The sequence below is a fragment of the Cardinium endosymbiont of Philonthus spinipes genome, from assembly GCF_964030745.1.
Lineage (GTDB): Bacteria > Bacteroidota > Bacteroidia > Cytophagales > Amoebophilaceae > Cardinium.
In genome coordinates this window covers 576,713-692,055 of the sequence record NZ_OZ034918.1, presented here as the reverse complement: position 1 = coordinate 692,055, position 115,343 = coordinate 576,713, and the positions used below count along the sequence as shown (strand labels likewise).

At 39.1% G+C, this 115,343-nt stretch carries 91 protein-coding genes, 7 tRNA genes and 1 pseudogene (2 of these 99 running past the window's edge); 39 read left to right on the top strand and 60 right to left on the bottom strand.

All coding sequences use genetic code 11. The features are described from left to right. The 5 genes from tsf to AAHM81_RS02970 form a co-directional block, all read right to left on the bottom strand. A protein-coding gene (gene tsf, locus AAHM81_RS02990; protein WP_342265030.1) for a translation elongation factor Ts crosses the window boundary here: on the bottom strand, positions 1 to 474 show its 5' portion. Its footprint begins 360 nt before the window's first position; only the first 474 of its 834 coding nucleotides appear in the window; it begins with the start codon at positions 472 to 474; its stop codon lies off the left edge, out of view. A 28-nt stretch (positions 475 to 502) separates the two neighbouring features. Then, on the bottom strand, positions 503 to 1,402 hold the full coding sequence (gene rpsB, locus AAHM81_RS02985; RefSeq protein ID WP_425286259.1) for a 30S ribosomal protein S2: 900 nt from the start codon (positions 1,400 to 1,402) through the stop codon (positions 503 to 505). A 41-nt stretch (positions 1,403 to 1,443) separates the two neighbouring features. Then, complete coding sequence (gene rpsI / locus AAHM81_RS02980) at positions 1,444 to 1,833, bottom strand: 30S ribosomal protein S9 (RefSeq protein WP_342265029.1); 390 nt, start codon at positions 1,831 to 1,833, stop codon at positions 1,444 to 1,446. Positions 1,834 to 1,843: 10 nt separating this feature from the next. Further along, positions 1,844 to 2,293, bottom strand: coding sequence for a 50S ribosomal protein L13 (rplM, locus tag AAHM81_RS02975; RefSeq protein ID WP_342265028.1), 450 nt, complete (start codon positions 2,291 to 2,293; stop codon positions 1,844 to 1,846). A gap of 157 nt (positions 2,294 to 2,450) precedes the next feature. Continuing rightward, positions 2,451 to 3,713: a pitrilysin family protein gene (locus AAHM81_RS02970; protein WP_342265027.1), complete on the bottom strand. Its 1,263-nt coding sequence runs from the start codon at positions 3,711 to 3,713 to the stop codon at positions 2,451 to 2,453. Positions 3,714 to 3,832: 119 nt separating this feature from the next. Between AAHM81_RS02970 and AAHM81_RS02965 the strand changes: the two genes are divergently transcribed. Next, positions 3,833 to 4,525 carry a ComF family protein gene (locus tag AAHM81_RS02965; RefSeq protein WP_342265026.1) on the top strand — a complete coding sequence of 231 codons (693 nt, stop codon included), beginning with the start codon at positions 3,833 to 3,835 and terminating at the stop codon, positions 4,523 to 4,525. A gap of 23 nt (positions 4,526 to 4,548) precedes the next feature. Here the strand turns inward: AAHM81_RS02965 and AAHM81_RS02960 are convergent, their stop codons facing one another. The 3 genes from AAHM81_RS02960 to smpB form a co-directional block, all read right to left on the bottom strand. Continuing rightward, a complete protein-coding gene (locus tag AAHM81_RS02960; RefSeq protein ID WP_342265025.1) occupies positions 4,549 to 5,784 on the bottom strand; it encodes an SUMF1/EgtB/PvdO family nonheme iron enzyme in 1,236 nt (411 codons plus the stop codon). Between the two features lie 155 nt (positions 5,785 to 5,939). After that, positions 5,940 to 6,518 carry a hypothetical protein gene (locus AAHM81_RS02955; RefSeq protein WP_342265024.1) on the bottom strand — a complete coding sequence of 193 codons (579 nt, stop codon included), beginning with the start codon at positions 6,516 to 6,518 and terminating at the stop codon, positions 5,940 to 5,942. A gap of 71 nt (positions 6,519 to 6,589) precedes the next feature. Next, positions 6,590 to 7,039 carry an SsrA-binding protein SmpB gene (gene smpB / locus AAHM81_RS02950; protein ID WP_342265023.1) on the bottom strand — a complete coding sequence of 150 codons (450 nt, stop codon included), beginning with the start codon at positions 7,037 to 7,039 and terminating at the stop codon, positions 6,590 to 6,592. A gap of 156 nt (positions 7,040 to 7,195) precedes the next feature. Here smpB and AAHM81_RS02945 point away from each other — a divergent pair, with 156 nt between their 5' ends. Continuing rightward, positions 7,196 to 8,836 carry an AMP-binding protein gene (locus AAHM81_RS02945; protein ID WP_342265022.1) on the top strand — a complete coding sequence of 547 codons (1,641 nt, stop codon included), beginning with the start codon at positions 7,196 to 7,198 and terminating at the stop codon, positions 8,834 to 8,836. A 14-nt stretch (positions 8,837 to 8,850) separates the two neighbouring features. Beyond that, the gene (gene mraY / locus AAHM81_RS02940) at positions 8,851 to 10,077 is read left to right on the top strand and encodes a phospho-N-acetylmuramoyl-pentapeptide-transferase (protein WP_342265021.1); all 1,227 of its coding nucleotides are present in this window, start codon (positions 8,851 to 8,853) and stop codon (positions 10,075 to 10,077) included. A gap of 52 nt (positions 10,078 to 10,129) precedes the next feature. Here mraY and AAHM81_RS02935 read toward each other — a convergent pair whose 3' ends face one another. After that, positions 10,130 to 10,846, bottom strand: a complete 717-nt coding sequence (locus AAHM81_RS02935) for an RING finger domain-containing protein (RefSeq protein ID WP_342265020.1) — start codon at positions 10,844 to 10,846, stop codon at positions 10,130 to 10,132. Between the two features lie 368 nt (positions 10,847 to 11,214). Here AAHM81_RS02935 and hisS point away from each other — a divergent pair, with 368 nt between their 5' ends. From hisS to AAHM81_RS02905, 6 genes are all read left to right on the top strand, one after another. Beyond that, positions 11,215 to 12,588 (top strand): histidine--tRNA ligase, encoded by a 1,374-nt coding sequence (gene hisS, locus AAHM81_RS02930; protein WP_342265019.1) that lies wholly within the window; start codon positions 11,215 to 11,217, stop codon positions 12,586 to 12,588. Then, positions 12,582 to 13,427 carry a metal ABC transporter permease gene (locus tag AAHM81_RS02925; protein WP_342265018.1) on the top strand — a complete coding sequence of 282 codons (846 nt, stop codon included), beginning with the start codon at positions 12,582 to 12,584 and terminating at the stop codon, positions 13,425 to 13,427. Before hisS ends, AAHM81_RS02925 begins: the two co-directional genes overlap by 7 nt. Before the next feature lie 93 nt (positions 13,428 to 13,520). Next, positions 13,521 to 13,853 carry a DUF3127 domain-containing protein gene (locus AAHM81_RS02920; RefSeq protein WP_342265017.1) on the top strand — a complete coding sequence of 111 codons (333 nt, stop codon included), beginning with the start codon at positions 13,521 to 13,523 and terminating at the stop codon, positions 13,851 to 13,853. Between the two features lie 240 nt (positions 13,854 to 14,093). Further along, on the top strand, positions 14,094 to 14,732 hold the full coding sequence (locus AAHM81_RS02915) for a peroxiredoxin (RefSeq protein WP_342265016.1): 639 nt from the start codon (positions 14,094 to 14,096) through the stop codon (positions 14,730 to 14,732). 97 nt (positions 14,733 to 14,829) lie between these two features. Next, positions 14,830 to 16,329: an Npt1/Npt2 family nucleotide transporter gene (locus AAHM81_RS02910; protein WP_342265015.1), complete on the top strand. Its 1,500-nt coding sequence runs from the start codon at positions 14,830 to 14,832 to the stop codon at positions 16,327 to 16,329. A gap of 512 nt (positions 16,330 to 16,841) precedes the next feature. Beyond that, on the top strand, positions 16,842 to 16,985 hold the full coding sequence (locus AAHM81_RS02905; RefSeq protein ID WP_342265014.1) for a hypothetical protein: 144 nt from the start codon (positions 16,842 to 16,844) through the stop codon (positions 16,983 to 16,985). 177 nt (positions 16,986 to 17,162) lie between these two features. Here AAHM81_RS02905 and AAHM81_RS02900 read toward each other — a convergent pair whose 3' ends face one another. From AAHM81_RS02900 to mutS, 4 genes are all read right to left on the bottom strand, one after another. Then, a complete protein-coding gene (locus AAHM81_RS02900; RefSeq protein WP_342265013.1) occupies positions 17,163 to 17,498 on the bottom strand; it encodes a SemiSWEET family sugar transporter in 336 nt (111 codons plus the stop codon). Further along, positions 17,472 to 17,554: transfer RNA gene (locus tag AAHM81_RS02895), tRNA-Leu, on the bottom strand. Before AAHM81_RS02895 ends, AAHM81_RS02900 begins: the two co-directional genes overlap by 27 nt. 32 nt (positions 17,555 to 17,586) lie before the next feature. After that, positions 17,587 to 17,659 (bottom strand) — tRNA-Gly (locus tag AAHM81_RS02890). Between the two features lie 71 nt (positions 17,660 to 17,730). Beyond that, positions 17,731 to 20,334, bottom strand: coding sequence for a DNA mismatch repair protein MutS (mutS, locus tag AAHM81_RS02885; RefSeq protein ID WP_342265012.1), 2,604 nt, complete (start codon positions 20,332 to 20,334; stop codon positions 17,731 to 17,733). Between the two features lie 236 nt (positions 20,335 to 20,570). Between mutS and AAHM81_RS02880 the strand changes: the two genes are divergently transcribed. The 4 genes from AAHM81_RS02880 to AAHM81_RS02865 all read left to right on the top strand — a co-directional run bounded on the left by AAHM81_RS02880 (position 20,571) and on the right by AAHM81_RS02865 (position 24,976). Then, positions 20,571 to 22,127 carry an ankyrin repeat domain-containing protein gene (locus tag AAHM81_RS02880; protein WP_342265011.1) on the top strand — a complete coding sequence of 519 codons (1,557 nt, stop codon included), beginning with the start codon at positions 20,571 to 20,573 and terminating at the stop codon, positions 22,125 to 22,127. Positions 22,128 to 22,436: 309 nt separating this feature from the next. After that, a complete protein-coding gene (locus tag AAHM81_RS02875) occupies positions 22,437 to 23,336 on the top strand; it encodes an Rpn family recombination-promoting nuclease/putative transposase (RefSeq protein ID WP_342265010.1) in 900 nt (299 codons plus the stop codon). 99 nt (positions 23,337 to 23,435) lie between these two features. Beyond that, positions 23,436 to 23,846, top strand: a complete 411-nt coding sequence (locus AAHM81_RS02870; protein ID WP_342265009.1) for a hypothetical protein — start codon at positions 23,436 to 23,438, stop codon at positions 23,844 to 23,846. A 218-nt stretch (positions 23,847 to 24,064) separates the two neighbouring features. Further along, complete coding sequence (locus tag AAHM81_RS02865; protein ID WP_342265008.1) at positions 24,065 to 24,976, top strand: ankyrin repeat domain-containing protein; 912 nt, start codon at positions 24,065 to 24,067, stop codon at positions 24,974 to 24,976. A 102-nt stretch (positions 24,977 to 25,078) separates the two neighbouring features. Here AAHM81_RS02865 and AAHM81_RS02860 read toward each other — a convergent pair whose 3' ends face one another. Beyond that, complete coding sequence (locus AAHM81_RS02860) at positions 25,079 to 25,261, bottom strand: hypothetical protein (protein WP_342265007.1); 183 nt, start codon at positions 25,259 to 25,261, stop codon at positions 25,079 to 25,081. A 305-nt stretch (positions 25,262 to 25,566) separates the two neighbouring features. Between AAHM81_RS02860 and AAHM81_RS02855 the strand changes: the two genes are divergently transcribed. Next, positions 25,567 to 26,595, top strand: a complete 1,029-nt coding sequence (locus tag AAHM81_RS02855; RefSeq protein ID WP_342264943.1) for an IS5 family transposase — start codon at positions 25,567 to 25,569, stop codon at positions 26,593 to 26,595. A gap of 766 nt (positions 26,596 to 27,361) precedes the next feature. Here AAHM81_RS02855 and AAHM81_RS02850 read toward each other — a convergent pair. After that, a tRNA-Thr gene (locus tag AAHM81_RS02850) sits at positions 27,362 to 27,434 on the bottom strand. 40 nt (positions 27,435 to 27,474) lie between these two features. Then, a complete protein-coding gene (rplS, locus tag AAHM81_RS02845; RefSeq protein ID WP_342265006.1) occupies positions 27,475 to 27,831 on the bottom strand; it encodes a 50S ribosomal protein L19 in 357 nt (118 codons plus the stop codon). Positions 27,832 to 28,036: 205 nt separating this feature from the next. Here rplS and lepA point away from each other — a divergent pair, with 205 nt between their 5' ends. Together lepA and AAHM81_RS02835 are read left to right on the top strand one after the other, a co-directional pair. After that, positions 28,037 to 29,836 (top strand): translation elongation factor 4, encoded by a 1,800-nt coding sequence (lepA, locus tag AAHM81_RS02840; RefSeq protein WP_342265005.1) that lies wholly within the window; start codon positions 28,037 to 28,039, stop codon positions 29,834 to 29,836. Positions 29,837 to 29,969: 133 nt separating this feature from the next. Next, positions 29,970 to 30,188: a hypothetical protein gene (locus AAHM81_RS02835; protein ID WP_342265004.1), complete on the top strand. Its 219-nt coding sequence runs from the start codon at positions 29,970 to 29,972 to the stop codon at positions 30,186 to 30,188. Positions 30,189 to 30,289: 101 nt separating this feature from the next. Here AAHM81_RS02835 and nth read toward each other — a convergent pair whose 3' ends face one another. Next, a complete protein-coding gene (gene nth / locus AAHM81_RS02830) occupies positions 30,290 to 30,928 on the bottom strand; it encodes an endonuclease III (protein ID WP_342265003.1) in 639 nt (212 codons plus the stop codon). Positions 30,929 to 30,982: 54 nt separating this feature from the next. On the opposite strand from nth, the gene AAHM81_RS02825 reads away from it, so the two are divergent. Continuing rightward, positions 30,983 to 31,624, top strand: a complete 642-nt coding sequence (locus tag AAHM81_RS02825) for a hydrolase (RefSeq protein ID WP_342265002.1) — start codon at positions 30,983 to 30,985, stop codon at positions 31,622 to 31,624. 531 nt (positions 31,625 to 32,155) lie between these two features. Here AAHM81_RS02825 and AAHM81_RS02820 read toward each other — a convergent pair. From AAHM81_RS02820 to secDF, 3 genes are all read right to left on the bottom strand, one after another. Further along, positions 32,156 to 33,094, bottom strand: coding sequence for a hypothetical protein (locus AAHM81_RS02820; protein ID WP_342265001.1), 939 nt, complete (start codon positions 33,092 to 33,094; stop codon positions 32,156 to 32,158). 252 nt (positions 33,095 to 33,346) lie between these two features. Continuing rightward, positions 33,347 to 34,567, bottom strand: a complete 1,221-nt coding sequence (locus AAHM81_RS02815) for a hypothetical protein (RefSeq protein WP_342265000.1) — start codon at positions 34,565 to 34,567, stop codon at positions 33,347 to 33,349. 216 nt (positions 34,568 to 34,783) lie between these two features. After that, complete coding sequence (gene secDF, locus AAHM81_RS02810) at positions 34,784 to 37,669, bottom strand: protein translocase subunit SecDF (RefSeq protein ID WP_342264999.1); 2,886 nt, start codon at positions 37,667 to 37,669, stop codon at positions 34,784 to 34,786. A 361-nt stretch (positions 37,670 to 38,030) separates the two neighbouring features. On the opposite strand from secDF, the gene mgtE reads away from it, so the two are divergent. From mgtE to AAHM81_RS02795, 3 genes are all read left to right on the top strand, one after another. Further along, the gene (mgtE, locus tag AAHM81_RS02805) at positions 38,031 to 39,506 is read left to right on the top strand and encodes a magnesium transporter (RefSeq protein ID WP_342264998.1); all 1,476 of its coding nucleotides are present in this window, start codon (positions 38,031 to 38,033) and stop codon (positions 39,504 to 39,506) included. A 128-nt stretch (positions 39,507 to 39,634) separates the two neighbouring features. Next, entirely contained in the window at positions 39,635 to 40,093 is a 459-nt protein-coding gene (locus tag AAHM81_RS02800) for a hypothetical protein (protein WP_342264997.1), read from the top strand. Between the two features lie 66 nt (positions 40,094 to 40,159). Then, entirely contained in the window at positions 40,160 to 41,449 is a 1,290-nt protein-coding gene (locus AAHM81_RS02795) for a dihydrolipoamide acetyltransferase family protein (protein WP_342264996.1), read from the top strand. Between the two features lie 233 nt (positions 41,450 to 41,682). Here AAHM81_RS02795 and cysS read toward each other — a convergent pair whose 3' ends face one another. Beyond that, positions 41,683 to 43,188, bottom strand: coding sequence for a cysteine--tRNA ligase (gene cysS / locus AAHM81_RS02790; RefSeq protein WP_342264995.1), 1,506 nt, complete (start codon positions 43,186 to 43,188; stop codon positions 41,683 to 41,685). Between the two features lie 138 nt (positions 43,189 to 43,326). Between cysS and AAHM81_RS02785 the strand changes: the two genes are divergently transcribed. The 3 genes from AAHM81_RS02785 to murG all read left to right on the top strand — a co-directional run bounded on the left by AAHM81_RS02785 (position 43,327) and on the right by murG (position 46,630). Beyond that, on the top strand, positions 43,327 to 44,886 hold the full coding sequence (locus tag AAHM81_RS02785; protein ID WP_342264994.1) for a Do family serine endopeptidase: 1,560 nt from the start codon (positions 43,327 to 43,329) through the stop codon (positions 44,884 to 44,886). Positions 44,887 to 44,971: 85 nt separating this feature from the next. Then, the gene (gene lptC / locus AAHM81_RS02780) at positions 44,972 to 45,529 is read left to right on the top strand and encodes an LPS export ABC transporter periplasmic protein LptC (RefSeq protein ID WP_342264993.1); all 558 of its coding nucleotides are present in this window, start codon (positions 44,972 to 44,974) and stop codon (positions 45,527 to 45,529) included. Between the two features lie 6 nt (positions 45,530 to 45,535). After that, positions 45,536 to 46,630 carry an undecaprenyldiphospho-muramoylpentapeptide beta-N-acetylglucosaminyltransferase gene (gene murG, locus AAHM81_RS02775; RefSeq protein WP_342264992.1) on the top strand — a complete coding sequence of 365 codons (1,095 nt, stop codon included), beginning with the start codon at positions 45,536 to 45,538 and terminating at the stop codon, positions 46,628 to 46,630. Between the two features lie 186 nt (positions 46,631 to 46,816). On the opposite strand, the gene AAHM81_RS02770 is transcribed toward murG, so the two are convergent. The 6 genes from AAHM81_RS02770 to AAHM81_RS02745 form a co-directional block, all read right to left on the bottom strand. After that, entirely contained in the window at positions 46,817 to 46,975 is a 159-nt protein-coding gene (locus tag AAHM81_RS02770; RefSeq protein WP_342264991.1) for a hypothetical protein, read from the bottom strand. A gap of 169 nt (positions 46,976 to 47,144) precedes the next feature. Beyond that, positions 47,145 to 47,417 carry a hypothetical protein gene (locus AAHM81_RS02765; protein ID WP_342264990.1) on the bottom strand — a complete coding sequence of 91 codons (273 nt, stop codon included), beginning with the start codon at positions 47,415 to 47,417 and terminating at the stop codon, positions 47,145 to 47,147. A gap of 360 nt (positions 47,418 to 47,777) precedes the next feature. Then, the gene (locus AAHM81_RS02760) at positions 47,778 to 50,405 is read right to left on the bottom strand and encodes a BamA/OMP85 family outer membrane protein (protein WP_342264989.1); all 2,628 of its coding nucleotides are present in this window, start codon (positions 50,403 to 50,405) and stop codon (positions 47,778 to 47,780) included. Between the two features lie 68 nt (positions 50,406 to 50,473). Next, on the bottom strand, positions 50,474 to 51,520 hold the full coding sequence (gene queA, locus AAHM81_RS02755; RefSeq protein ID WP_342264988.1) for a tRNA preQ1(34) S-adenosylmethionine ribosyltransferase-isomerase QueA: 1,047 nt from the start codon (positions 51,518 to 51,520) through the stop codon (positions 50,474 to 50,476). Between the two features lie 135 nt (positions 51,521 to 51,655). Beyond that, on the bottom strand, positions 51,656 to 52,285 hold the full coding sequence (locus tag AAHM81_RS02750; protein ID WP_342264987.1) for a hypothetical protein: 630 nt from the start codon (positions 52,283 to 52,285) through the stop codon (positions 51,656 to 51,658). 485 nt (positions 52,286 to 52,770) lie between these two features. After that, entirely contained in the window at positions 52,771 to 53,694 is a 924-nt protein-coding gene (locus tag AAHM81_RS02745; protein WP_342264986.1) for a hypothetical protein, read from the bottom strand. Positions 53,695 to 53,938: 244 nt separating this feature from the next. Here AAHM81_RS02745 and AAHM81_RS02740 point away from each other — a divergent pair, with 244 nt between their 5' ends. Next, entirely contained in the window at positions 53,939 to 54,304 is a 366-nt protein-coding gene (locus AAHM81_RS02740) for a YraN family protein (protein WP_342264985.1), read from the top strand. A gap of 16 nt (positions 54,305 to 54,320) precedes the next feature. Further along, entirely contained in the window at positions 54,321 to 54,986 is a 666-nt protein-coding gene (locus AAHM81_RS02735) for an L-threonylcarbamoyladenylate synthase (protein ID WP_342264984.1), read from the top strand. A gap of 14 nt (positions 54,987 to 55,000) precedes the next feature. On the opposite strand, the gene AAHM81_RS02730 is transcribed toward AAHM81_RS02735, so the two are convergent. From AAHM81_RS02730 to uvrA, 5 genes are all read right to left on the bottom strand, one after another. Further along, entirely contained in the window at positions 55,001 to 55,585 is a 585-nt protein-coding gene (locus AAHM81_RS02730) for a lipoprotein signal peptidase (RefSeq protein WP_342264983.1), read from the bottom strand. 13 nt (positions 55,586 to 55,598) lie between these two features. Beyond that, positions 55,599 to 56,165, bottom strand: coding sequence for a signal peptidase II (locus AAHM81_RS02725; RefSeq protein ID WP_342264982.1), 567 nt, complete (start codon positions 56,163 to 56,165; stop codon positions 55,599 to 55,601). A gap of 89 nt (positions 56,166 to 56,254) precedes the next feature. Beyond that, a complete protein-coding gene (locus AAHM81_RS02720) occupies positions 56,255 to 57,013 on the bottom strand; it encodes a DUF6048 family protein (RefSeq protein ID WP_342264981.1) in 759 nt (252 codons plus the stop codon). Next, a complete protein-coding gene (locus AAHM81_RS02715) occupies positions 56,994 to 57,518 on the bottom strand; it encodes a hypothetical protein (protein WP_342264980.1) in 525 nt (174 codons plus the stop codon). Before AAHM81_RS02715 ends, AAHM81_RS02720 begins: the two co-directional genes overlap by 20 nt. A 244-nt stretch (positions 57,519 to 57,762) precedes the next feature. Further along, positions 57,763 to 60,624 carry an excinuclease ABC subunit UvrA gene (gene uvrA / locus AAHM81_RS02710; RefSeq protein WP_342264979.1) on the bottom strand — a complete coding sequence of 954 codons (2,862 nt, stop codon included), beginning with the start codon at positions 60,622 to 60,624 and terminating at the stop codon, positions 57,763 to 57,765. 180 nt (positions 60,625 to 60,804) lie between these two features. On the opposite strand from uvrA, the gene AAHM81_RS02705 reads away from it, so the two are divergent. After that, on the top strand, positions 60,805 to 62,349 hold the full coding sequence (locus tag AAHM81_RS02705; protein WP_342264978.1) for a mechanosensitive ion channel family protein: 1,545 nt from the start codon (positions 60,805 to 60,807) through the stop codon (positions 62,347 to 62,349). Between the two features lie 337 nt (positions 62,350 to 62,686). On the opposite strand, the gene AAHM81_RS02700 is transcribed toward AAHM81_RS02705, so the two are convergent. The 4 genes and pseudogenes from AAHM81_RS02700 to AAHM81_RS02685 form a co-directional block, all read right to left on the bottom strand. After that, complete coding sequence (locus tag AAHM81_RS02700; protein WP_342264977.1) at positions 62,687 to 63,871, bottom strand: PLP-dependent aspartate aminotransferase family protein; 1,185 nt, start codon at positions 63,869 to 63,871, stop codon at positions 62,687 to 62,689. A gap of 273 nt (positions 63,872 to 64,144) precedes the next feature. Next, a complete protein-coding gene (locus AAHM81_RS02695; protein WP_342264976.1) occupies positions 64,145 to 64,873 on the bottom strand; it encodes a glycoside hydrolase family 25 protein in 729 nt (242 codons plus the stop codon). A gap of 59 nt (positions 64,874 to 64,932) precedes the next feature. Then, positions 64,933 to 65,064: pseudogene (locus AAHM81_RS02690) on the bottom strand (IS5-like element ISCca3 family transposase); the annotation flags it as partial. A gap of 104 nt (positions 65,065 to 65,168) precedes the next feature. Further along, positions 65,169 to 67,100: an ankyrin repeat domain-containing protein gene (locus tag AAHM81_RS02685; protein ID WP_342264975.1), complete on the bottom strand. Its 1,932-nt coding sequence runs from the start codon at positions 67,098 to 67,100 to the stop codon at positions 65,169 to 65,171. Between the two features lie 935 nt (positions 67,101 to 68,035). On the opposite strand from AAHM81_RS02685, the gene yihA reads away from it, so the two are divergent. Further along, complete coding sequence (yihA, locus tag AAHM81_RS02680; RefSeq protein WP_342264974.1) at positions 68,036 to 68,659, top strand: ribosome biogenesis GTP-binding protein YihA/YsxC; 624 nt, start codon at positions 68,036 to 68,038, stop codon at positions 68,657 to 68,659. A gap of 3 nt (positions 68,660 to 68,662) precedes the next feature. On the opposite strand, the gene AAHM81_RS02675 is transcribed toward yihA, so the two are convergent. The 3 genes from AAHM81_RS02675 to AAHM81_RS02665 all read right to left on the bottom strand — a co-directional run bounded on the left by AAHM81_RS02675 (position 68,663) and on the right by AAHM81_RS02665 (position 74,611). Beyond that, the gene (locus AAHM81_RS02675; protein WP_342264973.1) at positions 68,663 to 72,913 is read right to left on the bottom strand and encodes a translocation/assembly module TamB domain-containing protein; all 4,251 of its coding nucleotides are present in this window, start codon (positions 72,911 to 72,913) and stop codon (positions 68,663 to 68,665) included. A 494-nt stretch (positions 72,914 to 73,407) separates the two neighbouring features. Beyond that, positions 73,408 to 73,980 carry an aminoacyl-tRNA hydrolase gene (gene pth / locus AAHM81_RS02670; RefSeq protein WP_342264972.1) on the bottom strand — a complete coding sequence of 191 codons (573 nt, stop codon included), beginning with the start codon at positions 73,978 to 73,980 and terminating at the stop codon, positions 73,408 to 73,410. 43 nt (positions 73,981 to 74,023) lie between these two features. Then, positions 74,024 to 74,611 (bottom strand): 50S ribosomal protein L25/general stress protein Ctc, encoded by a 588-nt coding sequence (locus tag AAHM81_RS02665; protein WP_342264971.1) that lies wholly within the window; start codon positions 74,609 to 74,611, stop codon positions 74,024 to 74,026. A gap of 311 nt (positions 74,612 to 74,922) precedes the next feature. Between AAHM81_RS02665 and AAHM81_RS02660 the strand changes: the two genes are divergently transcribed. Both AAHM81_RS02660 and AAHM81_RS02655 read left to right on the top strand, forming a co-directional pair. After that, complete coding sequence (locus AAHM81_RS02660) at positions 74,923 to 76,695, top strand: AAA family ATPase (protein WP_342264970.1); 1,773 nt, start codon at positions 74,923 to 74,925, stop codon at positions 76,693 to 76,695. 503 nt (positions 76,696 to 77,198) lie between these two features. Next, positions 77,199 to 78,884 carry an AAA family ATPase gene (locus AAHM81_RS02655; protein ID WP_342264969.1) on the top strand — a complete coding sequence of 562 codons (1,686 nt, stop codon included), beginning with the start codon at positions 77,199 to 77,201 and terminating at the stop codon, positions 78,882 to 78,884. Positions 78,885 to 78,886: 2 nt separating this feature from the next. Here the strand turns inward: AAHM81_RS02655 and AAHM81_RS02650 are convergent, their stop codons facing one another. The 3 genes from AAHM81_RS02650 to AAHM81_RS02640 all read right to left on the bottom strand — a co-directional run bounded on the left by AAHM81_RS02650 (position 78,887) and on the right by AAHM81_RS02640 (position 83,983). Continuing rightward, the gene (locus AAHM81_RS02650; RefSeq protein ID WP_342264968.1) at positions 78,887 to 82,018 is read right to left on the bottom strand and encodes a tetratricopeptide repeat protein; all 3,132 of its coding nucleotides are present in this window, start codon (positions 82,016 to 82,018) and stop codon (positions 78,887 to 78,889) included. A gap of 153 nt (positions 82,019 to 82,171) precedes the next feature. Further along, entirely contained in the window at positions 82,172 to 83,194 is a 1,023-nt protein-coding gene (gene holA, locus AAHM81_RS02645; protein ID WP_342264967.1) for a DNA polymerase III subunit delta, read from the bottom strand. 123 nt (positions 83,195 to 83,317) lie between these two features. Beyond that, positions 83,318 to 83,983, bottom strand: a complete 666-nt coding sequence (locus tag AAHM81_RS02640) for an ABC transporter ATP-binding protein (protein WP_342264966.1) — start codon at positions 83,981 to 83,983, stop codon at positions 83,318 to 83,320. A 48-nt stretch (positions 83,984 to 84,031) separates the two neighbouring features. On the opposite strand from AAHM81_RS02640, the gene AAHM81_RS02635 reads away from it, so the two are divergent. Further along, positions 84,032 to 84,105, top strand: a tRNA-Arg gene (locus AAHM81_RS02635). A gap of 177 nt (positions 84,106 to 84,282) precedes the next feature. On the opposite strand, the gene AAHM81_RS02630 is transcribed toward AAHM81_RS02635, so the two are convergent. After that, positions 84,283 to 84,741: a DUF4293 family protein gene (locus AAHM81_RS02630; RefSeq protein ID WP_342264965.1), complete on the bottom strand. Its 459-nt coding sequence runs from the start codon at positions 84,739 to 84,741 to the stop codon at positions 84,283 to 84,285. Between the two features lie 39 nt (positions 84,742 to 84,780). Continuing rightward, a tRNA-Asp gene (locus tag AAHM81_RS02625) sits at positions 84,781 to 84,854 on the bottom strand. Between the two features lie 265 nt (positions 84,855 to 85,119). Here AAHM81_RS02625 and AAHM81_RS02620 point away from each other — a divergent pair. Together AAHM81_RS02620 and AAHM81_RS02615 are read left to right on the top strand one after the other, a co-directional pair. Beyond that, positions 85,120 to 85,407 carry an HU family DNA-binding protein gene (locus AAHM81_RS02620; RefSeq protein ID WP_342264964.1) on the top strand — a complete coding sequence of 96 codons (288 nt, stop codon included), beginning with the start codon at positions 85,120 to 85,122 and terminating at the stop codon, positions 85,405 to 85,407. A 515-nt stretch (positions 85,408 to 85,922) separates the two neighbouring features. Further along, positions 85,923 to 86,147, top strand: a complete 225-nt coding sequence (locus tag AAHM81_RS02615) for a hypothetical protein (protein ID WP_342264963.1) — start codon at positions 85,923 to 85,925, stop codon at positions 86,145 to 86,147. A gap of 640 nt (positions 86,148 to 86,787) precedes the next feature. Here the strand turns inward: AAHM81_RS02615 and AAHM81_RS02610 are convergent. After that, positions 86,788 to 87,090, bottom strand: a complete 303-nt coding sequence (locus tag AAHM81_RS02610) for a hypothetical protein (RefSeq protein ID WP_342264962.1) — start codon at positions 87,088 to 87,090, stop codon at positions 86,788 to 86,790. 25 nt (positions 87,091 to 87,115) lie between these two features. On the opposite strand from AAHM81_RS02610, the gene AAHM81_RS02605 reads away from it, so the two are divergent. Then, positions 87,116 to 87,319, top strand: a complete 204-nt coding sequence (locus AAHM81_RS02605; RefSeq protein WP_342264961.1) for a hypothetical protein — start codon at positions 87,116 to 87,118, stop codon at positions 87,317 to 87,319. On the opposite strand, the gene AAHM81_RS02600 is transcribed toward AAHM81_RS02605, so the two are convergent. The 3 genes from AAHM81_RS02600 to recA all read right to left on the bottom strand — a co-directional run bounded on the left by AAHM81_RS02600 (position 87,314) and on the right by recA (position 89,397). Continuing rightward, a complete protein-coding gene (locus AAHM81_RS02600; protein WP_342264960.1) occupies positions 87,314 to 87,634 on the bottom strand; it encodes a hypothetical protein in 321 nt (106 codons plus the stop codon). The two genes, AAHM81_RS02605 and AAHM81_RS02600, sit on opposite strands and share 6 nt — an antisense overlap. An 18-nt stretch (positions 87,635 to 87,652) precedes the next feature. After that, entirely contained in the window at positions 87,653 to 88,321 is a 669-nt protein-coding gene (locus AAHM81_RS02595; protein WP_342264959.1) for a hypothetical protein, read from the bottom strand. A gap of 65 nt (positions 88,322 to 88,386) precedes the next feature. Continuing rightward, entirely contained in the window at positions 88,387 to 89,397 is a 1,011-nt protein-coding gene (gene recA / locus AAHM81_RS02590; RefSeq protein ID WP_342264958.1) for a recombinase RecA, read from the bottom strand. Positions 89,398 to 89,631: 234 nt separating this feature from the next. On the opposite strand from recA, the gene AAHM81_RS02585 reads away from it, so the two are divergent. Beyond that, the gene (locus tag AAHM81_RS02585) at positions 89,632 to 91,884 is read left to right on the top strand and encodes a BamA/TamA family outer membrane protein (RefSeq protein WP_342264957.1); all 2,253 of its coding nucleotides are present in this window, start codon (positions 89,632 to 89,634) and stop codon (positions 91,882 to 91,884) included. An 11-nt stretch (positions 91,885 to 91,895) separates the two neighbouring features. Here the strand turns inward: AAHM81_RS02585 and fabV are convergent, their stop codons facing one another. The 5 genes from fabV to AAHM81_RS02560 all read right to left on the bottom strand — a co-directional run bounded on the left by fabV (position 91,896) and on the right by AAHM81_RS02560 (position 94,712). After that, a complete protein-coding gene (fabV, locus tag AAHM81_RS02580; protein ID WP_342264956.1) occupies positions 91,896 to 93,107 on the bottom strand; it encodes an enoyl-ACP reductase FabV in 1,212 nt (403 codons plus the stop codon). Position 93,108: 1 nt separating this feature from the next. Then, positions 93,109 to 93,591 (bottom strand): polymer-forming cytoskeletal protein, encoded by a 483-nt coding sequence (locus tag AAHM81_RS02575; protein ID WP_342264955.1) that lies wholly within the window; start codon positions 93,589 to 93,591, stop codon positions 93,109 to 93,111. 19 nt (positions 93,592 to 93,610) lie between these two features. Further along, positions 93,611 to 94,408, bottom strand: a complete 798-nt coding sequence (locus tag AAHM81_RS02570) for a M23 family metallopeptidase (protein ID WP_342264954.1) — start codon at positions 94,406 to 94,408, stop codon at positions 93,611 to 93,613. A gap of 98 nt (positions 94,409 to 94,506) precedes the next feature. Further along, positions 94,507 to 94,581 (bottom strand) — tRNA-Val (locus AAHM81_RS02565). Positions 94,582 to 94,630: 49 nt separating this feature from the next. After that, positions 94,631 to 94,712: transfer RNA gene (locus AAHM81_RS02560), tRNA-Leu, on the bottom strand. Positions 94,713 to 95,127: 415 nt separating this feature from the next. Here AAHM81_RS02560 and pssA point away from each other — a divergent pair. Then, positions 95,128 to 95,814 carry a CDP-diacylglycerol--serine O-phosphatidyltransferase gene (gene pssA, locus AAHM81_RS02555; RefSeq protein ID WP_342264953.1) on the top strand — a complete coding sequence of 229 codons (687 nt, stop codon included), beginning with the start codon at positions 95,128 to 95,130 and terminating at the stop codon, positions 95,812 to 95,814. A gap of 28 nt (positions 95,815 to 95,842) precedes the next feature. Next, positions 95,843 to 96,835 (top strand): tryptophan--tRNA ligase, encoded by a 993-nt coding sequence (trpS, locus tag AAHM81_RS02550; RefSeq protein WP_342264952.1) that lies wholly within the window; start codon positions 95,843 to 95,845, stop codon positions 96,833 to 96,835. Between the two features lie 839 nt (positions 96,836 to 97,674). On the opposite strand, the gene AAHM81_RS02545 is transcribed toward trpS, so the two are convergent. From AAHM81_RS02545 to AAHM81_RS02525, 5 genes are all read right to left on the bottom strand, one after another. Then, a complete protein-coding gene (locus tag AAHM81_RS02545) occupies positions 97,675 to 98,862 on the bottom strand; it encodes a hypothetical protein (RefSeq protein ID WP_342264951.1) in 1,188 nt (395 codons plus the stop codon). Positions 98,863 to 99,136: 274 nt separating this feature from the next. Further along, entirely contained in the window at positions 99,137 to 102,748 is a 3,612-nt protein-coding gene (locus tag AAHM81_RS02540; protein ID WP_342264950.1) for a sodium:solute symporter family transporter, read from the bottom strand. Between the two features lie 11 nt (positions 102,749 to 102,759). Continuing rightward, positions 102,760 to 104,214 carry a sodium:solute symporter family protein gene (locus tag AAHM81_RS02535; protein ID WP_342264949.1) on the bottom strand — a complete coding sequence of 485 codons (1,455 nt, stop codon included), beginning with the start codon at positions 104,212 to 104,214 and terminating at the stop codon, positions 102,760 to 102,762. Between the two features lie 24 nt (positions 104,215 to 104,238). Beyond that, positions 104,239 to 106,569 carry a ribonucleoside-diphosphate reductase subunit alpha gene (locus AAHM81_RS02530; RefSeq protein ID WP_342264948.1) on the bottom strand — a complete coding sequence of 777 codons (2,331 nt, stop codon included), beginning with the start codon at positions 106,567 to 106,569 and terminating at the stop codon, positions 104,239 to 104,241. A 211-nt stretch (positions 106,570 to 106,780) separates the two neighbouring features. Further along, the gene (locus tag AAHM81_RS02525) at positions 106,781 to 107,776 is read right to left on the bottom strand and encodes a ribonucleoside-diphosphate reductase small subunit (protein ID WP_342264947.1); all 996 of its coding nucleotides are present in this window, start codon (positions 107,774 to 107,776) and stop codon (positions 106,781 to 106,783) included. 527 nt (positions 107,777 to 108,303) lie between these two features. On the opposite strand from AAHM81_RS02525, the gene AAHM81_RS02520 reads away from it, so the two are divergent. Then, positions 108,304 to 110,133 (top strand): AAA family ATPase, encoded by a 1,830-nt coding sequence (locus AAHM81_RS02520; RefSeq protein WP_342264946.1) that lies wholly within the window; start codon positions 108,304 to 108,306, stop codon positions 110,131 to 110,133. Positions 110,134 to 110,293: 160 nt separating this feature from the next. Here the strand turns inward: AAHM81_RS02520 and AAHM81_RS02515 are convergent, their stop codons facing one another. After that, on the bottom strand, positions 110,294 to 112,051 hold the full coding sequence (locus AAHM81_RS02515) for an AAA family ATPase (protein WP_342264945.1): 1,758 nt from the start codon (positions 112,049 to 112,051) through the stop codon (positions 110,294 to 110,296). A 288-nt stretch (positions 112,052 to 112,339) separates the two neighbouring features. Here AAHM81_RS02515 and AAHM81_RS02510 point away from each other — a divergent pair, with 288 nt between their 5' ends. Next, positions 112,340 to 112,723 carry an IS110 family transposase gene (locus tag AAHM81_RS02510; protein WP_342265760.1) on the top strand — a complete coding sequence of 128 codons (384 nt, stop codon included), beginning with the start codon at positions 112,340 to 112,342 and terminating at the stop codon, positions 112,721 to 112,723. Between the two features lie 164 nt (positions 112,724 to 112,887). Next, the gene (gene floA / locus AAHM81_RS02505; RefSeq protein WP_342264944.1) at positions 112,888 to 113,859 is read left to right on the top strand and encodes a flotillin-like protein FloA; all 972 of its coding nucleotides are present in this window, start codon (positions 112,888 to 112,890) and stop codon (positions 113,857 to 113,859) included. A gap of 632 nt (positions 113,860 to 114,491) precedes the next feature. Here the strand turns inward: floA and AAHM81_RS02500 are convergent. Then, positions 114,492 to 115,343, bottom strand: partial view of an IS5 family transposase gene (locus AAHM81_RS02500; RefSeq protein WP_342264943.1) — the 3' portion only. The gene runs 177 nt beyond the window's last position; only the last 852 of its 1,029 coding nucleotides appear in the window; the start codon falls outside the window, past its right edge — the gene reads right to left on this strand; it ends in the stop codon at positions 114,492 to 114,494.

The following is a 115,343-nucleotide window of genomic DNA, read 5'->3' as shown; positions in this document are numbered from 1 at the left end:
ATTACCAGTATGGATATAAGGAACCGTTACCTCAGCTGCTAATGTTTCATAGGTAGAAATTGTAATTTTTTCACCAGTAGTTCCAGTAGATGCCACAATAGCCTCCTGAACAGTTCCATGACCCAATGGTAAGGCTTCTAGTGCAGCCAGAGAATCTGGCCTATGCACCACTGCAACTTCCAAAATTGCTTGACCCAACTGCAAAAACAATTCATTTTTAGCTACAAAGTCGGTCTCACAGTTCAACACCAATAAGAAAGATTCTTGATGATTCGAACTTGAACAAGCAAAAACAGCACCTTCACTTGCATCATGTGCTGCACGATCTGCAAATACCTTTTGCCCTTTCTTTCTGAGCAAGTCAATAGCTTGCTCAAAATCACCCTCTGCTGCAATCAATGCTTTTTTACAATCCATCATCCCTGCACCTGTTCTCTTCCTAAGTGCAGCTACCTCTTGCGCTGTAATGACCATATATTAATGTTAGAGAAATGTCCCAATATTATTTTTCCTTTTCTGTCTGCTCCTTAAGCGGCGCAGCAGCTGCAGCCACTTTACCCTTATCTACAGGCGTAGCCACTTTAGCTTTAGCAGGAGCGGATTTCTTCACTACCACGCCCTGTACCACTTTTATGCCTCTTTTAGCTACTACTTTAGTAGCTGAAGGAGCAGCAGCCTCTTCTTCTTTTTTAGGAGCTGTTTCTGCCTTCTCTTTTCTATAGGCCGCTACCCCTTCCTTAATGGCAGTAGCAAGATAACGGACTACAATATCAACAGAACGGAAGGCATCATCATTACCAGGAATAGGAAAATCAACCAAATCTGGATTTGTATTGGTATCTACCAAGGCAAAAACAGGAATACCCAATTTGCGCGCTTCCTCAACAGCAATATGCTCTTCCTTGATATCAATGACAAACAGTGCAGATGGAAGCCTTGTAACATTGGCCAGTCCCTGCAGTATTCTACTGAGCTTTTCCTGCTCCCGCGCAATGACCAACCTTTCTTTTTTTGCTAAATTTTTATAAGCAGCCATATGCATGTTTTTTTCTATGGAAAGCATGCGTTTTAATAGCTTGCGCGTATTTACAAAATTAGTCAGTGTACCACCGAGCCATCGTTCTGTAACATAGGGCATACCCAAATCCTGCGCTGCCTGCTCTACAGAAGCTTTAACTTGCTTCTTAGTAGCGACAAACAAAATCTTTTTCCCAGCTTGTGCCATTGCATTAAGCTGCAAAGCAGCTTCTTGCATACAGGTAATCGTTTTGTTTAGGTCAATGATATGTATACCATTCTGCTTCATAAAAATAAAAGGAGCCATCTTAGGATTCCATTTCCTAGTCAGATGGCCAAAATGGACACCCGCATCAAGTAGTGCTTTGAATTCTAACTTTATCATTATGGGTAATAACAAATAATAACTATTATATGAGAATAGGCCTAACGCTTTGTAAACTGGAATTTCTTTCTCGACTTTTTACGACCATACTTCTTACGTTCCACTATTCTAGCATCCCTGGTTAAAAACCCTTCTTTCTTGAGTATCGGCCTATTGTTTTCTAAATCCAGTTTACAAAGCGCCCTGGCAATACCCAAACGAATGGCTTCCGCCTGCCCACGTAACCCTCCACCAACAACATTAATCTTTAAATTATACTGGCCTGCCTTATCCAATTTTTCCAAAGGTTGCTTGACAATTAAGCTAATTTCTTCTACTGGAAAATAATCTAAAAGCGGCTTATGATTAATGAGAATATCTCCTGTCCCTTGTACAAGATAGACCCTAGCCACGGCGGTCTTTCTTCGCCCTACTGCATTGACTGTTTCCATGGGTTAATAATTAGTATTTTAGGGTTATTGGGGTTGGCTTTTGAGCTGCATATGGATGAATATCCCCCTGACAAACATGTAGATTGTGAAACAACCTTCTTCCCAATCTATTTTTAGGCAACATACCTTTTACAGCACGCTCTATTACACGCCTAGGACTAATAGCTTGAACTTCCTGAAGCGTAGCACGCTTTAACCCCCCAGGATAACCGGAATAAGTGGTATAGGTTTTTTTAACCGATTTATTACCCGATAAAGCTATTTTATCCGCATTCAAGACAATAACATGGTCTCCCCCATCCACATGAGGCGTAAAATCAGGCTTATGCTTTCCACGAATGAGGTAAGCAAGCTGGCTAGCAAACCTACCCAATGGCTGAAATGAAGCATCAACAACAACCCATTGCTTGTTAACGCTCTGCTTGTTAGCATATTTTGTTTTATAACTAATAGAATCCACGCTTTTTTAAAGAAAAAGTTGAACCAACAAAAAAATTTTGAGGACCGTATACAAAAAAACTAAAGGCTTCAAATATACCCTCTTATTGCATCAAATGCAAATTAAAGAGGAAAGGAAGCGCTATAGGGCAACGCCTCATCTTATACAGTCAGGTGCATCAACGCACAACTACTTCTGTAAAGGAATCTAAAGATAAGTATTTTTGTGCTAAGTTTCTAACTTCTAGAGGAGTTATGTCACGAACCTGATGGTAAAATGCAGTATAATAACTTTGATCCAAACCATGCAAGTAGGCTGCCTGAAACTTTTGCATGATGGAAAAGGGATCATTGATTGTGGTTAAAAAATGGCCTAGGAGGTAATTTTTAACATTCTGTAAAGCGTCCTCTGCAACAAGTTCATGTTGCAATATTGCTATTTCCTTATAGATTTCTTGGATGGTTGCCTGTGTCACTTCTTGGGCTACTTCTGTAGTAATAGACAGATAACCAGCTTGTAATAAAGCAACCATATTGGAATGGATGCCATAGGTGTAGCCTTTATCTTCTCGAATATTCCGCATCAACCGAGAACCGAAATATCCCCCTAAAAGCGTATTGACTACCACCATAGGTAAAAAATCTGCTTCCTTTTTAAGCAATAACTTTTTACCAATTACAATAGCAGATTGCAAGTGTTGCCCATCGGCTATATCTATTTTTTCAGGAAGATTGCCAGATGGGATTTGATCTGGTTGTACAACTTTTGTTACAGTTAACTGTTCTAGGGCTTGTTGAATGGATTGTAAGGCAGCTGGAGTCACTTGTCCACTTACAAAAGCAGCACAGCCAGTAAACAACAATTGTTCATAATGGTGTTGTAAATCGCTTCGTTGAATGGCTGCAATCTCTTGCACGGTTAAATGCCTTCCATACGGATGTGCTGCTGTAAAAAGTGCTGTACAAAACCGCTTATAGGCTACCTGATGGTTTTTTTTATCGGCCATCTGAATGGCTTGCGTTTTTACATTTTTTAGCAATTGGAGTGATTTTTCAGGAAAACTAGCGGTTAATAGTAGCTCGACCAATAAATCTAGCAAGGGATTAAGGTGCTTAACAAGTGTAGAAAGAGAGATGATGCAAAAGTCTTTTTGTACACGTGTACCAATGGTTGCACCATAATAGTCGATCATATGGGCAATATCTTGAGAGGTTTTGGTTGCAGTACCTTCAAGTAGCATAGCAGCGGTAAAATAAGCTGCACCTGGATGCAACTCATGGCAACTACCCGATTTAAAAATCAACTCTAACTCTATAATGGGTTGACTACCCATATCAAGGACATACAGCGGAATGTCATTGCCCAACATATGCCGCTTTGGCCATGGAAAACGGATGGGTTCAATCTCCTGAAACTGTGGTGGAATGGTTCTATCGAGCATAAAAAAAATATAGCGTTTTTTCTTAAATTAACACCATTGGTTAAATGAATAAGACTACCGAAATTACAAAAATACAAAAACGATGTTATCAAGCCATGTAAAGTGATCCTGCATATACCATGAAACGATTTATAACCGGACTATTGGATTTGCTTTTCCCTCCCATATGCGTAGGGTGCAACCACAAGCTTGTACAAGGAGAAACATTGATTTGCACCATTTGTTTTAGTTCATTTCCAGAAACAAATGCGCATACATTGGTAGATAATGCCATCACCAACCATTTTCTAGGTAAAACAACCATAACCTATGGATTTGCCCTGTACAAGTTAAGAAAGCAGAGCCACCTCGAACGGGTGCTTTTTGCGATGAAGTATAAAAACCAACCCAAAATTGGAGAGATGCTAGGATGGCACTATGGCAATATCCTCCATCAGGCACCAATTATGGAAACCATTGATGGAATTGTAGCCATTCCTTTACACCCGAAGAGATTCAAAGAACGGGGTTACAATCAAAGTGATTTTTTTGCAAAGGGACTTTCTGCTGCATTGAACCTCCCCTTGCATACAAAATGTGTAGAACGGATCCGCTATACGCCATCGCAAACCACTAAAAATAAAATAGAACGCATGGCCAATCTAGCAGGCGCTTTTAAAGTAATACAACCCGCTTTACTAGCAGACAAACATCTTCTGCTTGTAGATGATATTCTGACTACAGGAGCTACATTAACAGCCTGCACCGATGCACTTTTAACAGCAGGTATAGCAAAAGTAAGCGTTGCAACCATAGCTGTAGTAGAGGCATAACAACGAGTTGCACAAGCAGTTTATTATCGCCCCAAGCTAGACACTACACATCGAAATCCAATTCTAGCTGAAGCAGCATCTTTATTCAAATAGCGTCGGGTACCTATTTGTAAAAAATAGGCAGAATCAGCCCAAGAGCACCCCTTATATACTCTAGCATCATCATTGATAAGGGAGACTTTATCGGTAGCATTGTAGCTGCTAGCAGGGTCCAACCGTCCATCCCGCCTAATAGGATTTAAATCACTGGTATCTTGCAAGGAAAGTGGTCTATAAGTATCACTTACCCAACAACAAACATTGCCCACCATATCATAAAGGCCCAGATCATTTGGAGGATAAGCATATACATAAGAAGTAGGTGCCGCATGGTCAGAGGCGCCAGTTACACCTTTATAATTACCTCTGCCTCTTTTAAAATTAGCTAAAAATTGACCATTTTTTCCCCTTGGCGAAGAGCCATCCCAAGGATAAGTGCGCTGATGGCGTTGCAAATAGTCTATACTCACTGTCCCCACTATGCCACGCGCAGCATATTCCCATTCTGCTTCGGTAGCCAAACGCACTACAGGAAGCCCCTGTACGATTGGCTCACTATTGTCTTGATCTACAGGCTTTTTCTGATCTTCATCACTGACATAACCGGTATCAGTCTGGCCAGCTGAACCTGCTTTGCCTTTGCCTTTGCCTTTCTGCTTAATGAGCTCCTGTATCTTTTTAGTGCGCCACTTGCAATATGCTGTAGCTTGCTCCCAACTTACACCCACAACAGGGTAATACATAAAGTCAGGCATATTGAAGTAACTATCTTGATCTGTTAAAGGGTCATTATAGCTAAAATCCTCTACAAAAACCTTCTGATTGGGCATAGCAGCATTATATGCTTCCATCAAACCACTCTTTCGCAAATCATCCAAATACTCTCTATAATCCAAATTGGTAATAGGCGTTTGGTCCATATAAAAAGAAGTTACCGTAACCGGCTTGGCGCAACACCCTCCAGTACCAAGCTTATCTTCGCTTAAATTGCCCATGATCATATAGCCCCCTTCTACATAGATCATACCTGGAATAGGCGACTCACCCTTAACGGGGACCACGGCAAGGGTATCTGGTTGATTAAAAAGACGCCCTGTGGTCAAACTTTTTTTACTTGGGCGGGCGCTAGTAGGATGACGTTTACCATAAGCTGTAATCCATACCAAAGCAAATAATGCAAAAAAATAGCTCAACCGAGCAATACCAAAACGCATAGCCATAATTTAATCGCTTTGTGCACATACGCACAAAGTTTCAATTTATTCAAAAACACAAAGGCAGCCCAAACCACTAGAAAATGATGGCTGCACAGTAGACAAAATTAATCAAAAATATTGAATAGCGCACAAGATTTCAAGCATCACCCTGCTTACCATTAAGACAGGCCACCAGTCATAGGCTCAGACAACACCGGTCCATGAGACTGCAGGGTAGCTGCTACATAATCCTTCCTAGTACGCATACAAGGACGAATCATAGCACCAGGTATCTGTTTTATTAAAGTCAAGTAGACAAAATAGGCTTCTAGTCGATCTGCAAAAAAACCAAGTTGTACCGTATAATGGGGTTGCCTATAGTAGAGTTTAGAAGGATAGGTAAAACTACTGGCCAAATCTTGTGCTTTTAATGCTGCGGTTCTGCTGCTGCCCATATAGAGCTGTATGGTATGACCCTTTATCTGGTTCATATGTTCATAAGCTGCCTTACGCGCTGCTAAACGTTTTGCCAAGTGGGTAACTTGGTCCAGTGGACATATCAATGGAACAGATGGCGCTTTTTGTGGCGCTTTAGGCCGTTTGCAAAACCCAACCCTATATGCAGCAAGGTTTTCTTCATAAGTTCCCTTTTTTATTTTTTTCAAACTAAATGAAACAGCAGCATTTGCCTCCACTCGTACAATGAAGTTGAGTAAAAAGAAGGCTACTAAATGGGTACTTACATGGTGATACATCATTTCAATTTCAAGATTAATATATTAGACCTTCTGCAAAACTTCCTTACAGCCATGGCATATAATCTTGTGGATCATATCTGCCCAGATCGCTCCAAATCCCTCTCTTTAATAGTCTGACGCTTATCGTATAGTTTTTTACCACGCGCCAAAGCAATGACTAGTTTAGCAAACCCACGTGGACTAATAAACAATTCTATAGGAATAATGGTCAACCCTTTTGACTGGCTTTTAAGTAATTTCTGTAATTCTTTTCCTTTCAACAACAACTGACGTTCACGTTTTTCCTCATGATTGTAGATAGTACCATGAATATAGGCAGCAATATGCATCCCCTTTATCCAAAGCGCTCCTTGATTAAAATAACAATAAGCCTCCTGAAGCGATGCTTTGCCCATTCGAATGGACTTTATTTCTGTTCCTTGCAAAATAATTCCAGCCGTATACCTATCTAACAAGGTATAGGAAAAATGGGCTTGTCTATTCTTAATGCAAAGCTGGGGTGTGGTTCTCTTACCTGACATGGACTTAAAAAAGATGGTCTCTACAAATCTTTCAAATCTAAAAAATAAAATTGTAATAAAAATGAGCAGCCCATCGAGACCAGACCTCATAAAAATTATAAAATTATACTATATTGCAGTGGAGTTTGAAAAAACATTAAAGTAGTTTTACATACTATGAGCCGAAGACCTTGGATTCAGCATTATCCCGCTTCCATCCCACATACCATTGATGCGTCTAAATACAACTCATTGGTCCATTTTATGGAGGAAGTCTTTGAGCAATATCAAGACTTACCGATGTATGAAAACATGGGTAAAGTACTGAGTTTCAGTACAGTAGATAAGTTGTCTAAATCTTTTGCAGCTTATATTCAGCAATATACCAATTTATCAGTAGGATCACATGTAGCTATTCAGCTGCCGAACCTATTGCAATATCCGATTGCGGTATTGGGTATGCTACGTGCTGGACTAGTCGTAGTGAATATGAATCCACAGTATACCCCTTCTGAAATGGCCTACCAGCTCAAAGATGCAGGGGTGCACGCAATCGTTATATTAGAAAATTTTGCCCATAAACTGGCTGAAATTTTGCCAGATACATCCATTCAAACCGTTATTGTTACCAAAGTAGGTGACCTGCTTGGCTCCATAAAAGGGAAGTTACTCAACTTTGCCATTAAGCACATTAAAAAACTGGTTCCTCCCTACAACCTACCACAGGCCATCTCGTTTAAAGAAGTCTTAGCAAAAGGGAAAAGGGCTATTTTGCATCCTGTTGCTTTACAATCTTCTGATATTGCTTTTTTACAATATACAGGTGGCACAACAGGTGTATCCAAAGGGGCGATGCTATCACATGGAAACCTTACCGCTAATTTTCAGCAATTAGAGCCTGTGATGCGTCTCTTATTAAAGGAAAAAGAAGAACGGACCATCATTCCACTACCACTTTATCATATTTTCGGATTAGGCAGCCTATTTGCCATGGCCAAGTTAGGCGCAAAATGTTCATTGATTACAAATCCTAGAGATATTCCACGGTTTATAAAAGCATTACAGAAAACCAAGCCTACCTGTCTCATAGGCATCAATACCTTATTTGAAAAGCTATTGACCCATAAAAAATTCCAAAAACTCAAACTTACTGCTTTAAAACTCACCATAGCAGGGGGCATGAAAACACTAGAAAAAGTTAAAAACCAGTGGGAAAAACTAACCGGAAGCAAGCTTATAGAAGCATATGGGTTAACCGAATGTTCGCCTGGTATCTCCACCGATATGATCAATGGCATCCACCATATGCCACTGCCTAGTACTTTTGTAATCGTAGCGGATGAAACCGGTAAAGAGCTTCCCTATGGAACAGCTGGTGAACTATTGATCAAAGGGCCCCAGCTCACCCAAGCCTATTGGCAAAAACCAATAGAAACAGCTGGTGCCTTTGTGAACGGATGGTTTAAAACAGGCGATATTGCCACCATGGATGCAAATGGATTTGTATCTATTGTAGACCGAAAAAAGGATATGATCAATATTTCTGGTTTTAACGTCTATCCAAATGAAATCGAACAAACCCTAATCGGTCACCCCAAAGTGTTAGAAGTAGGCGCTATTGGCATAACTGATGTCAGTCTAAAAGAAGCCATTAAGGTCTTTATTGTAAAGAAGGATGCCACACTTACTGCTGAAGAAATTATAGCCTATTGTAAAGCAAAAATGGCCCGCTATAAAGTACCTAAATATGTGGAGTTTTGTAACAGTTTACCCAAATCACCTATAGGTAAGGTACTCAGGAGGTTGTTAAAAAGGTAGATACAGCCGATTATATGCTATACTATTTATTCAAATACCTACATACTGCCTTTCAGTGGCCTGGCACCGGCCTGTTTAAGTACATTTCCTTTCGAGCAGCCATGGCCACACTCAGCTCTTTTACCATCATTTTTCTACTAGGCCAACCCTTTATAGACTACTTAAGAAAAAAGCAAATCACTGAGCCCAATCGACCTTTAGGATTTCACGAAGCCAAAAAGAAAGCCAACATCCCCACCATGGGGGGTATGCTCATGATACTGGCAACGGTGGTGCCTACCTTACTCTTTTCAAAATTGCACAATATATACATCATTCTATTATTAACCACTACCATTTGGATGGGCTTAGTTGGCTTTTTGGACGACTACATCAAGGTATTTAAAAAACAAAAAAATGGACTGAATGGATGGATCAAACTATTAGGCCAAATTGTTTTAGGTTGTATGGTAAGTACAACATTGTATCTACATAAGGACGTAGTCATACGTGAGGTAGCCATACCAACCCAAGCAATACCCACTACACCAATGGATCAAGCCCCCTTTGGATATATCGATACCAAATCTACCAAAACAACCATTCCATTTTTCAAAGGAAATGAAATGGATTATGCACAAATAACAGCTAGCTTACTAGGTAATGCCCATTATACATGGATGTTGTATATGGCTATAGTAGCTTTTATTATTGCAGCTGTTTCCAATGGTTCTAATCTAACAGACGGCCTAGATGGGTTAACAGCTAGTACCTCTGTAATCGTAGGTACTACATTGGCCATCCTTGCTTATCTATCCGGACACATGATATTTGCCAACTATTTAAATATCATGTATATCCCAAATTTGGGGGAACTGACTATATTTTGTTGTGCATTTGTAGGGTCATGTATGGGTTTTCTTTGGTATAATGCCTATCCTGCACAAATCTTTATGGGTGATACAGGTAGTTTAACCATTGGCGCCATTATTGCCGTAGTAGCCATCTGCATTCGTAAGGAGCTACTCATTCCCATGCTGTGTGGCATATTTTTGATAGAAAATCTATCGGTAATCTTACAAACCAGCTATTTTAAATTTACTAAAAAACGCTACGGAGTAGGTAGAAGAATTTTTAAAATGGCACCATTGCACCACCACTATCAAAAATTAGGATGGCATGAGTCAAAGATTGTAACGCGATTTTTAATCTTTAGCATTTTATTAGCCATTGCCACCCTGGTCACTTTAAAAATTCGATAGAAAAAGTTTTACATTGAAATGTTTTTATCTTTTTGTAATCTGATTCTGTGAATCAATCTAACTTATTTGGATTAAAAGGTTGTCGGCAAATAGGACAGGTAGGCTTATGGAATAAGTAGAAAATCTTTAGGCACCATTGGCATAGGCGAGGAGGAGGAGGCACTTCACTCCTAACCCACTGTTTAATACAGTCTTTATGAAAGACATGAGTATGATGGCATGGAAGGACTGTCAAACTACCTTTCAGATCACACAAGCACAGTACACACTCCCCTAGCCCATTTTGGTCACCCTCTACCAAGTTGAACTGTTTCCCCTTTTTTGCATGTATGCCTAATTGCTCTGATATATCCTCCACGATTTCTACAAGGGTAACTCCAGCATTTTTCAATGGGCTTATAGCATCACAAGAAAGTTTAATAATAACCTCTTCTATATCTGCTTTTTCCTCTTCCGTAAGCGCTTGCATATGCTTGTCTAGAACAAACAGTAACGCATCCTTATTAGTATTATTCTCTAACAGACATCTATCAGATGTATGGCCGCAACACTGCTTTAGATTGCTTTTCTTTTGCATAGCCTTTGTTAGAGCTTGGAGAATACGTTTACCGTTGCTTATACAAACTTCAAGCTTACAACTTGATGCACAACTGACTGGCCGAGCTGCTTCCATAGTTTTCAAACAACCTCCACTAAAAACGATCAGACCAAACAGCATAAAAATAGCAACGAGTTGCTTTAAATAATTTGAATAAATGGTAGATTGCATATAGTGGTATTAATTTTGGTTGTTATAGCATTTTTTATATTAAAAATATATTTCAACATTAACAAATAGATTGTAGAAAAAAGAAATGTATATTCTATTTTTTGCTGGCTCAAAAAAAGAGTAATGACCAATCAACTATTGTGAATCACCTCATGATCCTGTAAATTAGCAGCTGTCGTAGGTTCAAATAAAAACCTATAGACCTGCTGCAAAAGCTATTTGTGATCAGCAATTTTTAGGAGAAGCGCAGCCGAGCACCGCAGCATACTAGATGTATTTGAGGAGCATAGACAAGCTTCAACACCAAAATTTCCATTAGAAATAGCTTTTGCAGAAGGTCTTAATCTTTCACCCATTCGCAAAAGTAGATGGCCCTATTACCCAGTCTTGTAAAAGGCATGCGCGACTACAGCACCCTACAGGTCTACCGGCGCAACTATATGCTTTCCATCATTCAATCTATCTATGCATCCTATGGCTTTGAGCCACTGGAGACCCCTGCACTGGAAAACCGCACTACCCTTACAGGAAAATATGGCCAGGAAGGAGAGCAACTGATGTTTAACGTCCTGAAGTCTGGTAACTTCTTAGAAGCAGCCACCTCACCAACAAACGCTACAGACTACAAAAAGCTCAAGCCACTGATCAGCGATAAAGGGCTGCGTTATGATTTAACCGTCCCCTTAATGCGCCATATTGCAATGGGCCAGCATCAAATATGTTTCCCTTTTAGACGCTACCAAATACAACCCGTATGGCGGGCAGACAGGCCTCAAAGAGGGCGTTATAGAGAATTTTTACAGTGCGATGCAGATATCGTGGGCAGCAACGCTTTATTATGTGAAGCAGAAATGTTAAAATTAATCTACGACATATGTACCAAGCTACAATTACGAGACTTTCGCATCAAAATCAACCATAGAGGCATACTATCCGCTATTGCTGAACCTGAAAAAGAAAAAACCTTTTGCACCATTGTAGATAAGCTAGAGAAAATTGGCTTTGAAAAAGTTATAACTGCACTACAAGCAGCAGACTTTAACAGCCAAACCATTGCATCGCTTGCGCTATTGCAAAAATTTAAAGGGAACAATAGCGAACTGTTGACCCAATTGCAAGCAACTATTGGCCACACCGATTCAGGATCAAAGGCAATAGAAGCATTGACAACCATACTCACACAAGCAGATGGACTTGGCCTACCAAACGGCACATGCTGTATTGAACCAACTCTAGCAAGAGGCTTGGCCTATTATACCGGACTCGTAATGGAACTAACCGTGGAAAATACATCAATAGGCAGCCTAGGCGGAGGAGGAAGATATGAAAACCTTGGCGATCTATTTGGCGCAACCGGATTGGCTGGCGTAGGGTTTTCCTTTGGAATAGATAGACTCTACGACCTTATGGAAGAGCAAAACCTTTTCAACCCCGTTACCACCTACACAACAGACGTACTGCTAACCAACATAGAAGCAAAAGCAGAAAGGCAACTACTCCACCTATTGAGTCAATTGCGCCTACATGGGTTTAAGACAGAAATATATCCCGAGCGGGCAAAAATAAAAAAACAATTAAGCTATGCTCATAAAAAAAATATCCCTTTTGTGATTATACTAGGAGAAACAGAATATGCTATGAATCATTACACCCTAAAGAATATGCAAACAGGCGTGCAAAGCAGTTATAGTTGGTCCGAGCTCTTTGACCTATTAAGCACAGCCTTAGGCGTAAGATGTTAGCCATGGATGCACTCTGGACCATTATCATTGCTGCACTTGCCAGTATCAATTGTGCCTTAGTAGGCACCTATTTGGTATTGCGGAAAATAGCCATGATGGGAGATGCCATTGCCCATTCCACCCTGCCAGGCATTGTATTGGCCCTCCTGATCACTGGATCCAAAAACTCCCCTATACTGCTTGCTGGAGCAGCCATAACAGGCCTATTGGTCACCTTTCTCATCGCATTTTTAGAAAAAAAAATAAGCATTCAAGCAGATGCGGCCATAGGCATTAACTTCACCTTTCTATTTGCTTTAGGGGTTATCCTTATCTCCTTTTTCAGTAGAAAAATAGACTTAGATCCAGAATGCAGCCTATATGGTGAATTGGCAACCGTTCCATTAGACGTATGGCGCACCAATAGCGGCATCAACCTAGGCCCCAAAGCATTTTATATTTTATCAACCGTTTTAGCCATTAACTTAACCTTTCTGATCATAGGCTATAAGCAGCTATTTGTAACCACTTTTGATCCACAATTTGCCCAAAGCATTGGGGTGCACACCACCCGTTGGCACTATTGCTTAATGGGCATCACCTCACTGACAACCGTTGCTGCATTTGAAGTAGCAGGAGCCATTTTAGTAGTTGCCCTGTTGATTGTTCCAGCTGCAACCATCTATTTGGTTACAAAATGTCTGAAACGTTTGTTATTTTACAATATACTCTTTGCTATATTCACATCTATTAGTGGATATTATGTCAGTTTCTGGTTGAATAGCGCTATAGCAGCTACAATGGTTACCATAGCAGGGCTATTATTCTTAATTGCTTTTGTATTTTCCAAAAATAATTAAGATAATCACCAGTGGAGCTGCATAAAGCAGCAATCTGGATCATCCAGGCTTGAGGAGAGTAGGATTTTTATTTCATCAAACCAATAGATAACTATGCATATAACTGGAAGATTATTTGAAATTAGTCCACCACAACAAGTGTCTGAATCATTTAAAAAAAGAAATTTTGTGGTAGAATATGTAGAAAATCCACAATATCCAGAATACATCTCCTTTGAGTTGATTCAGGACAAATGTGATCTACTAGACGGATTCATGGAGAAAGAAGAAATAACCGTCCATTTCAATTTACGGGGCAGAAAATGGACCAATCCAGAAGGAGTTGTGAAATATTTCAATTCCTTGCAGGCATGGCGCTTAGAGAAAGCCAATAAATCAACTGAACCCTCTCCATCAAATGATGTAGAAGATGATTTGCCGTTTTAACCATTTGTAAAAAGATATGATGCGCCGGTGGGCCCTTAACCGCCCACTTACAGCAGCTTTTTAGATGGAAGTTTGATTTTTTAGAAACTTTCTTATCAAGAAAAAAGTAGTATATAATGTGATTTATTAAAAAAAGTATAAATTTGCAGTGTAAGGGTTAGCCCCATTCGGGCTTCTAAGCGGAATAACGTTAGGAGCAGCAGGCGACTCGTTATATTTTAATTATTCATATACAACATCGTGCATTTATTAGGAACCAAGGCCCCTACTTTTAGGGCGCCTGCTGTCATAAGTGGTGAAAACATCGTAACAGACTTTTCACTGGAGCAGTTTTTAGGGAAACAAGAAGTACTTTTTTTCTTTTATCCAAAGGATTTTACTTTTGTCTGCCCCACTGAATTATTATCCTTTCAACAACATTTACCTCAATTCATAGAGCGTGGTGTAGCCCTGGTTGGTTGCTCCACTGACACAGAAGAAACCCACGCTGCTTGGTTGCATACACCCAAAACAAAAGGAGGTATTATGGGCGTCACCTATCCATTGGTTGCCGATACCAGTAAAACCATTGCTTCCAACTATGGTGTTTTGGCAGGAGACTGGAGCTATAATGAGCACAATCAATTGATTTTCACAGGTATTCCAGTAGCTTATCGTGGAACCTTTTTAATTGATAAAGAGGGAATCATCCGTTATATGTCCATTAATGACTTACCACTAGGTAGAAATATCAATGAAATATTGCGTGTTATTGATATGTGGCAACATGTAACCCAATTTGGAGAAGTTTGCCCAGCCAACTGGGCAAAAGGCGATATGGCCATGCAAGCTACTCCTGAGAGCGTATCCAGCTATCTAACCCTAAATACAGAACTATGAAAAGAGCATAATATTTTATAAAAACATTTTACACATCATAAAGTATCTGATTCAGTTTCAATTTTATACTTTATATCCTAACTAAATAAAAAATACAATGAGCACAAAAAAAGAATTTGGGAACATGCGTGGGAGGTTATTTCCCATTCACAAAAGTGAGCTACGTAAATTTTTACCAATGGCTTTTATATTTATTCTCATATCTTTCTGCTATGCGCTTACACGCTCCCTTAAAGATATGAATATCCTTAAGGAAGTAAACGCTACAGCTATTTACTGGTTAAAAGCAGTGGCGATTACACCCAGTATGATTTTCTTTACCATTCTTTATAGCAAAGTGAGTCTTTCTACAGGAAGGGATGGCAGGTTCAATGCAGTGATGATTTACTTTCTTGCTTTTTTTGCCCTTTCACTGTTTTTTTTACTGCCACAAAAAGAACTATTGCAGCTCAATACACTCTCACAAATGCTTGAAGCAAAGTTTCCAAGCCTTGTAGGACTGTGGGGGGCAATTTGCCATTGGCCTATCTCCCTCTTCTATATTCATGCTGAGGCTTGGGGTACTTTTGCATTAAGTGTGCTATTTTGGACCTTTGTAAATGAGATTACTTCTGTAAATCAGGCTAAAAGATTTTATAGCTTCTTAAGTATGTTTGCTGCCGTTGGAAGCATCTTAGCTGGATTCATTTTAAAGCTAGAAAGTGTGGGTAAAAACTTTGATCAAGGATTAAAGTTTGTGGTGGTAGCTATTGTTTTGATTCTGGTGGTATATAATTATTTTACTTCAGATATAAAAGCCAATCCGGCCTACTATCAAATTCAGCAAAAGCCTAAAAAAGTAAAGGTAAAAATGTCTTTCATGGATTCCATGAAGTTCCTAGCTGGCTCTAGGTATCTAATGTTGCTTTCTATACTGGTAATCGGTTACGGGTTAGTGATTGCGCTTTTTGAAGCAGTGCAAAAAGCACAAATTCAACAGTATGTGAAATTCACTGGAGACAATGCCATGTATGCAAAAATCTATGCAGAACAGCAAATTGCCGTAGGTATCATCTCTATTTTGGTAACACTGTTTCTTGCCACGCCGATGCAAAAAAGAGGATGGCGTTTTGCTGCATCTACCACACCGGTAACAGCATTGGTGATGACGGTTTTATTTTTCACTTTCCTTCGATTTGGTGATGCTTTAGATAACTTTTTAAAGGGTTTTAACCTTACTGCCTTGTACCTTGCTGTTCAAGTAGGACTTTACAATGTAGTTTTGATTAAATCAGTTAAATATGTCCTTTTTGATCCAACCAAGGAAGCAGTTTATATTCCACTAGATGAAGAAACCAAAGTACGTGGAAAAGCAGCTGTAGACGGCGTAGGCTCTCGTTTAGGTAAGAGTTTAGCATCTGTGTTGCTTACCAGCATGTCTACCTTACTAGGTGGTGGTGATATCGCCAATATTCGCACGCCCATTCTGCTAATCATTATAGCTGTGATTATACTTTGGTTGCTAGCTGTTCGCACTTTAGGAAAATTAAAAGCAGCCGCTGAAGAAAAACATGAGGCAGAGCTTGCAAATGCTGATAAAGTGTCAGTAACAAACTAAACAGATAGCCATAATTTGATACTCCCTCAAAATTAAGGTGTTAGTGGTATTTTACCATTTTACACTTTAGTAAAATTTTAGCCTTGAACCGATCTGTTTTTCAACAGATCGGTTCATTTTTTGTATCTATTCACGTCACTGGTTAATAATGAATTTTATTCCACTTTTTTCTTGATAAAAAAGTGGGCAAAAAATCAAGCCCTCGGCAAAAAGTTCCGGAACCCATCCCTTACAGATGGAAAAACAGAAGTCGCCCGCTACGCGGGCTTCAAAGGAATCTGTTTTTCCTAATCATCTGCAAGGGATGGGTTCTATTTCGAAACTTTTTACAGGGGCATTTTACTACTATGGCCATAGCGTTGAACGCATACCATTTTTTTTACTGCACACCAATTTTTTGTATCTATTCACGTCACTGGTTAATAATGAATTGTATTCCACTTTTTTCTTGATAAAAAAGTGGGCAAAAAATCAAGCCCTCGGCAAAAAGTTCCGGAACCCATCCCTTACAGATGGAAAAACAGAAGTCGCCCGCTGCGCGGGCTTCAAAGGAATCTGTTTTTCCCAATCATCTGCAAGGGGTGGCTTCTATTTCGAAACTTTTTACAGGGGCATTTTATCACTATGGCCATAGTGTTGAACAGATACTTTTCTAATCCGCTAAAAAACATATCGCTCAGCTGTTCGTGTTTTACTAGAGCGCCATTTTTTATCGAAGGAGATAAGGAGCTGATAATTGGTCAGCCATTTCTTTTTTCAGAAAAACGTAGCCATAGTGATGAATGAATACGGCAGAAAAGTAAATTTTCCTTTGAAGCCCGCGCATCGGGCGACTAATGCTCAATTGAGTTATATTTCCATTTAAGCCCCACCATAATCAAAGATCCCAAGGTGAGCAACAGGTTGGTAAGCAGCAATGGCCGATCAGCAGTCATTGCGCCATAAAGGGTCCAGCTAATCGAGGAAACCGTTAGGTTCAAGAGCATCAACATGGAAACATCATGAACAGATTTGGTTCTATAGGACTGTATAATCTGTGGAAGCAGGGAAAGTACTGCTGTAGATGAGCCTATGCATGCCACAACATCTAAAAAGGAAATAGCGCAAACGCCCATCGGTACAACCAGAAAAAATTTGATGAGTACCAGGAGCGGGGATCGAACCCGCATGGCCTAAGGCCACAAGATTTTAAGTCTTGCGTGTATACCAATTCCACCATCCTGGCAAGGCATTTAGGCTACCCGAACAGACCAAACGAGCGAGAAACGGGACTCGAACCCGCGACCCCGACCTTGGCAAGGTCGTGCTCTACCAACTGAGCTATTCTCGCTTATAAGCTACACAATAAGCCCAATTTACTTAAAGATTCTTTTTTTTCAAAATTACCATTCACTTTTATAGCTAATCTTTAAAACTTTTAACCATATTTTTAAGGTCATTTAACTTTACTAAAGCTTCTACTGGAGCAAGGGTATCGATATCAATAGCCTCTAAGAGCGCTATAAGGTTACTTCCCGCTTCACTTGGAGCAAAAAGTTTAAGCTGGTATTCCGCTGTAGGTAATGGTTCTACCTTTGCATGCATTTTGCCCCCCACTTGCGATAGATGGGCCAATACGGCTCTAGCCCTTTCCACAATTATAGCGGGCATACCAGCCATTTGGGCCACATGAATGCCAAAGCTATGCTCACTCCCTCCAGCCACCAATTTATGTAGAAATAGAATCTTTCGGTCTATTTCTTGCACCGCTACATTAAAGTTTTTAACCCTAGGGAGCTCTTTTGCTAGTTCATTTAGCTCATGGTAGTGGGTAGCAAAAAGTGTTTTAGCTCTATATTGGGGATGATTGTGTAAATATTCTACCAATGCCCAGGCAATAGAAATGCCATCATAGGTACTGGTACCTCGTCCGATCTCATCCATCAATACGAGGCTACGGTCACTAAGGTTGTGCATAATACTGGCTGTTTCAGTCATCTCCATCATAAAAGTAGATTCCCCTTGGGCCAAGTTATCCGATGCACCTACTCGTGTAAATATTTTATCTACCACACCAATATGGGCCGAGGCAGCGGGCACAAAAGAACCCATTTGTGCCATTAATACTGTAAGCGCAACCTGACGCAATAGGGCTGATTTACCAGCCATATTAGGCCCTGTAATCACAATGATTTGTTGTGCGGACGGATCTAAACAAATATCATTAGGCATATAGGTTTTGTCTATGGGCAATCGCTGCTCAATAACAGGATGGCGGCTTCCTTTGAGATTCAGCAGCGTACCGTCATCTATCATAGGCTTGCTATACTGATGTTCAGCGGCCTGTTTGGCAAAGGAAAGGTAACAATCTAGTTGTGCAACATACTTTGCATTTTCCTGAATCTGTGGAATAAATTCTACCGCTTCGGCTACCAACGCTTGATAGAGTTGTTGCTCCAGCAACTGTGCCGCTTCACCTGCATGGAGGATCTGCTCTTCATATTGTTTTAATGCTTGCGTGATGTACCGTTCTGCACCAGCTAGGGTTTGTTTGCGCATCCAATCTGCAGGTACTTTGTTTTTATGGGCATTGGGTACCTCGAGGTAATAGCCAAACACACGGTTGTAAGAGACCTTTAAGGATGGAATATTGGTCCGCTTGCTCTCCTGTTGTTGGAGCTGGACCAAATAATCTTTGCCTTCGTAAATGATCTTATGGAATCCATCCAACTGCTCATCTACATGCGGACGAATGAGTCCTCCCTGGTGGAAGGATATCGGGGGATCATCCTGAAGGGTATGACGAATACGCTCCACCAAAGCGGCACATCCATGGAGTTGTGCATGCAATTTTTGCAACAAAGGACACTTAACCGCTTGCAACGCTGTTTGGACAGCTTGCACCTGTTCCAATGCCCTTTTTAAGGCGACCATCTCCCGTGGATTTACCCTGCTGGAAGCCACCTTAGCAATCAGTCGTTCTAAGTCACCTATTTGTTGCAAATAGCCGACCAATAATGTAGCCAATGGGGTATCCTGCACAAGGTATTCCACTATATTGAGTCGTTCTTGAATCGGTTTAACTTTTTTAAGTGGAAACAGTAACCATTTTTTAAGTAGCCGTGCTCCCATGGGGGTAACCGTTCTATCCAATATCTCAATCAGCGGGGTGCCTCCTACCTGCTGGGGAACCAGCAGTTCCAAGGCTTTAACGGTAAATTGGTCCAGCCAGATATAGTGATGCTCCTCTAGGCGGGCAATGGAACGAATGTGTTGAATGGCTTTATGTTCTGTTTCAGATAAGTAGTGTAAAACCACACCTGCTGCTACAATAGCCGCAGTGTAGTCTGCGATGCCAAACCCCTTTAGCGAATGGGTTCCAAAATGGCTATTCAGCAAGCCATAGGCATAGTCAAACTGAAACACCCACTCATCTAGGGCATAAGTATGCGCCACACCCTGCGCAAAGTCATTCCATGCAGTTTGCTGTTTTTTGCTAAAAACCACTTCAACCGGCCCCAAATGGTGCAACACCTTCTGCATATAATCAGCGGCCCCTTGGGCTACAAAGAACTCCCCCGTAGAAAGATCCAAAAAAGCCATACCCAGCAATGTTTTATCAAAAAAAATAGATGCCAAGTAATTATTAGCCCTTTTATCCAAAACCGCTTCATGAAAAGAGAGGCCAGGAGTGACCAATTCCGTAACCCCCCTTTGTACAATACCCTTAGCCTGCTTAGGATCTTCCAATTGATCACAAATCGCCACACGGTAGCCCGCTTTCACCAATTTAGGCAGATACAAATCCAAAGAATGGTGGGGGAAACCAGCCAGTTCCACACTAGCAGCCGATCCATTCGCCCGCTTGGTAAGCGCAATATCCAGCACCTTACTGGTGGTAACCGCATCTTCCAAAAAAGTTTCGTAAAAATCACCCACACGAAACAGCAGCAATGCTCCAGGATATTTTTCCTTAATAGCCAAATACTGCCGCATCAATGGCGTAGGTTCAACTGGTTTTGACATAGCCATATAAATATTGTACTTTAGGGACTTAAAAGTAAGGAATTTGGTCCAGATGCAAAGACACTAAAACCAAATTGGCAACAGACCTCTTACGAAATCTACCATAAGATGTAAAAACATTCAACACAATTTAGCTTTTTTAGCATGGATTGCTTATAATGTAATGAAGGCCTCCCTCCGTTTAAAAAAAACGAGGAAACCAATGATCTATTAAAAAATCAATCAAAGAAATTTATATGAAATACTTTAATGTAAATGGTAAACGATCGAGTCTATTGGCAAAAGGGATTGCGGTGTTGTCGTTATCGGTTGTTTTGCAAGGCGCGGAGGGCTGCCGCGGGTGGAACCAACGCGGAGCAGCGTATTATGTGGCAATGACGCCAATTGAAACTTTCCCTGACAAGCTAAAAGAAAAGTTCGAAAAGGGGAGTACCGCTATTTTTAAGGATAAAACTGGGCGGAGCCTACTCTACGTTCTGGTAGAGAACAAGGAGGATACGAAATTGTTAATGTTTTTAAAGTTCTATAACGATAATAAACAAGATACAAATTTTAAGGGAAATTTTAAAAAAGCACTCAACGCAATTGACCCAAAAAGTCAAAAAACACCCATTGGAATATCTATAGAGAAAGGTTATGAATTCGGATTTGACCTTTTAATTACCCAAGAAGGCATTCATATTAATAAAGCAGGGACGCCACAAGGAAAAAACCCTACCTCGATTTTATCAGCGCTTGCACATAAGCAACTCAAAATGGTTACCAAATTGTTAAGTACAATAGCTGTTGATGAGATTAATATCACGGTTATAGATCCAATTTCAGGTAATACAGTCTTACATTTGGCCATTGAAAATAAGTGGGAGAATATAGCACTTGAATTTATTAATCGGTTATTTAATAAGCAGGAGTATGGGCTATTATCTACAAAAAATAAAACCAATGAGGACACAGCTCTGCATTTAGCGGTAAGACACAAACAAAAAGCTGTACAAGAAAAATTAATTCAATGCATTGAAAAAGTTTTGGATTCTCAAAGTCCTACTCATGAGAGTTTTAAGGACAAATCGCTAGAATTTTTATTTGCACAAAATAAAGATGGGAAAACAGCATTGCATTCAGCTATGAAGTATAAACAAGGATACATACAAGGTAAATTAATTGAGCTAGCTTTGCAGCATAACCAAAAAGAGAAGCTATGGATAAAGGATAATAAAGGCAGATCTGCCATAGATATAGGCATCCTATATGACCAGTCAAATGTACCCAAATTGATCAAGGAATTACCTCTAGAAAAAATAGACCAAAAGTTAGTACATACAATTGTTTCTCACAATAAGGAAGAGGCATTTAAAGCAATATTGGACCGTCTAAGCGTACTAGCTAAGGAAGATAAAGATAACGTACAGGGCAAGCTAAAGGAACTTTTTGGGTCACCAACTGCAGGTAAGAAATCTATGTGGGAGTATATCTACTTATCCAAACTTAGTACAGAACCCGCTATTACTGGCACTAATATTAAAATGTTTAAGGACGCTATAGAAGTTATAAAGAGTATCCTACCACAAAAGGAGTGGCAGGATATCGAGAAAGTTATTTTAAACAAAATTAAGGAACGAGAAGTTACACCTAGGATAAAAGGCGGAATTAGTACGCAATACGCTACTAAATTGCGCAACATAATAAAGTCAACATCATCAGTACCATCAGTACCGTCAAGACCCCTTCCTGATCAAAAGGAAGCTGAGTCAACTGAGCACTCTACCCAGTTACAAAAAGCCCAAGCTGGTTAAGTAGCAGAAAAAAGTCCTTAATAATTAAGCTGAAAGTACAGGTAGCAAGTTTACCTCTGTGTAATCCCGTTATCTGCGCTTTCAGCTTTCTCCTTGCCTATTTTAGGCTTCTAGTAGGTTATAGTGCTGCTCTTTAACATTGACCGTAGATTCCATAAGGTCAACTTTATATATGCTACTTCTTGCTTTATCAAAAGGTATGGCTAAATAAAATAGCGCATCCAATCAAATGCTGAAAAAAAATATCTATCTTGCATTGCGGGCCACGCCCATGCATTTGGCATTACGTCGAAAAGAATGGAATAAGCTATGGAAAAAATTACCCCTAAAATAGATTTAGCGTTCAAAAAAATCTTTGGTGTAGAAGAAAATAAGGATCTACTGATTTCCTTAATAAATGCTACTGTTTTACCAGAAGATCAAGTGGTAGATCTTACTCTATTGAACCCCTATAACCCAAAAAATTTTAGAAGTGATAAGCTATCTATATTAGATATAAAAGCAGTAGGTGAAACAGGAAAAAGGTTTAATATAGAGATCCAAATCTCTGATGAAGCAGATTACGACAAACGCGCATTATATTACTGGGCCAAGTTATATACAGAGCAACTAAAAGCTTCTCAGACCTATTCCAGTTTACACAAAGCAATAGGCATTCATATTCTTAATTTTACTTCTATACCGCATAGTAACAAATATCACAATATATTTCATATCACAGAACAAGAGAGCGGCCTACCCTACTTTACAGACCTAGAATTGCATACCATAGAGCTGATTAAATTCAGTAACGATCCTAATGAAGATCTAAAAACATTATTGACAAAGATAAAAAACGCACTAGACATTTGGACTGCTTTTCTTACCCGAAACGACCTCCTCAACAAAGATAACTTACCTGAACCCTTGAATAACGACAGCCTAAAAAAGGCATTGCATGTTTTAGAGACCATGAACTTTACCGATGAGGAAAGAATGGCTTATGAAGACCACTTGAAATGGTGGAGAATAGAAGCAAATACACTAGAGAAAGCCAGAAATGAAGGTAAGCTAGAGGGCAAACTAGAGGGCAAACTAGAAGGAAAGCTAGAGGGAGAAAGGGATAAAGCCCTTGCTATAGCTAAGGCTATGCTGCTAAAGGGTTACCCTATAGATGACATAGCTGCACTTACTGGTTTGTCTCGATCTCAAATCGAATATTTTGCATAGAGCGTTTTGGGATTAGGTTGCGAAAGAGATCCATTGAAAAAAATTATTTAGATATACTAAATTAGCTAAAGATCAAATTAATAAATTAAAACAATCAGTATGTTTGATTTTATAGAAACAGGTAGGGGCATACAAATACTTTATCAGTATGCTGAACAAGAAATAGTAGAATCAGATTTCTTTGATTTACCAGCAGAAGGTTATCAACAATTATCTGAAATAGAACAAGAGCAAAAATGGTACATGATAAATCCTGAAAAGCTGAACAAAAATTATATAGAAGAAAGAGCTTATTTAATTGTAAATGAAAGAGAAAAATATATTTTATTAAGAGCAGTAAAGTTTATTAATAGCGTTTCTGAAAAAGTTGATTCCTCTTTTTTAGAGAAATTACTTTATGCGAAACATTGTATTCCTGATTGCTTTTCCTCTACATCTAGAAAAACTAAAAACAGCGATTCTCGTATGATACAATTGTATCCTCCGCACCCATCTGGTGATAAAAATTAATTCATCAAGCAGCTTACAAGCGGACGAGAAAATCAGCTTGATGGATTTAAGGAGCATATAAAACACCTGCTTTGATTTTAAGCTCAAAATTTGTTTTTTTGAATATTATTTAATAGTATTACAAATAGTTGTTCTAAGCATAACAGACAAAAAATCATAGTTAGTTTATAGTAAAAAATCACAATCTACACAGACCATTCTACACAGAGCATATCACGATGTTTAAGGAAATAAGAAAATTAAAGAGGCATACCAAGCGGCATTCCTTTTTGGTACAAGGAACGACTATTTTATCTTTATTAGCTGTTTTGCACGCATATACTTGTAGAGGAGGGGCTGCTAGGCTATTGGATATGCAGACGTCAGATTTCATGGCAATGCAACCAAGTCCACAGAATTTCCAGGTAATAGTAGATAATACGACAGATATTAGCCTATTAGTTCCAAGCAAAGACAAGCATAAACCGCGTTCCTTGCTATACGCTACAGTACTTTCCGGAATTTTAGAAAAGGTGAAAATTGTTTTACAACGTTTGGTTAATGATACAGAGAGAAATATAAAACATAAAAATGAGAATTTTCAAAATTTACCTGACGAATCAAGCGGTAAAACACCTCTTACCAAATCTATAGAAATGGGAGATATTCTAATAGTTAGCGCCTTAGTATCAAGTACACACATTGACGTTACTAGTGTAGATAACGAAAAAAGAAGCCCGCTACATATGGCTGCTATTTGCAATAGAGAACAAGCATTTAGCCTAATATGGAATAAACTATTGACTCAAGATCCAACCAAGACTCAAGATCAAAACAAGGATGCGGCTCGTCAAAGCCTCTTTCAAAAAGATAAAAAAGACCATTCTGTATTTGCATCTGCCTATCTACCAGAGCCAGGACTTTTCGGGTCTAATGCTAACCTTAAAATGTTTAAATATATCCTAGGTATTGTAAAAGAGAGCTTACAAGAAACTGATTTCAAGGAAATTGATAAGGAAATAGGAACGCTACAGCATAAAAAGGAGATAGGCAACAAATATGCTGGTAAATTGCGAAATGAAATAAGCTTAATACAACATCCACCTACACCAACTCAGAATAAAAAACCGGAAACAGAGGCAAAAAAGTAAATAGCTAACCAAATACCAGCCCCCGCGTCTCCTTCGATAAAAAATGGCCCTCTAGTAAAACACTAACAGCTGAACGATATGGGTATGCGTTCAACGCTATAGTCATAGTAGTAAAATGCCCCAACTTTTTGCCCAGGGCTTGAGTTTTCGTATCTGTTCAACACTATGGCCATAGTGATAAAATGCCCCTGTAAAAAGTTTCGAAATAGAAGCCACCCCTTGCAGATGATTGGGAAAAACAGATTCCTTTGAAGCCCGCGCAGCGGGCGACTTCTGTTTTTCCATCTGTAAGGGGTGGCTTCCGGAACTTTTTGCCGAGGGCTTGATTTTTTGTCCACTTTTTTATCAAGAAAAAAGTGGAATACAATTCATTATTAACCAGTGACGTGAATAGATACGAGTTTTCGTCCACTTTTTTCTTGATAAAGAAGTGGACGAAAATTCGATATTAACATATCGAGGCCGTTGCAATAGACCTTTACGATTTGCCATAAAAAGTATCTTTTTATTTTTTAGAAGAAGGTAAAAAAAGGTTAAATTCTATTGATTTTTTTAGGTATTGATGCTTAAAACTTTTAATAATATTGTGTATGTCGCTCAAGCAAACTAAGCAATTAAGTTTTTCAGATATTTCCGCCAATAAGCGTAAGTGCAAACACACTTTCTTTGATCAAATCAACAAGCTAGTTAATTGGTCAGTAGTAGAAAAAGCACTCCGATTACATTATCCTAAAGGTTTACGTTTATCAGGCAAACCGGCCTATAGTCCTCTGCTTCTATTCAAAATGCTATTGCTACAGACGTGGTATGGCTTGAGCGACTATGCAGTCGAAGAAGAAGTGAATGATCGTATCACTTTTAGCAGATTTTGTGGTATTTCGATGGATAGTTCTGTTCCAGATCATAGTGTACTAAGTAGATTTAGAACTACCCTTACAGAGAAGAATGCTTTAGAAAAGTTATTGCATATCATTAATAATCAGCTATCTGATCATGGTGTATTGGTTCAAAACGGTTCAGCAGCTGTAGATGCTTCTATTACCCCTACCCCTAGACGCCCTAAAGGTAAAAAAAGCTACGATCTGCATGAAGATGGAACCATAACCACAGCTGAAAGTTATCAAAAAGGAGTAGATCCAGAAGCAAGTTGGATAAAAAAAGGCCATCATCTCTACTATGGCTATAAGCGGCATGTTCTTGTGGAAAGCAAAGAGGGGTTGGTGCTAGCCGTAGGTACCACAAAAGCATCTAGTCATGATAGTGGGCATTTACAGGTATTATTGGATAAAGTAAGGCTAAAATCAGGCAGCAGACTCTATGCAGATAAAGGCTATAGCGGGTCGCCCAACGAAAATTTACTAAAGAAAAAGAAGTTAAAATCAGCTATTCAGAAAAAAGGGGCTAGAAACAATCCTTTATCACCCACTGCTAAACGGTTTAATAAATTAGTATCTAAAACGCGCTATAAAGTAGAACGGGTATTTGGAAGTATTAAAAGTTGGTTCCGTAGCTCAGGAGCCAGATATATAGGCCTTGCTAAAACCCATACGCAACATGTTATGGAGGCAATAGCCTATAACTTATATAGGTCCCCAAACATCATATTAAGAGGTATCTAGGGGAATGGTGTGTCCAAAATAGATTGAAAATGACTAAAAAATCAGTAAATAAATAGTTTTATACCACTATAACATCAAATATGGCAAGGAAATAACCCTGGAAGATTAATCAAAATTATACCTTCAACCTATCACAACGGCCTCATATCGATTCAGCTATTTACTATCGGACCAGACTTTTTATCGAAGGAGATAAACATAACTCATCATTTTACATACCCATGACCTTAATCGTCCTATTAATGATACTAGTCTCCATAGTACTCCAGACAAGGATACAAAAGAGTGGTTAGACAGTTTGCCCAATACAATTTTTTTTAAATGGTTAAAACGGGAAATAAATAATGCGCCAAATAGCCAATTATGTGTGAAGTTTCAACAGAAACGCTACAAAAAGTGATTTATAAAAATATAAAATTATAGTAGATTATGTGGGATGATGGACAATAAAACTCGTAAGATTAACGGGCATAAGATAATGTGCTGGGATAGTACACGAGCCTATTTTTCCATAGCCTAACCTGCCTAAAATGGAAAAGAAAAATGTCTCACTTCTGTTAAAGTATCACACGTTGGATTAGATGCATTGAACAAATATACGTATCTATTCACACCTGTGGCTCGGCCCATTATCTCCTTCGATAAACAGTCTGGCCCGATAAGTAAATAGCTGAAAAATGAATTTTTGTCCACTTATTTGTTAATAAACAAAGTGGACAAAAATTCAAGCCCTCGGTAAAAAATGGAAAATTTTAAGCAGCACAAGTGCCCCCTGCCGGAATCGAACCAGCAACCTACTGATTACAAATCAGTTGCTCTGCCAGTTGAGCTAAGGAGGCAACTCAAGAAATGTAAGAAAAAAAATGGAATATAAATGGCTTATCTAAGCTCCTTAATACGTGCAGCCTTACCTTGCTTACCCCTTAGATAAAAAATTCTGGCCCTTCGCACAGCACCCTTTCGGTTTACTTCTATTTTTTCAATATTAGGACAAAGTAAAGGAAAAATACGCTCTACACCAACCCCTTTGGATACTTTGCGTACCGTAAAGGTTTCTCCATTGGTATTGGGGTGCCTACGTTGAATAACTGCTCCTTGAAATTGTTGAATACGCACTTTGTTCCCTTCTTGTATTTTAACATGCACATTGATGGTGTCTCCAGCCTTGAAAGAGGGAAATGAGCGGGCTGGTTGAGGGTTGCACACCGCCTCAACATATTTTATTAAATTATTCATAACTGGATTAGAAAATTACACAAAAGTTAATGCAAAGATAATACTATTTTTTAAATTCCGTACCTTGTACCATTGGTAAATAACAGACGGCTTTCCAAGCCTATTTATTATAGTACGCAATTTTTAGGAGCAACGTAATCGGGCACCACAACATACTAGATGTATGCGAATTATAATTTAATATATAGATACTTAATTAAGTTTAATGAAAAATATTCGAAATTTTTGCATCATTGCACACATTGATCATGGCAAAAGCACCTTAGCAGATCGTTTATTAGAAACAACAAAAACGGTGGGCATACGTGATCAAAAAAATCAAGTGCTTGATAACATGGATTTGGAACGTGAACGTGGGATCACAATCAAAAGCCATGCGATCCAAATGGGCTATACCTACGATGGCGCTCCCTATCTACTCAACTTAATTGATACCCCTGGCCACGTAGACTTTACCTATGAGGTTTCTCGCTCTATTGCTGCATGTGAGGGAGCCCTGTTGGTTGTTGACGCCGCACAGGGGGTAGAAGCACAAACCATCTCCAATCTATATTTGGCCTTAGAGCAAAACCTTACCATTATCCCTGTATTGAACAAGATTGATTTGCCAGGGGCAAGACCAGAAGAAGTAAAGGATCAAATCGTGGAGCTGATAGGCTGTGATCGAGATGGGATTATTGCTGCGAGCGCCAAACAGGGTATTGGGATTGATCTCCTGCTCGAGGCTATAGTGACCCGTATACCTGCCCCTACAGGGGATAGTCAGGCGCCACTGCAAGCGATGATTTTTGATTCGTTGTATAATACTTTTCGTGGTGTGGAGGTCTATTTTCGCATTTTTAATGGAACGATTAAGCCTGGAGATCAGATTCAATGCATTAGCACAGGGCTAGATTATAGGGTAGAAGAGATTGGTATTTTAAAATTGCAACAAATCCCCAAACCTTTTTTAGAAGCGGGTCATGTGGGCTATATGATTGCTGGGATTAAAAATGCAAGTGAAATAAAAGTAGGGGATACGATTACCCATATAGATAGGGCTGGAAAACCGACAGGGGCAATGATAAAGGGCTTTGAAGAGGTGAAGCCTATGGTTTTTGCCGGCATCTATCCGGTAGATACTACTGAGTATGAGTCGCTACGAGATGCTATGGAAAAGTTAAAATTAAATGATGCTTCATTAATTTGGGAACCAGAAACCTCTGCTGCTTTGGGTTTTGGCTTTCGATGTGGTTTCTTAGGCATGCTCCATATGGAGATTATACAGGAGCGCCTGGAAAAAGAGTTTAATATCACCATTATCACTACTGTTCCGTCGGTACAATTTCATGTAATAGACCCAAAAGGTCAACGGATAGATGTGCAAGCACCTGCGGATATGCCTGCTCCTAATGCCATTGAGCGCATTGAGGAGCCTTTGATCAAAGCACAAATTATTACAAAATCAGAATTTGTGGGTGGTATTATGAAGCTTTGTATGGATAGAAGGGGGGTCTTTAAAAACCAGGTCTACTTAACAGCTGACCGTGTAGAACTTACTTTTGAGTTGCCTTTAGCAGAAGTGGTTTTTGACTTTTTTGATAAACTCAAAACCATTTCGCGTGGTTACGCCTCCTTAGATTATGAACTATCTAGGTTTGCCAATGCCGATCTGGTAAAACTAGATATTCTATTACACAACGAAAAAGTAGACGCTCTTTCGGCTATTGTACATAGATCAAATGCCTATGAACGGGGAAAGGTCTTATGTAAAAAGCTTAAAGAAATCATTCCTAGGCATATGTTTGAGGTAAGCATTCAAGCAGCTATTGGCACAAAGGTCATTGCCAGAGAAACGGTAAAGTCATTGCGAAAAAATGTGATTGCCAAATGTTATGGTGGTGATATTTCACGCAAGAGAAAACTTTTAGAAAAACAAAAAAAGGGTAAAAAGCGGATGCGGCAAGTAGGTTCAGTAGAAGTGCCACAGGAGGCTTTTATGGCGGTGTTAAAGTTGGATGATTGATGAGCTACGGAAATTGTTTCATACACTTTATTCATATACTTTTACACTTACTATTGCTGGTATACTAAAGTTAGTATTGGCTATTGAGTTAATCGACCCAAAATACTAAAGTATTTTATAAAATGATCTGATTATGAAATACATAACTTTATCTATTAAGGACAATAAATATCAACCTTTTATAGAATTCATAAAAACGCTTGACTTTGTCAAAGTAGAGGATCATGAAGGTGCTAAAAGGGCTACTTTAACAAAGTTTAAAAATGCATTAGAAGAGGTTAAATTGTTTCGACAAGGCAAATTGAACATGATCTCTGAACAAGATTTTGTAAAAGAACTCAATGGGCTATAGTATTATATTTTCTTTCAGCTTTAACAATGAGGTTAAACCTTTAATAAAAAAATATCCTTCATTGAAGCAGGAGATTATAAATATGATGCTTCATCTGGCACCTACTCTTTGAAATTTTCTTGATAGTAGGCGCAATGTGTTTGAATGGGACAAATGCTGCAGTTAGGTTTTCTTGCTTTGCAAATATATCTACCATGTAGGATAAGCCAATGATGGGCGTGCCTGCGCCACTTTTGATCTATAATCTCTAATAGTTCACTCTCTACTTTTTGGGGCGTTGTGCCTTTTGCTAGGCCAATTCTTTTGGCTACTCTAAATACATGGGTGTCTACCGCAATGGTTGGCTCGTTAAATAAGGTGTTGAGGATTACATTGGCTGTTTTTCTACCTACGCCTGGTAGTTGTAAAAGTGATTCAAAGTTGTTGGGTATATGGCCGTCATAATGGGTGATCAATCGCTTACATAAGGAGATGATATTTTTAGCTTTGTGGTTAAACAATCCAATGGATTTTATATATTTTTTCAACCCTTCTTCTCCAAGGCATACCATTTTTTCGGGTGTATCACACTGCTCAAACAAAGGTTTGGTTGCTATATTTACCGATATATCAGTGGCTTGTGCAGATAATATTACCGCTACTAATAAGGTAAATGCATTGGTATAGACCAGTTCTGTGGTAGGGTTTTGATTTTTATTGCTTAAAATCTCAAAAATTTTATCAACTATTGGTTTTTCCATGATATATTGATGAGCACGAGTTGTGGACAAGTTTACAATAATAGCAGATCAATAATGAGCAATTTAATACATCCTGAGGTACATAGTAAAATGCTACCCGCAAAAAAGTTAGTAGTATTATTACATGGTGTCGGCTCTAATGGGCATGATTTAATCAAATTGGTTCCATATATCCAAGATGATTTACCGGACTGCCATTTTATGGCGCCACATGGGGTAGAGCCATATGATATGGCTGCTCATGGGCGGCAATGGTTTAGCCTGCAAGATCGAACGCCCTATGTGATGAAAAGGTTATTGGGCAGTAATGTAGCATCGGTTACAGAGATCATTAAACAAAAACAAATGGGGCTCAATCTTACCAATAAAGATACTATTCTGATTGGCTTCTCACAGGGGGCTATGCTGGCTATCTATTTAACACTTATACAGACGGAGCCTTTCTTATCTACTATAGGATTTTCTGGGCTATTGATAGCCCCTCCGCAACCCATCAATACGACTACACCTATTTGTTTGATTCATGGCATGTTAGATACTGTAGTTGCGGTAGGTGCTGTAGACCATGCGATAGCTTATTTAGCTGAGCAAAAGGTACCATGTAGTGGGCATAAACTCAAGAACCTTGCTCATTCGATAGACAACCAGGGTTTAGCCATTGCTGTTGACTTTATCCAAAAAAGTGGTGTGATATAGATACCATAGTATCTATTCACCACTGTGGCAGAAAATACGTTTTTTCTAGCTTTTCACGAGTATCCATTCATCACTGTGATTACGTTTTTCTGAAAAAGCAAATAGCTGACCAAGTACCCGCCCCGCGTCTCCTTCGATAAAAAGTATGGCCCGATAGTAAATAGTTGAATCGATATGTTTTTCAGCGGGAAAATCGTGAACTCAGCCCGCAAGCGGGCTTCAAACAGACGATTTTCTAATCCACTGAAAAACATATCGCTCAGCTGTTAGTCCTTTACTAGAGCGCCATTTTTTTATCGAAGGAGAGGCAGGGCTGATAGTGGGTTAGCCATTTACAAGGAGTGGGGCCACAACTTTTTTCCGAGGGCATACCCGTTCACGGCTATGGCAGGAAACTCGTTTTTCCAACTTTGTACGAAAACTTTAAAACAAAATTGTGCATTTATGCAAAACAACTTCCCTAAAGCTATACCTAAAACAGATCGGAAAGAACATCTCTTCCACAGTCATGAACGGATCCCCCGAAGGGATCTACCTACTATTGGAATTACGGTTTTCACACTCCTGCAATTTTTCCTCTAATATTTCATTCGTGCTTTTTAATTCTTCATTCTCTTTTGCTAATGCTTTATTCTTGTTTACCTGGTTACATCGGTCTAGTCCTAGATATAGCTTTTCGCACAAACTCTTGAAACGACTATTTCCCTCTGCATGCAGAATCCAGTTTTTCAACTGACTCAGTACAGTCATGCCCCATATATTAGGTATAGAGGGATCCGCACTTGTATTGTCTGCACATGCAATGCCCCCTATCTTTACAACATTCTCGGCTGTTTTTGGGTCGGGGCACTCTTGGTATGCTTGACTTCCTTTTATCATTAGATAACTGCACACTTCTTGTAGTTGATGTGCTATTGTATGCACCAATGTGTTACCCACCATATCCTGGTAATTCCAGTTTATTTCTCCCTTGCTCTGCATCTCTTCGACGCTATCCACATCTGCCTTGTATATCGCGCTCCGCACCCTATTTGCCCTATCCCATTGTTGTTCTCCCATTTGTAGGTCATTAAGAGCAGGAACTTCCCGTTTTGCAATATCTTTCTCGCCCTCATTACTCCCCCATTGTTGTTCTCCCACTTGTAGGTCATTAAGAGCAGGAACTTCCCGTTTTGCAATATCTTTCTCGCCCTCATTACTCCCCCATTGTTGTTCTCCCACTTGTAGGTCATTAAGAATGGATTGTGTTTTTATCGAATCCATGTTTGAGCTAAAGCCGTTTGTTATCCCAGAACTGTCTTGATTAAGTTGCAACGTACCAAGACTATTGGCAGGCACTACATTATTATTACTCACAGCTAGCCCGCTGTTCATACCTAATGTTTGTCTTGTGTGTACACAGGAAGATAAAGTGTTTAAACTGAGCACTCCAATGAGCAAAGCTCCTTTATAGCATGTATGTTTTTTCATAATATTTATCTTTTTTTAAGTTTAGTTATCTAATCACTATTAAGCAGCATTGCCATAATACATATGGCGCTATCTGGTTTAGTTAATCCAGAATGCTTAATTGTGTTGCAATGGGGTTGAGACAATGGTTGTCCATTTATCCACTTCCCCTTTATTCATAAACTACAAAAAAACAAACTCATAGTCAACTAAAAGTGGTTGAAAAGCCTAATGCGTATCAGGAGATCTATTTGGGGGAAGGTGCGGAATGCTTTATTGGGCATTATTCTTTTTACATAAAGAATCCAAATATATTTTGGTAATGGGTTTGATCATACCCAATGAAAGTAAAGAACACAAAACACATCCCACAAATGGAGGCGCTATACCCCATACAGCGGGAAGGAGGATCCAAGATGGTATCAACGTACCAATGCCATAAGCAAAAGATTTGACCACTGCATCCCCCACTAAAATCACGTGGGCCAGTTTATCTTTTTGCGTTAACGCTTGCCCTATAATTGCAATAGCTGTTCTAAGTAAGTAAAGGCCCATGCCATATAATAAGGCAGTTGCCTGAAGGTAGCCTGGTTGCCTGACATAAAAAGCCACAATCGAAGCTAATACGATACAAATAGGGCTAATATTAAAAAAGCCAACGATCCACCTAGGCCTTCTTTTTAAGATCCATGAACCACATATGCCACTTACAATGAAACCTAAGTGCATCATACTGATGCTGTAGCTATGTAATGCTGCATTGACTTGACTATTTCCATTTGCCATTCTTGCTACCAAAATGGGCAAACTGACCGTATAGGCTATAATGGCTATATAGCTTACCAAACGAAAGCTGGTCATACGTACTAGCCCAGGGTTTTGAATGATTTCCTTAAAGCCTGTTAACATACCAGATGGTTGTCGTAACATTTCTTTTGCGCCAAGATCTCGGAATAGCTTCCAGGGTATGATACGCAAGATGTAGATAAGGCTGCAAAGCAACAAAAGCATTTTCAATCCGATAGTGGCCAGTAGGTTTTTTGCTGCTATGGGCGCTAATACATTAAAACACTGTAAAAAAATTTGAAAAGTCGAAAAAAAGAAAGGTTTGTCATGCGCCCCTATTTGCCTATTGATAAAAGCAAGACCATTGGAATGTTCAATACTCATAATGCAAGCAAGCGCCCATAATGTAATGGTGCAGGCACGTAGATTTACATCATTATAGGCCGATAAGATCAACAAAGTTGATGTTGCGCATAAAAGTGCACCTATACCTATCGTATAGGAGGAAAAACGTTTGAAAAAAAAACCTCCGATTAACCCAGCAAAACCAATTCCTAATAAACTGGCTGGCTCCAAATAAGCTGCAGAAATGCCGCTGGTATCTTTTTCAAATAAAGTGATGGAAAAGCCAATCATTAGAATAGTGGGTACCATACTACCCAGCCCATTTAAGACCATGTAAATAGGAATAATACGTTTCGTCTTCATAGATATACCAAATTTTATTTGCGTTATGATCGCTACAATAGGCCGCTTTTTAAAATTGAATTGCTCATGACAATTTTGGGGCGCGCTTATGCTCCTAGCATACAGCTAAGGATGCTGGCCACTACGCTGCTCCTGAAAATTACGCACCACAAATAGGTTTCGAAAGCGGTCTATTGTAGGCTATTGCGTTTATCGATTTTGGTGTTTGATGCCTGTCTACTGCTTGTCAGTAGCAAGTTTACGACCAAAATCTGCTAAAAGAGGGGCTGCAATGCAGATAGAAGAATAAGTGCCAAACAATACACCTAATAATAATGCAAAAGAGAAGTTCCGTAATGCTTCCCCTCCAAAAAAGAAGAGCACAGCAACAGTTAGTAATGTTGTAAAGGAGGTGATAACCGTTCTGCTTAATGTTTCTCCAATCGCATCATTAATCATGCCCCTGGATATATCCGCAGCCTTACCAGCTACTCTTTCCCTTATACGGTCAAAGATAACCACTGTATCATTTATGGAATAACCAATCACTGTGAGCATAGCAGCTAAGAATACTTCATTCACTTCATAGCTTATGCCTAAAGCACGTGCTATACTAAACCCAGCTATGACAGCTAAAGCATCATGTATAAGCGCTATTACAGCTGCTAAACCAAATCCCCATCTTCTAAAGCGCAATGCAATGTAAACAAATATACCCAATATGGCAAGTGCCATTGATTTTTTTGCACTTTTTTGGACATCATGTGCCACGGTAGCACTCACTTTGGTACTGCTTGTAATATGAAAATCATTATTAGCTGCAACCTGATTATTTCCTTTCAATTGTGTGCACGCTTTCAAGGCAGTAACCAGCTTATTGCGAATCTTTTCATCGGATGTAGCCTTATCCTCATTATGCAAATAGCTGGTAGTGATTTGCATCACATTATTGGCACCATAGGTACGCACCGCTACTCCTTGTTGAAGTTGTGCAGATAGGCCATCTTTAAGTAGCGAAGCATCTATAGGTTGAGCAAAGTGGACAGTATAGGAACGACCACCCGCAAAATCCACTCCCAAAGCAAGTCCTTTACAGTGGTAAAAATAGCAAGCACCCACTGCTATAAATGCTAAAGAGCATGCGTAAAAACGGTAACGATGCTTAATAAAATCAATCTGTACCTTTTTAAAAAGCATAGGTATAAATGGATAAGAAAAGGTTAAGTTTGGGGTGCGGCACCGCTCCATTAAGCAGCAAAAAATCAACCTTGTAATAAATATCGAAGCAAATATAGAGCTGATGATACCGATCATTAAGATCAGGGCAAAGCTACGAACTGGCCCTTGCCCTAGGTAATAGAGTATGGCTCCAGTAAGAAAGGTAGTAATATTGGCATCAAAAATAGAGCTATATGACTTGGCATACCCACGCTGAATGGCTTCTTTGATATGGACTTTTTGTGCCAGTTCTTCTCGTATCCGTTCAAATATCAAAACATTGGCATCGATCGACATACCAATTGTCAAGACTAGGCCAGCAATACCGGGCAGGGTTAAGGTAGCATCTAGTTCTGCTAAAATGCCTACAATAAAGAGTAAATTAAATAAGAGCGCTACATTGGCTATAATGCCCCCTTTGGCATAATAGATGCACATAAAAAGCAATACCAGGCCTAAACCTACTGCTGTGGCCATGAGCCCTTGGTTTTGGGCCATCTTACCTAAACTTGGCCCCATAATGGCTTCTTCAACAATTCTAAGCGGCGCTGGCAAAGAGCCTGTTGCCAGTACGCTGGCTAGGTCTTTTGCTTCTTCTACAGTAAAATGGCCAGATATCTGCGAGTCGCCATTTGGAATTTCTTGATGGACGGCTGGTGCGGAATAAACCCGATCATCTAGCGCTATTGCTATACGTTTGCCAATATGATCTGCCGTAATGCGCCTCCAGGCTTGTGCCCCTTTTTGATTCATTTTTAACGTTACAGCTGGTTTGCCATTTTCGGAAAAGGTTTGGGCCGCGTAGGTAATAATGTCTCCTTCTAAAAGGGGTTGATGCGGCTTGGGCTGGTTGATTGCATAAAGGGCAACTGCCTGGCTGCCATCGCTTAGCATTTGTGCTTTTTTTTCCCACATCCAAGTAATCCCTTTAGGCAATAACGCTTTAACTTTCTTGCTAGATAAGATGGCCTCTATTTGGTTCATTTCTTCAGACGCATAGGCTAATGCATAAGGGAAAGGGGCTTTGCAAAGCCTTTTGAGTATGGATTCCGTAGGCATGCGTTCCATTTTTTCTGCATCTGTAAGCCCTTTTGGCAATTTAGCTGCTATGGTTTCCCTTTCTTTTTTTAGCAAAAGGTTGTTTGCAGCCTCTAGCGCTGAACCATAAGTACTGGCTTCTGCTACTGACCAAAAACGCAATTGCGCCACACCCTGCAGCAATTTTCTAACCCGTTCCGGATGGGTAACACCTGGTAGCGCTATTTGAATCCTTTCACTTCCAGGTAGTTTTTGAATACTGGTTTGTGTAGCGCCAAAGCGATCTAACCGGGCTCCTATGATGGTAAGTGAACAATCCAATGCATGTGCAATTTCTTGGTCAATTGCCTTTATAACATCACCCTCACTGGCAAAATGGTAAGTCCCTACTCCAGCAGTAGCAAAAAGCTCTACCAAATTTCCCTTTGGCGCAAGCTTTGTATAGGTAGCTACAAAAAGCTTTCCAAAAGAGGTTGTGTTACCTTTTTCCCGTTCTTGTTGCGCCGATTGAAGGGCTGCTAAAAAATCAGCATCTGTAGAATAGGCAGCCAATCTTTTTACAAGTTCCACAGGAACAAGCTCCATGGTTACATGCATACCACCTTGCAGATCTAGCCCTAGTTTAAGCGAACGTTCTTTTACCTCTTCGTAGGTATAGACCCCGCCAAGCAGATTATAAACAGGCTTTTTCCACATATTCCTTAAATAAGCCTGGCTTTTATCAAAGTCTATTCTGCCCTGTTGATCCATTGACTGTTGTGCCGCTTGGCGCTGCACTCGATAGTCTACAAAGGTAAAAGAAAGATAGTAGAGCGAGAGTAAAGTAGTAACAATGGTTAGAAAAAGGACTATTTTTTTAGATTTCATTGGCTTTAAAGGGCTTTATATGGATTAGGGCAAATATATTTTCTTTCGTTTATTAAACCAAATTACAATGGCAGCCTTCTGGTGCACAAAAGGGGGCTCCATACAAAAACTTTTTGCAGAGACTTGCTTTTTACCTGCTTATTTGATCCAATCAATGGAAAGATAAAAATTTCTTTCTATTCCATAATAATTGGGTATAGATTTAGGGCTACTTATTGGTAATTTACTTCAGATTCTCTTAAATTTACTTTTCGTTAAGCCTTCTTCTTGACTCTACTTGTGGCTAGAATATGTGGGGGCTATGTTTTAGTCTGAAAACTATATCTTTTTTGTTCATGGTAGCAAACCCTTGGCTGCGTTCATGCTTTTAGGGTTTTTCAAATCTATTTTCTCATCTAGGCTTGCTGAGCATGGTTATACCATATGGAACCAAAAAACTACGATTATGAAACTAAAAGGGGAAAATAAGTTTTTTAAGTGGATGCGCTTGCTCAAGCAGCAGCAGGAGAAGCGGTTGGCCTATTATTTGGAGCGTGCATCGCCCATAGAGGTGGCCAGTTTCTTAGAAGCGCAGTCTTGTGAGTTGGTTATCAAAATATTTAGAGCCTTGTCTATTGCCAAACAAGGAGAAATATTTGCCTTACTGAATGATAATGCTTTGCAGATGCAAATCTACCATAGTATCCCTAAAAGTAGCTTTGCAAAGATTTTTTCCTGTATGCCTTCTGATTTGCGGGTGGATTTTTACCAGCGATTGAGTAGTAAGGAGCATGCTCATTTATTACCCTATTTAAGCAGAAAGGTTCGAGAAGATGTGATTATGCTCAATGCCTATTTACCAGATACGGCAGGAGGTATTATGAATACAGACTTTGCGACGGTTTTAAATTCAATGACTGTACAAGAAGCGATCGCTAAAATCCGTGAGGATGCCCCTTCAAAAAAGATGCTGTACTATATCTATGTAGTAGATGAAAAGATGAAGTTGGTTGGCTTTATTTCTTTAAAGGATTTGGTCATGCGCTCTCCTGAAGAGAAAATAGAGACTATTCTCAATGTAAACTTTGTCTATGCTACGGTAGATGAAGACCAGGAAGTTGTGGCCAAAAAAATTGAACAATATGATTTGGTAGCCATTCCTATTCTCAATCAAGAAGAACAAATTGTAGGTATTGTCAGTTATGACGATGCCATAGATATTATCAGAGCTGAACAAGTTGAGGATATGGATAAATTTATGGGTATTACTTCAGAAGAAGATGCACCAGACTATCTCAAGGTATCCAGCCTACAACATCTTAAGAAAAGAATCAAATGGATCGTAGTCGTATTTATGGCCAGTATTGTGGGCCACGCCTTTACCCATTCCAAAAGCGCTTTTTTCACCCCCTTTAATCTGATTTTCTACTTGAGTATGATTACGGACACAGGAGGCAATGTAGGCAGTCAAGTGGCTTCAGTAGTATTGCAAGCATTGAACCGCGGCCAAGTAACGTTGGCTGATTGGGCCAGGATTATTTTAAAGGAATTGAGGATTGCCATTATGTTGGCTTCTGTTTTGTTTTTTCTTGCATATATTAAAGTGTTTTTTACCTCCAGTCTGGATCCAGAGACCAACAGGCACTATCAGGTGATGTTTGTAGTGGCACTGAGTATTGTTTTACAAGTTATTTTTTCTGCTTTTATAGGAGCGGCTTTTCCGTTGGCTGCTAAGTATTTTAATGGAGATCCTGCAGTAGCGGCCAATCCTGCGATTAATACAACTGTAGAACTATTGGGCGTGATTATTTATTATGTTGTAATCTGTTGGATCATTAATCCAGTTGGTAGCTGTTAGCCTGCTGCAAAAGGTAAGCTATGGAAGGAGGTTTAAAATTTTTAGGAACATTATACAATACAATAAATAATATACAATGGTAGTTATAGTATGCTACTACTTTTTGCGTAGTTTTCGCACTATATGAAATGATTATCAGACTAATTGGTTTAATTAAATACTGGACTTTTCTAATTGCATTGGGCTTTTCTTTTACCTCATGTATAGGGGGCAATTCGGAAGATATACGCTTGGTACGGGATGATTTGCTTGCTCCGCTCATGGATATATCTGCTTATATTACGGGAGAACAAAAAGAGGTAGATGATAATGGCAATATACTTGGTGTAACACCTTGTGAAAAAAATTATGCAAAGGCACATGAACTATTCTTAGAGGTACTCAAGAAGTTAAAAGAATACCCATCTATTATAAGGTATCCGATTGCAAGCAGCCTATTAAAGGAACTTCAGGCAATATTAAATGAGCTCAAACAGGATATAGCAAATCTTCCTGATGGCCAGGAAAAAAATCAGTTTGAACGAGAATATACGCAGTTATATGACTGTATATCTTCTTTAATAATGGCCCAAAAAAATGAGTCATAAAGATCCACTGCCGGTCATAGGCCAGCAGGCTAGTGGTAGAGGGTAGTTTTTTAAAGCGTGGTGAATATGTCCTTAATAACACTCTACTTACCTAAGATGGGTGAAAGTGTGATGGAAGCAATAGTATTGCATTGGTGTGTAAGCGAGGGAGCAACTATTGTGGAAGGTGCGCCTCTATTGGAGGTTGCCACAGATAAGGTTGATGCAGAAATTCCCGCTGCTTATACTGGTAAGGTTAAAAAATTATTAGTAAGCAAAGGAGCGGTAGTGGCCATTGGAGCGCCTATTGCTTTATTAGAAGTCGAAAATATTGTGCTACCTACTGTGGCCCATGAACAATCTTCTATAGGGGTACAATCCACTGTAGCCGCTGTAGCAGCCACCCTCCCACCACCTAATGTGGGAGATAGATCCTTTGCTTTGCAAGCTTTTAGCAAAGCAAAACTCACCCCCGTAGCCAGGCATATTGCGAAGCAGCATGGTATTTCAGCAGATGAGCTATCCAGATTGGCTGGTTGTGCTACCGATCATTGGGTGACCAAAGCAGCCCTTTTGGCTTATTTAAGCAAGCGAATGCCCAACCATACTCCCCCTTCCGATCGCCATTTGTTTCATGAAGCCGTTACCCCTTTAGAGGGGGATGAGGTAGTCCAAATGGACCGTGTGCGCAAACTCATTGCCGATCGTATGGTTGCATCTAAGCAAATTGCACCGCATGTTACCTCTTTTATACGTGCGGATGTAACCTCCATTGTTGCTTGGAGGAATCAATATAAGGCTTCTTTTGAGGAAAAGTATGGGATTAAGTTGACCTATAATCCTATTTTTATGACAGTGATTGCACGTGCCTTACAACAATTTCCACTGCTCAATGCAGTAGTAGCAGCAGATCGAATTATTAAGCGCAAGCATGTTAATATAGGTTTTGCAGTGGCATTACCAGATGGTAATGTATTGGTTCCTGTGGTCCATAGAGTAGAACAGCTTGGTTTGGTATCATTGGCCAGGCAGATTGATGTGTTGATCCATAAAGCACGCAGCGGCACCATTATGCCTGATGCACTAACCGGCGCCAGCTATACCATTTCTAATATTGGTTGTTTTGATAACCTAATGGGCACACCTATTATTGTACAACCACAAGTAGCTATTCTTGCATTGGGGCTTATTGAAAAACGGCCTGCTGTGGTCTATGTTCAGGGAAAAGAAACCATTGCTATTCGCGATGAGCTGTTTCTATCCCATACCTACGACCACCGAATTATAGATGGAGCCTTGGGAGGAGGGTTTTTAAAACATTTAGCCAAGGAATTGACATCTTTTGTAGAGAATATAGATCAGTATCCATTTACATAACTACTGGTATGTGTCTGTTCACGTCACTGGTTAATAATGAATTGTATTCCACTTTTTTCTTGATAAAAAAGTGGACAAAAAATCAAGCCCTCGGTAAAAAGTTGAGGACCTCACTCCTTACAGATAGAAAAACAGAAATCGCCCGCTAAGCGGGCTTTAAAGGAATCTGTTTTTCCTAATCATCTGTAAGGAGTGAGGCCTATTTCCCAACTTTTTACAGGGGCATTTTACTACTATGGACATAGTGTTGAATGCTTACACTGGTATTCCCATCGCACACCACTGGAATGGTCTTTGATCGCAATACCCATTTTATGGAGTGCAGTACGTATGTAATCAATTTGATCGTACCGCTTCTCTGCTTTGGCCTCTTGGTAAATTTTTAGAAATGTTGCTACCATTTGATCAGTAGTGAGTTGATGCTCCTCTTTTAGACCTAATAGCGCTACCGTAAAGGTAGTATAAGTAGTGCGCAATTGATCCAATGCAGCTTTTGAAATGGAGTCATGCTCCAGTGTGCCATTGTGCCATCCATTTATTTTTTTGAGCAAATTAAATAAATGGGCTAAAACTTTTGCCGTATTGAAATCGTCATTTATAGCACTGTAACAAGCTGTGCAATCTGCATAAATGGCTTCATCTAACCTTCCGCTTGTTGTGGCTACCGTTTCTTGATGAAGCTTAGCCAAGAGATGGAGACCATTCATTAGCTTACGATAGCCCTGATGGGCTGCTTTTAACCCCTCTATGGTAATAGAAAGGGTGCTTCTATAATGGGCCTGTAGCATAAAAAACCGCAATGTCATAGGACTATAGGGCTGATCTAGGGCAGGATGGTCTCCTGAAAACAGTGCGTCTAGTGTAATAAAATTACCCAATGATTTACCCATTTTTACCCCATCAATCGTAACCAAATTATTATGCATCCAATAAGTAGCTAAATTTGTTTGTACTGCAGCTTGTGCCTGTGCAATTTCACATTCATGGTGGGGAAAAAGCAAATCCATTCCCCCCCCGTGTATGTCAAACTGATTGCCTAGATATTTTGTAGCCATTGCAGAGCACTCAATATGCCAACCAGGAAAACCTTCTCCCCAGGGAGAAGGCCAACGCATGATATGCATAGGGGTTGCCTTTTTCCATAAGGCAAAATCTTCCGGTTGTTTTTTATCGGTTTGTTTGGTCAATGAACGTGTGCCCGAACGAGTGGTTTCTATGCTCCTGCCAGACAGCTTGCCATAATGATGCATTTGATTGTATTTGGCTACGTCAAAATAGACAGACCCATCTATTATATACGCCAAACCATATTCAAGAATCTTTTCAATCATGGCAATTTGCTCTAGAATATGTCCGCTTGCACAGGGCTCAATGCTAGGAGGTAATACATTCAGTACTTCCATATTTTTCCGATAGCTATTGGTGTAACGTTGTGCTACCTCCATAGGGCTTATTTCCTCCAGCTTGGCCTGTTGCGCTATTTTGTCCTTACCATCATCCAAGTCTCGTTCCAAATGGCCTACATCTGTAATGTTGCGCACATAACGCACGGTATAGTTCAGATGTTGTAAATAACGAAAGAGGATATCAAAGGTAATAGCTGCACGTGCATGGCCTAGATGAGCCTTTCCATAAACCGTAGGGCCACATAAATAGATGCCCACAAAAGGCGGCCTAAGTGGCTCAAATACCTCTTTTTGTCTGGTTAAGCTGTTGTAGATCCGTAATATTTGATGCATCTTTGTATAGGTGAAAAATATTTTAGATTTTTGCTAACGTGCTTGTACGTATGGCCCTAATAGGCCAATAGTACCTACACCAATCGCCTTTATGGCTCAATGGAAAGATGACTGTAAAAATACAAAAATAAAATCGCTATGTACGAACAATTTAGTAAACAGGGTATATGTAAAAAGCTGTTTAATACGGTTATTGTAGCTGCATTTGGCTTATGTTTATGGTTTGTGGGTCCTTATTCACGGGGTAACAACAGCAACCTAACAGCTGTTGGCGCTCTACAGCAGGTTGCTACTGTGGAGCAGCATAAACCGCTGGAACAAACCATCGTAGCACCAGAGGATAAGCCTTTGCCCACAGCCTTGCCCGACTTTACCTATGCAGCTAAAGTGGCTACACGAGCAGTAGTGCATGTAAAGATATATAAAAATCCTAAGTTGCTCAAACAGGGGTCGAACCACCCTCTAGAGCAGTTTTTTAAAGAATTTTTTGGAGAAAGATTGTTGGTGCCTAAAACATCTGAACGGCCTCCTGAAGATTCTTATGGTTCTGGGGTTATTTACACCAGCAATGGCTATATTATTACCAATAACCATGTGGTGGAGGGTGCTGATCAGATAGAGGTCATCTTAAATGATAATCGATCTTATAAGGCAAAACTAGTTGGGTCAGATGCCTGCACTGATTTGGCAATTTTAAAAATTGAAGCATCTGACCTACCTGTTTTGGCGTTAGGCAGTTCAGATAAACTAGAAGTAGGTGAGTGGGTTTTAGCAGTTGGAAACCCCTTTAACCTCCACTCTACTGTTACCAAAGGAATTGTAAGTGCTAAATCTAGATGGCTAGATCATGTTGGTAACGGGCAATTAGGGATTCAATCTTTTATTCAAACTGATGCAGCCATTAATCCAGGTAATAGTGGTGGCGCGTTGGTCAATTTATATGGAGAATTGGTAGGCATTAATACAGCTATTTGTCCTGGAAGATCCTCTTCATTGACATTTATAGGATATGGCTTTGCCATTCCTTCATCTATAGTAAAAAAGGTAGCCAATGATTTCATTCAACATGGTGCTATACAGCGGGTATTATTGGGTATAACCATTCGAGATGTTGATGCTGCATTGGCTCAGAAATTGGGCTTACAAGCAATTAGCGGTGTCTATGTCGATGGCGTGCAAGACAATAGTCCTTGTGGGAAGGAATTCCAAAAAGAAGATGTGATTACCCAAATCAATGGCCGAAAAGTTAATAAATGTCCAGATTTACAAGAAATAATCTGTTGTGCTAAGCCAGGTGACAAGGTAGCCATTACATTATACCGCAAAGGTAAAGTAAAAACAATAGAAATAGTATTGAAAAAGCAGCCTGATGTGATACAGATTGTACAACAAGATGATATCCTGAAGGTGGAAGGTGCTGTATTTCAAAATATTGATAAGAAAACAAAAGCAAAGCTAAAGCTTACTAACGGAGTGCTGGTTCAGGAAGTTTCCAAAGGAAAGTTTCAGGATGCTGGCCTTAAAAAAGGTTATATTTTACTTGCTTTTGATAAGCAACCTGTTGCTAGCATAGCTGATTTAGCTGAAATGATTCGACGTACTAGAGAACCTGTTTTGATGCAGGTTATGGAACCTAGTAAAGGGACTATTGGTTATTTGGCAGTTCAATTGGGTAGCACCCCTCATGCTAAGCAATAAGTCCTTTTTAACTCTTCTGTTGGCTGATCTATACTATTCTTGAATAGAATAGTATAGATTAGCAAGAACCTCGTTTTTGAAGTGTATGTATAGATGTAATGGGCTTATAGGGTTATTTTGCTTTATGGTAATAGGTTGGTATACCCCACTATATGCAGATGATCAAGACGAGGTTCCCTTATTAGAGACGACTCAATTTGAGTTATTGGGTACAGAAAGGGGTAGGTTAGATATAACCATTCAGGCAGGTGAGATGCGCCAATACAAGAATGGCAATGTAACATTGGCAGGCAGCGTCACCATTGTTTTATTGGGCAATACATTTGACAAAGAGGCGGGACCTATAAAGATCCAAGCTGATAAGCTTTCTTACAACAAAGCACAGAATCTTTGCATGCTAGCAGGCAATGTCCTGATTTGTAAGCCAGAACACTCCTTAACTATTCAAACAGAGCAATTATGGTACGATACAAAGCAAGAAATAATATTTACAGAATTGCCCATTGTAATAACAGATAAAGAGCATGTGTTAAAAGGAAGTGGGTTTCGTGCTACAAGGGATTTAACCAAGTATACCGTTGCTGCGCCTAATGGAACAGTAGAGATCAAGCAAGAGCCAGCTTTAGGGGCTAATCCATTATAATACTTTATGCGTGTTTTAATAGGTTGTGGCGGTACTGGGGGACATATTTATCCTGCTATAGCTATTGCTGATGGCATTAAGCGAAGGGCTCCCGATGCAGTGTTCTTGTTTGTAGGAGCCAAAGGGGGAAAGGAGGTAGGATTAGTAGTTGCTGCTGGTTATCCGATTCAGCGGATTAGTATAAAGGGATTTCAAAGACGTAAAATCTTTAAAAATCTATTGTTGCCCTTTCTGCTTCTAAAAAGCTTCTATCAAGCAAGATCTATTATTAAATCATTTAAACCCGATGTGGTTATTGGAACAGGGGGGTATGCCTCTTTTCCCACCCTCTTTGTAGCTGCTATGCAGCGGATCCCCACCTTGATTCAAGAACAAAATAGCGTTGCTGGGTTGGCTAATAAGCTACTGGCTAGGTTTGTGGATAAGGTTTGTACAGGCTATCAAGATGTTTTTTTGCCTTGTGCAAAAGAAAAAATAATCTTTACAGGCAATCCCATACGATCATCGCTTTGTACCTTCCAAGAAGACCGAATGGATGCGCTTGAATATTTTAGTTTTTCTGCCTTTCAGAACAAAAAGTGTCTACTAGTGGTAGGTGGAAGTGGGGGCGCAAGCATGTTGAACACAACCTTTTTAGAATGGAGTGCGCAGTTGTCTTCCCTAGATATACAAGTGATATGGGTAACCGGCGAGCGCTATTTTGCGCCTATTAAAAAGGCGATGAAAGACTATCGCCATATAAAATGTTATCCATTTTTAAGCAATATGGAAATGGCTTATGCGGCAGCAGATATTGTGATTTCTAGAGCTGGTGCTTTATCTATTGCAGAGCTTTGTGTAAGAGGCAAGCCAACCATTTTAGTACCATCATCCAATGTAGTAGGAGACCATCAAACTAAGAATAGCTTACCATTGGCTGCTCAGGGAGCGGTGGTGCATATTACAGACCAGGAGTGTCCATTTTTACTGATCCCCAAGGTAATAGAATTACTTAATGATGAAACGCAACAACTAGAACTTGTCAAACGCATGGCACCTTTTACTACATTACATGCTAATGCCCAGGATAAAATAGCTAAAATAATTGTTGATTTGGTTTAAACTTGAAGGCTATATAGTGTGGATTCCTTGTTTCTGGTGTTTACAGGTATAATGGACTGCATTTTTTGGAGATTTTTTGCTTACTTTTCTTCCCTGAAAATAGATTGTTTAAAGACTTCCGCTTTACTGAAGCGCCGCATTCCTTTATCGGCGGCCACAATAGCTTTTCTGATCATTATCAGCCCCTTATCTCCTTCGATAAAAAAATGGTATCTGTTCAACACTATGGCCATAGTGATAAAATGCCCCTGTAAAAAGTTTCGAAATAGAACCCACCCCTTGCAGATGATTAGGAAAAACAGATTCCTTTGAAGCCCGCGCAGCGGGCGACTTCTGTTTTTTCATCTGCAAGGGGTGGGTTCCGGAACTTTTTACCGAGGGCTTGATTTTGTATCCATTCACGCCTCTGGCTGGCCGCCTTATCTCCTTCGATAAAAAGTCTGGCCCGATAGTAAATAGCTGAATCGATACATTTTTCAGCGGGAAAATCGTGAACTCAGCCCGCAAGCGGGCTTCAAACAGACGATTTTCTAATCCGCTGAAAAAGATATCGCTCAGGTGTTAGTGTTTTACTAGAGCGCCATTTTTTTATCGAAGGAGACGCGGGGGCTGGTAATGGACTAGCCACTTGCTTTTTCAGCCAAACGTAGCGTATGCGTTTAACGCTATGTCCATAGTAGAAAAATGCCCCTGTAAAAAGTGGGGAAATAGGCCTCATCCCTTGCAGATGATTAGGAAAAACAGATTCCTTTGAAGCCCGCGCAGCGGGCGACTTCTGTTTTTCCATCTGTAAGGGATGAGGTCCCCAACTTTTTACCGAGGGCTTGATTTTTTGTCCACTTTTTTATCAAGAAAAAAGTGGAATACAATTCATTATTAACCAGTGACGTGAATAGATACAAAAAATGGCGCTCTAGTAAAACACGAACACCTGAGCGATATCTTTTTCAGCGGATTAGAAAATCGTCTGTGTGAAGCACGCGAAGCGGGCTGAGTTCACGATTTTCCCGCTGAAAAAGATATCGATGCAGCTATTTACTATCGGGCCAGACTTTTTATCGAAGGAGATAAGGGGACCAGCCACAGGCGGCCAGCCATTTGATTGCATATAATATAGGTATCGAATAGTTATAATCTCCCCCCTCTCCTAGCGCATACTAGGCCCAAGGGTGAAATGACATTCAAAAGAACTTTTAGCACTACGGATCTCTTTTACAGGATCCAATCTATAGGCAAAGTCAAGCCCAAGCATAGGTATAATAGGAATAGGCAAAATAATACGCACACCACCACCTATAGATTTTTTTAAATTAGATAGGTTGAAATGGTCATAGTGCAGCCAACTATCTCCTACCTCTACAAATCCCAATAGATAGCAACAAATAGGTGCAAGCATAAGTGGATAACGCAACTCTGAAACAAACTTATTAAATAAAACGCCCCCTTTTATCTTTTTAGCGTAATCTTCTGGCGTAAGGCTGTCATCTGGATAACCACGCAACGAAACAAAATTAACACCTAATAGTTTAGTGGGAATATTTGATGTTCCACCTAGATAAAATCGCTCAAAAGGGCCTATTTCATGTTTAGACAGACTATGTAAAAATCCAGCATGGCCACGAAAATGTAAAACACAATTACCTACCAAACGTTTAAAATAATATACATCTGTTATAAACTTTCCAAACTCCTTAAAACGTGGTATGGCTGTTGCTACCGAAGGTAGATAACCACACAAAGTATAGGGAGGTGTCAAGGTTAAAAAATTAGACCAAGAAGCTCCACTAGTAGGGTAATTTGGATTATTGATACTAGAATAATTCAATGCAACGTCTAAAGTAAGATCATGCAAGCCCCCAGACCTTTTACTATGATCTGCTAATAGCTCATAGTATTGGTAAGTATGGTGGTGGTAATCTATGCCCAAATGAACCTCCCAATATCTAGCAATATGCTTCCCCAAACTTACTCGACCACCTATTGAGCAAATTTTACCTTTTCTATTTTGTTTCCAGATTGGGAATATGTTTAAGAAGACCCAGTCATCTAATACACTCTTTCTCGTATAAGATGCTTGTTGATAGGCACTATTGAAGCTTACGGAAAATATATAATGATTTTCCTGCAACCAGAACCAAGGTTCTTGAAAAGAGAAACTAAAATTTTTATAATGCTTACCACTCAGTTCAGCTGATAAGTGCAATTCCTGAGCAGCTCCTATAGGCATTTTACCTGAAAATAAGTTTTTTAAAGAAACATTATTAGAGCCAAGCTCAATCCCAGCTACAATCCCATTGCTATAATGGGCATTAAGCTTAAGATCGAACCGAGGTTGCTCCTCTACCGAATAAATAATATCTACTTGCCCTTTAGATTCATCTGGGTGTATATCTGGGATTAATTTTTCCGGCTTAAATAAGTTTAACATGGCTAAGTTTCGTAAAGACTCTCGTACAAGACCTTGGTTATATTGCTCCCCAGGTAATGTGAGTAGTGCACGACGAATAACATAATCATGGGTCAAAGTATTGCCTACAATATCTATTTGACGAATAGTAGCCTGCTTCCCCTCTTGGATTCTAATTTCTAGATCTATCTGATTATCTTCTATACTAGACTCAACAACTTCAGCTCGGAAAAAAAGATACCCATTATTGGTATACAAATCACTAATCGTTACATCTGTAATCCCAGGACTCAATCGACTTTTAATATAGCAAGGGTCATATATTTTTCCTTCCTGCAAGTTTAACAACCTATTGAGTGTTTCGTCACTATAGAGATAATTGCCAACCCATTTAACATGGCGAATCATGTATGGTTTCCCCTCATTAATCTTTAAATAAATATCCAGCTTTCCATCGGTAGATGGTTGCAAACGCTCTGCTGCAATATATGCATCTCGAAACCCTTGTGATCGATAAAAAAGCATTAAGTTCTCTTTGGCTTTTAAGTATTTTTCTTCTGTAAAAACAGATGAGAAAAAAGAAACATGGCTACAAAGATACTGTTTGATATCATCCATCTTTTTAGGCAACTGCAACAGAATACCACCTTTTCGGATGGGTGCAAGCGTAATGATTTTCTTAAAAATATCCTGGAAAAGTGTACAATGAGGCGCTTCTTGCAATTCTTTCATATGATATATCAAGCAATCAGCATCTAAATGGTCATTCCCCTCAAAAATAATTTTCTGCACCCTGCTTTTTTGCCCTTTATTGACCTTAATCTTTAAAGCAGCTTGATGATCCATTTTCTGACTTGGCATCAACTCTGTAGCAACCTCTACCTCTCTAAACCCTTTCTCTAGAAATATGTTTTTAATCTTATCAGTAGTTTTTTGAAGAAAAATCGGAGATAGCGCCACACAATCACCTATGGTGACTTTTTCAAGCAGCATTTTTTGCTCTTTTTTAGTTAAACCTTCTAAAAGATAGCTGGTTAGTCGGGGATATTCCTCTACATGAATAACAAAAGTGGCTAAACCATTTGCTTGGTCAACCTCAGACAGATAAATGGAAGCAGATTTAACACCCTCCTGTTTGGCTATTTTTAAAATAGCATTACGAATTTGTCCAGTTGATGGATCAACCATTGCGCCTTCTTGCAAACCAGAAAGCGCAATCAACCGGTCAGAAGCTACCCACGCATTACCCACTACCTGAATGTTGCGTACAGTATAACCCGTTGCACCAAAGATAGGCTGTGCCCATCCTATACATAAACAGAAGAGGCATAACCAACGCTTAACTTTTTTGATATTTGTATCTACCATTATCATCATAAATAGAATAAACTTATAACTTGATCGGCTGCTTGAGATCCCTTCCAACATATTGCCATTTATATAATCAACATAGAGTCGCCATACAAGAAAAACCGATACCCTTCTTTTATAGCTTCGGCATAAGCAGTTAAGATCAACTCCTCTCCTCCAAAAGCAGCTACGCTGACTAAAGAAATAGAAGAAGGAAGATGAAATGTGGTCAATAATGCATTGCAAACTTTAAAAGTATAAGAAGGTAAAATAAATTTATTAGTCCAGTCACTGGCTTCTTTGAGTTGGCAAGAAACGGAAACAGAAGATTCCATAGCCCTTAACACTGAAGTGCCTACAGCACAAACTTTTTTATGATGATGCAAGCTCTGATTGACTACTTGTGTAGCTTCCTTGGTAATCACAAAACGTTCAGAGGAAGCCCTTACCTTGGTTAAGTCTTCCATATCAATGATACTGAGTTCACCCAAACCAATATGGAGCGTAATCGGTACAACCGAAATGTTCTGCAAGGCTAAATACTTCAACAAATAAGGGGTAAAGTGGAGCCCAGCAGCTGGTAACACAATACTACCTATGTTTTGCGCAAATATGGTCTGATAGTATTCCCGGTCTTCCGCTTTGGATGGGCGCCCTATCTGATGGGGTAAAGGCATATGACCAATTTCATTAATCAGTGCATAAAATTCCTCTTCTGTCCTGTCAAACAACAATTTAAGGGTGCGACCCCTGGAAGTCGTATTGTCTATAATTTCAGCTACCAACTCGCCATCTCCAAAGTAAATTTTATTCCCTATACGGATTTTACGTGCTGGCTCGACAATAGTATCCCATAAGCCATGCTCATCGTTCAATTTCCGCAATAAAAGCACTTCTACTTGTGCATTTGTTTTTTCTTTACAGCCATAAAGCTTACAAGGCAATACCTTAGAATCGTTGACCACTAAAGTATCCCCTTCACTAAAATAAGCAGGAAGGTCTTTAAAGGTTTTATGCTCTATTTTGCCACTATCTTTATGTACAACCATTAAACGCGCATCTTCCTTTTCCTCTATCGGATATTGTGCAATGCTGCTCGCTGGTAGCTCAAACTTAAAATTGGATAACTTCATAATATATAATTTAAAAAAGATTTAGCCATTTTTTCAGGCTGCTTTGGCATATGCTACAGGCTTGCTATCTACTATAGTGAGCCTTGAGCCATAGAGATCTGTTGATGTTTAGCATCATGCTACATACATATGCTATTAAAATAAGCAACAGATATCCAGGCAAATAAAGTTATTGTGACAATAACACGCTATCAGTTCATTATTTGGATCTTTTTTATACATGACACCAGGCAAATCCCAACAATAACTGAGCCCCAAAGCAAGGCTATTGGTTAGACTAAAATCATATTTTACCCCCCCACCCAAAAGAATAAAACAGCCCAACGGCCGCTTAGTTAAAAAAGCGGATCGAATGGAAGAGGATGGTGCAGTAGCTCTAACAGGAAGATTGATAGAGGGTATGATGCCTAGCTTAAAATAGATACTGGTATCAATCATCAACTCGCTGGTATACAGTCTACATAAAACAGGTACCCATACATAGGGTAAAAAATAGGCCTCATATGTAGAGGGGCCTGCCCCATCAACGTCACGCCCTAATGCAATATGACCTAAGGCATAAGAAAGGCCTACACTAAGACTACAATGCTCCTGTAGTGCGAAATGATAGGCACCGCCAAAGTGTATCCTTAGTGCGCCTCCTTTATCATAGGGGGGGGGATGCATTTGGCTATAGACCCTATTGGTAGCGTAAGCAGGAGAACATTCAGCACTAAAACGGCCAGGCAATGCCATAGCACTACCCTGCCCAATTAAAAAATACAAAGCTAAAATGATCATCCTCCTCATAGGGGACTAAATTACAGCTATTTTATGGTAAAAATAAATTTATATTTATCTAATTTATTAAACTGTTGTTATAAACTTTTGTAGTGCTTAAGTTGGGAATGTATCTATTCACGCCTGTGGCTGGTCCACTTATCTCCTTCGATAAAAAGTCTGGCCCGATAGTAAATAGCTGAATCGATATGTTTTTCAGCGGGAAAATCGTGAACTCAGCCCGCAAGCGGGCTTCAAACAAACGATTTTCTAATCCGCTGAAAAAACATATCGCTCAGGTGTTAGCGTTTTACTAGAGCGCCATTTTTTATCGAAGGAGACGCGGGGCTGTTAATTGGTCAGCCATTTACTTTTTCAGAAAAACGTAGCCATAGTGATGAATGGATACCCGGGAATAGCCACTAATAGAAAAGTAACAGATATTTTACACTATTGGAGCGGAATGTATGGATCTATAATGCTATCCTTTATTAACCTCTAGGCTTGAAAAAGATTTCTTCTTGCTTATCTGGGTTTAAATATTTTTCTGCGTATGCATCATCCATTAGGAAGTAATGAAAAACCAAATAGTTGCCGCAAGATCCTGGACATGTATATACAAACTCATGGCCCTTCCTCCAGACAAAAATCATTGCTTCCACAAGGCAATCAGCATGGACATAGTCACCACATGGCAGTAAACCCACAGATTCTGTTTTATGACATATAGCACATTGGGCGTCCTGGTTGTGCGTACTTATGAATAATTTCTTTACGCGATCTCTAATCTGCTGCCTTTTAGATTCTATAGCATAGCCACTGTATTTCTCCATAATATCACCTATCCTCCTAGCTTTTTCCTCTGACCATCCAGCATATTTTTCATTCAAGTCATTACGCTCCACACACATGGCTACTACTCCATTAAATTCCGCTATTAATTGCTGTTTTTTATTAGGATCTGCTACTTTTTCCAAAAGTGCATTCAATGCTTCAATACGCTGATTTCTTTCTTTTCGACATGATGCTATCACTTTATCTCTTGTATTGATATCCGTTATTTGGCTTAGTTTTTGACTAAACGCTTCACGATATTGCTTTTCTTCTTGCACCATCGTATTGAGACTATCAATTAGAGATGTTTGCGTTTCTTTTTTCTCTGAATCTAAGGCATTCGTAGCAGGCTGCTTTAATGAAGACAAAGCAGGCTGAGCAATATTTGAACCATCATTTTCAATTTGATTGGATGAAGACGCATTCGAGAACGGGCTTTCAATCTGATTACGTTTAGGCAAATGCAAGGAGGAGGCAGATTTTTTTTCCTTACATGCCCCAGCAAAATGGAGCAAAACCACTAAACAAAAACCCCAATAGGGTAAATAGCCCCATTTGCGCAAACTGATTACAACCGTCATTATGTATTAACCTTTAATGTTTAGAGCCTATTGCCACATGCAACTTGCATATGTAAGCACAGGCAATTATACAAATAAATTTAAAAAACAACAACTATGAAGATTTCAATTTTCATTATATGCTTATATAAAGAGATATCTCTATCGATATTTTCACATATAGCGGACATAAAGTTAGGCTTTAAGCACACTATTTTTTAAGTTCATATAATAGTATAGTATACTAGCTATTCCATTTTAGGCTATGCCAACAAAAAACATCGCACAAACTTTTGGTCAATACGCAGAAATGGTGGCAGCAGACTTTTTAGTACAAAAAGGCTTTAACGTAGTGGCGCAAAACTTTCGTTACAAACGTTTTGAAATAGATCTTATTGTTAAAAAAGACAACCTCATTGTCTTTGTTGAGGTAAAGGCACGTAAAAATAATCTATTTGGCAACCCAGAAGCTTTTGTTAACCAAAAGAAAATTCGCGCATTACGCTTGGCTGCTGCCCATTACTTACGGATTAAAAATAGCGAGCAGGCCATACGCTTCGATATCATAGCTGTGCTAGGCAGCAGCGAAAAAGTTACTGAAATTGTACACTTGGAGGATGGATTCTATTAAAAATCATAACGATATTTTGACAACCAAATTAGTTTCTTTAAACAACCGGTCAAATCCAAACCGGTTATCAGTTGCTTCCTACCTATCTGCTGCTCAATGCGCCGCATCCTTACTGAATAGAGGAGGTGTGATCGCTGTACCTACTGACACGGTTTATGGGCTGGCCTGTTTGGCTCAAAATAAAAACGCGGTAAAAAGATTATTTCAGATTAAACAACGTAACAACGATAGGCCAATTTCCATTTGTGTTGGATCCATTCAAGACATTCCTAAATATTGTAAGATAGGGGTAAAGGTTATGCCTTTGCTCAACGATTTGCTCCCTGGGCCTGTCACGCTTCTTTTGAAAGCATTACCATATATTAATAAAAGTTTGATTCCCAAAACAAATTTGGTTGGTTTGCGCATACCAGATCATCCATTTATGATACATGTTGCACAGCTTTGTAATGCAGCCATTGCGTTAACCAGTGCCAATAAAAGTAATGAAACTAGTTGTTTAAATATTAAAGAGTTTAAGCAACTTTGGCCTGATTTAGATGCCATTTTTGATGGAAGTACTTTAGGTACTATTGATCCGATGAGACTAGGTTCTACTATTGTTGACCTCTCTGTTGAGGGCGATTTTAGGATTATAAGAAATGGATGTGCATTGGATTATGTAAAAAAGATATTGTGCTGACTGTAAGCTAAAAATTAATTGCTGGCATGAGGGGCTAGATGAAACCGCCATAAAATAACGATTAATCCAGTAGATACAGCTACATCAGCTATGTTAAAAACAGGCAGACAATATACATAGTAATCGCCCCAAATGGGTAGCCAACTAGGCATAACGCCTGACCAAAGATCAATATGAAGCATATCAATTACCTGACCATAGAGCCATTTCATAGGCGCATCAGTAGGCGCGTTATTCAAATAGACACCATAAAAGATGCTATCGATGCTATTGCCAATAGCACCTCCTAACACCAAGGCCCATCCAAGGATCCAAAAAGCAGGTGCATTTTTTCTTATGGATTGAATGATATACCAAAAAATATATAGGGAGGCAAAAAAACGGAACAGGGTAATGAATAGTTTTCCATACTTAAAACCAAGATGAATGCTAAAAGCCATTCCAGGATTTAAAGTATAGGTAAGCTTTAAAACATTGCCCAAAAGATTAATTTGCCCATCTGTTCCCATTTCCATATGGGCATAGACCCAAAGTTTAGATGCTTGGTCTGCTAGGACAATCAATACTACAATAGAAAAATATTTTAGAAACTGTTTCATATAGGGGGAATATTTATATCACAATATCGGCCACTTGATTCTTTTTTTTAAATGGAGCCAACCCACTGCAGGAGTAAAAAACCATTCCTAGTCCAAGAAAAATAGAGACATCTGCTATATTGAAAATAGGCAACACACACATCTCTTGTCCACCCCAAATTGGGAACCAATTAGGAAGCATACCAGACCAAAAATCAACATGGAGCATATCAATTACCTGACCATGAAACCATTTCATTGGGGCTATATCAGGTGCATTATCTAAATAAACACCATAAAAAATACTATCAATGGTATTGCCAATAGCGCCTCCTAAAAGCAATATCCACCCCCAAACCCAAAAGGGAATGGCCGGCTGAGCCAGCGAACGAACAATATGAAATGCAATATAGAGTGAGGCACAAAGGCGTACAAAAGTGATCAATAACTTGCCATACTTAAAACCAAATTGCAGCCCAAAAGCCATGCCATAGTTGAGTACATAGGTCAACTTTAATAAGTTGCCAAAGATTTTAATGTGATGGTGTGGTCCCAATTGCATATGGCTATAGACCCAAAGCTTGGATCCTTGATCTGCCAAAATGACGCTTAACAAAACTAAAATGTATTTTCCATATCGCCTCATGATAGCATAACGTGTAATATAATTTTTTATAAGATTCAGTGGCTTTAAGTTACACTTTTTTTAGAAAAATTCCCGGAACAAACTTTACTGCTTTTCTGAAGTGGAATACGCAATGCGATATACACACTATAGCCAAAAGCATGATCAAATTCGGCTAATCCAAAACCTGGAATATCAAATGGAAGCGCATGTAAATTATTTTCTATGCTTTTACTGCACTTGTAGCGTGCGGTACAACCAACAGACAACATACTAATCAGATAGATCTTCCCCCCTGCTACCACTTCCCACCAATGGGCTATTGCATCACCTTTACTATGCCGCAATGCAATAGGTGCATAGCTACATATCTCAGGGGTGCAAGCTTTATCAGCGGGGTGGTTGCACTGCAACCTATTACCCTCTAGTTGAAAATTAAAAAAGCTTCTAGCATAACGGAAGCCTACAAAAAATTGATTGTGATGGAGCGTAGGTGTTAGAAAATTATACCCTAACCCTAACCTAAAATAGCGCCCCTGCGCAGATGAAAATGAGCCTTTATTGGGCCTACCATCACGCTGGATTTGTCCCCATCCATAGTCCACATCCAATAAGATGTGGTTAAAATCAATAGACCCATTGACTTCATAGGCAGCGCCTGTTTTTTGGTACCAACCTACGCAGGTTTTTGCCAAATCTATACCAATATACCAGGTAGTTGGCCAAATGGTATTAGGGGGTAGTGGCGCATTGGCCACTGCATACCCAGGGATCGCAGCAGACAATATCAGACAAAGTATTGGCTTAATAATATAACGTAACATGCGTTTGGTTTTTCTCTGCCTTCAAGGGAACTGGATTGTCAATGGTATATTTCTTAAAAATAGGCCTTTTAGTATTTTTAGTACTCAATTGTATACGTTTAATAACGTATTGTATCTGAAGTCCTCCAGCTTCAGGAGAAATCAGGGAAACAATACGATCATAATAAATGGTAATCTTGTGATAGTAGATACCGCCTATATTTTCTACCTCAAAGCTGACTGTATCAGCATTTGGGTTGAGGGGTATAGTGAGTTCGCTAGTGCTACTGAATAAAAAACAGCTATCATTACGTGTAACAACGGGTCTTTTTGTCCAAGAAAATTTTTCAAGAACGATGCTGTGTAAATCTTTTACTACTGCTGGGGCATCTCCATCTTTTTCTTGCACCAATGCAATTTGTACATTAGGTGTATAGCTACTCTCCCAACTTTTAAAGTCTTTGCAGGAGCATACCCCGAATAGCCAAAGAAATACAAAAGATTTTCGGAAATATTTGAGCAACACAAAGGGAACCGAAAAAGAAACAAACATGCAAGAAAAAAGTTACAAATAATGGCTTAAAGGTTGTACAAAACCGCAACCATCCTACAGCAGGCTACACGCAGATGTATTTAATGTTAAATTTACATTTTAAAACCATAGCAAGCAAACAAGCCATACTGCTATATGCGCCCCCTATTCCTAAAGTTTTGCGCTTTGGTTAGCCATTTTTATCAGGCAGTTTTACCGTTTAACCAACGGATCTCGTTTAGGATGATGTGGCAAGTTCTTTTTGTAGGAAATAACCTGTATAACTCTCTGGGACCCTTGCAACAGCTTCTGGTGTACCCTGCGCCACTAAATAGCCTCCTGCTCGCCCACCATCGGGCCCAATATCAATCACATAGTCTGCTATCTTGATAATATCCATATTATGCTCTATAATCAACACCGTATTGCCTTGTTCTACTAACTTTTCTAACACAGAGAGCAATGCTAAAATATCCTGAAAATGTAGGCCAGTACTGGGTTCATCTAAGATATAAAGGGTATCTCCCGTACTTTTTTTTGCTAATTCTGTAGCCAACTTGACCCGTTGTGCTTCTCCTCCTGATAAAGTAGTGGCATGCTGCCCCAAGGTAATATATCCCAAACCTACCTCTTCTAAGGTACGAAGCTTAAGCAGTATAGATGGATGGCTTGCAAAAAAAGGAATGGCATTAGACACCGTCATATCTAAGACATCCGCAATAGATTTGCCTTTATATTGTATCTCTAATGTTTCACGGTTGTATCGTTTGCCTTTACAGTTATCACAGGTTACATATACCTCGGGCAGAAAGCCCATTTCTATACGTTGAATGCCAGCTCCTTCACAAGTGTTGCATCGACCTTCTTTTAGATTAAAAGAAAACCTTCCTGGCTTGTATCCTCTAATCTTTGCCTCTGGCAAAATCGCAAAAAAGTTACGTATATCGGTAAACATACCGGTATAGGTGCTAGGATTAGATCGGGGCGTTCTGCCTATAGGAGACTGATTTACCTCTATAACCTTATTAATATAGGCTAAGCCACTAGCCTCTGTATAGGGCAATGGTACAACACGGCTGTTATAAAGCTGTTTTTTAAGAATAGGCAAAAGGGTTTTACGAATCAGCGAAGACTTACCACTTCCTGATACCCCTGTTACACAAATCATTAGCCCCAATGGAATGGTTAAGGCTATATCTTTTAAATTATTGCCACTACATCCCTTAATGGTCAAGGTTTTACCATTGCCTTGTTTGCGATTGCGTGGCAGGGAAAAGCCCTTTTTGCCGGTTAAAAATTCGCCTGTAACACTGGGTTGTGCTAGAAACTCGACCAATGGCCCCGCTGCAACTACTTCTCCTCCAAAAGCGCCCGCCTGAGGACCTATTTCAATGAGATAGTCTGCGGCAAGCATCATTTCCTTATCGTGCTCCACTACCAATACCGTGTTGCCTATATCTCTAAGCGCTTGTAAAGCACCAATAAGCCGATCGTTATCTCGTTGATGCAAACCAATACTTGGTTCATCAAGAATGTAGAGCACACCCAATAATTGGGTGCCTATTTGTGTAGCCAGCCTAATCCGTTGCGCTTCTCCCCCTGATAAGCTACTAAAACTTCTGTTAAGCTGTAAATAGTGTAAGCCCACATCGATTAAAAACTGTAGACGTTTGGAAATCTCTTTTATAACTTCCTGGCCAATGAGCTGCTGTCTGCCTGTTAATACAGTTAACAATGTATCAAACCATTTTTTGAGTTGATCTAAGTCCATTGAAACCAAATCAGTAATACTTTTATCTTGAATCTTAAAAGATCGGGCTACTGGGTTTAATCTAGTTCCGTCACAATCTGGACATACAACTGTGTAGACAAACCCTTCTTCTAGACTGCCATGCCGTGTAGCCGTTTCTCGTTCTTGCTGTTTGATCAACACAGCAATGATTCCTTCAAAAGGCTCTACACAATTTGCAATAAGCGCAGAACGATAGGGTGTAATGTTGCCAAATAGCAATAAATTCAATACAGCCGGAGGAAGTGCTGCTACTGGATCGGTAATTTTGCATTGGAAAAACTTCAATAAGGCTTCTATTTTTTTGAATAACAATGATGTTTTATAAGGGCCTAATGGTAGAATGGCTCCATTTTTAATACTTATGCCCTTGTCTGGAATAATTGTGTCCATATCTATCTGGGTAATTTCACCCAATCCATCACAACTGGGACATGCGCCATAAGGTGTATTAAAGGAAAAAAGATTGGGCTCTGGTGCATCATAGGCAAGCCCGGTCTCTTCATCCATTAGGTATGTAGAGAAATAGTGATCTTTTTGCTCAGCATCTACTACTAATAATGTTCCCTTCCCATATTGAATAGCCAATTGTAGTCCATTTTTGATGCGATCCAATACTTTTAAGTCTATTAAAACATGATCTATAACCAAGGCAATATCATGCTTTTTATGACGGGCCAGATTTAAGTTTTCGGTCAGTTCAACAATAGCCCCATTCACCCTAACTTTATTGAAACCCAGCTTAAGCAAACGCTTTAGCAATGTCTCATGATGGCCTTTTCTGCCTCTAACCAGAGGAGCCATTAAGGTAACCCGTTGGCCAGAAAAGGTCCGTAATAGATGGGTAAGGAGCTGTTCCTCATCCTGCGTTACCATTTTATTACCTGTAGTATAGGCGTAAGCATCAGCTATCCGTGCAAAAAGCAGTCGCATAAAATCATAGATCTCTGTAGTGGTACCTACCGTAGAGCGTACATTGCGATTGGTTGTTTTCTGCTCAATGGCAATAACAGGGCTTAGTCCATTGATTTTATCTACCTCTGGCCTGGTTAAGCTACCTAAAAAGCCGCGCGCATAGGCACTAAAGCTTTCCCTATACCGCCTTTGCCCCTCTGCATTTATCGTATCAAAGGCCAAAGAGGATTTTCCACTGCCACTGACACCTGTAATGATCACCAGTTGATTGCGTGGAAACGCAACGTCAATATTTTTTAAATTATGGGTCCTTGCACCCAAAACTTCTACATAATCAAACCCATAACGATCTGAGGAGGCGTGATTGGCCTGTTCTGTATCCATTGTATCTACCATATAGCTCAAGAAATTTAATCAAAGGCAACAAGTGCAGCATCTTGCATGGTCAAAAAACTGATTTTCATAAATTTGACTGATACAGCATTTTAAACAGCTATTTTTTGTACAAAACACAAGATATAGTTTAATTTAGCGAGCAAATAAGCCACATCCAATTAGCATTAAAATAGTATAAGCATGAATAGTACACACCGACTTTGTATTGGAACGATCGCATCCTACTTCATACGGATCCAACAAATACCATGCATTACTTTCTTGGTATGGGCAGTGCTACCGATTATGGCACAAGCACACAGTAGACGCATGGATGATCTCAAAATAAATTTGAGTTCCCCATATGACACCGTATATACCCATTTTATGCTGCTAAACCCTGGGAATAAAGCTTCTGAGCATGTGGGCATTGTATTTATACATGGCGCAGCCCCCAAAAGCAAAGAAATGGCTGTTAAACTCAAAAGATTGCTCACACTTAAGGGCATCAATATTGAAACCATACCTAAGGATCCTAATTATATGGATCCAACGATAAATGAAAATAGATTTATTTTATCTAAAAAGCTACCAAAAGTTTACTTAATCAAAGAAGGCGAACAATGGCGTTACAGCCAAGAGACCTTAAATTTTATCAGGGAATATGAAGTTTCAGATAGATTACACACGCTCTTATACCATTTTTTGCCTGAGGCATTTTGCCAGAAACAGATATTAAATCTTGCGATTTGGCAATATATCATGTTGATGGGACTAGCCATCATTATTTGGCTGACCTATAAAATTATGCCCTATTTTTTGAAGCTTATGGTCTACAAGTTTATAGGCAGTAAAAAGTCATTTGCCATAGAGCGGTTGCTTATGCTGGTGATTAGCATATACTTCTTAAAGAGTGGCCTGACCATGTTCCAGTCTGAATCTTTAACCTCTTTTATCAATCGGGTCATAGAAGCTACTACTTCTTTCTTATGGATGTGTTTGGCCTATGAGTGCGTCAATTTGATGCAATATAGAATAAAAATTGCTAAGAAGCATAACAAGTTTATGATCCATATTTTGCCTCTTTTTAGCATAACAGCTAAAATTATTGTAGGGATTGTTGGATTGGTGCAGACAATCGATAACCTTGGGTTTGCAACAGGTTCCTTAGTAAAGGCACTTTCTTTCAGTACCCTAGGCCTTGGTTTGGCGTGCCAAGATACCATTAAAAATCTATTTGGCTCATTGATGATTACAATGGATCGACCTTTTAGTGTAGGCGATGAAATTGTTTCCGGAGGCATTCGTGGCAAAGTAGAAGAGGTGGGTTTACGCTCTACCTTACTACGTACCAAGGAAGGCTCTTTGGTTTATATACCCAATGCAAAACTAGCCGATGCCTATATTGATAACTTTGGTAAAAGAACGTCACGAATGGTCTCCTTAGAGGTACCATTAAACTATGCCATATCTTTAGAATTACTACCAAAATTTATGCAAGGATTAAATGAAATCGCTGCATCCCAGCCATTGATAAAGCCAGAAAAAACCAACATATATCTTGATAAGATGAACGAACATGGATTTGCAATCATTTTCAATTTTCATTTGGACACCACTGAAAGTGGTATAGAATATGCATGTAAGAATAGAATGATACCACTTATACTAAAGCTTGCTTGTAAGCTTGATATACGTTTGGGAAATGTACAATACCGGTCACATATCGGAACATTACACCCCTAAGGTGTATCCGTTCACCCAATGGCGCCAACTTAAGGAATTTGTCTTATTTTTTACCTGATTATAAGTATCTATTCACGCCTGTGGTTGGGGCCCCTTATCTCCTTCGATAAAAAGTCTGGCCCGATAGTAAATAGCTGAATCGATATCTTTTTCAGCGGGAAAATCGTAAACTCAGCCCGCAAGCGGGCTTCAAACAGACGATTTTCTAATCCGCTGAAAAAGATATCGCTCAGGTGTTAGTGTTTTACTAGAGCGCCATTTTTTATCGAAGGAGACGTGGGGCTGATAATGATTCGAAAGAGAGGCGGGGCCCAGTCACAGGCGTAAATAGATACTTTTAGCATACACTAAAAGTTGCTTCCAGTGCATCAATAAGATCTTGTACAGCTTCAATGCCACAAGATACTCGTACAAAACCCTGGCTTATGCCAATGGATTGAAGTTGTGTGGCATCCATTGTGCCATTAGACATTGCAGCAGGGTAAGAAATTAAACTTTCTACTCCACCTAAATTGGCACCAAAGCTCCATGGACGACGCAACGCCTGCATAAATTTACTGGTTGTATCGGCGCCTCCTTTCAATATAAAGTACAGCATGCCACCATGGAGTCCATTAGTATGTTGTCTATCTGCCAAGGACTTTTGTGGAAAGTCTGCCAACCCTGGGTATCCCACCTTTTCTACCTTGGGATGTCCTGCTAAAAATGTAGCCACCTGTGCTGCATTTGCAGACTGTTCTCGTATCCGTAAGTGCATGGTTTTGGCCGACTGTAAGGTAAAAAAGGCAACCATAGGGCTCATAATACTCCCATGCATATTCCTATAAGAGAAAATAGTAGGGCCATCTTCTACAGATGCGCAAGCTACTGCGCCTCCAATAGTCATATTATGTCCATCATAATATTTAGTGGTAGATTGAATTACTATATCGGCACCAAATGTTAATGGACAAATCACCATAGGTGAGGCCAACGTACTGTCACAAACATGTTTGGCACCTATCTGGTGGGCCAATGCGCTAACCGCAGCTAAATCGGTTAAAGTAAGGGTAGGATTGGTTGGATATTCTGAAAAGAGTACTTTGGTATTGGGTTGTATGGCTGCTGCTATTTCATCTAGATTGGTAAAATCTACAAAAGAAAAAGTTACACCAAGTTGGCCAAAAAGGTTACGTGCTACTTCTTGTGTAGTGGCGTAACAACCATTGGAGAGTATGCAATGGTCCCCATTGCGCAAAAAAGTTGCCAAGGTTGTGATAATGGCAGCCATGCCCGAACCAAAACAATAAGCAGCTTCCGCTTTTTCCAAAACAGCAATCTTGGCTTCAAGGACTGCAACAGTAGGATTTCTTGATCCAGAATAGGAATGGCCCTTTGCCAAATAGGTTTCAATAGATTCCTGCACAAATACAGAGGATTGAAAAATAGGTGTAAGGATAGCACCCGTATGCGGTTCTGGCTCCACACCAGCATGCACCACCTCAGTAGCTACTTGTAAATGATTACTGCCCCATGTGTGCATACTAGAAGTGGAGGGCGGTAATGGATTAGGCATGGCAAAAAAAAATAAAGTGAACCAAAGACCTTCTGCAAAAGCTATTTGTGGTGAGCAATTTTTAGGAGAAGCGCAGTCGAGCACCGCAGAATACTAGATGTATTTGAGGAGCATAGACAAACTTCGACACCAAAATTGCCATTAGAAATAGCTTTTGCAGAAGGTCTCAAGAAAAATATAGGCTAACAACTTTCTTTTAAAATATGCCCGCAAGTTAGAAAAATAGGTTGGAAAAAAAAATTATCTAATCATCCTATTCAGGTCTACGTCACCTATAATGCCTGGCACTTGCCCTTTGCTAGCGTACTGCCAAATAGTCCAGAGATCCCAACCACGTGGCAGTTCTTCTGGTGATGGCGGGACATCACGCCATCTAGCAATCCATAATGGACACTCCTTAACGATATCAGGGGTCACTGCTACATGGGCATTCCAGAACGATGTCCTTGTATAAATGTAAGGCGTTATATGCATAGCTTTGAGGTAACGAACGCATATTTCTACCACGCTTCCAACTATAGTATAATCAGCCATCGTATGTTCTTCTACATCTAATGCTATGATCGCTTCCTTATCCTCCAATAGGCCCACGTCGCTTATTTGGCGCACAAAATTGTCCATTTGCGCAGTAGGAGCACTTGAACCAAACCGTACAAAATGATAGCCGCCGATCCGGGAAAAACCTGCAGCACGCGCACCGGAAACGTTTTGACCAAACATAGGATCTTGATAGGTTGCGCCTTCTGTAGCTTTGGCAATAACAAAGTCTTTACCACTCCTACCAGGAGTGCACTGTTCCCAATTTATTGCCTTTTGATGGTTGGATATATCTATTCCTTCCATATAATGAGGTTGGCCTGCCATATACAATTTATTACGCAATTTACTAGGTGATACACATGATACAGCAAGAATGGTTGCCACTAACTTGGCTATGTTGCTGGTCCATGTACTATGCAACCATACCATAATTTACATTAAGCTTAATAAAAATTTACAAAAATCACAAGCTGAGGCCGTTGTTAGCGGAGCTCTTTTTCTACTGCCGACCAATTAACTAACTTATTTATTTGGTCGAAAAAGGTGTGCTTGCACTTACGTCGGCTCGCTGAAATATCTGAGAAACTTAGTTGGTTAGTTTGCTTGAGAGATATAAGCATACTGCTAAAATTTGAAGCATAAATACCTGAAAATCAATAAACTTTGACCTTTTTTAACGATTTGAGAAAAATAAAAGATAAGTTTTAATGATAAAATTAAATGACTATAGAAACGGTCTCGTATTGACTAAAATCCCCTCAGCTTGCAGTAACTGGGCACAAACATTTGCATAGCCATATCTCGCTGCCAAATGAAGCGGAGTATTACCATGCTTATCTCGCTCATTGATTAAAATCCCCTCAGCTTGCAGTAACTGGGCACAAACATTTACATGGCCATGGCTCGCTGCCAAATGAAGCGGAGTATTACCATGTTTATCTCGCTCATTGATTAAAATCCCCTCAGCTTGCAGTAACTGGGCACAAACATTTACATGGCCATGTCTCGCTGTCAAATGAAGCGGAGTATTACCATGTTTATCTCGCTCATTGATTAAAATCCCCTCAGCTTGCAGTAACTGGGCACAAACATTTACATGGCCATGTCTCGCTGTCAAATGAAGCGGAGTGTTACCATACTTATCTCGCTCATTGATTAAAATCCCCTCAGCTTGCAGTAATTTGGCACAAATATTTACATCGCCACATGCCGCTGCCATATGAAGCGGGGTATTACTACCATACCTATCTCGCTTATTGACTAAAATCCCCTCAGCTTGCAGTAACTTAGCACAAATATTTACATGGCCATATTTCATTGCCAAATGAAGCGGAGTATAACCATACTTATCTCGCTCATTGATTAAAATCCCCTCAGCTTGCAGTAATTTGGCACAAATATTTACATGGCCATATAACGCTGCTATATGAAGCGGGGTATTACTACCATACCTATCTCGCTTATTGACTAAAATCCCCTCAGCTTGCAGTAATTTGGCACAAATATTTACATGGTTAAATGCCGCTGCCACATGAAGTGGGGTATGACCATGATTATTTTTCGCATTGACTAAAATACCCTTAGCTTGCAGTAACCTGGCACAAACATTTACATGGCCACGTTCCGCTGCCACATGAAGTGGGGTATAACCATGATTATTTTTCGCATTGACTAAAATACCCTTAGCTTGCAGTAACCTGGCACAAACATTTACATGGCCACGTTCCGCTGCCACATGAAGTGGGGTATAACCATCCTCATCTTGCTCATTGACTAAAATCCCCTTAGCTTGCAGTAACCTAGCACAAACATTTACATGGCCACGTTCCGCTGCCACATGAAGTGAGGTATAACCATGATTATTTTTCGCATTGACTAAAATCCCCTTAGCTTGCAGTAACTTGGCACAAATATTTACATGGTCACATGCCGCTGCCATATGAAGCGGGGTATGACCATGATTATTTTTCGCATTGACTAAAATCCCCTCAGCTTGCAGTAATTTGGCACAAATATTTACATGGTCACATGCCGCTGCAAAATGAAGCGGGGTATGACCATGATTATTTTTCGCATTGACTAAAATCCCCTCAGCTTGCAGTAATTTGGCACAAATATTTACATCGCCACATACCGCTGCAAAATGAAGCGGGGTATTACCATACTTATCTCGCTCATTGACTAAAATCCCCTCAGCTTGCAGTAATTTGGCACAAACATTTACATGGCCACATGCCGCTGCCATATGAAGCGGGGTATTGAGAATGTTATGCTTAGCATTCACATCAATACCATTTCTAAAAGAAGACAGGAATGCTTGTACCATACGATGATCATTATTCAGCGTTGCCAAATCAAACGGAGTATATCCCTCATCATTACGTTTATTGATTACCAGAGGATCATTACCAAAATCACGCAATATACGTTTTATACTCTTTAATATACGTTCTCTATTATTTAGAGTGTTGTTCTCCGGCCAGTTAGCAGAGTCCATTACAAACTGATGAAGAAGGTACCCATGATCATATTTTTGATTTAAAAGAATACTTCTTAGCGATTTAGGACTACGATTAACCGATGCTTCACATTCTGTAACATTGTATCTAGAAATGTGATTACAAGCGTAAGTAAATAATAAAAGAAATATCAACATTGTATCTTGACAATACATGAAATGTATGGATCAATTTCATAATAAACATTAATAGACCCTCTGCGAAAAGCTAGGTACTAGTTGCATGATTATAATAAAAATTGTATTACACATACTTTACAATATAAAATATGTCAATAGATTTCCAAGGATTGTCCAAAACACCACATGTTTTTAGGCAATTGGCAGGTTTAACAGTTTCAGAATTCGAAGAAGTCATTAAGAGGCTAGGTCCATCTTGAGAAAAAATCGTAGAACAGAAGCAATGCCATGGAAGAAAGTCTCATGTAACAACGTTGCAGGACAATGTTTTATGCGTACTGATATACTACAGGACCTATATCACACACACATTTTTGGGCTATTAATTCAATTTACACAATTCTAATATCTGCCGCTTGCTAAACTCTTTAAAATTGGCAACGTCAGTTTTTAGAGAATGCCTCCACAGTCTTTGATCCATTCAAGGTTGTTAGTGTACATAAAGATGAAATTAACGCACTTAAGGATCAAAATGAGACCGTTTCCATATAAAAGACACATCCTTGTGGAAAGTAAAGAAGGGTTAGTCTTGGCCGTCAGTACCACAAAAGCCCCTAGCCATAATAGTAGTCGTTATTTATATCAACACAAATTAACAAATGTCAGATTAAATATCAACTACTACGCTAGAAGCATAACGAAAATTATACTACAGGCCTATAACAACGGCCTCACGATGTACGAAACAACATTCTTTTCATTAACTTGCGCCATAGGAGATATGGTTAATAGACCTTCTGCAAAAGCTATGCTAATGGCAATTTTGGTATCGAAGCTTGTCTATGCTCCTCAAATACATCTAGTATTAGTATGCTGCGATGCTCGACTGCGATGCTCCTAAAAATGCTGATCACAAATAGCTTTTGCAGAAGGTCTAATAATAGAAATTATATATGAAAATCCATTCTATTGCTCTGGTATCCAGCAACACACACTATAAAATGTGCCCCCATGATACCAAACCAGAAGTGGCTTTTATAGGCCGTTCTAACGTAGGCAAGTCCTCCTTAATTAATGCACTTTTGCAGCGGAAACAATTGGCTAGGGTATCCAAAATGCCTGGAAAAACACAACTGATTCATCATTTTTTAGTGAATAACCAGATCTATTTTGTAGATCTCCCAGGATATGGATGGGCACAAGTAGGGCATGCAACAAAAATAAAATGGGGAAAAATGTTACGGGAGTACCTTTTGCATAGGCCCAATATGGTTACTGTTTTTGTATTGCTTGATGCAAAAATTCCACCTCAAGCGATTGATCTTGCATGCATACATTGGTTGGGTGTACACCATGTTCCTTTTGCTATTATACTTACAAAAGCAGACAAAAAACATAAAATGGTGGCCCAAAAACACCATATGGCGCTAACCCATATGCTGCAACAAGACTGGGCAACGCTTCCACCCATCTTTAGTGTTTCTGCACACAATAAACTGGGCATAGAAGAGGTCTTAGCATATATTCAAACAGTTGCAAATCCGAAAAGCAGCACAACCAATACAACGATCAATTGACTACTAAAATTTCTTAGTGTACGCAAAGCTTATACCAAAAAGCGCTAGACTCAACGTACCATGAAAGGGTTGCTGATAAAGCTTGGCATGCATATTATGGGCTCTTGAAATCCGATAGGCAATTTCCCAATCATTGATAAAACGGGAGCGCCCTCCCACTGTACTGGAAAGTTTAAGCCGTTCGGATAGCAATAAATAGCTTACTTTAATGCTGGTTTTTTGAAATATATTTTCTTTCTGACGTTCAGACTGATTGATTCCTAAATCGGTTTCTACTTCTAGGTGATCATCTATTTTAGATACCCAGTTTTGTATGCTTTGAGAAAGAAAATCATTTAGACTATTCCTTAATGCATCCCACCCATCTATTTGTTTCTCATTATAGACTTTTTTAGCTATTAATAAGCTTAGAATCTGCTTATTGAGGTAGACTTTGTCTAATACCGCTTTCGAGGCACATTCCTCTAAAGCAGTATTCAGGTCAAAGTCCATGCTTTTTACGGGAAAAAAAAGCTGATAAGCAATATGTGGATGGGCTAAGCTGCCATATGCAGAAAGGGCAATTTCTACTGGAATCGGTCGTTTATCATTACTTTGGGGATAGAGTTCTGATATAGAAGCAGTCTGTTTATACGAGGCGTCAATATGTGCAATCCCTTCTTGGGGGTAACCGTTAAAATTGACCTGGCTATTAGGTGAAATGGTAAATGTTTTTTGAATTAAATTATATACAGAAACGGTGTAGGTACCACTTTGAAAGAGATAGCCCCCCATTACATATGGCTTTCGATTGGTGCCTACTTCTATTTGGATTGCTCCCGTCCCTTGGCCTTCTAAAACATCATCTTTATTATTATAAGAGCCAAATAATACCTGCGCCTTTATGGTAGGTTGTATGGTTAAGTCAAGGATCAGTTTAATGGCTGATTTATCTTCATGTTCAGGGATATTATCTGGTTGCTTTTTTGCTTTGTTATAAACAAATTCTACCAATTTTGTAGCGTTCTCTATATCTTCTTTATCATGCGCAACAATGGTAAAAGTTCCTTTATCAGTTGTGACTTTCATTTTAAGGAGCAGGTCATAGATAGACCCTTGCATTTGCAAAGCCCCAGTGGCGTATACATCGCCATAGAAGTCTGGGTTGTCCATTCGAGTAGTGTGCAATAGGTGGAATGTTTCCATATGCCCTGTAACCATTAGAGGGAAGTCATTTTGCAACACCATATGGCCAGATAAAGTGGCATGGCCGGCTGCCTCATCACGAAGCGCAAGCTGGTGCACATATAAACGATTATCTCGGATTTTAATGGCTCCAGCCACTTGGTAAGCGGTGTTTAAATAGTTAATTTTAAATGTTCCTTGATCTATTACGCCCTTGCCATTTAGCTTAGGTGCAGTGAGCTTGCCTGTTAAGTGAAATTGGCCGCTTAGCTTTCCATGTATATCCGAACAAACAGCTGCAAATAAAGGATTTAATAAGTCCAAATCCATTTGGTCAAATGTAGTGGTAAGGGATAGGTTATCAGAAGATTTGAAGAGATGATAACAGCCATCTATTTGGAGCAATTGCTTACCCTCCTTTTGCAGCATTCCTTTTAAAACCAATTTATTTTCTAATAGATTCCAGCCTACCTTTGTAGACAAGGTACCTACAGCATAGTCCTGAATGGTAGCTTCTTGTAGACTTAACCTACCGGTTGCTATGAACTGATCTTTTTGACGGTGGACTATTAGTTTCGTGTCTAGTATACCTTTAATGGGCCCTACTGTTGAAGGATAGTTTAATGCAAGGTGGCGTATGGTGCATTTCAAGGGATTTTTTGTTGCCGATTGCGTAAGGTGCCCCCCTACACAAATAGCCTCTTGCCCGCTCTTTATAGATAAATTCCCAATGGCTATTTCCGACTTGGACATAAAACTACTACGCTCTGTTTGTATGGTCCATACTTTCTCTTTGATCGTTAGCTTAGAAGGGAGCAGATCAACCCGCATCACATCATCAATAAGGGTGCCAGAACACGCTAGAGAGAGATCACCATCATGATGAGCTACCTTGTTGGAAATGGTAAACTTATCTTTATCCATAAGCAACTGAAGGTATAAGTGATCTGTTTGAAATGTTTGGTGCCAATCTTGATGATCTGAAGCAATATATAACCGAATCAATCGCTGTTTTTCATTCATGAGATGACCTACATTCAAGTCCATTTTGATCTTATCCAATCTAAACTTCTTAAAACGGACAGTTGATGTGACAGGTAGATGAAAGGAAAAATCATAGTCTCTATTATAGGCAAAATGGCCCGAAAAGGTTGTAGCAGGGGGTATATATAAATCATCTAAAAACCAATTAGATATTGAATCTATCTTTTTGCAGTTAATGGCATAGTCTAGATGCAACCTAGCAGGGGAAGTGGCCCAACCACCTACTGGATTTTTAAACCGTGCAATGAGATGCTTAATGTGATGGACTAAGTCGTGTAGGGTAAATACTCCTTGCAACCTACAGTCTATCAGTGGAGAGGTAAGGGTTAGTATATCTTTGTTTGCATGTTCTATAGCATGTAGTGCGATCTGTTTACAGGTTATTGTTTTTTCCACTCCTTGAATGGTGCATTGGTTTAAAACCACTTCTCCTCGCGGACGTTTATTGAATATATCTCTGATTTTTAATGAAAATTTTGTATTCACCGATAAGGGTTCCCGCACAAAACCAAGTTTTTCTAGGCAGATCTTTTCTATGATGCCATCTGCCTGTAACCCTTTAGCCATATGATAACTGCCGGCTATAGCTAACTTTGCACTAGGATCTTTACTATTTAGCTTAAAGCCAACTATTGCATTAGCAGCCATACAGGAAGCTTCTACCTGTTTATAGTTATAATGGTTGGTTGCGATTTCTGTTAGATGGGCTACTGCATCCAGGGTATTCAAGTGGCAGCCTTGTGCTTTCTTGATCACAACTTTTCCCGAAAGGGATTTAATGGGAAGAGCTGGCAACACAGCATCCATAGTCAGTTTATGCAAGGTTAGGGTACCGGTTAAATCTTGTGTGGGCTTCCCTACATCACGTAACACCAGATCTGTTTGTATATCACCTATATTAGTCGTAATATCCCCTATTAATTTGGCTTTTTGGATATTACCAACAAATGTACTATTTGTTATGCCGATGTATTGCAATTGCGTTGGGCATATTGCTGGCTTTTGCTCCAGGTCCTGCATATAGACTTTACCAGTCTTTACCAAAATATCGGCATCGACACCATTATAGCAGCCTGTACCCTCAAGGTAGCTATCTCCAAAAGCTAGTGTACAGTTTTTCCATGCCACCGCATGAGGGGTTAAAGAAACTGCACCGTCTAGTTTATATAACGCATGGGATCCTTTAAAAAAATCTAAAAACTTAGTTAATTCAATTGATGATAGTACTGTTTTGCGAAATATTGCTTCCAATAGAATGTTTTCTTTACTAGCAACAAGGGGAAGTTGTTTGGTGTTTTTTAGTATGAAATCACCTTGCAGGTTGCTATGATTTGTAATCAAATGACAATCTTTGAGCATTATACTATGCGATGTAATACTAAACTGGGTGATCAGGTTTTTCCATACCAGCGGTAGGGCACTTGTTTCTTGGTAAGAGCAGTTGGTGAGGTGGCCTGCATAACGCCCCGAAGAGGATAAGAAATGGCTTATAGATAGATGTATGTTTTCTATTTTGACCGCTTGTCTATTTATTGGATCATGGTAACATAGGTTGATGCCATGCAGTTGAATCTTGTTGATATATAGATCTGAATCTGCCTCTGGTACAAAGGGTAAAATCGCCTTAGCATAGAAAGTGGCCATATTAAAAGCCTGTTCCTTATCTTTTTCCAGGTACAATGCTCCTCCAGTAACTGAAACAGAATCGATCATATTACGCTTTAGCAAAAGTAAACTCAATAGATTCAGCCTACTTTTACATGCATGAATGGTAAATAGCGGCTTATCTTGAGGATCTGTAACGGTTAGCCCCTCCAATGCAATGTGACGCAACCAAGTAATCCGGAGTGCATCACATTTAATGTGGTAATGGGTTGTTTGGCACAAATAATTGCTTATGCTACGAAGCAGCTGTTGCTGTACTGGAGGTAGGTGCAGCAAAGTCAGCATCACCGCTAGTAATATAGCCAGGGAGAGGAGTACATTTCTCAATGGTTTTAAACACCATTTTTTAATTTTATTAAAAACTTTGTCTATCTTTTTCAAAGCAAATAAAGAGATGGCCGTGTCTATTGTGATCCTGCTACAGCATCTATATCTGTTCAAGCAATGGCGCCAACTTAAGGAATTTATCTTATTTTTTTACTCAGCACTGTGGTTGAAAACGCATTTTTTCTAGTTTTTTAAGGAACTTCATTACACGCCTGTGGCTGCCCCCCCTTATCTCCTTCGATAAAAAGTCTGGCCCGATAGTAAATAGCTGAATCGATATCTTTTTCAGCGGGAAAATCGTGAACTCAGCCCGCTACGCGTGCTTCACACAGACGATTTTCTAATCCGCTTCTAAGAAACTTCACTCTATATTCTATGAAGTTTCTTTTTTGGGTATAACCCACACTGTTGGGTATAACCCGCGGTGTGGGTGGGAGCTAAAAAACATATCGCTCACCTGTTAGTGTTTTACTAGAGCACCATTTTTTTATCGAAAGAGATGCAGGGCTGATAATGGTCAGAAAAGCTATTGTGGCCGCATTCCTTGATCATTCAACCTCTTTTGCGTTAAACTGGTTCATAGCATGCACAATACCCCCCCTGCACCAAGCCATCAATATTTGACACGCCCTATCTAAGTGACCCCCTAGCTCTTGTAGTTCTTTTGTATTAAAATCGCTTAATACAAAATCTGACAACCCTCCTTTAGGAAAGTCATTCCCAATACCCACTCGAAGACGTGGATAGTGATCTGAATGCAAAGCATGGGCAATGCTTTTTAGACCATTATGGCCTGCATCAGCCCCTTTGGGACGCAGACGCATCTTACCGAAAGGAAGTGTAATGTCATCTACAATTGTCAGGCTTTGTTCGACTGGTATTTTTAAATGATGTAACCAATACCGAACCGACTTTCCACTATCATTCATATAGGTTGTAGGCTTAACCATATAGACTTGATGATTGTTGTAGGTGAAAGCAGCAGTAGTGGCCAAGCGGCCTAATCGAAATGAAGCTTTTTGCTGAGCGGCTAGATAGTCAACTATCAAAAAACCAACATTATGCCTAGTATGCACATATTCTACACCAATATTACCTAACCCAATCAATAATAACTTCATAGCCTATGTGAGACGCTAAGGGGATATACTACTCTTGCGCCTACTATTGCTTACCTTTTTTTTCCTCTTTACTAGCTGCACTACGCAATGCCCTTGGAATTTCAATAGAGGCCACTGGTGTATTAGGCAATGCTAAAATTGTATAGTTTCCTACCGGTATTTGGTGGACACGTACGATTTGCCCTAAATCAAGATCAGCAACATCGATATCGATCATCGACGGCATATCCTTAGGGTAGGCAGCAATCGTTAGTTTCCTTTGCTTTTTAGAGAGCACCCCTCCTTTGGCCACACCTACGGCTTTACCAACAAATGCAGTAGGAATCTGCATTTTAATTTTCTTATCATCAAAGATTTGTAAAAAGTCTACGTGCAACATCATTTCACTTACAGGGTGGAATTGCATTTCCTGCAGAATACATCTGTATACAGCGCCTTCGATATTTAAATCTACAAAATGGGCATGAGGTGTGTAGACCAAATCACGTAAGAAAACCATAGGTACATAAAAATGTATTTGTTCTGCTCCGCCATATAATACACCTGGAACCTGTGCAGCTACTCTTAGTTTCTTAGACTCAGCTTTACCGAGATTTGCTCTTTTATACCCTAGAATCTCTATTACTTTCATATCTTTTGTTTGTGATCAATTAAAAAATAAAACCTTTCCGATTAGCACCTACCTGGAATGTAGCATGCCACTACCATAGTGCATACTACTTCAAGGAGAACCAAATTTAACAAAAAAGAATCGAGATAAAAAGACAAGTTGCCAATCTATAATAGACTAAAAAAGATAATTTATGCCAACTATCTTTTAAAATCTTTACGATCAGAGGCAAAAAAACTTAAACTAGCCTACTATAGTTTAATTTAGTTTAAATCAATTTAATTAACTTTTAAGTTCATTGTTAGTAAAACTTAAAATCTTCTAGTCTAGTCATGAGCAAATTACCGATTGGGGTTAGTAACTTCCATAAGTTGGTAGCTAACGATTACCTTTTTTGTGATAAAACAGCTATGATAGCGGATCTATTGCGTGAAGGTGAGGAGGTTACTTTAATTACCCGTCCCCGTCGCTGGGGTAAAACGCTGAATATGTCTATGTTGCACCATTTTTTTGCCTCAGAGGTGAATGGGGTAAAAACACAAGGTTTATTTGATGATTTAATGATTGGTAAGTTAAATGGCGGCGGATACATTCAGCAGTATCAAGGAAAGTATCCCGTTATTATGATAAGTTTTAAGGATGTGCATTCGGATAACTTTGAAAGAGCGTACAATAAAATCAGTAAACAGATAGCTTTCCTATTTAGTTCATTTGAATATTTATTAAAGGGCTCAAAGCTCAATACGGCACAGTTAAAAACTTTTAAAGATATTATTAATCAATCTGCCGGTCAAGAGGCTTTAGAAGATTCTCTAAAGTTGTTAAGTCAATGTCTCTACCAACACCATGGTCAAAAGGTCTATATTCTCATAGATGAATACGACACCCCATTAAACAAAGCTTATGGCAATAAGGAATATTTGAATACTATGGTCGCATTTATGCGCAATCTCTTTAGTGCTGCTTTAAAAGATAATGATGCATTAGCCAGGGGCGTTTTAACAGGCATATTGCGTGTTTCTAAGGATAGTATCCTATCTGGATTGAATAACTTAGAAACCTATACCATGCTAGATGAGCCATATAGCAGTTGCTTTGGCTTTAGTGAGAATGAAGTTGCATCTTTATTTAAGGCAAATGGTTTGAATACTTCCATAGAATCAGTAAGAAATTGGTACAATGGTTACAAGGTAGGCAAGCTAGTTATGTATAATCCTTGGTCTATTATTTCCTGTGTCAATAGATCGGGTCGTTTTGATGTATACTGGGTTAATACTGGAAATAATGATTTAATTAAGCAACTGATTCTTAACTCTAACAATAGCATTAAAGAGCAATTCGAACAATTGATGCAGGGAGAAGTTTTAAAAGTGTTCATTGATAGGCATATTTCTTTTGATTTGTTAGGTACCAGCGAAAATGCTTTATGGAGTTTGCTTTTATTTGCTGGCTATTTAACTTTTGAAAAAAGTATTTTAAGTAAGCATAGTGATTTATATGATTGCTCAGTTAAGATTCCTAATAATGAAGTACGCAGGCTCTATAATAGATTTTTTGAAGAATGGTTGCTTAGTAAATTTCCTAGTCAGCATAGGTATGATACTTTTTTGAATCATTTACTTTCTGGTAAAATAAATGAATTTACACGAGATTTAAACGCCTATCTCTTACAAAGTGCTAGCTTTTTTGATGTGCATGCTGCTAAACAAGGCGAAAGCTTTTATCATGGTTTTGTTTTAGCTATGTTGGCTAGCATCAGTGATCGATACTATATACGTTCCAATAGGGAAAGTGGCTTTGGCCGTTATGATGTGCTATTGATTCCTAAACAAACAGGTTCAAAAGCACTTCTATTGGAATTTAAGCATCTACGTAAGGAAGAAGAACTAGAAAATGTAGCAAAAGTTGCGCTAAAACAAATTCAAGATCAATCTTACCATACCGAATTATTGCAGCATCCTCATGTAAAGGAAGTAGTGGAAGTGGGTATTGCTTTTTCAGGCAAGGCTGTATTAGCCGCTTATGCTACTTATGATTTAGTTGTTAAAAAAGCCGGTTCAGTTAATTTAACGAGTAGATATAGCCAGGAGGAATGGGAGGAATAGGATAATTACTAGATAACCTATGGTGCGTGGTTTTTGGGAAAATTATGTACATGTTAGATTGTATTGAAACTTTTCTTTCAAGTGAATAGAAATAGTGAATTCTAGATGCAAGTGGGTAGAAATTGAGTAGGTATGTTTGGGATATAGATAAAATTATGATAGGGAAGCGTTCACTAAACTGTGGGGTTTTTTGATATAAGTATGTAAATATATTTTGTTGTTTCCATATTCCTAAACTACCGTTCACTCAATGCTATCAACCTAAAAACAATATATTATACAATTGATTTTCAGCTATATAAATAATATTGGCTAGTTTAAAACTTTCCTTAGATTGACGGCATTGGGTGTTTATCAACTAGATCCCGTACCTTCCTATCCTTTACTAGTTCCTCTATCAATAAGATATACCGATCTAAAAATTCATAGATCTAAATTTTACCCTATATTCGTCTTGGTATAGTTTGTTTTATAACAAATGATCAATATAAAGAGATAAAATTATGCGTAAGATAGATGCACTGCCTATTGGTTATTCAGATGTTGAAAGGGTGATCAGAACAGGCTATTATGTAGATAAAACCCGGTATGCACAAGAATTAATAGAAAAAGAAAATCCTGTATTTATAGCCCGTCCTAGGAGATTTGGCAAGTCTTTATTTATCAATACACTAACTACCATATGCAACGGTGAGCAAGAAGTATTTAAAGACTATCATATAGGTAAGCCAGAAAACGGATATGCATGGAAGAAATATCCTATTATTAGACTGGACCTATCTAGGTTGACCAATGACACACCAGATGAATTAAAAAACTCCATCAAAAGCGCTCTAAAAAAAATAGCATGGCTATATGGATTAGTAATAGAGAACGCCACGATCAAGGAGAGTTTAGAGGATTTAGTCTTGCAGTTAGTAAACTTAAATCGCATTAGTTCCAACAAAGATATCCGGTCATGTAATTATGAATCTAAAATAGTAGTATTGATAGACGAATATGATGCCCCTATTGTTCATCTAACCAAAGGCTCCGATCTGGAAAAAGCCAATATCAAAGTCATGAAAGATTTCTTTATGACTTTAAAGTCACTAAATGACTACTTTCAACTCACTTTTATCACTGGCGTAAGTAAATTCAGTTTATCTGATGTATTTTCAGGAGCCAATCATTTAAAAGACATTACCATTGATGCATCTGCAGATGCGATGTTTGGCTATACACAAGAAGAAATGCTAACCATATTTTCAAACAATTTGCAAGATATTGCTAAAAAATGGAGCGAAAAAGAAAACAAAAAAGTCACTGAATCAGAAGTAATGCAGCGTATTGCAGCTTATTACAATGGGTATAGATTTCATCAGAATGGTCTAAGTGTATACAATCCGTGGTCTACGCTACGATTTTTAGACTCTGGCGAACTAGCCAACTACTGGTACGAGTCAGGTAGTCCAAGCTTACTTATTAATCAGATGCTAGCAGATCCTGATAGGTTTGATATGAATATGGAAAACCTACAAATAGAGGCCGTTAGAGAAGAGTTAATCTATACAGAAAGCAGAAATGAGATTAGTTTAAAGTCTCTGATGTTTCAAACCGGCTATCTGACCATTGACCACTATGATGAATCTACCAGTCTATATAGATTAAAATTTCCCAATAAAGAAATAGCAGCGTCTTTCCAGAAAAGTATACAGTCTAGTTTGGAAAAAAACGTAAAGGATTATTTTATTCAAGAACGGGATACCATCAGAAATGCCTTATCCAATAAAAAAATTGAAGCTTTTATAGATCACATCAATACAGTTTTTGCTACACTTCCTTATTACCTAGATACCAAACAAGAAAAACAATACCATAGCAATTTACATATGCTGCTACAAGGATTAGGATTTTTAGGTGGTAGGAGAATGCAGATGTATAGTGAATCCGCTTCCAGCCAAGGCAGGTCAGATATTGTTTTAGAATTAGGCACAGCCATCTATATTATAGAGCTTAAGTATAAATCCACTGGTCAAATAGCCTTAGACCAAATCAAAGCAAACGGGTATTATAAGCCTTACTTACTCAGACAAAAAGCCCTTATACTTTTAGGTCTTAACTTTAATGAGGAGACTAGAATGATAGATAGTTGGGCATATGAAACCGTAAACAGAGAAGCGCTTAGCAAGCAGATGGTTGAAAAATAAAACTATTGTTGCTTTTTAATTTTAGCAACCACTGCGGCTCTTTTTTGCTTGGCCAGGCCAATCTTCTTTTTATTTTTGGATTGACCAATCATAGAGTCCAAGGTGGCTTTGGCTTGTGTAAGATTACCCATCATTGTATAGTTATCTGCCATAAGTAAAAAGGCATCGTCTATATAATGATTGTTGTGTGTAAATTTTTCTACAAGGTCAAATAAATTATTTAAAGAGGCCTTGTAGGCTTTTAGCTTAAATGCTGTATGGGCCAAGAGATATTGTGCTTCTGCTGCAGTAACAGTATGTTGTGGAGTACTAGCCTTTAAAAAATGGCTTCTAGCACGTTGGTATTCTGATCGTTGCATCATTACCTTTCCTAGATAAAGAGAAGCCTGTTGAATGATTTCAATAGGTGCATCTTTAGGACTATTTAATAATTGTAAACAAGCCGGTGTTGTAACTTGATATTGCTTTAGAAGAAAACTAGCCTTTATAAGCCCAGTTAAGACATGGTGGTATTCTTTATCGGTTAGTTGCATATGCTGGAGTTTTTGGTAATGGGTGACCGCCTCTTGAAAACGCTTGCCTTGGTAGGCCAGATCAGCCATTCTTAACCATGCTTTTTTATGAAAGGTAACTTGACGGCTAGCTGCTACCTTTTTATAATAGCCTATAGCCTGAGTGTACTTTTGGAGCCTATAATAGCTTTCTGCCATTAAAAAATAAGCCTCTGAAAGCAGCTGACTACGTGGATGTTTCTTATCGAAACCAGTAAGTTGTTGCAATACCTTATCGTAAGCTTGACTATAAAAGAGCTGTCTGGCTCCATCAATGGCACGCTCGTCGGAATGGCTGGCCATTTTTTGGGCGATATGGGCATACTTTTCTAAATAGACATCCATTTTTTCAGGAGTGCCAGCAGATAGGTTCGATAAGGCCATTAAAGCACTTTCTGCATGGAGATGTGTAGGGTATTGATCTAAAATGGCCATATAATCGGCAGCAGCGGCCTCATATTTTTGAAGGTTTTCATAAGCAATAGCCCGTTTCATTAATAAATCTGGATATAGGGCACTAGCTGGGTCCCTTTCAATCAGGTAGCTAAATGATTGAATGGCTGCTGCATAATTGCCTGCATTGAATACGGTACAAGCCTTATGATAGCATGCTTTTTCATAATATTTAGTTTCTGTATGGTTGGTGAGTACTTCCTGGAGGCAACGTTCTGAACGAGCATTGTCTCCTAATGCCTGATAAATGAGTGCTTCTTGGTAGCGAACATGGGCTGGATTATAGGTATACACACGTGCATATAACTTAAGTGCTGCTTCGTAGTTTTTCTTTACATAATAACAATCAGCCAACCGAAGGATTGCATCATAGTGGGTAGCAGCAGGTTGTTTTTCCGTAATCGCTATATATTGCTCAAAGGTTTTGGCTGCAGTGGTGTAATGACCCGTGTTAAAATAACCATAGGCTAGTCCATATAGGTTTTTCTCATAATAGAGTGTATTTAAACTGCCTTCTTGCATATATTTTGTATAAAACTTTAATGCTTTATCATATTTCCCCAGCGCAGAAAAGGTTTCTCCCAGCCAAAACTGGGCTTGTAGCACTAAAGATGGCTTAAAAGGGAAAAGCAACGATTGCTTCAAGTATTGAACAGCAACATCTAACGTAACCATATTGTAGGCTTCTAACCCTCTATAAAACAGTACTTTTTGGTATAATCTTAAGAGTGATTCAGTTTTATAGGGTAGCGTTGCTATATAATCTATAGCTAGTTGGTAAGCTTTTGTTTTATAGTAGCACTGCATCAGTAAGGCTTGTGCAGTGGAAAGATGCTTGCTTTCTTGGTGGGCTGCTATAAAAGCAGTCATCGATTCTATAACCTCTGTAAGGGCCCCTTGTTGATAACGCAAACCTGCAAGCTTGATAGCAGCCAAATCGCCTATTTCTGTATCAGACTTTAGCCGTTCAGCTTGAGCAAAAGCAGCTATGGCGGATGGAATGGCACCATCTTTTTCATAGATAAGACCACTATAGTAGGCAGCAATTTGACTGGCACGATCATTAGACCTCTTTTGAAGCTCAATTTCTGATGGTAGTTTTGGTGTCGAAGCTTGTCTATGCTCCTCAAACACATCTGAGCATGCTGCAGTGCTCGACTGCGCTTCTCCTAAAATTTGCGTACCACCAATCGCTTTCGAAAGAGGGCTAGGCGTATACAACAATTGCTCAAAGCAAGCCATCGCTTGATCATACTGTTCCGTTTCATATAAAGCATGGCCCAGCTTAGCCCGGGTTATGCTGTCTGTCTCATCATCTAATGCAGCCTGATAGTGGATAATGGCGTTTGGATATTGCTTAAGGAAAAAATAAGCATCAGCAATAAGCAACCGATCTTGTTTGGTAAAAGAGGAGGCAGCACAGCTTTGCACATAGGCAAGCAATGGTTCAAATTGCTCCGCTTTATGGTATACTTTTAATGTTAATTGTTGGGTTTCTAGGGGATATTTTTTACTGGCTTTTTTAAGTGCTGCCAGCGCACCATCATAATCTCCTTGCTCAAAAGCTATATAGCTCATCTGTAATTGTGCAGGATAATAATAAGCATGATCTTTGTTTTGAATAGCGCCAAACCATTTTTTTGCATCTTCCCAACGTTTTAGTTGTAAACAAGTAACGCCCACCTCATATGGAAGGGCTGCTCGCTCCTTAGGCAACAAGCAAGCTGCTTCAATATTTCGATATAGCGCAAGACTTTTATCAAACAAACCTGTTTCAAAAAAACATTTTGCTAAATGATAACGCATGGTTTCTGCATGTGTGCTGGTAGGATACCTTACTATAAAGTATTGCAAAAGGATGTCGACATGCGGATCTTTATTTTTTAAAGCAGAACGTACCGCATAATAAGCAGCCTCATCTTGTTGATACTTTTTTTTCTGACTGCTTAAATAGGTTTCGAAGTACTTTTGGGCCATTGCATATTGATGTTGATCAAAAAGTACTACCCCTTCATGCAAAATGGCTTCCGGAAATGAACTGGGTTGGTGGTTGGCTGCAGAGAAGCCCTTATAAGGGGTGGCTATTAAAAAAATAGCCATTACGATAACGGTATATATTGATTGTATCATGGGGTATACTAAATTCAAATGATTGGAAAAGCTCCATATAACCAAAATATGGATTTCTAATTTATCTTACTAGGGCTAGTATGCACCTTTTTCATAAAGCTGCTTTCTATTAAATTCCTTATAGCTTACCATTATTTTACAATTCTTTTTATTCTAGGGGTGCATCAATTTAAAGATTAATTCTTTCATAATCTGATAATCACTGGTATTGGCACTTATTCCCTTTAATTGAAGGTCTGCTTGATGGAGATAGGTGATATTTTTCATGGTTTGCTTTAGTGTATAGTTTTGCACTGCATCAAGATATCCTTGTATAAAATAAGGGTGTACATCAATTTGTTGTGCAATTTTAGCAGGGGTGCTTTCTTTTGTTTGATGCAATACAAGTAATTTAGAGAAAAGATTATATAAAATGGTTACAATGGGTAGTGCAGCATGCTCTTTTGCATTGGATGCGCAAACACTGATAATTTGGTAACTTTTCGGGTAATCTTTTTGCATCATGGCCTTTTGTAGTGCAAATAGATTAAAAGGCCTATGTAGCCCTATATAGGTTTCTACAATGTGATCGGTAATAGTGCTTCCTGGTGTAAGGTTAATACGTAATTTATGGAGTTCACTAGCGATTCTTGCTAGGTCGTTTCCAATATAAGCCTCTACTAAGTAGAGGGCTTTTTCTGTTATAGACAACTCCAGGTTTTGTACAAAGGATTTGATAAAGCCAGGTAGCTGTTGATCATATAATTTTTTAGAGGTAACCAGCACATTTTGTTTGCTTAATGCTTTGCCAAAAGTACTGCGACCATCTATTGTTTTATATTTGTATGCAAAAACCAATAGGGTGGTAGGCTGTGGGCGCTGTAAGTAATGCAACAGCAGCTGTTGCCCCTTAGTGTTTTTTAAGTCTGCCATCTCTTGCGCTTCTTTAACAATAACCACTTGTAGCGAAGCAGCCATTGGAAAACGACGTGCTTGAGTAAGCAGCGTGTCCATGCTGCATTCTTTACCATAGGTAATGGTTAGGTTAAAGGTTCTTTCAGCTGGTGTAAGCAGTTGTTCTTCGATATATTGGGTAATGGCATCAATATAGTATGCTTCCTCTCCTTGTAAAAAATAGATAGGAGCATATATACCTTTTTTCAGGTTTTGTAGAACAGTTTGTGCAGATTGCATCATATTAGGGTGTTGCTGGTTTTCAAATGTATGGCTTAGTATGCCCCCGTTTATGCCCACCGATATTAAAAATTAGGCACGCAGTTAAAAATCATGAGTACATTAATGCAGTTATGTGCTTTACGGCTACCAGCTTTTAGCTGGCTGCAATATACCATCTTCTAGTAAGAAAACCCTATCTGCAATAGTTGCCAATGACTGGTTATGGGTTACCAAGACAACCGTTTGCTTTAATCGCTTAGAGAGATCTAAAAAAAGCCCATGCAACACCTCAGCATTTTGGGCATCAAGATTACCACTTGGTTCATCAGCAAACACAATTGATGGCCTATTGATCAATGCTCGAGCTATAGCCGCCCGTTGTCGTTCTCCGCCAGAAACAGCCTCTGGCAGATGATTTTTGCGATGGCTAATGCCCAGTAAGGCTAACAGCTCATTGGCTCTTTGTGTTACTGATTTTTGAGGAAATAAGCCAATATAACCAGGCATACAAATGTTCTCAAAGAGCGTAAATTCGGGTAACAGGTTATGAAACTGAAAAACAAATCCTATTTTTTTATTCCTAAATGTAGCCAGTGCATTGCCTGCTAATCCTAGAAGATCTGTTCCATCTAGTGTTAAGGAACCACTATCTGGTTTATCTAGTGTAGATATAAGATGTAATAACGTGGTTTTCCCAGCCCCGGAGGAGCCCATAATGGCTACCATTTCTCCAGTATGGATCGATATATTAATTTGGTTTAGGATCTGATATCCATTGTAAGACTTACAAACTTCTTTGGCTATAAGCATAGTATCTGCATAATATTTTGTATTTTCACCATATAAAATTTCGACTGCGCGCTCGTAGTTCAACCGGATAGAACGTCGGATTTCGGCTCCGAAGGTTGAGGGTTCGAGTCCTTCCGAGCGCACTGATTGACCGTAGCCATTCATCATTATGGCTACGTTTTTCTGAAAAAGCAAATGGCCAACCCATTACCAGCCCCGCCGTTTCCTTCAATAAAAAATAAAGGACCCAGTCACAGGCTTGAATAGATAGTGATTTTTTGAATGCTTTTTGAGCAAACCAAAGGCATGACAAAAATTGCTTATCTTAAGCGGTCTTCATTGACCAACTGTTCATCTTTTTTAATATGATACCGTGCCAATAGATTGGCTATCCAGGTGATGAAGGGAAGCAGGAAGGCTGTTTGATAACTAGCATGCCCGCTCAGAAGGTAGGCTGTATCGGCTTTTTTAATCAATAACCACATCAGGATAATCAACATAGCCAATACTCCGTTCATACTAGCGATTAAGCGAAGTTGTAACTTCCTATTATCGTGCCGTATGATGGCATAAGCTGCTGTTACCATAAGGTAACAGGCTAATAAAGCAGATAAACCATAAGGGAATATGGCGGGCTCCCCCGTAGGGGCAATAAGCGCATAAGGCCTCATAGTAAAAACAGCATTCAAATCTGACTTCACCCAAACCTCAGCTCTGAGAAAAGCAACCATAGCCATAGAGGCCGCAGCCAAATAGAGGGATTGAATTCTTTGAATCATGCGCAAGACTATAAATTTCTATCTAACACCGGATAGAAGCGGTCTGGACGGGACTCGAACCCGCGACCTCCTACGTGACAGGCAGGCATTCTAACCAACTGAACTACCAGACCTTAAAATTTGCATGAACTATTACATTTGAATACAAATGTAATGGATAAATTACTATTTATCAAAAAAAATAATCGTTTTATTTAAGAAAATAATTGCAAGTTCAACCTGTCTCATGTAAATTCATGGCATGATAATGAACTTGTTATCTATAGAATATAAAAGAGCGTGGGGTTGTACTTATCACAGATAGGTTTCGCAAGAGGTCTAATGCAAAACCACCGAATCAATATCAATCATTGTATAATCTTAAAATCAGTATACATTATGACCAAAGCAGAAGTAATTTTAGCAATCTCCCGTAAAACGGGACTTGACAAAGAAGATGTCAAAAACACTTTAGATGAGTTATTTCATGTTATTCAAAACGCTGTAATAGATAATCATCGGGTTCATTTTAGCGGATTTGGTAGTTTTTCTAAAAAAAAACGAGCCAAAAAAATTGGACGTAATATTAGCACCAATACAGCTATTGTTGTAGAGGAGCATTACATCCCATTTTTTAAGCATTCTAAGTTTTTTGCAGCAAAAATTAAAGCTGCTGAAACTGTATAGCCTTTATAAGATTGGATATAGGCTTGTCGCTTGGTTACACTACCCAAAGATAAGAAAAAACGCCCATTGTAAAAAGTTGCACTCAGAAAGTATACCCTGAGAGCCAAGCAGAAAATCAGTTTTGTGGGATTGCTAGTGCGCATGCTGATTTTCCATCTTTAAGGGAGGCACCTCCAGCAACTTTTTGCACAGGGTTTGATGTATCTATTTACGCCTGTGGCTGGGCCCCTTATCTCCTTCGATAAAAAATCTGGCCCGATAGTAAGTAGCTGAAAAAGCTATCGCGCAGGTGTTCGTGTTTTACTAGAGCGCCATTTTTTATCGAAGGAGACGCTGCGGCTGGTAATGGGTTAGCTCATTTGCTTTTTTCAGAAAACGTAGCCATAGTGATGAATAGATACTGTATCTATTCACGTCACTGGTTAATAATGAATTTTATTCCACTTTTTTCTTGATAAAAAAGTGGACAAAAAATCAAGCCCTCGGTAAAAAGTTCCGGAACCCATCCCTTACAGATGGAAAAACAGAAGTCGCCCGCTGCGCGGGCTTCAAAGGAATCTGTTTTTCCTAATCATCTGCAAGGGGTGGGTTCTATTTCGAAACTTTTTACAGGGGCATTTTATCACTATGGCCATAGTGTTGAACAGATACTAGATACTTTTACAGAGCTATTTTACTACTATGGCCATAGCGTTGAACGCATACAAAAATTTGGTATACAGTTTCGAAATTTTACCTAATTAATTACTCAAAGTTTCATTTAACATTGAGGGCATTGATGCGTTCCACATACCCGTTGCTAACAAGGCATGCCTAACGTAGTATCCTATTACTCCACTAACACCTAAGAATGTAATACCGAGGCATCCTAATGTTACTTTATTGCAAAGATTCATTGGGCCACGCTGATAAATTATTTTCATATCTGGTTGATTATAAGGCAATTGTTCGCCTATAGAAGCACCCGATATGGTACTTGGCCCGACATTTGATATTTGCCTTGTGTGGGCGCAAGAAGATAAAAAAGCAGTGTAGCAGCTTAACAAGCCCATAAATAGGCCTAGCCTGACGTATCTATATTTATGTTTCATAATAGTGATATTTTATGTAAAATGCTCAATTCAACTAACTCTAAACAACCCTAAACTGCCGCATATTGGGAACGTTTTATGTAAAAAAAGGCAAAAAAATAAACCTTAATAAGGGATAGTTTAGGAGAGAGCCATACGATTGCCTCATTCACTTACTACATACAAAAAGATAAAGAAAATTCCAAATAAAATATATTAGAGAATCACCTAACCTTAAGGCAAATTCATTACTGATTCAAAATGCATACCCACACCCACTACCTATTATTACTCAAAGTTTCATTTAACATTAGGGCATTGATGCGTTCCACCCGCTTGATCCTGATGTAGGAAGCATAGGTATTGGTAAATTATTTGAAGGGTAATAAAGATAATAGGATACTGCACCACAGCATAACATGCCCCCTACTACCCCTAATAGGCGCCAATATTTTATCGGGTTATTTATAGTATATACGCTTTGCATGTCTCCCAAAATCCAGCCAGAACTTAGCGCTTGCCTTGTATGGGCACAAGAAGCAAAAACAGTAGTGTATAAACTTAACAAACCAATCCGTAGGCTTACGCCAATGTGTCTATGTTTTTTTTGCATAGTATTGATATTTAATCATGCCAGCATGAATACTAACCAGCAAGCAGGTAGAACGGTTGCTAAGCAGCATAGCTCAACCATCCACCTACCCCCTCTACCTTATGACTTACAAAAAAACAAAGACAATTCCAAGCAACTACAGTCTGGCTTGCGGGCCCAACCAAATGGAGGTGCTCAGCAGATTACGCCATATTATGTTGTTGAATATTGTTGCAGCACGTTACTATGATGCAGTTAACGTAGCATTAGCGCTCAATGAAACCATAGGACTCCACCATCTTACATAGTCATAATAGAAATAGCATATCCAAGACACTACCATCCACACTCCTAGTGTTAGCCACACTACTTTCCATTCCGGGTCATTAGGATCATCTTCTCTTTGCCCCTCTTCTATTAAATGATAGTTATAGCTACGCTCTCTTGATGGCCCTGCTTGATCAAAACCTAATGTTTGCCTTGTGTGCACACAAGAAGAAAAAATATTGAAGCTTAACAGACTGATCAATAAGCCTGCTCTAGGATATCTATGTTTTTTTTGCATAGAACTGATATTTAAGCTTTAATAATAACCAGCTATACCCGCTGCATTCGATGGAGACATAGTGCGCTTACTCTTGAATAAGGGATTACGCTCCGCTGATTTCAGTGTTGCCTCATAGGGGGGTAGTTTCTCTGCAAGGATAACACTATTATCATTATCACCTAATGCTTTATTGGGCAGTGGTAACTTTGATTCACGCAACACACTCGATCTTAATATTGTAGGTACAGAGCTGCTGCTATTAGATGGAGTTGTATCGAAGCTTAATCCCCCCCCCTTATTATATAGAACTAGAAACATACTACAGGGAAAAAGGAGAATAAACAACCATTTACATGCTTGGTCTATTAGACGCTCGATTAGTGAGGGATGCTTAAGTCGTTCCTGCGTGCGCTGGAACAACTGGTAGTTGTAGTTATCACATGCTCTTGGCATACCTTCTATTGATACAGAGGAGCCCTCACCATTATCAGATGCATCAGATTCTATAGACGCTATTGGCTGATAGCTTACCTTCGATTCTACCAGCTGCCTTGTGTGGGCACAAGAAACAAAGGTCTGAAAGCTTAGCAAGCCGATGAATAGGTATACACTCATGTGTCTATATTTTTTTTGAATAATACTGAGATGTAAATTGTAATAACAACCAGCAAGGAGCATGATTGCAAGGCACCCCGCTTCCCCCATTGGCTACCATGCTTTAACTTAATATAAACAATACAAAAATACGAATCAAAAACAACGATATCTAGCTAACCCTTATCGATAGCATCGGCTATTTTTGCTTTAATATCTGTTTCTATCTTGTTAAACAACTCTGGATGATCATTTAAGAGCTCTTTGCTAGCCTCTCTCCCTTGGGCAAGCTTGTGATCTTCATAGGAAAACCAAGATCCGGCTTTCTTAACTACACCCAGTTCTACACCAATATCCAGCAGCTCCCCCACTTTAGAAATTCCCTCCCCATAGACAATATCAAATTCAACTACCCTAAAAGGCGGTGCCACTTTATTTTTTACAATTTTAACGCGAGTCCGTTTTCCAGATACAGTTCCATCACTTTCTTTTAATGAGGTAACACTACGAATGTCCAAACGAACGGAGGCATAGAATTTTAATGCATTGCCACCAGTAGTGGTTTCTGGATTGCCAAACATTACACCAATTTTTTCCCTAAGCTGATTGATAAAAATGCAAGCACACCCTGTTTTATTAATGGTTCCGGTCAGTTTACGCAAAGCTTGTGACATCAAACGGGCTTGTAACCCCATTTTGCTATCTCCCATATCTCCCTCTAGTTCACTACGAGGCACCAAAGCTGCAACAGAGTCAATTACTAAAATATCTATGCTACCAGAACGAATCAGATGCTCAGCTATTTCCAGTGCTTGTTCTCCATCATCTGGTTGAGCGATAAGCAGGTTTTCGGTGTCTATCCCCAAACGTTCTGCATAGCTTTTATCAAAGGCATGCTCCGCATCAATAAAAGCGGCCAACCCACCTTTTTTTTGCGCCTCTGCAATACAGTGTAAAGAAAGTGTTGTTTTTCCTGAAGACTCTGGTCCATAAATTTCAATAATTCTGCCACGCGGTATGCCACCTACTCCTAGTGCTAGATCTAAACCAAGAGAACCTGTGGAAATCACGGGAATATCTACTACATGATTGTCACTTAACCGCATCACTGCCCCACGGCCATATGTTTTCTCCAGCTTATCAATGGTAGTTTGCAGCGCTTTTAATTTGTCTGTATGGTCAGTCATAGTCTGAGTTTTAAAAAATCAAATTCGAAAGAAGTCTATCCTTAAACATACTACATTTATTTGATATGGCATGATAACGGGTTCGCTTTGTATACAAGGGATAAGCTGTTCCATTATATCTCGTATCTTTGAGAGAGTCTCAAATAGGTAACCAAACTTTAAAGTTTTTAATATAAAAAATTGAAAAATTATTTCTTAGGCAAGAAAAGGGCTATTATACTGCTACTGCTATCTATGAGCTGTTTACATGCAGCTGCTTACGAAACGCTACCCATTAAGGAGGTAATCATAGGTGTAAGCAATAAGGATAAGCAAGCACTACAAAAACACTCTCTCTACCAGCCTAACACTACTTTTTTAGGCATGCCCATCAAAAAATGGCTTTATCAATATGGTAAAAGCCACTTCAATCTTGAAAAGATACAAAATGAGATAACATCTATTCAACAGCTATATGCATACCGCATCTGTAAAGCAGCTGATGAAAAAGCAAAAATGAAACTCATAGCCAAACGCGATAAACTTATTGGACGAAAAGAACATACAGCGAAAAATGGAAACCGCCTGATGCGTATGGGTGAAAAACCCCTATACTATAATCCAGTGTATGTACACCACAATGAAAAAATATTTTTAAATTACCTACACTCCAAAGGATATTTAGATGCTGAAGTTACCAGCAAAACTGATTTTCAAAAGCAAAGAGTATGCGTGACCTATCGCATACAGCAACACAATGTGTATAAAATTGCTTCAACAAGTTTACAGATAAACTATAAACCAATACGCGACCTATTAGCTGGCCATAATAGTGAAAGCTTTATTAAAGTAGGCTGCCCTTATCAATATCAAGATTTTGTCAACGAGCAAGAGCGCATTATCAACCTGTTGTCTGATAATGGGTACTTTGAATTTGACGAACAGTATGTATACTTTAAAGCCGATCTATCGAAAAATGACCATACCATAGCTGTAACTACTATAGTAGGTGCACCCGATACCACCATTCATAAAACAAAAATAGGACGTGTCATAGTAGATCTAACCAGCCAAAAGGATCAGCAAGCAAGTGCTATACATCTACAAACAAAAACATGTCAGAACCTTGATTTTTTGGTACCATCAAACCGATATCCCTTAGAAGATTTAGCAGGTAAAATACCGCTTAGACCTGGTGATTTTTATAATAAAAGTAAAATTCTAGAAACCTATGAACGGCTCTATCGAACTGCTACATTTGAATCGATTTCGATTTTACCCAAAATAGAAGCGGATGAATTGGTTGTTTACATTCATGCAAAGCCTTATGAACGGGTAAGGTTGCAAATAGAGTTGGGCGGGGAGTGTATTAACCTCAATCTAAAGCGGCTCCGTCCTACCATCAAGCTGAACCCTATTATAAGACAGGTTGCCGGCCTAGGTATCCTGAATATAGAAGCAAGTATTGCATTGAGAGAGGAATTCATCATACAAACCACCTCTAAGCTTTACCAAAATATTGCCTATGGATTACGCAGTAAATTTACCACACCTCGTTTTATACTCTGGCTACCCAAAAAAACCAATCTGATGCTGGAAAATTTTAATCCAAGCACTACACTGAATATTGGCTACAGTTTGACAAAAAACCCTATTTACAATAGCCAAAAAATAGATGCCACATTACATTATGATTGGTATAACAAGCATATCTCCTATCAATTTTCACCATTTAAAGTGGTATTTGATTATCCCCAAACCATAAAGGCTACAGCAGTAGACAAGCTTACAACAAAATTAAGATCACCTTCTTTTTTAACTAGCATAGGCTGCATAGCCACGATAAAAGCAGCTACCCCTACACTATCTCTAAATGCGTTGGATGGATATAGATGGATGGCTTCAATTCGTATAGAACATGGAGGATTATTTGAACATCTAACTCCCTTTAAGCAGATTTTACCCGAAACATTTCAAGTTTACAAATATATTAAATTTGATATAGGCTATCGTCATGCCTTTCAACTTGCCACAGATACGACACTAGCTTGCCAAGCTAAATTAGGTGCTGCGAAAGGCTATACGGCAGCAGATAAAGTCCATCCAGACAAACAATATGCAATAGGGGGGCATGGTAGTGTAAGGGCTTGGGATAGGCAAATGGTTGGTCCTGGTGCATACGAAGGAAATAAAAAAGAAGTACGCAAAGGGGATTTACTCTTGCTAGGCAATATAGAACTGCGTCGAAAATTAATTGGCCACCTAGAAGGAGCACTTTTCCTAGACATGGGCAATACCTGGCGGTTGTCAAAAGATGCGCCACCAGAAATGAAATTCTATTTTAAGACACCAGCTTTTGCAATAGGGGGTGGTTTTGGCTTACGGTTAAATTTCTATAATACCTTCGTACTATGTGGGGATTTAGCCTTTCCATTACATAGACCTTCTGGACAACCACTAAAGCAGTTACAACCCGTTTTCAACCTGGCCATTGGCTATCCTTTTTAAGGAAGAGTTTATTAAGGCTTCTTTAAAGAAGGTATGGGAATCTCTACCGCTTGCGCAGCAGTATAATCCACCCCTTCTACTTCAAAACCAAATAATTTATAAAATTCATGACGGTAGCCTACAAAGTCAGTAAGCGTAGCTACATTGTTATCGTCTACCTTTGACCAGAGCGCAGCAACAGCTTGTTGTACATCTTCCCGCATTTCCCAATCGTCTATGCGAATCAGGCCTTGTTCATCTACAGATACCTGACCATCTTGCCTATACAAATGATCAACATATAGCCTATACATTTGCTCTATACATCCCTCGTGCAAACCTTTTTCTTTCATGATCTTATAAAGCAATGAAATGTAAAGAGGTACTACCGGTATGGCTGCACTAGCTTGTGTAACCAACGCTTTATTGACAGCAATAAGTGCTTTTCCATGAATAGAGGTGAGTCGTTGTTGTATGATTTTACTTGCTGCTACTAAATTTTTTTTCGCTGCTCCAATGGTTCCTTTTGAATAGATCGGATCTGTTAACTGAGGCCCAATATAAGAGTACGCTACTGTTTGTGCAGTCTTAGCGAGTAGCTTTTCCTTTAACAAAGCTTCTATCCACATGGTCCAATCTTCACCTCCCATAACTGCAACTGTATCTGCTATTTCTTGAGGTGTTGCAGGCTCCATACAAACAGTCGAAAGACGACCACTGATTATATCAATGGTTTTGTTGCTATAGGGCGCCCCAATAGGTTTTAAAACAGATTTAAAGGTTATGCCTGTTTGGGGATGGGTGCGACGGGGAGAAGCTAGGCTATAGATAACCAAATCTACTTCCCCACCCCAATCCTGTTTGATTAACGCAATGACTTCTCGCTTGATAGCCTCTGAAAAGGCATCTCCATTAATGCTTTTAGCATAAAGCCCTGCTTGATGAGCAGCTTGCTCAAAAGCAGCTGTATGGTACCAACCAGGAGAGGCAGTCCGTTTATCATCAGCCGCTCGTTCAAAAAAGACACCTATGGTCTGCGCTTTAGCCCCAAAAGCGGCAACTATTCTGCTGGCCAAGCCATAACCTGTAGATGCTCCTATGATCAGTACTTTCTTAGGACCCAATGCAATTGGAGCATGGCTAGTTACATATTTTATTTGTTCACTTACATTTTGTGCACAACCTGTTGGATGGGCAGTAGTGCATAGGAATCCACGTACTTTTGGTTCTATGAGGCTATTCATTTTAAGGAATCATTGATTGATTAGATCGGGTAGATGTCATTGTACTTTCTGATTGTTTTTCAACATATTCAAACTCTTCTGATTCAGAAGATGGGCCAGTTGGAGCGGCAGAAAGACAATCTCGTTCATAGTTGTTAATGGTTTTATGTTCCTTACCCATTTTACATTTCCCATCAAAACAAGCACCCTCTTCAAAAATCAGTTTGCTGGCAATAATATCGCCCCATACGGTTGCGGTTGATTTAAGCACAAGCAATTCTATCACTTCTATCGTGCCTTTGACCTCTCCACCAATTTCAGCATTCTGCGCTACAATATTGCCTTCTATCTGAGCAGTATGGCTCAACACCACTTTTGCTTTTGTCTTAATGCCACCTGTTATTTTACCCTCTACACGCAAATTACCTGTAGTATGTATATTACCTTCTAAGTGAGAGCCCTGGCCTATGATGTTGCTAATGGTTACAGGACTTGTACTTTTCATTTTGTTATTGAACATTTTTTTAGGAATTAATATAATCTTCCGGATTTAGTGCAACGCCTTCGCTCCAAAGCTCAAAGTGTAAATGTGGCCCCGTAGAAATTTCTCCAGAGTTGCCCATAAGCGCCACCACATCACCTGCCCTAACCAAGTTACCAACTTTTTTAAATAAAAAAGCACAATGCTTACAGATTGAAACGATATTGTTATAATGTTGAATCACAATAACCCATCCTGTATCAACAGACCAATCAGCAAAAATCACGATACCAGTTGCTATAGCCTTAATAGGATCTTTGTCTTTTGCCACAATATCGACTCCATAATGGTTGCCTTCCCTATGGAATGGTTTTGTAATCATTCCACTAATAGGGGGAAATAATAAAGGCGACCTGGTTTCAACGGTTTTTTTGTGATTGGTCGATTCAGGCAGAGATGGCGGTGTTTTCGATACAGTTTCTATTGTCGGCTCCTGAGTAGTAGCAGGAGGTGTAGCGGGAAGCAGCTGTTTAGACTTTCCTTGAATGATTTTTTGCAAGGTGGCAATAAACTTTGTTTGGTATGTAATCTGTTGCTCTAATGCTTCTACCGTAGTAGCCAAGGAAAGTATTTTTTTTTGATTTTCTGCCTCTATATAGACAGGGTTCATCCACCTAGCCAAAACGGTCTTGGCCAGCCATAAGCTAAGGCCAAAACTCACACATAACCATGATAAAAATACTGTAATGAGGGTTACATAACTAAAAGGAGGCGTTATATGCTCCGCAAAATTTTCAACATTTCGAATCACCAACTGATACTTACGCTCGAAATAATCCAAAAATCTTCTATGGGCACGCAATGATCAACTAAATTTGAGTATTATTTTATCTACTTTAATGCAGCCTAGGGGGGATGCATTAAAGAATTCCAATATTGTGGGCGGCATTGGACTCGAACCAACGACCTTTCCGATGTCAACGGAATGCTCTAAACCATCTGAGCTAACCACCCCAAGGGTTTCTCAAAGACTACAGTTAAGCAGCATACAAACTGCTTTCCGTGCGCACAGGGGGACTCGAACCCCCATGCCCGAAAGCACCACCCCCTCAAGATGGCGTGTATACCAATTTCACCACATGCGCAGAAAATTTCAATCGAAATAAACCTATCCAATTTAGGGTATATTAGGCTATTTCCCAAACATTGAATAGAAGATTTATGGCATCGACCTAAGACCTTCTGCAAAAGCTATTTGTGATCAGCAATTTTTAGGAGAAGCGCCGTCGAGCACCGCAGAATACTAGATGTATTTGAGGAGCATAGACAAGTTTCGACACCAAAATTGCCATTGGAAATAGGTTTTGCAGAAGGTCTCTAATCTTTTGGGTTGGCTGCTAATTTGATTACGCCTAACCATCTTTGTCAAGATCATAGATAAACGGCGTGATGATTTTCATATCGAAGGCAAATCAGTTATATTGCTACCGCTGGTAACAGCATGATGTTAGCTTCCTAATAGGGGGCGTTCCACGATGTTTTATTTGAATGCAGGAAAATATGAAAAAGCATATTCCCAATTGTTTATCTATTTTAAACCTAATCAGCGGCGCTATAGGCACCGTACTGGCCCTAAACGGTCATCTGATATATGCTGGTTATAGCATATTTATAGGGGCTTGTTTTGATTTTTTAGATGGTTTCGCTGCAAAATTGCTGCATGCACAATCTGCCTTCGGAAAGCAATTAGATGCATTAGCAGACCTTATTAGTTTTGGCATGTTGCCTGCGGCTATACTCTATAAATTGATTCAAACTTATGAGCGCTGTCCTTATCGTCCTTATGTAGCTTTATGTATAGTTGTCTTTTCGGCACTTAGGTTGTCTAAGTTTAATGTGGATCCCAAACAGACAAATCAATTTAGGGGGTTGCCCACACCAGCTAGTGCCATACTGATCGCCACATTACCTATGATTTTAAAACGCGCCCTTTATCCAGACTTGGTCAATGGGTTAACGCAGCCCCTGGTGTTGCCTTTATTCACGATACTACTTTCTTATCTATTGGTTGCCAATATTTCATTTGTAGCTTTGAAGTTTCAAGGGTTTTCTTTTCAAGCGAATAGATCCCGTTACTTTTTAATAGTAGTATGGATCCTCTTGACCACAGCTATGCAGGTTGAAGGACTTTTTTGTAGTGTTTGGTTATACATATTATATGCTTTATGTAAGACCAAGATAGGATAAAGCTCCATTGAATGAAGGTTACACAAGCATGAAAAAGAAAATCTTAACAGGTGATCGGCCAACTGGCAAACTCCATTTAGGTCATTATATTGGCTCCTTGCAAAACAGGATCAAATTGCAAAGTACATACGATCAGTATATCCTAGTAGCAGACCTACAAGCCTTAACGGATCATTTTGACCATCCAGAAAAAGTTACTCAAAATATTATTGAAGTTACCAAGGATTACTTAAGCATTGGGATTGACCCTGACCAAACAACCATTGTAGTTCAGTCTCAAATACCAGAAATTGCAGAGTTAACAGTTTATTATCTCAATTTGGTCACTTTGGGTCAATTGAATCGCAACCCTACTGTAAAGTATGAAATACAGCAAAAAGGATATAGTAAATCCATTCCGGCAGGTTTTTTTTGTTATCCGGTTAGTCAAGCGGCAGATATTACCCTATTTCAAGCAGAGCTGGTCCCAGTTGGGGATGATCAATTGCCCATGATTGAGCAAACCAATGAAATCGTTAGGCGTTTTAATAAAATCTATCACACCAACATTTTAAAGGAATGCAAAGCGGTTTTAAGTAAAACATCTAGGCTAGTGGGCATAGATGGTAAATCCAAGTCAAGCAAGTCATTAGGCAATGCCATTGCACTTTCCGATCCACCAGATGTCATCAAGAAAAAAGTTTTTCAGATGTATACAGACCCTGACCATATTAAAGCTAGCGACCCTGGACGTGTAGAAGGCAATGTTGTATTTACCTATTTAGATGCCTTTCATAGTGACCAGGAAGCTGTTGCTGACTTAAAAGCTCACTACAGACGTGGTGGATTGGGTGACGTGGTCATTAAAAACATCTTAAATGATAGTTTACAACGCTTATTAGGCCCTATCAGAGCAAAAAGGGATAGTTTGGATACCAACATGGTAAAAGAAATACTCCATTATGGTACTGCAAAAGCAGCTCAATTGGCAAAAGCAACCATAGAAATGGTACGAGAAGCCATAGGCATTCAATCTTTCTAGCAGAAAAAATATAGTAGTATCTATTCACGCCTGTGGTTGGGGCCCCTTATCTCCTTCGATAAAAAGTCTGGCCCGATAGTAAATAGCTGAATCGATATCTTTTTCAGCGGGAAAATCGTGAACTCAGCCCGCAAGCGGGCTTCAAACAGACGATTTTCTAATCCGCTAAAAAAGATATCGCTCAGGCGTTAGTATTTTACTAGAGCGCCATTTTTTATCGAAGGAGACGCGGGGCTGATAATGATAAGAAAATCTATTGTGGCCGCCGATAAAGGAATGCGGCGCTTCAGTAAAGCGGAAGTCTTTAAACAATCTATTGTTCAGCGGATTAGAAAAACAGCCTGTTTGCAGCCTACGAAGTAGGCAAGTTCTGTTTTTCCCGCTGAACAATAGATTGTTTCATTGCCTTTACTGCGCGCCAAATCTTTTATCGGTGGCCACAAGTACTGCGTATACCAATACTCCATGTAAAAAATGCTATTCTATTTAATAGTCAATAATATATCACTCTTAAGTTGACGCCATTGTGTGTTCAATGCTATGGCGGTGAGGTCCCCCACTTTTTACCTAGGGCTTGATTTTTGTCCACTTCTTTATCAAGAAAAAAGTGGAATACAATTCATTACTAACCAGTGACGTGATTAGATACAAATCTACTTTTCTGCCATATCCATTCATCACTATGGCTGCCTTTTTCTGAAAAAGCAAATGGCTAACCATTGCCAGCCCTACGTCTCCTTCGATAAAAAAATGGCGCTCTAGTAAATAGCTGAAAGGAGACGCACGGCTGGAACTGGCTATTGCAATAGCCTCAGTTTATTACGATAAAATTCTTATTTCTATGAGTTAGCGCTATTCTTTATTCTTTCAACCGTTTTCTCTACTAACATAAATCCATAATGGTGGGTATAGATCATTTCTAAAACTAAAAAGTATGCTTTTAGGTACCCATATTCAGAATCTTGCCCATCATTGGATCTAGACAGAGTCGCACAGAAGCTTTCATAATTTGCCAAAAATTGTTTATAAATCTTTTTTAATTCCGACAATATATCATGCAGTTCACCTGCATGATTACTATTATTATCAATTTTTTTATGTAAAACCTCTAATGCGCTAAAGGTTGCCTGTATTTCTGATACAGGTGGTAAGCTCGATGAATTAAATAAAAATTTAAGAATATGTTTGGAATTTTCGAACTCTTTATGCCACAGTAGTAGTTCATTGAATTTTTCTAGCAGTATGGTTGCTTCCGCTGTATCTGCAAACAGTCGTTTTATTTCTTCTACTTTATCAAAGCCCTGGCTCAGGGTTTCTAGTTGAGCAGAAAGTTGTAATAGAAATTCTTTGATGGTTTTTATATCTTCTATGCCGGGGTAATTCCGGATTAAGTTCTTGAAGATGCCCATTACTTTATTTTCTTCTTTGTCTTCAATAGGATAAAAAATAGGCTGAAGACGTAGTGGTGCTAATAGAGTTTGAGGTGGCATATTTAGCATAGTGGCTGCTTTGGGTTCTTGCTCCAAGTCATCTATCATTTTCTGCACCATACTGTACGCAGGCTTAATATCTTTGTCCAAAGTTTTACGGACGGTTCCTATGACTCCTTCGAACGCTTCCCTATTTTTTGCAAGCTCTGAATCTTTTTGGCCTACATTATCTACAAAATGAGCTTCCTCGCTTGATAATCCTATACTAATTCGACTAGCTTTATCCCGCTTTTTATTTAGTGCTTCATCAGCTGTATGTGTTAGCTTACTACCTGTAGCCGTTGTCTGACCTAATTCAGCTGTATGTATTAGATTACCACCTGTAGCCGTTGTCTGACCTAATTCAACAGATGAACTATTATGATACTGAATTGGTGTGTTATATACTCCTTGACTAAAGGAGTCGAATAGAGGCTTCAAGCTACTAATAGGATTCTGCTGTTTTTCCTTTTGCGCTTGCGAACAGCTGCTTGCTTGTAACGTACAAAGGAGGCTACTAACCATTAGTATGGTAGTATTTAGGATAAATTGCTTCATAATAATTTCTTGATACCAATAAAAAAGCGTGATATAGAAGTACTTTCTGCTACTAATTTGAACAGGAACATCAAACGACAGATCAGCTTTATTTTAACTAGTCGATCCTAAGGTATTCAGATGAGTACTGGATTATATCATTTTTTTAATTTGATAATCAATACAAAAAGGTTTTTGATACTTGTTATTGTGATTAACAGGTAAGTAAATAAATAATACTTCAGGGGCGACTAACTAGCGCAATAATACAAAATAAAATTAAAATAACCTTAAGTTAAGTGGGTTGTCCTAAGTCCTTGAAGGACGGGTGCATGTATTGTTCTTGACGTTTATTTTTATAAATCTCTAATGCCTGTTTGGCCGCTTGCTCTAATGCCATGCTTATCTCTTGGCCCAAGTATGCATGGGCTATTGGCACATCTATAGCCAAGGTTTCCTGCGCCATATGTTGTACCTCTGTGAGGTGCATGTAACCTGCTGCATGGCGTAGGTCATAGAGCCGCTCAGCCAGTTTTATAAAGAGCACAGAGAGCTGTACATGGTCTTCTTTAATGGCTGCCTTCAAACGGTTCTGGACATAAAGCAATGAGGGATGATCTAGTTCTTGACGTTTGTCTATACCCACTACATTCAATACAAAGGCATAGACGCCTAAATTATAATGGCGCTTAATATAAGAAAGGGGCAAACAGGTATGGCGTACCAACTCATAGAGCAAAGAGGCATAAATTACTTTAGGCGAGTGAAAAACCCATTCTACCACCAATTCAGCAATGCCTACCGCCCGTACATAAAACAATTGGCCAGAGCTATGCCGCCTAAAGCGAAAATGTTTCCGCAACAATAAAAGCAAACCAGAAACTGTGGCTACATCAACAGGATCTGATCGATGAGAAGACTTGCAGATATAGTCATGGAACTGCATCAATACCATCATGGAATCGGCTTGCTCCTTAGGGGTGATAGGCATTTCGGATGTTAAGCAGTCTATAGGTAGCTTGATCATCATTTTATCACGAATAGCTGTGACATCAGTAGGCAATACCAATAATATAGCTTTGTTCTTAACATCAGTCCCATATTCCATATAACCATAATGGGCAGCCACAATACTGGCTATCGTTTCCTGCTGAAGGTCCAACGATGGTGACATTTCTGGTCTACCTTGTGCCCCCATGCCATCTACCACATCATCATAGACCGCTTTGATGGTCGGAAGCGCTTCAGGAGGCGTACTAAGGTCGCTTATCACTAACGCAATGGCTTCGAAAGCGATACAAGAAGGCGCGCTATCATCAAGAGGATCTGCCTGTTTAAATTGCAAAGAGGTGGTGTGGAATTCTATTTTAACCAATGGCGCAAGCGTATCTTCTAGCTTACCAACTTGTAAAATAGCCTTAACCAATGCATAGATTACCTGATCGATGTCGCATATAATATAAAAAGAATGCACACTATCCCCCCCCTGTATTTGCGCTACAAAAAGCCTAGGAGGATGTACAACCTCTTGAGACAAGGCAACCTCTACCTTACGAATCAACGCATCTACAGTAATTTTAGTAGGCTGCAATAATGCATGGTCCTTGGCCTTGTCTTTTTTATTGAAATAGGTCACCCAATCATAAAACTTATTGATAATGCTTTGGAAATCCTTTTTATAAAGGGGCATGTCGTCATCTAAAAAGGAGATGGATTCTTCCACTTTTCCTACTACTTGGGCTAAAATAGAGCCGGTTCCTTTAGGCTGGGTATGAGCAGTAGTAAGCATAGCTGAATTATAGAGCGATTCCTTTAGCTTACGAGATGTATGCATCTTCTCTCTATTCCTTAAGTAGCTTACTTGGTCAAGATAATGATTATTCTTAGCCTTAAGGTAAACAAAAATGCCAAAAATAAGCAAACCTAAGCCCAAACAGAAGAGTAACAGAAACCCAACAGTTGATGGCGAAAGCACTAATGTATTGGTACAATAAATGGAGCTTAGGTAGATAACCATAAATAGGGTAGCCATTACAAAACTGACACCAAGATATAAAGGAAGCACCAACAAGGTTACTACCAAATGGACCAAAGATAAACCTAAGGTTAAGAGCAGATTGGTGCCATGCCACCAGTGCCATAGCACATTGATAGGCAAGCAAAAAGATAAGCCAGTTAGCCAAAGTAGTCCAATAAGCCAATTTGGAATCAGTTTTATTTTTTCTGAGACAAAGGTACTATACCCTAAAAAGCAAATGCCTATCAAGAGCTGCGCAATGAGCCAGCCTCCATGGTCAGTAATAGGGGCTATAAAATAGGTTAGTAAATTGCTGATAAGTACATAAAACCCCACACATGTAAGTGTAGCATGACTGGGGCGCAGTCGCGCCAAGGTTTCTTTGAAATGTAGCAATCCATTTTTAATCGCTTCTTTACGTGCCTGCTGTTTACGGGCACGGACTTGCTGCAACTGTACAAAGGCATCGTCCGGCCCAACCCACCCTGTATTTTCCGGCTGCTTGAATAGGTAGTGGGCAGCCAACATAGCCAAACCATTGGCTAACATACACACAAAGGAACCGTCTATTTTTGTTGATGGTTCAACCCATTTGTTCCAGGCTACAATAGCCAATACACCTGTAGCCATACCGATCAAAGCGGTACGTGAAGTACCCCTAAAACCAAAAATAGCTAATATAAAAGGGGCCGTTATGATAGGGACGGACAAATCAAGAGCTAGTACAAATAGATTTAATAAATCGCCATAATAAAAAGATAATACCATAGCAAATAGTCCGACAACTAGAGTAGTTATCCTAGCTAATCGGATCTGATGAACATAGGGAACATCCTTTACACCCCTTACACTTTCTAAAATATCATGGCTAACCATAACAGCACATGAATTTAAGCAAGAATCAGCTGTAGACATAGCCATGGCAAGTAAACTAATGGAAACTGCCCCCTTAAACATAGGTGGGATATGAACCATTATATAACTCCAAATGGATTCCACCGGCAACTCTGGTGCTCCCACGAAGACAAATAGGCCCACTAGAATTATAAAAATCTTTATAACAAAGCTAAAAAAGGTAGAATATAAAAAAACACTTCTTGCTTGGATAGGACCAGAGCACATATAGACCCTCTGCATGGTTGGTGGGTCTATATAGGACATAAGATTAGATAAAATCAGCGCAATCATAGCGACTAGTTTTGTATCAAAATACAATACGCTACTAAGTTGAAATTTTTTTTGACTCTGTAAAAAAGAAATAATTTCACCAACTGGCTTATCTCCTGTTGCTAACATCATATAATAAGCCAAAAGCGGAATAATAACAGCAAAGGTTACAAATTGTAATACATCCGTCAAGGTAATGGCACGAATACCTCCAAACATGGAATAAACAATAAGTATTAAAGTTGCAAAAATTGTAATTGATTTTGGATCAATTGAATCTATACAGATCCTAATAGCCAGGGACATCACATTGATTTGACCAGCAATTAAAGCAATAGAAGAACCAATACTGGCTAAGGCCGTAATAACTCTCGCATACTTACCATATATTTTACCTGTAGTCTCTGGAAGAGAAAGGTGCTGCATAAATGGTCCCATACGCAAGGCCAATGGACTGATAACCCCAACAGCCAAGCTACCTGAAAGTGCTAATATTACCCAATAAAAACCAGAACTATGGACACGCTCTATAGTACGCACCAGCCCTCCTCCTCCAAAAAGCGTAGCCAATACCGTAGCCACCAAAGTAGCAGTAGCAAACTGCTTATTACCTACTGCATATTGCCGAAAAGTAGTTTTTTTTCTACTAAAATAGATACCTACCACCAAGGTTAATACCAAAAAGGCTCCTACTATTACGAGCGGTATATTCAAGCAGATCATATAAGAAATCGTTAAAAAGTTTTCACAATAGTTATAACACTAGTGCCAACCCACCCTGCACTTTCTGGCTGTTTGAGTAAATAGTGGGCAGCCATCATAGCCAAACCATTGGCCAACATACAGATAAAGGCGCCATTGATTTCCGTTACAGGTTCCACCCATTGATTCCAAACTAAAATAGCCAGCGCACCTGTAGCCATACCGATCAAAGCAGTACGGGAAGTACCTCGAAAACCAAAAACAGCTAACAAAGCAGGAGCAGTTACTACTGGAAGGGAAAAAGCAAAACCTAGCATCAGCAATTCCACCAGATCCTTACAATAAAAAGCCAAAAACATACTAGCTAGCCCCACTACTAATGTGGTTGATCTAGCTATTTTAAGTTTACGCACATCATCAATTTCTTCCTGTATGGTGGCCATAATATCATGACTAACCATAACAGAGCAAACATGTAGGCAAGAATCAGCTGTAGACATAGCCATAGCAAGCAAGCTGATACAAACCATGCCCTTAAAAAGGGGGGAAGTGTTCATTATGATATAATGCCAAATAGCTTCACTTGGTAACCCTACCCCTCCCCCTACAAAAACAAATAGACTAATTAGTAGTATAAAACCTATAATCAAAAAACTAAAAAAACTGACATATGAAAAGACTTTTTGTGCTTGATGAGCACCAGAAGACATATAGGCCCTTTGCATAACTTCAGGTGCCCCGATATCAGGAACCATAATACATAGAGCTATTGCAATTATCGCTGATAGATTCATATCAAACTGGCGTAGGCTACTCACCTGGAATTTTTCTTGCGTTTGTAGAAAAACGAAGACCTCTACTATGGATTTACCTGTTGTTTTAAACATCAACCAAGCTAAAAATGGAATAATGGTAGTAAAGGTGATAAACTGCAAGATATCTGTAATGGTAACGGCACGAACGCCTCCAAAAACAGAATAGGCAATAAGGATTAAAGCAGCAAGAATAGTAATAATTTGGGAATTAACTAAATTTAGACCTACACACACGCTAACCATGTAGACCATTGCGATAATTTGCATAGCAATGCCAATAATAGACTGACAAATACCAACCAAAGCGGTAATAATTCTTGGGTACTTACCATAGACATTACCTATCGTTTCTGCAATGGAGAGGTTGTGCATAAATGGCCCCATGCGTAACATCAATCTACTAAAGAGCCATATACTGAAACTATCCACAAACGAAACAAGAATAATCCAATACAGGCCAAGTTTATGGACATACTGCACATTACGAATGAACCCTCCCCCACCATAGGAAGTAGCCAATACTGTAGCCACCAAGGTGGCGGTAGCAAATTGTTTATTGCCTACTGCATATTCTCGAAAAGTGATTTTTTGCCTACTAAAGCAAATGCCTACCATCAAGGTTAACAACAAAAAAGCAGCTATTATACATAACGAGATATTAAAGTATGTCATAAAGCAAAGCGTTAAATAGGCCAGCTAGCCACTGCACATTAAGCATTCTTTTTCTCCTTCACTTGGAAAAGGTGTTTCAACTTTTTCTTTCTTTTGTATGGTAAACTTAATAGCGTCTGCTGCAGCCTTGGTACGTAGGTAATACATTCCCGTTTTTAGTCCTTTTTTCCAAGCATAAAAATGCATAGAGGTTAATTTAGCCATGGTTGCATCCTTCACATAAAGATTTAGGCTTTGACTTTGACAAATATAGGGCGCACGGTCTGCAGCCATGTCAATAATAGATTTTTGAGGAATCTCCCAAACCGTTCTATAGAGGTTTTTAATGTGTTGTGGAATACAGGCAATCTGTTGAATGGAGCCATTGTCCATCATGAGTGCTTCTTTCACCTGTTCATTCCAAAGACCAAGCTGAATAAGATCCTCTAATAGGTATTTATTTACCACAATAAATTCCCCAGACAGCACCCTTCGGGTGTAAATATTAGCGGTATAGGGTTCAAAGCATTCGTTATTTCCCAGGATTTGAGAAGTAGAGGCTGTGGGCATTGGCGCAACCAGTAGTGCGTTTCTTATGCCATGCCAGGCTATTTCGTTACGCAAGTGATCCCAGTCCCATCTTCCGGAAGAAGGGGTTACCCCCCACATGTCAAATTGTAGTATACCTTGTGAAATGGGTGATCCAGGATAGCTTTCATATACTCCCTCTTTCTGTGCCAAATCTTTAGAAGCGGTTAATGCGGCAAAATAAATGGTTTCAAAAATTTCTTGATTGAGTAACCGTGCTTCTGGGCTGTCAAACACAAGCTTCATTTTAAGAAATGTATCTGCCAGTCCCTGCACACCAATACCAATCGGTCTGTGTCTTAAGTTAGAAGTGCGGGCTTCCGCTAGAGGGTAATAATTCCGATCGATGATCTTGTTAAGGTTTTTGGTGACCAGATAGGTAACCGTATATAATTTGTTGTGGTCAAAGAAGCGATTGGCATCCACAAACATAGGGAGCGCAATAGAGGCAAGATTGCAAACCGCAATTTCATCAGGCGAAGTATATTCTATAATCTCTGTACAGAGGTTGCTAGACTTTATAGTACCCAAGTTTTTTTGATTAGACTTTTGATTGGCAGCATCTTTGTAGAGCATATAGGGGGTTCCTGTTTCTATTTGAGACTCCAAAATCGCAAACCAAAGCGTTTGTGCTTTAATAGAAGTACGTGCTTTGCCTTCTTTTTCATACTGTTTGTATTTTTGCTCAAATGCTGCTCCATAACAGTCCGAGAGCCCTGGTGCTTCATTAGGACAAAAGAGTGACCACATCTCATCTGCCTCTACACGTTGCATAAATAAGTCTGGAATCCACAGCCCATAGAAAAGATCTCTGGCCCTTCTTTCCTCTTTTCCATGGTTTTTCTTTAACTCTAAAAAGTCAAAGATATCTGCATGCCAAGGCTCTAGATAGATGGCAAAACTACCTTTGCGTTTGCCTCCTCCTTGATCTACATAGCGAGCGGTCATATCAAAGTTCCGCAACATTGGTACAATCCCATTAGAAATACCATTGGTCCCTCGAATATAAGAACCTGTAGCACGTATGTTATGAATGCTTAATCCAATGCCTCCAGCAAATTGAGATATTTTTGCACACTGTGTAAGGGTATTGTAAATACCTTCAATGCTATCGCTTTGCATGGTTAGTAAAAAGCAGGAAGAAAGTTGTGGGTTAGGTGTGCCTGCATTAAAAAGCGTAGGCGTGGCATGGGTAAACCATTTTTCAGACAGGAGCTGATAGGTCTCAAGCACAGCATCTAAATCATTTCCATGAATGCCTACTGCTACACGCATCAACATATACTGAGGACGTTCTACAACCCTTCCATTTATTTTCAGCAGATAAGAACGCTCTAATGTTTTAAAACCAAAAAAATCATAGGTAAAATCACGTTCATGCACAATGGCATTATCTAAAGTTGCTGCATGGCTGGAAATAATTTTATACACATCCTGAGCTATAAGGGAAGCATGCTGACCAGTTGAGGGATTTACATAGGTATAGAGCCTTTTTATGGTACTAGAAAAAGATTTACTCGTTTCCTTATGTAGGTTGGAAATCGCTATGCGTGCAGCTAGAATAGCGTAATCTGGATGGTATACCGCCATTGTTGCTACTGTTTCTGCCGCCAAGTTGTCTATAGCTGAAGTAGTTACCTGATCATAAATGCCTTCAATAATCTTTTTAACAATAGCTATGACATCGATATAATCCCTATTTAACCCATAGCAGAGCTTTTCTATTCTAGCGGTTATTTTATCGAATTTAACTGATTCTAAGCGTCCATCGCGTTTTATAACTAACATCTACTCTTTATAATATTTTATTGATTGTTCATCGAATAATAGGCATGCCATGCATCACACTCAGTGGTCTACATCAGATGATCCATATGCACTCCGTAAGCATTTTCTCCCCTGGCTAATAGAGAATAGTGCTGCTGCATAGGATGCATCTAACTGCTTAAGGATTAAAGGCTGTATGTAAGGCTACTACTTGGGAATTTTTGATAAAGTTTTAAAACTCCTCATCTAATTTAAATCGTGCTTTGTCTTTATCTTCAGAGATGCTGCTCATGACCCCTGATTTTTGGTACTCGCCTACTCGCTTCTCAAAGAAATTGGTTTTGCCTTGCAAAGCAATCATTTCCATAAAATCAAATGGGTTGGTTACATGATAGATTTTTTTGCATCCCAGCTCTAATAGCAGTCTATCGGCAACAAATTGAATATACTGGGTCATCAACGCTGCATTCATACCAATCAACTTGACTGGCAAGGCATCAGATACAAATTCACTTTCAATGGCAACTGCATCAGCTATAATTTGAGCAACCCGCTCTTCCGGGAGTTTGTTTTTGATATGTTGGTTATAGAGCAAGCAAGCAAAATCGCAGTGTAGCCCCTCATCTCTAGAAATAAGCTCGTTAGAAAAGGTTAGCCCTGGCATTAATCCCCTTTTTTTAAGCCAAAAAATCGCACAGAAACTACCAGAAAAAAAGATCCCTTCTACTGCTGCAAAGGCAATTAACCGCTCTGCAAAGGAACCTTTACTAATCCAACGCAACGCCCAATCTGCCTTTTTCCCCACCCACTCAATGGTTTCTATAGCATTGAATAATCTATGGCGTTCTTTGGGATCTTTGACATAGGTATCGATCAGTAAAGAATAGGCTTCAGAGTGGATGTTTTCAATAGCAATCTGGAATCCATAAAAAAACTTAGCCTCTGTATATTGTACCTCATTGGCAAAGTTTTGAACCAAATTTTCATTTACAATGCCATCGCTAGCAGCAAAAAAAGCAAGCACATGGGTAATAAAGTGCTTTTCACCAGATGTTAAGTTTTCCCAGTCTTTTATATCCTGACTAAGGTCAATCTCCTCTGCAGTCCAAAAACTGGCCTCCGCTTGTTTATAGAAACTCCAAATATCGTGATGCTCAATAGGGAATAAAACAAATCTATTTTTATTCTCTTGCAAAAGAGGTTCATCTACATAAGTATCGTTGCTCATCTGATTTTTTCGTTTTACGATTTGGTAAGTGGCATGTAATTTAAGACTACAATAAGGCCTTCAATTGATGTGTACAACAAACTTAGCTAAATGCAACCAAAGGTTCAACCTTTTATAGAAATAATTTATGTGAAGGGATTAAAGTCAATTTTAATGATGAGGCTTGTTTATAGCGCTTCAAATACATCTAGTATGCTTCGGTGCTCAACCACGCTGCATTTAAAAAATTGCCATTAGAAATAAGATGAGGCCATTGTGTAGTAATTGATATTTAATCTGACAGGTAGTAAAAATTAGCATATATACATGTCCGTTAAGTTTAGTTTATCACGTATGGTTTTAAGATAGGCGATTTAGTTATTTTTTTTCAAAGACTAGTTTTTTGCTATCTTCCCAAGTTTGTATAGGTATTTTACCGTAACAATACTTTCCAGAATATTGAAAAGCTAATCATTCCTAACTAAATGCTATGAAAACTATCTATCTTGCAGTGTGTGCCACAATTATAGATCCCTAAATAAAAAGAAATGGAATATAAAAGAGAAGATAAAGGCTTAAGCACCGAGGAAAGCAAAACAATCACTGCCAGAGGTGTACGCATTCCTATTGGAAAATCTAGCGTCAAACAGATGATAGATGCTAGCTTTTATGCAGATAAAACCTCTTATATAGCTAAGCTATTTAACGATGATGGTACTTATTTCTTCTTTATAAGACCACGCAGATTTGGTAAATCGCTACTCCTTGATACCATAGATCAAATAGCAAAAGGAAATAAAGCATTATTTACAGGGTGTGCTATTTATGAAGATCCAACCTATAAGTGGAAAAAATATCCAGTTATTTGGTTGAATTTCTCAGAATTGGCTAAAGATGGCCCAACGGAACTAAAAAAAAGCCTTAACAGAAAGTTGTATGATATTGCTGAGCTTTTTGAGGTAAACGATAAGATAAATATTTCGATAGATGAAGCATGTGAAGATTACCTAAAGAGAGTAATTAATTTGTTGAACAAACTAGATAATTATGAACCTACCCCCATTATCTTAATTGATGAATACGACAGTCCACTAATTTCCTGTGAAAAAGAACAGTATGAAGAGGTACTATCCGTTCTGAGTTCATTTTTCAAAGTTTTAAAAGCCCATCAGAAGGACTGTAAATTTATTTTTGTAACGGGTGTAACTAAATTTCATTTATCTGGTCTTACCTCAGGGGCCAATTCAGCCAATGATATATCCTTGCATGAGGATTATGCAGAGATGTTGGGGTATACAGAAGAGGATATTGACAACCTATTCCTTAGCAAGGAAAAAATTATTAATCCAGTACTTGAAAAACTTAACAGAAAAAAGAGACAGGAAGAAAAGTACACACTTATTCAACTCAAGCAAGCGTTAAAGGATTATTATAATGGGTATTGCTTTACAGATGATAAAATAATAAGCGTTTATAATCCAGACTCTATATTAAAATTTTTTAGAGATAAATCATTTGGTAATTACTGGTCCAACTCTGGTAACCCTACCATCTTACTACAACAAATCAAAAATAATATCGGTAGGTTCAACATAGATTGGGATAAAGATGATTTTATCATGAGTCAAGAGTCATTCGAATATGTTGCTAGCACGCTCCATACAACTCCTCTACTGCCTCTAATGTATCAAACCGGGTACCTTACGTTAGATCCTGATGGATTTACAAATGATTGTAGAACGGACAAAAACGAAACTGATTACTATTTAAAATTTCCTAATGGGGAAGTAAAATCTGCTTTAAAACTTGTATTAGCTGATTTTATAGCTCAAAAACAAGCAGCAGCAGGAAGGGTATATAGAGATTCTATTCTAGATTATTTAAGAACGGACAACTGGTTGGCCTTCTTTAACTGCCTTAGAAGTGGTTGCTTGGCCAAAGCAGGCTACCGCTTTCTCGATAAATCTGAAAGGAGTTTTCAGGGTGCTTTATACTCCTTTCTCAACGGTGCTTTTCATACCAGCGATGGTATTTGGGCTAGTGCTGAAAGGGATAGTGGTATAGGCCGTACAGATATCATTATGGAAGACCAAGATAATGAGCATAGAACCATCTATATTTTTGAGCTAAAAGTAGATAAACCAGCCTTAGAAGCTTTGGAGCAAATACGTCATAAAGATTATAGCCTTCAATATGATTTATGCCATAAGAAGGTGCTTATAGGTTTAAAATGTGATGCTGCAAAACTCAATATTACAGAGGCAGTTATTGAAATACATCAACGCGATGAGTGGCATACTTTTCAGGTAATGTCACGTAAAAATTTTAACGTTAATGCTGCTGGCTATTTTCAAGAAGTAGAAACATGTAGTAGTTGATATTTAATCTGACAATTGTTAAATTGTCTTGGCTATAAATATCAACTACTACACATTACTATATTCCTTTATTATCGATCTAAAGCTAAAAACACACCCTAAATTTATATAGTTTTTTACAGAGTAGCTAATTCAAGGGCGTGTATTATACCACTCTTCCTTATTTATATAGTTCCGTCCAACTCACTGCTCCAGCTTGTCTATGCACCAAATCATAAGTAGCATAAGCAGCTAATACAGACTTTCCGGAAAAAGCAATGCCGCATTCTATGACTTCTTTAACATGCGGATATTGTAATAATTCAGTATGATACGCTTGCAATTGTATTTGATCTAACGCAAATTGAGCTGCATTTTTCAAATCTTCTTCCTTACGTACATGCTTAAATTCCAATAAAACTGCCTGCGTACCTTCTTTGGGAATCAGTAGCACATCATAACGCCCTAAGCCACTTTCTCTATTGGAGCGTATATAGTGGGTTCTTCCCAAACTCGCCAACATGGCCAGAACAAAACCATGGTAAAACCCTTCTGATTTTCTTGGAACTTGTGTATCAAAACAGCTAACACTTTGACATAAGAAGAAGCTCAGTTGTGCTACAAAAAGAGGCACCGATCCAGCTACTAAATGTTCTAAAAAAGAGGCATAAACGCCTTGATCAACAAACTTACTACTTAACCATTCTTTAAAGAATCTATTGTAGAGTCTACGTATTTCATGATTGGGAACCCTAACTATACAATCATATAAATCACTATCTAAACTTAGGTTACTTGTTTGAAAGGTTATATATCCAGCAAACAACAGTAAACTCCACAAAGCAATTTCATCTCTATCCAACACATCAAAAGCAAGATGTTTATCGATAGATACCCTTAACGCTTCTCCTTGCATCAATTGTGTAAATTGCTCTTTAATGCTCTCATTAGAGGAAAGAATGAGTTGTTTAATTAAATCATTATTTCCTGTATTTACCCAATAGACATCAAATCGACCCTCTTCACTCAAACAGTAAATAATGGACCAAGGATTATACATGACTAAATCTCCTACCTTGTAACCATTGTACCAACTTTTTACTTGGTCCATGCAAATAGCAAGATTCTGTTTGGTAAATAAATCTTGAACTTCTATTTCGCTCAAACCAAAGTGGCTGCTATAACCTTTATCTAAAAGGGTGTAAGTTTTGAGGTTATTCAATCCAGAAAGCATACTATCCTTAGAAACACGCAGTATACCAGTTAATACGCCTCTTTCTAGTGCATCATTATCTTTTAAGGCAGCACTAAAGAGATTACGCATAAATGCGACTATATCATTCAAGTATGCCTGATTGCCATAAGCTTTATTAAGCGGGGTATCATACTCATCTATCAAAATATAGACTTTTTGACCATGATGTTGGTAGAGGCATTGGCTGAGTAATTCTAAAGAGGATTCTAATTGTTGTTGATTAGCTTGTCTATTGCGAATAACATACAATTGCTCTAACTGTAGCTCATTAACTTTATCACTTGTAAATAAATAGAGATAAAAGCTATAAACCTTTAAGATCAATTCATACACTGCATTGTAAGCCCCTTGAAAGCTATCTGCATTGACATCCTTAAAGCTTAACATAATAACAGGGTACTTTCCTTGGTATTGCTTAATGTATCGAGCACCTTCTAATCTACCTATGGCTAAATTATCAAATAAGCCTGCTGTATTTACCCCATTGACCTCTGAAGCAAAGAAATGCTGCAACATAGACATATTCAGGGTCTTGCCCCAACGACGAGGTCGGGTAATTAACGTAACTTCTTCTCCCTTTTCCAAGAATTCAGCAATCATAGGTGTTTTATCACAAAAGAGGTAATCGTTGGTTACCAGCTTATGGAAGTTACTAAGGCCGATTGGTAGTTTACGGGTATACATGTCAGGTTAATTCAGGTAATAGAAGATGTATTAAAGGTAGGAAAAAAGGTTCAGGAACGGGTCTGTCGGGTCTTTTGATATAAGTGTCGTACGTTTGTATTATAAGCTTATGTTAATTAAAGAGTTGGAATAAGGTTGCCTAAGTACTAGTATTAGATACCGTTTTACACGTTCCGCTCCCAGCTCTTTTCATCTTAAAAACTGCATAGTTCGTGGCCCTTAGAGCCCGTGGTTGCGACGATAGTTTAGAAGATGGATCAATTTAGTATAAACTTCTAATAATATGAAATATATATAGACATTGATATAGCAAAAAGCAGTTTTGTAGCTGCTTTTCGTAAAGGTTCAGGCTTTACTACAGTTACCTATACAAATGATGTAAATGGGATTAATCTATTTTTAGCTCAACTTGATAAATCCTTGCATCACTGTGTTTTAGAGGCTACTGGCAATTATGGTTCTTTATTAGTAGAGATGCTTGTATCAGCTGAGATAGCTGTTTCAGTTGTTAATCCAAGGCAAATCAAACACTTTTCTAAGGCAATGCATCATATAACTAAAACTGATAAGGTAGATGCGCAACTTATTGCTTTGTATGGTTCCAAGAATGCTATATTATTTAATAGTCAACAACATACATTCTTTAAGTTGATAGCATTGACCGGTCAATAACAGGGAGATCTCTTTGCCACATAATTCATGGTTAAACATTTTGATGGTTCATGACAAACCATTAGATTTAAAGCATCCATGTGCTCCTTCTTGATTATAGACGCAGACTTAAAGTTTGGTATAGAGCGGGAGCTATTTGGTTGAAACCCTTATTATATATCATCATGGTCATTGCGCAGCTCTATTTATATCTTTTTCTTATCGTTGTCTGTCTGGTATTTTTTTATTTTTTCCCACTTGGCCTTTGGATTACAGCCCGTTTTTCTGGTGTACAAGTTGGCCTATTTGAGTTGGTTTTTATGCGCATTCGAAAGGTGCCTCCTGCTGTTATTGTAGATGGGCTTATAGTAGCCACTAAAGCGGGCCTTGAGCTGACCCTTATGGAGGTAGAAACCCATTATTTGGCTGGTGGCCATGTGCCATCTGTTATTAAAGCACTTATTTCTGCAGATAAAGCCAATATTAGCCTTTCTTTTAAGCAAGCTACGGCTATTGACCTAGCAGGTCGGGATGTATTTGAAGCTGTGCAAATTTCTGTAAATCCAAAAGTGATCAATACCCCCTCTGTAGCAGCTGTGGCTATGGATGGGATTCAGCTTATTGCCCAAGCCAGGGTTACGGTTAGAGCCAATATTCAACAATTGGTAGGTGGTGCGGGAGAAGAAACCATTTTAGCACGTGTAGGAGAAGGGATTGTTACTTCTATTGGTTCTTCTATGAGTCACAAAGAAGTATTGGCCAATCCTGATACCATTTCACAGTTGGTATTGAATAGGGGTTTGGATGCAGGCACTGCTTTTCAAATACTTTCTATTGACATTGCAGATGTAGATGTGGGCGACAATATTGGCGCCAAACTCCAAATTGATCAAGCCAATGCTGATTTGCGTGTAGCCGAGGCTAAAGCCGAGGAAAAACGAGCTATGGCAGTAGCCTTAGAGCAAGAAATGAAGGCTAAATCTGAGGAAGCAAGGGCTAAGGTTATTTTAGCTGAAGCAGAGGTACCCCAGGCTTTAGCATTGGCGTTAAGAAATGGCCAGTTGGGTGTAATGGATTATTACCGCATGCAAAATATAAAAGCAGATACCCAAATGCGTACGAGTGTAGCAACAGATGAAATACTTCCCAATAAATAGCACTTGATCCCATAATAATACAATATTACAGGAGAATTTTTCAAGCATTAAATGCTATGAAAAAAAGTATACATATGCTTTAAAAAATGGCGCTCTAGTAAAACACGAACACCTGAGCGATATGTGTTTTAGCAGATTAGAAAATCTTCTATTTGAAGCACGCGTAGCGGGCTGAGTTCACGATTTTCCCCTTAAAAACAATTGATTCAGCTATTTACTATCGGGCCAGACTTTTTATCGAAGGAGATAAGAGGGCCCAGCCACAGGCGTGAATAGATACGGTGAATAGATCCTACCTTTCTATTGCAGAACTATTTGTTTTTTTGTATTATCAATTATGTTTAATGATGCAAATTTTCAAGAGGAATAATGGGTTACATTACGCCTCATTAAGATTTTTGCCTTGTTAAGATCAAGCAAATAGCGGAATATCAATAGATTATTGAATATGCTGCGATGATTTTGCTGAGTGGTTGTTAGTATAACTTGAGGCCGTTGTGATAGGTTGAAGGTATAATTTTGATTAATCTTCCAGGGTTATTTCCTTGCCATATTTGATGTTATAGTGGTATAAAACTATTTATTTACTGATTTTTTAGTCATTTTCAATCTATTTTGGACACACCATTCCCCTAGATACCTCTTAATATGATGTTTGGGGACCTATATAAGTTATAGGCTATTGCCTCCATAACATGTTGCGTATGGGTTTTAGCAAGGCCTATATATCTGGCTCCTGAGCTACGGAACCAACTTTTAATACTTCCAAATACCCGTTCTACTTTATAGCGCGTTTTAGATACTAATTTATTAAACCGTTTAGCAGTGGGTGATAAAGGATTGTTTCTAGCCCCTTTTTTCTGAATAGCTGATTTTAACTTCTTTTTCTTTAGTAAATTTTCGTTGGGCGACCCGCTATAGCCTTTATCTGCATAGAGTCTGCTGCCTGATTTTAGCCTTACTTTATCCAATAATACCTGTAAATGCCCACTATCATGACTAGATGCTTTTGTGGTACCTACGGCTAGCACCAACCCCTCTTTGCTTTCCACAAGAACATGCCGCTTATAGCCATAGTAGAGATGATGGCCTTTTTTTATCCAACTTGCTTCTGGATCTACTCCTTTTTGATAACTTTCAGCTGTGGTTATGGTTCCATCTTCATGCAGATCGTAGCTTTTTTTACCTTTAGGGCGTCTAGGGGTAGGGGTAATAGAAGCATCTACAGCTGCTGAACCGTTTTGAACCAATACACCATGATCAGATAGCTGATTATTAATGATATGCAATAACTTTTCTAAAGCATTCTTCTCTGTAAGGGTAGTTCTAAATCTACTTAGTACACTATGATCTGGAACAGAACTATCCATCGAAATACCACAAAATCTGCTAAAAGTGATACGATCATTCACTTCTTCTTCGACTGCATAGTCGCTCAAGCCATACCACGTCTGTAGCAATAGCATTTTGAATAGAAGCAGAGG

Bases quoted from the DNA above. Each gene is read 5' to 3' on its own strand.
- AAHM81_RS02575 (WP_342264955.1), bottom strand. From the start codon at position 93,591: ATGAAAAGTACAAGTCCTGTAACCATTAGCAACATCATAGGCCAGGGC.
- AAHM81_RS02665 (WP_342264971.1), bottom strand. From the start codon at position 74,611: ATGAAAGTAATAGAGATTCTAGGGTATAAAAGAGCAAATCTCGGTAAA.
- AAHM81_RS02535 (WP_342264949.1), bottom strand. From the start codon at position 104,214: ATGACATACTTTAATATCTCGTTATGTATAATAGCTGCTTTTTTGTTG.
- rpsI (WP_342265029.1), bottom strand. From the start codon at position 1,833: ATGGAAACAGTCAATGCAGTAGGGCGAAGAAAGACCGCCGTGGCTAGG.
- smpB (WP_342265023.1), bottom strand. From the start codon at position 7,039: ATGTCAGGTAAGAGAACCACACCCCAGCTTTGCATTAAGAATAGACAA.
- AAHM81_RS02730 (WP_342264983.1), bottom strand. From the start codon at position 55,585: ATGAAACAGTTTCTAAAATATTTTTCTATTGTAGTATTGATTGTCCTA.
- AAHM81_RS02600 (WP_342264960.1), bottom strand. From the start codon at position 87,634: ATGCAAAAAAAACATAGATATCCTAGAGCAGGCTTATTGATCAGTCTG.
- recA (WP_342264958.1), bottom strand. From the start codon at position 89,397: ATGACTGACCATACAGACAAATTAAAAGCGCTGCAAACTACCATTGAT.
- AAHM81_RS02595 (WP_342264959.1), bottom strand. From the start codon at position 88,321: ATGGGGGAAGCGGGGTGCCTTGCAATCATGCTCCTTGCTGGTTGTTAT.
- AAHM81_RS02630 (WP_342264965.1), bottom strand. From the start codon at position 84,741: ATGATTCAAAGAATTCAATCCCTCTATTTGGCTGCGGCCTCTATGGCT.
- AAHM81_RS02745 (WP_342264986.1), bottom strand. From the start codon at position 53,694: ATGACGGTTGTAATCAGTTTGCGCAAATGGGGCTATTTACCCTATTGG.
- AAHM81_RS02640 (WP_342264966.1), bottom strand. From the start codon at position 83,983: ATGCTTATAGCCAAAGAAGTTTGTAAGTCTTACAATGGATATCAGATC.
- pssA (WP_342264953.1), top strand. From the start codon at position 95,128: ATGAAAAAGCATATTCCCAATTGTTTATCTATTTTAAACCTAATCAGC.
- AAHM81_RS02605 (WP_342264961.1), top strand. From the start codon at position 87,116: ATGAATACTAACCAGCAAGCAGGTAGAACGGTTGCTAAGCAGCATAGC.
- AAHM81_RS02585 (WP_342264957.1), top strand. From the start codon at position 89,632: ATGAGCTGTTTACATGCAGCTGCTTACGAAACGCTACCCATTAAGGAG.
- AAHM81_RS02685 (WP_342264975.1), bottom strand. From the start codon at position 67,100: ATGTTGATATTTCTTTTATTATTTACTTACGCTTGTAATCACATTTCT.
- holA (WP_342264967.1), bottom strand. From the start codon at position 83,194: ATGATGCAATCTGCACAAACTGTTCTACAAAACCTGAAAAAAGGTATA.
- uvrA (WP_342264979.1), bottom strand. From the start codon at position 60,624: ATGGTAGATACAATGGATACAGAACAGGCCAATCACGCCTCCTCAGAT.
- AAHM81_RS02835 (WP_342265004.1), top strand. From the start codon at position 29,970: ATGAAATACATAACTTTATCTATTAAGGACAATAAATATCAACCTTTT.
- yihA (WP_342264974.1), top strand. From the start codon at position 68,036: ATGAAAATCCATTCTATTGCTCTGGTATCCAGCAACACACACTATAAA.
- AAHM81_RS02865 (WP_342265008.1), top strand. From the start codon at position 24,065: ATGTTTAAGGAAATAAGAAAATTAAAGAGGCATACCAAGCGGCATTCC.
- AAHM81_RS02700 (WP_342264977.1), bottom strand. From the start codon at position 63,871: ATGCACACATGGGGCAGTAATCATTTACAAGTAGCTACTGAGGTGGTG.
- AAHM81_RS02520 (WP_342264946.1), top strand. From the start codon at position 108,304: ATGGAATATAAAAGAGAAGATAAAGGCTTAAGCACCGAGGAAAGCAAA.
- AAHM81_RS02515 (WP_342264945.1), bottom strand. From the start codon at position 112,051: ATGTATACCCGTAAACTACCAATCGGCCTTAGTAACTTCCATAAGCTG.
- AAHM81_RS02740 (WP_342264985.1), top strand. From the start codon at position 53,939: ATGCCAACAAAAAACATCGCACAAACTTTTGGTCAATACGCAGAAATG.
- lptC (WP_342264993.1), top strand. From the start codon at position 44,972: ATGTATAGATGTAATGGGCTTATAGGGTTATTTTGCTTTATGGTAATA.
- AAHM81_RS02945 (WP_342265022.1), top strand. From the start codon at position 7,196: ATGAGCCGAAGACCTTGGATTCAGCATTATCCCGCTTCCATCCCACAT.
- floA (WP_342264944.1), top strand. From the start codon at position 112,888: ATGGTCATTGCGCAGCTCTATTTATATCTTTTTCTTATCGTTGTCTGT.
- AAHM81_RS02695 (WP_342264976.1), bottom strand. From the start codon at position 64,873: ATGGTATGGTTGCATAGTACATGGACCAGCAACATAGCCAAGTTAGTG.
- AAHM81_RS02815 (WP_342265000.1), bottom strand. From the start codon at position 34,567: ATGAAGACGAAACGTATTATTCCTATTTACATGGTCTTAAATGGGCTG.
- AAHM81_RS02610 (WP_342264962.1), bottom strand. From the start codon at position 87,090: ATGCAAAAAAAACATAGACACATTGGCGTAAGCCTACGGATTGGTTTG.
- AAHM81_RS02650 (WP_342264968.1), bottom strand. From the start codon at position 82,018: ATGATACAATCAATATATACCGTTATCGTAATGGCTATTTTTTTAATA.
- AAHM81_RS02540 (WP_342264950.1), bottom strand. From the start codon at position 102,748: ATGATCTGCTTGAATATACCGCTCGTAATAGTAGGAGCCTTTTTGGTA.
- AAHM81_RS02900 (WP_342265013.1), bottom strand. From the start codon at position 17,498: ATGCGGGTTCGATCCCCGCTCCTGGTACTCATCAAATTTTTTCTGGTT.
- AAHM81_RS02760 (WP_342264989.1), bottom strand. From the start codon at position 50,405: ATGGTAGATACAAATATCAAAAAAGTTAAGCGTTGGTTATGCCTCTTC.
- AAHM81_RS02525 (WP_342264947.1), bottom strand. From the start codon at position 107,776: ATGAGCAACGATACTTATGTAGATGAACCTCTTTTGCAAGAGAATAAA.
- AAHM81_RS02720 (WP_342264981.1), bottom strand. From the start codon at position 57,013: ATGTTACGTTATATTATTAAGCCAATACTTTGTCTGATATTGTCTGCT.
- rplS (WP_342265006.1), bottom strand. From the start codon at position 27,831: ATGAATAATTTAATAAAATATGTTGAGGCGGTGTGCAACCCTCAACCA.
- AAHM81_RS02765 (WP_342264990.1), bottom strand. From the start codon at position 47,417: ATGGAAAAACAGAAGTCGCCCGCTGCGCGGGCTTCAAAGGAATCTGTT.
- lepA (WP_342265005.1), top strand. From the start codon at position 28,037: ATGAAAAATATTCGAAATTTTTGCATCATTGCACACATTGATCATGGC.
- AAHM81_RS02875 (WP_342265010.1), top strand. From the start codon at position 22,437: ATGGAAAAAATTACCCCTAAAATAGATTTAGCGTTCAAAAAAATCTTT.
- AAHM81_RS02870 (WP_342265009.1), top strand. From the start codon at position 23,436: ATGTTTGATTTTATAGAAACAGGTAGGGGCATACAAATACTTTATCAG.
- AAHM81_RS02880 (WP_342265011.1), top strand. From the start codon at position 20,571: ATGAAATACTTTAATGTAAATGGTAAACGATCGAGTCTATTGGCAAAA.
- AAHM81_RS02955 (WP_342265024.1), bottom strand. From the start codon at position 6,518: ATGATGTATCACCATGTAAGTACCCATTTAGTAGCCTTCTTTTTACTC.
- queA (WP_342264988.1), bottom strand. From the start codon at position 51,520: ATGAAGTTATCCAATTTTAAGTTTGAGCTACCAGCGAGCAGCATTGCA.
- secDF (WP_342264999.1), bottom strand. From the start codon at position 37,669: ATGAAATCTAAAAAAATAGTCCTTTTTCTAACCATTGTTACTACTTTA.
- AAHM81_RS02965 (WP_342265026.1), top strand. From the start codon at position 3,833: ATGAAACGATTTATAACCGGACTATTGGATTTGCTTTTCCCTCCCATA.
- nth (WP_342265003.1), bottom strand. From the start codon at position 30,928: ATGGAAAAACCAATAGTTGATAAAATTTTTGAGATTTTAAGCAATAAA.
- cysS (WP_342264995.1), bottom strand. From the start codon at position 43,188: ATGCATCAAATATTACGGATCTACAACAGCTTAACCAGACAAAAAGAG.
- AAHM81_RS02910 (WP_342265015.1), top strand. From the start codon at position 14,830: ATGAGCACAAAAAAAGAATTTGGGAACATGCGTGGGAGGTTATTTCCC.
- AAHM81_RS02820 (WP_342265001.1), bottom strand. From the start codon at position 33,094: ATGAAAAAACATACATGCTATAAAGGAGCTTTGCTCATTGGAGTGCTC.
- mraY (WP_342265021.1), top strand. From the start codon at position 8,851: ATGCTATACTATTTATTCAAATACCTACATACTGCCTTTCAGTGGCCT.
- AAHM81_RS02855 (WP_342264943.1), top strand. From the start codon at position 25,567: ATGTCGCTCAAGCAAACTAAGCAATTAAGTTTTTCAGATATTTCCGCC.
- pth (WP_342264972.1), bottom strand. From the start codon at position 73,980: ATGAAGTTATTATTGATTGGGTTAGGTAATATTGGTGTAGAATATGTG.
- AAHM81_RS02825 (WP_342265002.1), top strand. From the start codon at position 30,983: ATGAGCAATTTAATACATCCTGAGGTACATAGTAAAATGCTACCCGCA.
- AAHM81_RS02795 (WP_342264996.1), top strand. From the start codon at position 40,160: ATGTCCTTAATAACACTCTACTTACCTAAGATGGGTGAAAGTGTGATG.
- AAHM81_RS02620 (WP_342264964.1), top strand. From the start codon at position 85,120: ATGACCAAAGCAGAAGTAATTTTAGCAATCTCCCGTAAAACGGGACTT.
- murG (WP_342264992.1), top strand. From the start codon at position 45,536: ATGCGTGTTTTAATAGGTTGTGGCGGTACTGGGGGACATATTTATCCT.
- AAHM81_RS02800 (WP_342264997.1), top strand. From the start codon at position 39,635: ATGATTATCAGACTAATTGGTTTAATTAAATACTGGACTTTTCTAATT.
- mgtE (WP_342264998.1), top strand. From the start codon at position 38,031: ATGCTTTTAGGGTTTTTCAAATCTATTTTCTCATCTAGGCTTGCTGAG.
- AAHM81_RS02905 (WP_342265014.1), top strand. From the start codon at position 16,842: ATGGAAAAACAGAAGTCGCCCGCTGCGCGGGCTTCAAAGGAATCTGTT.
- AAHM81_RS02935 (WP_342265020.1), bottom strand. From the start codon at position 10,846: ATGCAATCTACCATTTATTCAAATTATTTAAAGCAACTCGTTGCTATT.
- AAHM81_RS02545 (WP_342264951.1), bottom strand. From the start codon at position 98,862: ATGAAGCAATTTATCCTAAATACTACCATACTAATGGTTAGTAGCCTC.
- AAHM81_RS02660 (WP_342264970.1), top strand. From the start codon at position 74,923: ATGAGCAAATTACCGATTGGGGTTAGTAACTTCCATAAGTTGGTAGCT.
- AAHM81_RS02785 (WP_342264994.1), top strand. From the start codon at position 43,327: ATGTACGAACAATTTAGTAAACAGGGTATATGTAAAAAGCTGTTTAAT.
- rpsB (WP_425286259.1), bottom strand. From the start codon at position 1,402: ATGATAAAGTTAGAATTCAAAGCACTACTTGATGCGGGTGTCCATTTT.
- AAHM81_RS02925 (WP_342265018.1), top strand. From the start codon at position 12,582: ATGTTAGCCATGGATGCACTCTGGACCATTATCATTGCTGCACTTGCC.
- AAHM81_RS02860 (WP_342265007.1), bottom strand. From the start codon at position 25,261: ATGGAAAAACAGAAGTCGCCCGCTGCGCGGGCTTCAAAGGAATCTGTT.
- AAHM81_RS02530 (WP_342264948.1), bottom strand. From the start codon at position 106,569: ATGTTAGTTATAAAACGCGATGGACGCTTAGAATCAGTTAAATTCGAT.
- trpS (WP_342264952.1), top strand. From the start codon at position 95,843: ATGAAAAAGAAAATCTTAACAGGTGATCGGCCAACTGGCAAACTCCAT.
- AAHM81_RS02615 (WP_342264963.1), top strand. From the start codon at position 85,923: ATGGAAAAACAGAAGTCGCCCGCTGCGCGGGCTTCAAAGGAATCTGTT.
- mutS (WP_342265012.1), bottom strand. From the start codon at position 20,334: ATGTCAAAACCAGTTGAACCTACGCCATTGATGCGGCAGTATTTGGCT.
- AAHM81_RS02920 (WP_342265017.1), top strand. From the start codon at position 13,521: ATGCATATAACTGGAAGATTATTTGAAATTAGTCCACCACAACAAGTG.
- AAHM81_RS02960 (WP_342265025.1), bottom strand. From the start codon at position 5,784: ATGGCTATGCGTTTTGGTATTGCTCGGTTGAGCTATTTTTTTGCATTA.
- AAHM81_RS02970 (WP_342265027.1), bottom strand. From the start codon at position 3,713: ATGCTCGATAGAACCATTCCACCACAGTTTCAGGAGATTGAACCCATC.
- fabV (WP_342264956.1), bottom strand. From the start codon at position 93,107: ATGAATAGCCTCATAGAACCAAAAGTACGTGGATTCCTATGCACTACT.
- hisS (WP_342265019.1), top strand. From the start codon at position 11,215: ATGGCCCTATTACCCAGTCTTGTAAAAGGCATGCGCGACTACAGCACC.
- AAHM81_RS02705 (WP_342264978.1), top strand. From the start codon at position 60,805: ATGAATAGTACACACCGACTTTGTATTGGAACGATCGCATCCTACTTC.
- AAHM81_RS02655 (WP_342264969.1), top strand. From the start codon at position 77,199: ATGCGTAAGATAGATGCACTGCCTATTGGTTATTCAGATGTTGAAAGG.
- AAHM81_RS02770 (WP_342264991.1), bottom strand. From the start codon at position 46,975: ATGAAAAAACAGAAGTCGCCCGCTGCGCGGGCTTCAAAGGAATCTGTT.